The organism is Terrimonas ferruginea DSM 30193 (assembly GCF_000425585.1).
Classification (GTDB): Bacteria; Bacteroidota; Bacteroidia; order Chitinophagales; family Chitinophagaceae; genus Terrimonas; species Terrimonas ferruginea.
On the sequence record NZ_AUDS01000009.1, the window covers coordinates 258393 to 359537 of the forward strand.

Annotated in this window: 86 protein-coding genes and 1 tRNA gene (1 of these 87 cut by a window edge); 46 read left to right on the plus strand and 41 right to left on the minus strand. The window is 48.0% G+C overall.

Translation table 11 applies throughout. The features are described from left to right. Positions 1-1590: the 3' portion of a SusC/RagA family TonB-linked outer membrane protein gene (locus H608_RS0102605; protein ID WP_155990020.1), read on the plus strand. It extends 1479 nt beyond the left edge of the window; 1590 of the gene's 3069 nt are visible here — the last part of the coding sequence; the start codon falls outside the window, past its left edge; it ends in the stop codon at positions 1588-1590. Positions 1591-1605: 15 nt separating this feature from the next. After that, positions 1606-3078: a RagB/SusD family nutrient uptake outer membrane protein gene (locus tag H608_RS0102610; RefSeq protein ID WP_028786309.1), complete on the plus strand. Its 1473-nt coding sequence runs from the start codon at positions 1606-1608 to the stop codon at positions 3076-3078. A gap of 78 nt (positions 3079-3156) precedes the next feature. Here H608_RS0102610 and H608_RS0102615 read toward each other — a convergent pair whose 3' ends face one another. Together H608_RS0102615 and H608_RS23345 are read right to left on the minus strand one after the other, a co-directional pair. Continuing rightward, positions 3157-3879, minus strand: coding sequence for a LytR/AlgR family response regulator transcription factor (locus tag H608_RS0102615; protein ID WP_028786310.1), 723 nt, complete (start codon positions 3877-3879; stop codon positions 3157-3159). Further along, positions 3866-4930 carry a sensor histidine kinase gene (locus H608_RS23345; protein ID WP_051267955.1) on the minus strand — a complete coding sequence of 355 codons (1065 nt, stop codon included), beginning with the start codon at positions 4928-4930 and terminating at the stop codon, positions 3866-3868. Before H608_RS23345 ends, H608_RS0102615 begins: the two co-directional genes overlap by 14 nt. A 208-nt stretch (positions 4931-5138) precedes the next feature. Between H608_RS23345 and H608_RS0102625 the strand changes: the two genes are divergently transcribed. Further along, positions 5139-5540 carry a DoxX family protein gene (locus H608_RS0102625; RefSeq protein WP_051267957.1) on the plus strand — a complete coding sequence of 134 codons (402 nt, stop codon included), beginning with the start codon at positions 5139-5141 and terminating at the stop codon, positions 5538-5540. 148 nt (positions 5541-5688) lie between these two features. On the opposite strand, the gene H608_RS0102630 is transcribed toward H608_RS0102625, so the two are convergent. Further along, positions 5689-6141 (minus strand): hypothetical protein, encoded by a 453-nt coding sequence (locus H608_RS0102630; protein WP_155990021.1) that lies wholly within the window; start codon positions 6139-6141, stop codon positions 5689-5691. Between the two features lie 371 nt (positions 6142-6512). On the opposite strand from H608_RS0102630, the gene H608_RS0102635 reads away from it, so the two are divergent. From H608_RS0102635 to H608_RS0102655, 5 genes are all read left to right on the plus strand, one after another. Next, positions 6513-9209 (plus strand): Ig-like domain-containing protein, encoded by a 2697-nt coding sequence (locus H608_RS0102635; protein WP_028786313.1) that lies wholly within the window; start codon positions 6513-6515, stop codon positions 9207-9209. Positions 9210-9826: 617 nt separating this feature from the next. Further along, a complete protein-coding gene (locus H608_RS0102640; protein WP_028786314.1) occupies positions 9827-10342 on the plus strand; it encodes a hypothetical protein in 516 nt (171 codons plus the stop codon). A 1-nt stretch (position 10343) separates the two neighbouring features. Further along, entirely contained in the window at positions 10344-10550 is a 207-nt protein-coding gene (locus H608_RS0102645; protein WP_028786315.1) for a helix-turn-helix domain-containing protein, read from the plus strand. A 75-nt stretch (positions 10551-10625) separates the two neighbouring features. Next, positions 10626-11492: an ABC transporter ATP-binding protein gene (locus H608_RS0102650; RefSeq protein WP_028786316.1), complete on the plus strand. Its 867-nt coding sequence runs from the start codon at positions 10626-10628 to the stop codon at positions 11490-11492. Between the two features lie 9 nt (positions 11493-11501). After that, positions 11502-14642 carry a M1 family aminopeptidase gene (locus tag H608_RS0102655; protein ID WP_028786317.1) on the plus strand — a complete coding sequence of 1047 codons (3141 nt, stop codon included), beginning with the start codon at positions 11502-11504 and terminating at the stop codon, positions 14640-14642. 103 nt (positions 14643-14745) lie between these two features. Here H608_RS0102655 and H608_RS0102660 read toward each other — a convergent pair whose 3' ends face one another. From H608_RS0102660 to H608_RS0102710, 10 genes are all read right to left on the minus strand, one after another. Next, entirely contained in the window at positions 14746-16086 is a 1341-nt protein-coding gene (locus H608_RS0102660) for a hypothetical protein (RefSeq protein ID WP_028786318.1), read from the minus strand. A gap of 80 nt (positions 16087-16166) precedes the next feature. Beyond that, positions 16167-16589, minus strand: a complete 423-nt coding sequence (locus H608_RS0102665) for a hypothetical protein (RefSeq protein ID WP_028786319.1) — start codon at positions 16587-16589, stop codon at positions 16167-16169. Positions 16590-16786: 197 nt separating this feature from the next. Then, positions 16787-17761 (minus strand): carboxypeptidase-like regulatory domain-containing protein, encoded by a 975-nt coding sequence (locus tag H608_RS0102670; protein ID WP_028786320.1) that lies wholly within the window; start codon positions 17759-17761, stop codon positions 16787-16789. Between the two features lie 44 nt (positions 17762-17805). Beyond that, positions 17806-18405, minus strand: coding sequence for a YceI family protein (locus H608_RS21005; protein ID WP_051267959.1), 600 nt, complete (start codon positions 18403-18405; stop codon positions 17806-17808). A gap of 207 nt (positions 18406-18612) precedes the next feature. Continuing rightward, entirely contained in the window at positions 18613-19365 is a 753-nt protein-coding gene (locus tag H608_RS0102680; RefSeq protein WP_028786321.1) for a LytR/AlgR family response regulator transcription factor, read from the minus strand. A gap of 6 nt (positions 19366-19371) precedes the next feature. Then, positions 19372-20427, minus strand: coding sequence for a sensor histidine kinase (locus tag H608_RS0102685; RefSeq protein ID WP_051267961.1), 1056 nt, complete (start codon positions 20425-20427; stop codon positions 19372-19374). Positions 20428-20590: 163 nt separating this feature from the next. Further along, positions 20591-21379: a hypothetical protein gene (locus tag H608_RS0102690; protein ID WP_028786323.1), complete on the minus strand. Its 789-nt coding sequence runs from the start codon at positions 21377-21379 to the stop codon at positions 20591-20593. A gap of 234 nt (positions 21380-21613) precedes the next feature. Beyond that, a complete protein-coding gene (locus tag H608_RS0102700; RefSeq protein WP_028786324.1) occupies positions 21614-22063 on the minus strand; it encodes an SRPBCC family protein in 450 nt (149 codons plus the stop codon). Between the two features lie 196 nt (positions 22064-22259). Then, a complete protein-coding gene (locus H608_RS23350) occupies positions 22260-22997 on the minus strand; it encodes a GLPGLI family protein (protein ID WP_051267963.1) in 738 nt (245 codons plus the stop codon). Between the two features lie 22 nt (positions 22998-23019). Beyond that, entirely contained in the window at positions 23020-25788 is a 2769-nt protein-coding gene (locus H608_RS0102710; RefSeq protein ID WP_028786325.1) for a TonB-dependent receptor, read from the minus strand. A gap of 257 nt (positions 25789-26045) precedes the next feature. Between H608_RS0102710 and glgB the strand changes: the two genes are divergently transcribed. Together glgB and H608_RS0102720 are read left to right on the plus strand one after the other, a co-directional pair. Next, positions 26046-27989 carry a 1,4-alpha-glucan branching protein GlgB gene (gene glgB / locus H608_RS0102715; RefSeq protein WP_038006842.1) on the plus strand — a complete coding sequence of 648 codons (1944 nt, stop codon included), beginning with the start codon at positions 26046-26048 and terminating at the stop codon, positions 27987-27989. Between the two features lie 116 nt (positions 27990-28105). Beyond that, the gene (locus H608_RS0102720; protein ID WP_081658773.1) at positions 28106-29155 is read left to right on the plus strand and encodes a tetratricopeptide repeat protein; all 1050 of its coding nucleotides are present in this window, start codon (positions 28106-28108) and stop codon (positions 29153-29155) included. Positions 29156-29237: 82 nt separating this feature from the next. Here the strand turns inward: H608_RS0102720 and H608_RS0102725 are convergent, their stop codons facing one another. Beyond that, positions 29238-31139 (minus strand): arginine--tRNA ligase, encoded by a 1902-nt coding sequence (locus H608_RS0102725; protein WP_028786328.1) that lies wholly within the window; start codon positions 31137-31139, stop codon positions 29238-29240. 298 nt (positions 31140-31437) lie between these two features. Between H608_RS0102725 and H608_RS0102730 the strand changes: the two genes are divergently transcribed. Continuing rightward, complete coding sequence (locus tag H608_RS0102730; RefSeq protein WP_028786329.1) at positions 31438-32274, plus strand: VOC family protein; 837 nt, start codon at positions 31438-31440, stop codon at positions 32272-32274. Between the two features lie 114 nt (positions 32275-32388). Here the strand turns inward: H608_RS0102730 and H608_RS0102735 are convergent, their stop codons facing one another. Beyond that, complete coding sequence (locus tag H608_RS0102735) at positions 32389-33207, minus strand: sensor histidine kinase (RefSeq protein ID WP_162142834.1); 819 nt, start codon at positions 33205-33207, stop codon at positions 32389-32391. A 247-nt stretch (positions 33208-33454) separates the two neighbouring features. Here H608_RS0102735 and H608_RS0102740 point away from each other — a divergent pair, with 247 nt between their 5' ends. The 4 genes from H608_RS0102740 to H608_RS0102755 all read left to right on the plus strand — a co-directional run bounded on the left by H608_RS0102740 (position 33455) and on the right by H608_RS0102755 (position 36757). Then, complete coding sequence (locus H608_RS0102740; protein WP_028786331.1) at positions 33455-34075, plus strand: hypothetical protein; 621 nt, start codon at positions 33455-33457, stop codon at positions 34073-34075. A 227-nt stretch (positions 34076-34302) separates the two neighbouring features. Continuing rightward, complete coding sequence (locus H608_RS0102745; protein ID WP_028786332.1) at positions 34303-35397, plus strand: LptF/LptG family permease; 1095 nt, start codon at positions 34303-34305, stop codon at positions 35395-35397. Between the two features lie 37 nt (positions 35398-35434). After that, the gene (gene pdeM, locus H608_RS21015; RefSeq protein ID WP_051267965.1) at positions 35435-36136 is read left to right on the plus strand and encodes a ligase-associated DNA damage response endonuclease PdeM; all 702 of its coding nucleotides are present in this window, start codon (positions 35435-35437) and stop codon (positions 36134-36136) included. 105 nt (positions 36137-36241) lie between these two features. Then, a complete protein-coding gene (locus H608_RS0102755) occupies positions 36242-36757 on the plus strand; it encodes a GtrA family protein (protein ID WP_028786333.1) in 516 nt (171 codons plus the stop codon). 19 nt (positions 36758-36776) lie between these two features. Here H608_RS0102755 and H608_RS0102760 read toward each other — a convergent pair whose 3' ends face one another. Then, positions 36777-38234, minus strand: coding sequence for a DUF4403 family protein (locus H608_RS0102760; RefSeq protein ID WP_245565709.1), 1458 nt, complete (start codon positions 38232-38234; stop codon positions 36777-36779). A gap of 56 nt (positions 38235-38290) precedes the next feature. Beyond that, positions 38291-38929 (minus strand): YdeI/OmpD-associated family protein, encoded by a 639-nt coding sequence (locus H608_RS0102765; RefSeq protein ID WP_028786335.1) that lies wholly within the window; start codon positions 38927-38929, stop codon positions 38291-38293. Positions 38930-39166: 237 nt separating this feature from the next. On the opposite strand from H608_RS0102765, the gene dnaK reads away from it, so the two are divergent. The 3 genes from dnaK (at position 39167) to H608_RS0102785 (ending at position 42124) form a co-directional block, all read left to right on the plus strand. Then, complete coding sequence (gene dnaK / locus H608_RS0102775) at positions 39167-41071, plus strand: molecular chaperone DnaK (protein ID WP_028786337.1); 1905 nt, start codon at positions 39167-39169, stop codon at positions 41069-41071. Between the two features lie 98 nt (positions 41072-41169). Then, on the plus strand, positions 41170-41604 hold the full coding sequence (locus H608_RS0102780; RefSeq protein WP_028786338.1) for a nuclear transport factor 2 family protein: 435 nt from the start codon (positions 41170-41172) through the stop codon (positions 41602-41604). A 1-nt stretch (position 41605) separates the two neighbouring features. Then, a complete protein-coding gene (locus H608_RS0102785; protein WP_028786339.1) occupies positions 41606-42124 on the plus strand; it encodes a DinB family protein in 519 nt (172 codons plus the stop codon). Positions 42125-42184: 60 nt separating this feature from the next. Here the strand turns inward: H608_RS0102785 and H608_RS24550 are convergent, their stop codons facing one another. Beyond that, a complete protein-coding gene (locus tag H608_RS24550; RefSeq protein ID WP_169395507.1) occupies positions 42185-42340 on the minus strand; it encodes a hypothetical protein in 156 nt (51 codons plus the stop codon). Positions 42341-42554: 214 nt separating this feature from the next. On the opposite strand from H608_RS24550, the gene H608_RS0102795 reads away from it, so the two are divergent. The 6 genes from H608_RS0102795 (at position 42555) to H608_RS0102820 (ending at position 51678) form a co-directional block, all read left to right on the plus strand. Next, positions 42555-45248, plus strand: a complete 2694-nt coding sequence (locus H608_RS0102795; protein WP_028786340.1) for a 4-alpha-glucanotransferase — start codon at positions 42555-42557, stop codon at positions 45246-45248. Positions 45249-45311: 63 nt separating this feature from the next. After that, positions 45312-46349 carry a dipeptide epimerase gene (locus tag H608_RS0102800; protein ID WP_028786341.1) on the plus strand — a complete coding sequence of 346 codons (1038 nt, stop codon included), beginning with the start codon at positions 45312-45314 and terminating at the stop codon, positions 46347-46349. Positions 46350-46457: 108 nt separating this feature from the next. Continuing rightward, entirely contained in the window at positions 46458-47312 is an 855-nt protein-coding gene (porG, locus tag H608_RS21020; RefSeq protein ID WP_051267967.1) for a type IX secretion system protein PorG, read from the plus strand. 418 nt (positions 47313-47730) lie between these two features. Further along, positions 47731-49656, plus strand: coding sequence for a menaquinone biosynthesis decarboxylase (locus tag H608_RS0102810; RefSeq protein WP_028786342.1), 1926 nt, complete (start codon positions 47731-47733; stop codon positions 49654-49656). A 9-nt stretch (positions 49657-49665) separates the two neighbouring features. Continuing rightward, a complete protein-coding gene (locus H608_RS0102815; RefSeq protein ID WP_028786343.1) occupies positions 49666-50712 on the plus strand; it encodes an ATP-grasp domain-containing protein in 1047 nt (348 codons plus the stop codon). Positions 50713-50757: 45 nt separating this feature from the next. Then, complete coding sequence (locus H608_RS0102820; protein WP_028786344.1) at positions 50758-51678, plus strand: TraB/GumN family protein; 921 nt, start codon at positions 50758-50760, stop codon at positions 51676-51678. A 170-nt stretch (positions 51679-51848) separates the two neighbouring features. Here the strand turns inward: H608_RS0102820 and H608_RS0102825 are convergent, their stop codons facing one another. Further along, positions 51849-52265, minus strand: coding sequence for a nucleoside-diphosphate kinase (locus tag H608_RS0102825; protein ID WP_028786345.1), 417 nt, complete (start codon positions 52263-52265; stop codon positions 51849-51851). 133 nt (positions 52266-52398) lie between these two features. On the opposite strand from H608_RS0102825, the gene H608_RS0102830 reads away from it, so the two are divergent. Both H608_RS0102830 and H608_RS21025 read left to right on the plus strand, forming a co-directional pair. Beyond that, positions 52399-53409 (plus strand): DHH family phosphoesterase, encoded by a 1011-nt coding sequence (locus tag H608_RS0102830; protein WP_028786346.1) that lies wholly within the window; start codon positions 52399-52401, stop codon positions 53407-53409. 21 nt (positions 53410-53430) lie between these two features. Next, positions 53431-54435, plus strand: coding sequence for an FKBP-type peptidyl-prolyl cis-trans isomerase (locus H608_RS21025; protein WP_038006942.1), 1005 nt, complete (start codon positions 53431-53433; stop codon positions 54433-54435). A 315-nt stretch (positions 54436-54750) separates the two neighbouring features. Here the strand turns inward: H608_RS21025 and folP are convergent, their stop codons facing one another. Continuing rightward, positions 54751-55581: a dihydropteroate synthase gene (gene folP, locus H608_RS0102845; protein WP_028786347.1), complete on the minus strand. Its 831-nt coding sequence runs from the start codon at positions 55579-55581 to the stop codon at positions 54751-54753. 96 nt (positions 55582-55677) lie between these two features. On the opposite strand from folP, the gene H608_RS0102850 reads away from it, so the two are divergent. From H608_RS0102850 to H608_RS0102865, 4 genes are read left to right on the plus strand one after another with little or no spacing between them, the layout of a single operon-like run. Beyond that, positions 55678-56217, plus strand: coding sequence for a DUF1599 domain-containing protein (locus H608_RS0102850; protein ID WP_028786348.1), 540 nt, complete (start codon positions 55678-55680; stop codon positions 56215-56217). A 26-nt stretch (positions 56218-56243) separates the two neighbouring features. Next, positions 56244-57365, plus strand: coding sequence for a BT_3928 family protein (locus H608_RS21030; protein ID WP_038006846.1), 1122 nt, complete (start codon positions 56244-56246; stop codon positions 57363-57365). Between the two features lie 26 nt (positions 57366-57391). Further along, positions 57392-58438, plus strand: coding sequence for an ABC transporter permease (locus H608_RS0102860; RefSeq protein WP_028786349.1), 1047 nt, complete (start codon positions 57392-57394; stop codon positions 58436-58438). A gap of 9 nt (positions 58439-58447) precedes the next feature. Continuing rightward, positions 58448-60859, plus strand: a complete 2412-nt coding sequence (locus H608_RS0102865) for a hypothetical protein (RefSeq protein WP_155990023.1) — start codon at positions 58448-58450, stop codon at positions 60857-60859. A gap of 4 nt (positions 60860-60863) precedes the next feature. Here H608_RS0102865 and H608_RS0102870 read toward each other — a convergent pair whose 3' ends face one another. Further along, positions 60864-61145, minus strand: coding sequence for a DciA family protein (locus H608_RS0102870; protein ID WP_028786351.1), 282 nt, complete (start codon positions 61143-61145; stop codon positions 60864-60866). Positions 61146-61258: 113 nt separating this feature from the next. Here H608_RS0102870 and H608_RS0102875 point away from each other — a divergent pair, with 113 nt between their 5' ends. Next, positions 61259-61948, plus strand: a complete 690-nt coding sequence (locus H608_RS0102875) for a cell division ATP-binding protein FtsE (protein WP_028786352.1) — start codon at positions 61259-61261, stop codon at positions 61946-61948. On the opposite strand, the gene H608_RS0102880 is transcribed toward H608_RS0102875, so the two are convergent. From H608_RS0102880 to H608_RS0102905, 6 genes are all read right to left on the minus strand, one after another. Continuing rightward, positions 61929-63059, minus strand: coding sequence for a glycosyltransferase (locus H608_RS0102880; protein WP_028786353.1), 1131 nt, complete (start codon positions 63057-63059; stop codon positions 61929-61931). The two genes, H608_RS0102875 and H608_RS0102880, sit on opposite strands and share 20 nt — an antisense overlap. 5 nt (positions 63060-63064) lie before the next feature. Continuing rightward, positions 63065-64153, minus strand: coding sequence for a glycosyltransferase (locus H608_RS0102885; protein ID WP_245565710.1), 1089 nt, complete (start codon positions 64151-64153; stop codon positions 63065-63067). A 13-nt stretch (positions 64154-64166) separates the two neighbouring features. Then, a complete protein-coding gene (locus tag H608_RS0102890) occupies positions 64167-65177 on the minus strand; it encodes a Gfo/Idh/MocA family protein (RefSeq protein ID WP_028786355.1) in 1011 nt (336 codons plus the stop codon). 241 nt (positions 65178-65418) lie between these two features. After that, the gene (locus tag H608_RS0102895) at positions 65419-68094 is read right to left on the minus strand and encodes a TonB-dependent receptor (protein ID WP_028786356.1); all 2676 of its coding nucleotides are present in this window, start codon (positions 68092-68094) and stop codon (positions 65419-65421) included. Between the two features lie 136 nt (positions 68095-68230). Beyond that, positions 68231-68806, minus strand: a complete 576-nt coding sequence (locus H608_RS23985) for a hypothetical protein (protein WP_028786357.1) — start codon at positions 68804-68806, stop codon at positions 68231-68233. A gap of 57 nt (positions 68807-68863) precedes the next feature. After that, positions 68864-68937: transfer RNA gene (locus H608_RS0102905), tRNA-His, on the minus strand. Positions 68938-69130: 193 nt separating this feature from the next. Here H608_RS0102905 and H608_RS0102910 point away from each other — a divergent pair. After that, positions 69131-71287, plus strand: coding sequence for a carboxy terminal-processing peptidase (locus tag H608_RS0102910; RefSeq protein WP_028786358.1), 2157 nt, complete (start codon positions 69131-69133; stop codon positions 71285-71287). Positions 71288-71521: 234 nt separating this feature from the next. Here H608_RS0102910 and H608_RS0102915 read toward each other — a convergent pair whose 3' ends face one another. The 11 genes from H608_RS0102915 to panC all read right to left on the minus strand — a co-directional run bounded on the left by H608_RS0102915 (position 71522) and on the right by panC (position 84398). Then, on the minus strand, positions 71522-72031 hold the full coding sequence (locus H608_RS0102915; protein ID WP_028786359.1) for a DinB family protein: 510 nt from the start codon (positions 72029-72031) through the stop codon (positions 71522-71524). A 190-nt stretch (positions 72032-72221) separates the two neighbouring features. Further along, complete coding sequence (locus H608_RS24600; RefSeq protein ID WP_051267969.1) at positions 72222-72668, minus strand: hypothetical protein; 447 nt, start codon at positions 72666-72668, stop codon at positions 72222-72224. A gap of 111 nt (positions 72669-72779) precedes the next feature. Beyond that, positions 72780-74453: a S8 family peptidase gene (locus tag H608_RS0102925; protein WP_028786360.1), complete on the minus strand. Its 1674-nt coding sequence runs from the start codon at positions 74451-74453 to the stop codon at positions 72780-72782. 135 nt (positions 74454-74588) lie between these two features. Next, positions 74589-76091 (minus strand): OmpA family protein, encoded by a 1503-nt coding sequence (locus H608_RS23360; RefSeq protein WP_051267972.1) that lies wholly within the window; start codon positions 76089-76091, stop codon positions 74589-74591. 130 nt (positions 76092-76221) lie between these two features. Next, entirely contained in the window at positions 76222-77745 is a 1524-nt protein-coding gene (gene amaB, locus H608_RS0102935; protein ID WP_028786361.1) for an L-piperidine-6-carboxylate dehydrogenase, read from the minus strand. 34 nt (positions 77746-77779) lie between these two features. Continuing rightward, the gene (panB, locus tag H608_RS0102940) at positions 77780-78592 is read right to left on the minus strand and encodes a 3-methyl-2-oxobutanoate hydroxymethyltransferase (RefSeq protein ID WP_028786362.1); all 813 of its coding nucleotides are present in this window, start codon (positions 78590-78592) and stop codon (positions 77780-77782) included. A 56-nt stretch (positions 78593-78648) separates the two neighbouring features. Then, positions 78649-79539 carry a Ppx/GppA phosphatase family protein gene (locus tag H608_RS0102945; protein WP_028786363.1) on the minus strand — a complete coding sequence of 297 codons (891 nt, stop codon included), beginning with the start codon at positions 79537-79539 and terminating at the stop codon, positions 78649-78651. Then, complete coding sequence (ppk1, locus tag H608_RS0102950; RefSeq protein WP_028786364.1) at positions 79520-81604, minus strand: polyphosphate kinase 1; 2085 nt, start codon at positions 81602-81604, stop codon at positions 79520-79522. Before ppk1 ends, H608_RS0102945 begins: the two co-directional genes overlap by 20 nt. Before the next feature lie 238 nt (positions 81605-81842). Then, positions 81843-82850 (minus strand): lysylphosphatidylglycerol synthase transmembrane domain-containing protein, encoded by a 1008-nt coding sequence (locus H608_RS23365; RefSeq protein WP_051267974.1) that lies wholly within the window; start codon positions 82848-82850, stop codon positions 81843-81845. A gap of 188 nt (positions 82851-83038) precedes the next feature. Next, positions 83039-83383, minus strand: a complete 345-nt coding sequence (gene panD, locus H608_RS0102960; RefSeq protein WP_028786365.1) for an aspartate 1-decarboxylase — start codon at positions 83381-83383, stop codon at positions 83039-83041. 163 nt (positions 83384-83546) lie between these two features. Further along, on the minus strand, positions 83547-84398 hold the full coding sequence (panC, locus tag H608_RS0102965) for a pantoate--beta-alanine ligase (RefSeq protein WP_028786366.1): 852 nt from the start codon (positions 84396-84398) through the stop codon (positions 83547-83549). 103 nt (positions 84399-84501) lie between these two features. Between panC and H608_RS0102970 the strand changes: the two genes are divergently transcribed. The 7 genes from H608_RS0102970 (at position 84502) to H608_RS0103000 (ending at position 91752) form a co-directional block, all read left to right on the plus strand. Continuing rightward, positions 84502-85314, plus strand: a complete 813-nt coding sequence (locus H608_RS0102970) for a glycogen/starch synthase (protein WP_028786367.1) — start codon at positions 84502-84504, stop codon at positions 85312-85314. 53 nt (positions 85315-85367) lie between these two features. After that, positions 85368-86849 carry a DUF4270 family protein gene (locus tag H608_RS0102975; protein ID WP_028786368.1) on the plus strand — a complete coding sequence of 494 codons (1482 nt, stop codon included), beginning with the start codon at positions 85368-85370 and terminating at the stop codon, positions 86847-86849. 92 nt (positions 86850-86941) lie between these two features. Continuing rightward, positions 86942-88195 carry a methionine adenosyltransferase gene (gene metK, locus H608_RS0102980; protein ID WP_028786369.1) on the plus strand — a complete coding sequence of 418 codons (1254 nt, stop codon included), beginning with the start codon at positions 86942-86944 and terminating at the stop codon, positions 88193-88195. Between the two features lie 233 nt (positions 88196-88428). Next, complete coding sequence (locus H608_RS0102985) at positions 88429-88974, plus strand: NUDIX domain-containing protein (RefSeq protein WP_028786370.1); 546 nt, start codon at positions 88429-88431, stop codon at positions 88972-88974. Continuing rightward, the gene (gene rlmB, locus H608_RS0102990) at positions 88971-89747 is read left to right on the plus strand and encodes a 23S rRNA (guanosine(2251)-2'-O)-methyltransferase RlmB (protein ID WP_028786371.1); all 777 of its coding nucleotides are present in this window, start codon (positions 88971-88973) and stop codon (positions 89745-89747) included. The genes H608_RS0102985 and rlmB overlap by 4 nt, the downstream gene beginning before the upstream one ends. Positions 89748-89853: 106 nt before the next feature. After that, positions 89854-90720: a hydroxymethylglutaryl-CoA lyase gene (locus tag H608_RS0102995; RefSeq protein ID WP_028786372.1), complete on the plus strand. Its 867-nt coding sequence runs from the start codon at positions 89854-89856 to the stop codon at positions 90718-90720. Between the two features lie 18 nt (positions 90721-90738). Beyond that, a complete protein-coding gene (locus tag H608_RS0103000; protein ID WP_028786373.1) occupies positions 90739-91752 on the plus strand; it encodes a GSCFA domain-containing protein in 1014 nt (337 codons plus the stop codon). Here H608_RS0103000 and H608_RS0103005 read toward each other — a convergent pair. Next, positions 91722-92750 (minus strand): aldose epimerase family protein, encoded by a 1029-nt coding sequence (locus tag H608_RS0103005; RefSeq protein ID WP_028786374.1) that lies wholly within the window; start codon positions 92748-92750, stop codon positions 91722-91724. The two genes, H608_RS0103000 and H608_RS0103005, sit on opposite strands and share 31 nt — an antisense overlap. A gap of 22 nt (positions 92751-92772) precedes the next feature. Between H608_RS0103005 and H608_RS0103010 the strand changes: the two genes are divergently transcribed. Continuing rightward, positions 92773-93927 carry a galactokinase gene (locus tag H608_RS0103010; RefSeq protein WP_028786375.1) on the plus strand — a complete coding sequence of 385 codons (1155 nt, stop codon included), beginning with the start codon at positions 92773-92775 and terminating at the stop codon, positions 93925-93927. A 95-nt stretch (positions 93928-94022) separates the two neighbouring features. Here the strand turns inward: H608_RS0103010 and H608_RS0103015 are convergent, their stop codons facing one another. Then, complete coding sequence (locus tag H608_RS0103015) at positions 94023-94631, minus strand: MiaE family protein (protein WP_028786376.1); 609 nt, start codon at positions 94629-94631, stop codon at positions 94023-94025. Positions 94632-94770: 139 nt separating this feature from the next. On the opposite strand from H608_RS0103015, the gene rpsO reads away from it, so the two are divergent. From rpsO to H608_RS21050, 6 genes are all read left to right on the plus strand, one after another. After that, complete coding sequence (rpsO, locus tag H608_RS0103020; RefSeq protein ID WP_028786377.1) at positions 94771-95040, plus strand: 30S ribosomal protein S15; 270 nt, start codon at positions 94771-94773, stop codon at positions 95038-95040. Between the two features lie 187 nt (positions 95041-95227). Continuing rightward, positions 95228-97426 carry a polyribonucleotide nucleotidyltransferase gene (gene pnp, locus H608_RS0103025; protein WP_028786378.1) on the plus strand — a complete coding sequence of 733 codons (2199 nt, stop codon included), beginning with the start codon at positions 95228-95230 and terminating at the stop codon, positions 97424-97426. Positions 97427-97634: 208 nt separating this feature from the next. After that, a complete protein-coding gene (prmA, locus tag H608_RS0103030; protein WP_028786379.1) occupies positions 97635-98453 on the plus strand; it encodes a 50S ribosomal protein L11 methyltransferase in 819 nt (272 codons plus the stop codon). Between the two features lie 77 nt (positions 98454-98530). Further along, positions 98531-99187: a glycerol-3-phosphate 1-O-acyltransferase PlsY gene (gene plsY, locus H608_RS0103035; RefSeq protein ID WP_028786380.1), complete on the plus strand. Its 657-nt coding sequence runs from the start codon at positions 98531-98533 to the stop codon at positions 99185-99187. A gap of 80 nt (positions 99188-99267) precedes the next feature. Beyond that, on the plus strand, positions 99268-100077 hold the full coding sequence (locus tag H608_RS0103040; protein ID WP_028786381.1) for a M48 family metallopeptidase: 810 nt from the start codon (positions 99268-99270) through the stop codon (positions 100075-100077). Positions 100078-100242: 165 nt separating this feature from the next. Further along, the gene (locus H608_RS21050) at positions 100243-100704 is read left to right on the plus strand and encodes a hypothetical protein (RefSeq protein ID WP_155990024.1); all 462 of its coding nucleotides are present in this window, start codon (positions 100243-100245) and stop codon (positions 100702-100704) included. Positions 100705-100905: 201 nt separating this feature from the next. On the opposite strand, the gene H608_RS24605 is transcribed toward H608_RS21050, so the two are convergent. Next, a partial coding sequence (locus H608_RS24605; protein WP_028786382.1) for a hypothetical protein occupies positions 100906-101145 on the minus strand: 240 nt, incomplete at its 5' end.

Sequence of the window (101145 nt, forward strand, 5' to 3'; positions counted from 1 at the left end):
ACGGTGAACAACAGAACCTATGTATGGAGCTGGACCAACACACTTAACTACATAGCGAAATTTGGTGATCACGACATCAATGTGCTGGCGGGTAGTGAATACACGCGCAGAAGAGGTTATGGCGCTTATGCCTTCGGTACTACCATCTTCGACTCTTTGTTCCGCCAGATCGATGCAGCCAACTTTGCTTCTGTAGGCGCACAGAATTATAACACTGTTAATAACGGACTTGCTTCTTACTTCGGTGGTATCAACTACTCTTTCAAAAGAAAATACATTGCTACCATTAACGTGAGGGGTGATGCTTATTCAGGGTTCGGCCGCGACAACCGCTGGGGTTATTTCCCTTCTGCCGCCCTCGCATGGCGTATATCACAGGAAGGATTTATGCAATCAGTATCGGCTATCTCCGATATGAAGCTGCGGGCAAGTTATGGCCTCACGGGTAATTCCAATATCGGCGATTTCCCTTCGCTGGCAACTTTTGCTCCTACGCAATACGCAGATATTCCCTCACTGAATCTCAGCAACCCCGGTAACAGTTCTCTTCGCTGGGAAAAAACCGGTCAGTTCGATATCGGTATCGATATGACGGTGGGAAAAAATATCCAGATCGTGCTGGATTATTACAATAAAAAATCAAAAGACCTGATCCTTGCCAACCCTGTACTGGCTACTTTAGGTTTTCCCGGCAACTCGATCATCGAGAACGTGGGACAACTCAGCAACAGCGGTTTTGAAATCGGTATTAACATGCCGGTGATCAGCAAAAAAGATTTCAACTGGGATATCAACTTCAACGGAGCATGGAACCGCTCGAAAGTGATTTCTACCAACAGCAATAACGGCGACATCTTCGGTGGCAACAGCATCGTACGTCCTGGTTATAACATGAGTGCGTTCTTCCTGATCCGTTGGGCCGGGGTAAATCCTTCCAATGGTTTGCCGATGTTCTACGACAAAGACGGCGTGCGCAAACAATACGATCATCTTCAACCTGCGGCCAGCCGCTGGACCAAAGTGGATGATGGTTCCGTTACGACTGCCATCACAGCAGCAGATCGCGTGGTGCACAACGACAAAACACCTTATCCCAAATTCCTGGGAGGTCTTACACAGAACCTGCGCTACAAACAATTCGATCTGTCGATCGACCTGCAGTATTCATTGGGCGCTTACCTGTACAACAACACTTTGCAGAACCTGATGGTCACCACCACTTCGCGCAACAAGAGTGACGAACTCCTCAATGAGTGGAGCAAGCCCGGTGATCAGACCGATGTACCACGTCTGGTATGGGGTGACAACCAGTGGTGGCAAACATCAACCCGCTGGTTGGAGAAGGCTGACTTTGTACGCATCCGTAATCTCCAGTTGGGGTACAGTCTGCCGGCGCACTTGTTATCTAAAATTTCGATCAGCAGATTACGCATATATGTGCAGGCGCAAAACCTGTACACCTTCACGGGTTATAAAGGCATGGACCCTGAAGCAAATGCAAACGGAAACGTGAATATCGGACTTGGCATCGATTCGTTCCGTCCTTATCTGCCGCGCACAATTACGGCAGGTGTTAACGTAGGCTTTTAATGTAAAAAACAAAGTATGAAAAAAATATTCTATAGTCTGGCAGTATTGGTTGTATTGACCGGAACAGCCTGCCAGAAAAAAGTAACAGATGATGTAGTTCCGAATGACCGGCTGTCTAATGATCTCGCATTTTCTTCCGCTCAAAAAATAGAGAATGCGGTGTTAGGTGCTTACAACGCCTTGCAAAACGCCGGTTTTTTATCAGGCCGTGCATTGTTATACGTCGATCTGCAGGGTGAAGATGTTTTCGATAAAGGTGTGTTCTTCGGTGACGCGGCACGTTTCAATATGTTGTCCAACAACGGCATTCCTGCTGCGGTATGGACGGCAGGCTACGATGCTATCGTCACTTCCAACAGGGTGGCGGAAGGAATTGCAGCCAATGCTTCCCTGCTGACCACACAAAAAGCGACCGAACTGACCGCGGAATGCCGGTTCGTTCGCGCGGTGAGTAATTTTTACCTGGTGAACTTTTTTGCGCAGCCTTATGTGTTTACGGCAGATGCTTCGCATAAGGGAATTCCTATTATTACTAAAAGTTTTTCCAGCAGCAGCCCCGAAGCCAACCAGCCGCGTTCGACAGTGAAGCAGGTGTATGACCTGATCATTTCCGATCTTACACAGGCCATACGCGACCTCCCGCAGGCCTATGCCAGCACGTATGCGACCAAGACACGTGCCACACGCGCCGCGGCTGCATCTTTGCTTGCGCGTGTTCATTTGTACAGAGCAGATTACACCGGTGCGCGTGATGCAGCCAAACGCGTAATTGACGGCGAATTTGGTACCTACGCACTTCGCCCTGCGCCAAACGGTGCTTTCGGGCCGGGTAACTATCAGACCACTGAAACGGTCTGGAGTATTCCCAACAACGTAAACGACAACCCGAATACCAATGCGGCGCTTCCTCAGCACTACGCGGGCAATGGCCGCGCGGACCTCGCGGTGTCAAGATCGTTTACCAATGCAGCAACCAACACCTATTTCGCAGCAGACGACCGCCGCCGCACGCAGATGCTTGCCGCCGGACCTGCGCCTAATACGGCTTTCACTTTTACTACCAAATATCCTGATGTGGCTACCCGTGCAGACTGGGCGCCCGTGATCCGCTATGCTGAAGTACTGCTGACCTATGCAGAAGCTGCGGCGCAGGCGGCCACTGTAGTAGATGCAGATGCGGTCACCAAACTGAATCTTGTAAGAGACAGGGCACGTGTAAGTGCGCCTGCCTATACAGTGGCCACATTTCCCACAAAAGCAGCGCTGGTAGCCGCGATCCTTGGTGAGCGGCGTATCGAGCTGGCCTTTGAAGGCCACCGCCTGTGGGACATCATGCGCGTGAAAGGAACCGTGCAAAACAAATATGATAACGACGGAGTATCGCTGTTACCTGCGCAGGCTTTCGGTGCCAACAAAAGCATCTGGCCGATTCCGCAGGCAGAAGTGGACAAGAGCGGAGGAGTGCTGGAGCAAAATCCGGGTTATTAATGAAGTAGCGTTTTCTCATGAACGATACCGTGCTCAAGCGGTTTGGATCGGCCGGTATTTCCATACCGGCCTTCCTGTTTATCTTACCTGCTGATCCAGGACAGATAAAACGAGCTCTTTGTAACTTCTGCCAATAGGAATGGTTTGTCCGCTTATCTCCACTTCCGATGCGCTGAATGCGTTGATCTTTTCGCGCGCGACAATGAAGGAGCGGTGAATGCGCAGGAAAAAACGTTTATCCAGTTGTTGTTCGATTTCGGTAAGCTGAAACTTGGTAAGGAAAGAACGGTCGGCGGTAACGATGTTGATGTACTCTTTTTTGCTTTCGATATAAAGAATATCATCGAAGAAAACTTTGATACGTTTCTTGTTTACATTGATAAGCAGGTGCGCTCTTTCGGGTGACAAAGATTGTTTTTGCAAAATCGCCAGCGGATCACTTTGTGCGCGTTCCTTTACTTTGTTGACGGCCGTGAGGAAACGGCTGAAGCTGATTGGTTTCAGCAGGTAATCCACTACATTCAGTTCGTATCCGTCGATCGCATATTCCCTGTAGGCGGTAGTGATGATAACTTTCGGAGGTGATTTAATGGTGCGCAGAAAATCAAGCCCGCGCAAACGCGGCAGATGGATGTCGAGAAACAGCAGGTCGATATTATACGTTTGTAATTTTTCCAGAGCAAATAAAGCATCATTGCAAAGGCAGTTGAGTTCGAGGAAGGGAATCTGACTGATATAGTCCTGTAAAATTTCTGCGGCAAGAGGTTCATCCTCTACGATCATGCAGCTAATTTTTTCCATAAGTGTCCAGTTTTAAGTAAAGATTGACGGAGTAGATATTATTGGTTTGGCTTACTTCGAGGCGATGATTGGAGTAGAGTAATTCGAGTTGCCGGCGGATATTGGGAAGACCGATGCTGGCATCGCTGCCCGGCCGGTCGGAGGGTTCGAAAGAGTTTTCAATTACAAAAGAAAAATCCTCGTCCTCCTGTTGCACGCGGATACGGATAAAAGAATCGAAACGTGTTTCGCTTGCTCCGTGTTTAAAAGCGTTTTCCACCAAAGGCAGCAGCAGCAGCGAACCGATCATTTTATCGGGATCCCTGATCGACTCTTCAAAAGAAATTTTCAGGCGGTCGCTGTACCTTATTTTTTCAAGCGCCATATAATCCTGCAAAAAACTCATTTCGTACCGGATGCTAACGCGATCGTTCTTGGACTCGTACAACATGAAATGAAGGAGCTCTGATAACTTCATCACTGCGCCCGGCGCGAGGTCTGATTTTTTACGCGTAAGCGCGTAAATATTGTTCAACGTATTAAAAAGGAAATGCGGGTGAAGCTGGTGCCGCAGGTAGCGCAACTCGGTGCTTAGTTTTTCCCTGATCAGGTTTTTTTCCCGCTCTCTTGCTGCTATCTGCAGGCGCAGCGATTTGATCGATAGGGCCACGCCGGAAGCGAAGCCCATGAAAATAATACCGCGGAAGATCTGCGATGTATCGAAAAGGTGGTTTTTTTCTGCCAGGAGTTTATCATAAGCCACATGACCCAGCAGGTAATGGACGATGACCCTGACGGCCAGCACGGCGGCAATAAAAACCACCGCCACATAAAGGATATTCAGCACCTGGTTGTCTTTCCGGCTCATGAGCCTGGGCAAACCCACATACATCATGAAATAGGAAAAAAGGATCTCCGGTGTAGAGCTTCCGAGCGGTATAAGGGCAACATTTCTCCAGATCCAGCTCTTCGGCATATCGGGAAGGGATGCTGTTACCCAGATATATTCGATGAGAATACAAAAGAAAAGGTAACCCAGCCAGAAGCCGATATGCAGCAGTACGCGGTTCATATGTTTAAAAATCGGATAAAAACCAGCGTCAGACAAAAAAGAACACCAACGGCCGGGAAGTGTCAATGAAATACACTTAAAAGCATATCATAGGCATTTAAAAAATGCTTAAAGGTGCCTGGCAAAAGACGAATAACGTTTAATAAACGACAGACCGATAACACAGGGTCGATCCCGATGCTTAGTTTAGCCGCGTTAAAAACTACTTATGAGATTTCTGCAGCATTTTCCTTTTATCAGCGGCCGCATGGCAATGACCCTCTTGCGCATAGGAGTGGCGCTGGTATTCTTTCTTCATGCTTTGTTTCGCATCATCAATGGCACGATCCCGCAGTTTGGCGGCTTCATGGAAGCTAAAGGCATACCGTTGGGCGTTACCATTGTCTGGCTGATCACGCTTTTTGAGTTTGTCGGCAGTGTAGCGTTGGCCATTGGAAGGGGAGTGCGTGTATGGGCCGCCGGCTTTATGATCATTTTATTGACAGGTATCGTGCTGATCCATTGGGAGCTGGGCTGGTTTGTGGGCGAACATGGTACGGGAGGGTGTGAGTACAGCGTAGTGCTGATTTTGGCGTTGCTGCTGCTGGCGGCGGATGATCGTGAATCGTGAATGGTCAATGGTGAATAAGCAGTATTTACTTACAACTTATTACTTAAAACTTATTACTTAAAACTTACTACTTATAACTGCTGTTAACTTACAAAAAAAGCCAGGCAGGATCATCCCGCCCGGCCAGGGGAAACAAAACCAGCCTTTATTAATTGCTACCGCCGGAGCCTTGCGAATTGGGCGTAAAAAGCGGCGCTGCAATCGAGAATATGATGAGTAATGCGGAAGCAATCTGGCTATAATAAATATCAATGCCGGCCGTACCGAAAATACCCGATGCACCGGTGATAGAATAGGCCCAGATGATAAAAGAAATAAACGACAATATCATTTGCTGCCAGATCGCGTCGCCGGGCTTTTTCATCAGCCAGAAGTATACAGGTGTGCCGAGCGCAAAAAGAATGAAGGTTCCCCAAAGCCAGTTGTTAAGCATATCGGCGGGCAACGAAGCCAGCAGACTGTTCACCGCTACATATCCACCAACTATTTCAGTGGGAATGTATTTGATTACCTGCTCAAGATAAGTTTGTTGCTCCCGGGGCTGATCAGCTGTTTTGAAAAGCTGGTTGGCCGGTTGTTTAACGCGAACTAAACGTCCCATGGTTGTTAGTTTGGTGGATGAAGGTTTTAATGGTTTTGAGGCACTGTCAAACCTAAAGCAGCCCGGCTGTCGCGTCAAGCGTTTTTTCCCCGTTTTCAAACCTGTTATTTCACGGGCATTCGGTTTTTGAAAATACTGCGTCGTATTTTTTCTATCGATATTCATGACAATTGTCAAGTCTACCGGCCTTGTCATCTGCATAATAATTTTCGTGCAAAAAAAAATCAGCGTATTTTTTCCACTGAACCCGTGCTAAATACGTGTAGTTGCGTCGCTTAAGTATATTAATAGTTACTACTGTCTTTTTTCGAAATTTTTCTATTGTGCTTGTATTGAGATACGCATAATTTCGCGCAAAATCGACAGTATCAATGAAAAACCTTCTGACGCTCGCCGTCAGCCTGCTTTGCAGCCTGGCCGCCATTTCCCAACCGACTGTTAGTAGTTTTACACCTGTGTCCGGTGCTGCAGGTATGACAATTACGATTGATGGTACCGGATTTTCTACTGCCAGCAATGTTTCGATAGGTAGTGTCAATGTTCCTTTTACGATCGTTTCAGATACACGGATCACCGTGGTATTACCCGTTGTCGCATCGGGCCCGGTACGTGTAACCAATCCCTCCGGGAACGGTTCTCTCGCAGGATTCATTTACGTGCCCACTTCCGGCATCATCACCGATTTCAACGGTTTCTGGAGAACAACGGCCGCTGCTCCCACCGGCGTTAATCCCGATAACAGCCACAACCTGCTTGCATTTACACACAACGGCGTTACCTATTCTACCGGTGTGAACAATGCAACCCTCACCAACAATAATGTCACGTTCACCTCCGCCGTTTTCAAGGCACTCCCGGTGGCTTCTATTGCAGGAACAAACAGCGGCTCCGGATCGATATTTATTGCACTGGCTTCGAAAGTAGACGGATCGGCTACCACAGCTTATGTGCCTGGTGCTTCTTCTTACAACATCAAGAAAGCATTGGTGGATGGTGTCAACGGTCTCGACCTGGGTACCGGCGTTACCAATCTGCCTTCTTCTGCGGTCATGACTTTTCAGATTTTTAATATCGATGGCGCGAGAGCTACCGATGCAGAACCCGATATTATTCTTACGCAAATAGCCTCACCGGCTTCTTCCAATGACGTATTTACGTTTCTCGATGCGTCGGGCAATACCGTTGGTACGTCTTTTACACAGGACATGACTTATTTGCCCCGCCTCGGTACGTATACGCTTGACCTTTTCAATATGCCCACCGGTGTATCTTATAATACTGCCTATGCATACAGTGTGGCGAACAACGGCACCAACACCACCCGTGATATCCGCATCGTATCGCTGAACCTTTCCGATTTTGGTATCAATGCTTCCAATGCATCACAAGTGCGTGCATTGCGCATTACACCGAGTGGCAACAGCGATTATGCTTTTATCGGATACAATGCGGCTGCTATCAACCTTCCCCCGAACGTTACTACCAGCAGTGAAACCTCTGTCAGCAACATTTGCCCCGGCGGCACCGCCAGCCTGGAAGTAATCGGCACACCCGCAGGTGGCGGTACGTTGAGTTATACATGGGAAGAATCGGTAAACAATGGTGCTTCATGGACAACCGTAACCAATGGTGGTAATTACAGTGGCGCTACTACTTCTCGTTTGCGTGTAACTGCTGCTGTTGCCGGCAGACGTTATCGTGCTGTGATTGCCGAAACAGGCAATGGCAACAATAGCCGCAGCGGAGAATTTATCATCACCAATGCGGCAGGTACAAACCCCAGTGCAGTGACTATTTCCGGTGGCACCACCACTTGTTCAAATGCTTCCGTTATCCTCAACTCAAACGTAACGGGTGGCACCAATCTTAATTATCAATGGCAGAGCAACGCTTCGGGTTCTTATACAGACATCCCCGGGGCAAATGGTGTTGCATATATTCCGCCAACTAATCAAACAGGTGCTGTTGGCTATCGCCTGGTTGTATCTAATGGCTCGGGATGTACCGGTGTTACTTCGGGTGCAACAACCGTTACAGTCAATGGTATTTCTTCCACTACGCCGGCAACCCGCTGCCAGGCCGGTGCGTTGACTTTGCAAGCCACCGCAAGCAGCGGCAACGTATCCTGGTATACAGCCGAAACTGGTGGCACCGCTGTTTTTACGGGCAACAACTATAATATCGCCAGCGTAAGTGCCACCACTACTTATTACGCAGAAGCTGCCGGTTGCGCGTTACGTGTTCCCGTCGTGGCCACTGTACATCCCGCCAGTGCGGTAGGTATGATCAACCGTACCACAGGATCCGATCCTACCACAGCGGTGCTCACGATCAGCAGCCAGACCGGTGAAGTGGTGAAATGGCAGTCTTCAACAGACAATTTTATTTCCGTTATTAATGATATTGCCAACACCAGTTCTCAGTTGATCGTAAGCAAACTCGGACCCACGCAGCAATACCGCGCAGTAGTACAAAGCGGAACCTGCGCCGCTGTTACTTCCTCTCAATTCGCTGTATTGCCCGTACGTGCGGGAAGTATAGAACTGACAGACCTGGGCGGAAATGTGCTGGTGCAATGGGAAACCTATGACCAGACCGGCGCTACGGTCTATGAAGTAGAACGCTCAACTGACGGACGTGCATTTGTAAAAGCCGGGGTAGTGGCGCCGCATGCAAGTGTGCATTACGACTGGCTGGACACAGATCCTGGCACCGGCACAGTATACTATCGTATCCGTGAAGTACGATTGAACGGTTCATCCAATTACAGCGACATCGCATCGATACGTCTCGGTAATCCGAAAGCAGGCATACAGGTATTTCCCAATCCGCTGAGCAGTGGCAATCTGAGGGTACGTTTTTCGCAGATGAATGCGGGTGTGTATGAACTGCGGTTATACAACACTACCGGACAGGTAGTATACAATGGAAAACTCAATCATAGCGGAGGTTCCGCTACGCAACCGGTGAGTGTACCAGGCCAATTGGCCGCGGGCATATATACATTGGTAGTAACAGACGCTGCCGGTACCCGAACGAATATGCCGCTGTTGGTCAGGTATAACTAACAAACTTCCTTTCAGGTATAATAACACACAAGCCGGCAAAAATGCCGGCTTGTTGCTGTCATGCACCCGCTGTCAAGGCGCAATGTTGCCTATATAATTACCAACCATCGTTGCCCCTGATGAGGGCGTTCGTTTTATCGTCCTAAATATAGAATAGGATGCCGGCCTGAAAACAACCTGTCGACAGAGAGCGGATTACAACGGACGGACGGCGGATAGCTAAGGTTAAAGGTTTAGAGTTAAAGTTTAAGGCATAGTAGTAGGTTGGTAAGTGCATAGTGCAATAAGTCTTTTCGCCGTTGTTGGCGTCCTCACATAACTGTCCGGAAGATTTTAAAACCTGTCAATCCTAGATCACGCCACCGTTGGCCTCCAGACCAACGGAGCTGCTCATCCTTGAGTTATGTACGAAGTTGACCTGACCTATCAAAGCCACCTGACGCTTGCTTGTTGGTCGGGAGACCAACAAGGGCGCTAACTTATACCTCACGCCGCCATTACAACACCAGTTGAGGCGCTGAACGCAGATAAAGCGGATTTGAGAATATTTTTTAATTAATTATTGTAAAACAATAATTAATTTCTAGCTTTGAATAATAATCGTAAAATCAAAAGCAATGGGGTATACAAAAATCGTTTCCCGGATTTTATATGTAGCGGCTATGGCGGCATCGCTTTGCTATTTATTCACCGTGTTGTACTCTGTTATCTGCCTGCTTACAGGTTGGAGCACGCAGCAGCATGGCAATGGCCTGTACCTGCACATCCTCGTGCCCTTTACACAACAACCGCTTCTTGTAGTCGACAACAACATGCCGTATATTATCTTCTCTTTCCTGTTACCCCTTACGTTGTATGGTTTATTTTTCTGGTTGTCGGCCAACGTCTTCCGGATTTTTTTTCAACAAAAATTATTTACTCAGCCTCATTTCAGGCATCTCGTGGTTTTTTGTTTAACCAATCTTATTGTGCCGTTGATTGCGGTTTTTACCGCCCGCATGTTTGTAAACGTGGAAAATGAGATGTGGATGCTGGTAGCCGTACATTTCGTACTGGGATTGTTTGCCTATTTCCTTGCAGGCATTTTCCGGCAGGGATTGGAATTACAAAACGAAAAGGATTTATTTATCTGACATGCCCATCATTGTAAACATAGATGTAATGCTGGCCAGGCGCAAGATGCAAAGCAAGGAGTTGGCGGAAAGACTGGGTATTACACCCGCCAATCTTTCTATACTTAAGACGGGTAAAGCAAAGGGCGTACGCTTCGATACACTGGAGGCCATTTGTAAAATATTGGACTGTCAGCCCGGCGATATCCTCGAATACCAGCCTGATTAATTACTGATTAACACATCGGTTAAAAAAAAGCGGCGGCAACGTCGCAGGGAATCTTATTGCCTAAACTTTTCATATATGAATAAACTTTTGATCGACAAGATTTCTTTGAGTTACCGCAAAGAAGTCAAAGTGCTCGACAACATTTCACTGGAAATATCCAACGGTATGTTCGGATTGCTTGGGCCCAACGGCGCGGGAAAATCATCGCTTATGCGCACTATTGTGGGCTTGCAAAAGCCCGACGAAGGCCGCATTCTTTTCAATGAGCAGGATGTGGTAGCGAGGCCCGGCGTCTTGCATAAACAACTGGGTTTTCTGCCGCAGGATTTTGGTGTGTACCCAAAAGTGTCTGCTTACAATTTACTCGATCACCTGGCAGTATTGAAAGGAGTGGGACCGGCTGCAGTCAGAAAGAAACAGATTCTGTCATTGCTGGAAAAAGTGAATCTTGCTGCTTTCCGTCATAAAGAAGTGCATACGTTTTCCGGGGGCATGCGTCAACGTTTCGGTGTTGCGCAGGCTTTGCTCGGTAATCCGCAACTCATCATTGCCGATGAACCAACTGCGGGCCTCGATCCGGAAGAGCGTAACCGGTTCAATCTTTTACTCAGTGAGATCAGCGAGAACATCGTGGTCCTTCTGTCTACTCACCTGGTGGAAGATGTGCGAAATCTTTGTTCGCAAATGGCCATTATCCGCAATGGCCGGGTGCAGGCATTGGGACGGCCATCAGAAATGCTGGCTCTTTTGAAAGGGAAAATATGGACCAGGGCCATCGATACTACAGCGCTGCCGGCTTATCAATCTTCTCACCAGGTCATCAGCCAGCAACTCATCGAAAAATCTTTACACATAACCGTGTATGCAGAAGATATGCCCGAAGGATTTTCTCCGGCTGAACCCGTACTCGAACATGTTTACTTCCATTCGCTGTCGCTTTAAAATTTTTTTATGAAAGCAATTCTTTTGTTTGATCTCCGGCAGTTTGCGCGACAGTTGCCCGGTTATGTTATACTGCTTTTGCTGCTGTGCATGGGGATCTTCACCGGTAATAAATTCAATATGTCTGCCGGTGAAGGAGTGGAGCTGAACTCGCCTTATACCATCGGGTTCATGCTGGGACTACTAAGCCTGACGGTGATCTTCATCGCTACTTTCTTCGCTATACGGATGCTGTTTTCCGAATGGGACAATCGTGTTAACCTGCTCATTTTTACCACGCCGGTACGTAAACGATCTTTTGCTACCGGTCGCTTTCTTTCTTTGTGGTTACTGACCTTGTCAGGGTTTCTGTTTATGATAACCGGTTTTGTAATCGGTCAGCAAATGCGGGATACCGGTACGGCTTTTCATTTCCTGCATTACGCTTATCCCTGGTTGTTTTTTGGTGTGATCAACAGCCTGCTGGTATGCAGTGTACTTTATTTTGCGGGATGGGCCACACAGAATAAAATGCTGGTGGCCGTGATGGGTTTGCTGCTGTATGTGTTGTATATGGTGATCCTGCTTTTTTCCAATTCACCGTTTATGGCACAAAGCGCGCCGCAGTCGGTAGAAGCGCAACAGGTGTCGGCTGTCATCGATCCGTTTGGCGTTTCAGCCTATTTCCTGGAAACGCGCAACTTCAGCGTACAGCAACGAAACACACTGATGGTGCCGCTGTCAGGCTATTGGTTACTGAACAGAATGATTGCGGTACTTCTTTCTTTATTGTTCGTGTGGCTGGGCGCTCGCTCATTTTCCATTCATAAAAAAATAAAAAAAACGCGGGAACCAAAGGCGCTTGCTAAATCGGAAACAGCATCAGCTTATTTTCCTGTTGTTGTCAATACAGGAAAAGCCAGGTGGCTGAAAAGTCTCCGGTCATACGTGGGATTAGACCTGAAAATAACACTGCGGAGTATATCATTTGTGTTGTCGGCGATTGTGCTGTTGTTTTTATGTGGAATGGAAATGTATGCCGACATCGAAAAAGGGATCCGCCTGCCCGGAAAATACGCGGATTCGGGATTGATGGCTACCTCCATTTCTGAGAATTTCTATCTGCCGGCAGTACTGCTCGTGGTTTATTTTGTGTATGACCTTTATTGGAAAAGTTACACGTCACGGTTTCAGATGCTGGAGCGGACGAGTGTGCTGTCCTCCGCAAAATACTTCGGGCATTGGATCAGTGTGAGCGCATTAGTCAGTATCTATACCGTGTTGCTGCTTTTGCTGGGGTTATTGTTTCAATTTGTCTACGCTTATCCGCGGATTGATTGGGCTGCATACGCAGGATTACTGGTCTTCAACACGCTTCCGCTGATGCTGCTGACAGGTTTTCTGGTGTGGATCAACAGCCTGTTTACAAAACCTTTTATCGGTTTGGGGGTAACGCTTATACTGGCCTTTTTGCTGGCCGGCCCTTTTTCCGCTAAGCTATTATCTTATCCGTTGCTGCGGTTCTTTTCAGGATTCAAGGGCACTTACAGCGACTTCTGTGGTTACGGTGCTTATCTGCGGCCTTTTGTCCAGCGGTGGTTAGCGGGCGCTGCATTAACCGGCTTGCTCTGGATACTGACCTTTGCGATCCGTCGCCGGCGCATTTCGTTAGCGGGTATGGCAATGACTGTTGTTTGTATTGTGATGGCGGTATTTTCCGGTATGCAATTTATGACCGGATATGTTCCGCGTTCATCAGCAAAGCAGCAGGACAGCAATGCGGCTTACGAACAGCATTACCGTCATTACCAGCGAATGCCGCAACCTGCCGTTACCGATGTGGTTACGAAGATCGATCTCTATCCATCGCAACAAGCTTATACTGTTGATGGATATTATGTTTTGCGCAATCTGACGTCCGACACGATCACGAAGGTGCTGATCAACTTTACGGAGGGATTTGTCATTCAGCAGGCGATACTGGATGGTCAATCGATTGATACAACGGTAAAAGAAATCACGCTTGGGCACCCGATGCAACCGGGTGATTCGTTGCAAATGAGTTTTGCTTTTTCGTATAAATGGCATGCGGTCAATGGGCATCAATCATTTAATGCCATAGTGGAAAATGGTTCATTTATGCGCATCAGCCGGTATTATCCTGCCATCGGTTATCAGCAGGAGCGGGAGATCAGTGAAGAGCGGATAAGACGTGGCTATGGTTTGGGAGCCGCTACAGCTTTGAAGACACCGGAAGATCCGCGTGATAACAACTGGGATTTTGTTCAGTTGAAAATGACCGTGTCGACGGAAAAAGGACAAACGCCACTGGGGACTGGTGATCTGGTAAAACAATGGGATGAGGGCAGCAGAACCTATGCGGAGTTTTCTCCGGCACAACCGGTGCCGTTCCGGTTTGCGGTAGCTTCGGCTGCTTATACGCAACGGAAGACTAATTATAAAGGAACAGAAATAATGGTATTGTACCATCCTTTGCACGAGGAAAATGTAGATCACCTGGTCGACAACATCAAACAGACAATGGATTATTGCGAAGCGAATTTCGGACCTTATCCGTTCCGCTCGATACGGTTTGCAGAAGTGTCATCTTTTACCCGTGGCTTTGCCGCCACGGCTTATCCCGGTATAATATTCATGACGGAGAATATGGTGTTTCATGCAGACCTCGGAATTAACCGTGAGCAGGATGTGATCAATGAACTGGCCGGTCATGAGTTATCGCATTTGTGGTGGGGTAACAGCCAGCTTAGCGGGGATGAAAGGCAAGGGTCGGTGATGCTGACGGAAACACTGGCCATGTATACCGAGATGATGTTGTATCGCAGGATGTATGGCGAAAAACGAATGCGTGAGCGGTTGGCAGTTCATCAGCAGTTATATGATGAACAAAAAGGTTTTTCGGCAGAAGAACCACTGTATAAGGTAACGGGCAACAATACGCATATAGCATATTCCAAGGGTGCAATAGTGATGGTAAGGATAGCAGAGATGATCGGTGAAGAAAAGGTGAACCTTGCATTGCGGAATTTATTGGCGAAGCATCGTTATCCGTTGCAGCGGCCGGTTTCCACCGATCTGATTGATGAGTTGCTGGCAGTGAGTAGGGAGGAACATCATGCGGAGATCAGGAAGCTGATGATGGAGAGATAGTGGTGAATGGTGAACGACTAAGCCATGGTTCGTGTATACACGAACCATGGCTGTTTGTGTTTCGGTAAGCTTGGGGGGAGTGCTTAAAATTAATTGAGGATCTTCACAGCTTCACCAGTGAATAAACCGTACCGGTATTATCCGTCATGATCAATATGCGTCCGCCTTTTACTGCTTCAAAATAACAATCGAATTTCTCCGTTTGCCCCTGGAAGCGATTGGTTAGTTGCATGTTCCAGTTGTTGACGGTGAATTTCCCTTTGTATACCTGGCGGGAGAATTTTTGATTGCCTACAACGCCCGATGCGCCGGCCTGGTCGCTTTGGTAGCTGCCATTACCCATAAAGATGAATTCATGTGAGATTGATGTAGCCGTCGCCCCCGCGAAGCCACCGCTGTTCACATAATAATAGGTAAGCGACGCATAATCGCTGGCGTTCCATTTACCCGCCAGGTCGCCAGCCGCTACCGCGAATTTATTGCGGTATTGCATGCTGGCAGGTTTATCCCAGCCGAATTCATCGTTGTGGTAGGCTCCGAATTCCTGTTCGTAAGCTGCTTTTCCGTTGGTGATAAATTCAAGATACCGTCCATTTCCATTGGAGTAATGCTTCTTGAATAACACCACGTGTACTTGCTTGCCGGTAGCTTTTTCAGTGGCATCTGCTTCGCAAAACGCAATGGATTCAAAACTTTGTATGGGTTTTATTTCCATGTTCCGGATATTGGAGTAACGGGGAGCCACCAGAATATTCCACGCGTTGATGAGGCCGTCTCTCAGCACTGAATGATAAGCGTCTGCATTTTTGTTAGGATAGTGTACCAGTACTTTCAGGTTGCTTTTGACTACTTCCGCCCAGCTTTCGCGTGCATAAGTGATCCATTGATCGTTCCAATTCGTACTCAGAAATTTGAAATTGCCCGTCGTAACCGCTGGAGTAGTATTAATTGAAGCGTCAGGTTGTTTTAGCGTAATACTATTGTCGAAAGCCTCGATGGTTTTCAGGTATTGACTGACATTGTTTGTTTTTACGACAAAACTCATACAGGTGTTATAACCACTGGCTACTTTCAATACAACAGTCATATCTGTTCCGTTAAAGATCGCTTTACCGCCGGCCGAAAGAAAGCTCCAGCCCCGGCTTTGTGTGGGAATTTCTTTTTGCGGACCAGCGGTTACCTGGTATTCTTTGGCGATCAGCAGTTCCCACTCGCTGTTGAAGTCAGCATCCACGGTTCCGGTACTCGTCGTGCTTTTGTATACGCCGATCATGCACCAGCTCTGCGTTTTATTATCTATATGTGAATAATAGATGTTATTGCCAGCGATTTGTTTTTTCCATGATTTCGGAGGGATAAAGGATGCAATGTCATAGTCTTCTTGCTGAGCCGTGCCCTGTAAGGTGCAGGAGCAGAGAAAAGTCAATGCCAGGAGCGCTTTCATTTTTTATTTTAAAACTACTGGTCGCTGCCGGCATGACGCTCCCCTGAAAGGGGGAATTTGGTATTGTTTACTTCAACGCCTTATAGTCCTCCGTTGGTTTTTTTATCTCCGAAAATATACTGATAGATGTAATCGTAATTGTAACGGCTGACAAAGCTGTCCATCAGGTGGATGAATCCGCCGTATTTCAGGTCAATAGGTACATCGATGCTGAAGACAATCCATTGCGGCCCGGAAGTGTTGCAGGCTTCTTTTACTCCTTTCTTTAAGCGCATCAGTGGATAACAAACGGAGGTGTAACCATTTTTTTCCTGTGTCTGACTGGTCTTCAGCCAGTCGGAGACTTTACTTCTTTCATCGATGTTGTACAAATCCACTATGCTGAGTTGCGTGTTATAACTGAGGTATACGTATTCATTGTATTTATCCTTCATCTGCTCTTTCAGGATTGCCAGTCCTTTTTTCGCCCGTTCTACTTCAGTGTCCCGCGCGGATTTTGCCATAACCGGGAATCGCTTCTCTGGTAATTTTTTAGTGAAATGGTTTAGTCAGCCTCCGTCAAAATTGGGATGAAACAATCACCGAGAAATAGTCCGAAACCGTGATGTAAGCCGGATGGATAAAATCATGTTTTCAGGGGATAGGGCCAAAACAAAAAGCCTGCGTATAACGCAGGCCTGACAAAACAAATACACCAACACTAAAGTCTTAAGCCGATCTCCAAAGCATCCCAGTTGCTTTTGAAAGAGGGAACCATCACAGGGGTGTACTGGTAATTCGGTGTGAATGTCACAATACCGGTGCCGGGTGTATTGACAGACTTGATACCAAGGTTTTCATATACGTTGGCCACGGTGCCGGTGGCGCGCATTTTTAACGGACGGCCGTCACTCATTTTTGCATTAATGGTATACTTACCGATCGGAATATTATGGATCGCAAAATTGGCATAGTCGCCGATCTGCCTGGTAACCTTGAATGATCTTGTTTCGCCATACATACCGGTGCCAATGGGAATCAGTTCTATCTCAATTACGCCATTGTAAGGCAGATAACCTTCATAGTTTTCGCCGGCATAGTTGATGTTGAAATTGAAAGACAAAGCGCCGCCGAAGTAATTGCTCTCATTATTTGGCTGCTGGCCCAACTCATCAGGATTACCCAGACCGTAGGAAAGCAGGGCAAAGTTTTTCACTACTCCTTGTCCGGAAGGAAAAGAACTGGTGCCGCCAACAGGATACAAAGCAAACACGGCGGGTGTTTCATTATAGTTGAGTGTAACTGCCGTACCGAAGAAATAGGCAGCGCCGGCAGGAATCGTAAATTCATAATATCCATTATCGTCGGTCAGCGCGCTTCCGCTGGAGTAAAAACCGCCGGTCATCGATGATGATACACCTATGTGTGCACCTTTTATCGGTCTGCCGGTTAAGTCGGCCACATAACCACGCGCCACTCCGGCTTTCACCGGCAGCGAAGGGTAATTCGGCATTTCAGGAATGGCATTACCCATCACATTGGCATAATACTGCGTACCTGAAATATTGAAGCGTGCTTCGCCGTCAATCACGGGCAAATCGGGCTGATCTCCCCAGGAGCCGTTGCCGGAATTGGAGTTTTTGGAACAACCTGTTATGGCCATAAAAGGAACCAGCAGGAGATAGAGAAATTTCATTTTAATGCTTGTTTAATGATTGTATAATAAATGGTGGCTGGTTATCAGTTTGTCCGGATGAAGAACAGTTTGAGGCTAATATCGATATCCGGAAGGATATACATGTTTTGTTCCGGATCATTGAAGCTCTTCATGCCCCATTTCAGGCGATCCAGTTTAAAGGTGCTCTGCGCCGATATTTCATCTGTTCCCATTTCTATCACGGCGGGAAGCTGCATGCTGATCGTTTTTCCAATCAATGTAAAGTCGCCGGTGATCGTAGCGGAGGAAGAAGCATTGTCCTGCATATCTACTTTGGTGATGTGAAATTTAGCCTCAGGGAAAACAGCGATATTGAAGAAGTCGGCACTCTTTAAGTGGTTTAACAATTGCATCCGCGGACCATCTTCTTTGAGATCGGAATTGCTGATGCTGCTGATGGGAATCGTAAAATCGCCGCCGGCTATTTTACCGGTCGCGTCCGTTTGCAGTGTGCCGGATACTTTAAATCCGCCCGTGTGAGCGTGAGTGGGAGCGCTTCCTTTCCACTCAATGGAAGAGCGTTTTTCATCCACCTTGAATGTGGCTGACGGAGTGGCTTTCTTTTGTGCGCAGGATGCCAGTACAGCTATCGCGATAAGTGCGCAGGAAATCTGGTACTTCATTTTTAGTTTGTTTGACCGGCATAGCAATGCCTGCTGCACTTTACGGCAGACGTTTGGAACGCCGGTAAATTGTTAGCTGATAAGTTCAGTAGTTGAATTACGCTGCAAGATTGGCGCTATTTGCGTAGTTGTACAAATAGGATCGATGAATGCGGACTTTGGTCGTTGTAAACCGTTTGGCGTTGCTGAATGCGATACAGAATTGCCTTAATCTATAAACACCGGTGCACTTTGATTGCCGGGATTGAATTTGTCGAGACAGATCTGTTTATAATTTCTTCCGATCGGGATTTTGGTATTGTTCACCATCAGGTAATTGGGATTATATCCTGTTACCTTGTTGAGCGGAACGATAAAGGAACGATGCACGCGGAGAAAAGCCTGGATGGGCAGCAGGTTTTCCATGGCACTGATCTTTTGCTTGGTCATGTAGGTTTGCGTCGGCGTGAAGATTTTAATGTAGTCTTTGTCACTTTCAATCCAGCAAATTTCTTCTGTGTCCAATTTTATCAACTGGCGGTCGATACGCACATAAAGGTAGAAGGGCTGAGCCGTTGCGGTTGTTGCAGGTGAGGTGACAGGCTGCGTGATCGACTGCAGTTTATGGAGGTTCATTACTTTGTCGACTGCACGTAAGAAACGATCAAAGGAGATAGGTTTCAGCAGGTAGTCTACTGCATTCAGCTCAAATCCTTCGACTGCATGTTCCTGGTGGGCCGTGGTAAAAATAACGAGCGGCGGATTTTGCAGGCTTCTTACCAATTCAGTACCTGATAACCCGGGCATATTGATGTCGAGGAATATGAGGTCGGTTTCATTTTTACGCAACTCCTGGAAGGCTGTTACCGCATTGGCATACGTGCCTTGCAATTGAATCTCCGGTATCTGCGCCGCATATTTCTTTATCACCTCAATGGCATGCGGCTCATCATCTATTATCAGTGTTCTGAGTGATGTCATAAACGGTCAATTGGTCAGGTCAATATTGAGTACGGTGATGAAACAATCTTCTTCATCAAAAAAATCCAGCGAATACCTGCCCGGATACAACAGTTGCAATCGCTTTCGCACATTTTCAATACCTATTTTTCCAGCGGTACTGTTAGCGGTGTCAGTTGTTTCGGGTTTGCTGTTGCTGATATTCAAAGTAAGATGATTGCCTTGTATACGCAACTGAATATTGATCCAGGGCGTATCGATGGTCCCGGCTGTTCCATGTTTGAAGGCATTTTCGACCAGGGGCAGCATCAGCAGGGGCGCTATCTGCAGGGTTTGTGTATTATCTGCGATAAACAGATTGAGCTCAAGTCTTTCTTCATACCGGATCTTCTCCAGTTTGATATAGTCCTGCAATATTTCGATGTCTCTTTTCAGGGAAACCTGTTGCGCTGTACACTCGTACAATGAGTACCGGAGAATATTGGAAATACCCAGCACGACCTCCGGTGTTTTTTCCGATTTTTCCAAAGAAAGTGAATAGATATTGTTCAGGGAATTAAACAGGAAATGCGGGTGTAGTTGCGCCTTCAGCGAACTCAGTTCTGCCTGCAATGCGGATTGTTTTCTTTCATGAGAAAGGGTAAACAGGCGCAGGGTAATACCGATCCATACAACGGCATTGCTTCGCTCGATGGCGGTAACGAAGAGGATGGGATCGGACAATTGCGCTTCCGCGCTTCGCTGACGGCTGGCCCAGGTAAAGTTGGCGTTGCGTGCCTTGTAAAACCGGTAGATATAGGGATCTGTGATGAAAATTTCAACAACACGGTAAAGCAATGCGATGAAAAGCATGATGGCCAGTGCCACCAGGAAGGCTTTCAGGTATTGTCCTTTTATGTAGAAATGCCGCACAACGATATAATCTACCAGGTAAAAATAAAGCAGGTGCACCGGCAAAAGCATAAGGATAACCTTTACGCCCAGCTCGAAATTTTCGTAAGCCGTTCCGTAGATATAGGTCAGGAGCACAAATGCCGCCAGCCAGAAGTAAAGATGTTTTAATACCGGGTATCTGCTGATCACGTCAGTTTTTTTTACCGGCTCAAAATTAGCTGCTAATCGCAGAAAGTGGAAGCGAACGTAGACGAACGGGATATTTTGTCGACATACGGACCGGGTAAACAAAAAGGCAGGAATAAATCCTGCCTTGTCTACCATCAAACCTGCTATTCCTGTTCGTAGAGCCTTATTGAATATCTTTCAAGGTGGTAGATGAGTTGGTCAGGGAAACGACTTCTCTTACTTCACCCGTTGGTAAGGGCACCATTGTAACCAGCCGGGCTGAAGACTGCTGCTTCACAATGCCGATACCATGGGCTACCCATACGTCGATCTGCTCTTCACCGTTGCCTACCAGGGTTCCATATCTTGTTGTGCTCGTTATTTCATTGTAGTAAGCGTAGCTGAATTTGTTGCAAACAAAACTGCCTGCGGGCACCTGGATCGTTTCTACCACGGAAGTGCCTGATTCCAGCATAATGTTCTGCACCATAGAACATTGATCACCATTGCTGATGTAATCAATGCGCTGGCCTTGTTGCAGCGGGCCGTCCAGTGATAACACACTTCCGTTTTTGATCACATTTTCCATCGTCATGTAAGCGGGAAAACCGAACAGTTCTGCTTTGGTAACGGTAGTATTGGGCATGTTGTTGAGTAATGTAATCACATAATTCCAGGCTTCGGGAACTTTGATCTCATTGTAGGTTTTTCCATTGAGGGTAAAAATCTTGTTGTCGAGCGGCATGGTAGTACCAGAACTTTCGATCTCGGAATGGAGGTTATAAACTTTGATGCCGGAAGAGTCTTTTTGACCGGAGATCCATTGGGTAGCGGTGCCCGTGCTGCCATCGGTCTGAATATCGTAGACGAATTTTTTATTCTGGGCAGGAATAAACGTTTTCGAAACATCCGGGCCGTCTTTCTTTTCCGAACTCTTTGTGCAGCTTACCATTAAAGCGGCTGCTAACAGCATGCCTGACACTTTTGTTGTGCAGGAGAATAAATTACTTGTGCGCATATATCAAAAAATGAATGAAGCGCGAAAATATTCTACCCGGACTGCCGGTTCAAAACAAAGCGATGGGTGTCAAATTTTGTAGCCGGACAACCGGAAGTGTCGACGAAAGAGCAAAGCTCTCCTGGAAGAAGAGCTTTGCCGGAAGAGGATATGTCGCATGACGCACCTGATCAAATTTTCAAATGAATATCAGGCATCAGGTATTTCGGGCTCTACGAGTTTTGCCAGTTTTTCCAGTGACTCCTGCCAGCCGAGATAGCACATGTCTGCAGGGATCATAGCGGGAATGTTTTCCTGTTTTATTTTGATCTCTGTTCCCGCAACACTTTTCTTTAACCAAACCGAAGTGGTCATTTCTCCGGGCAGGGCAGGGTCGTCGAACTTATCGGTGTATTGCAGGAATTCATTGGCCTGGAATTCGATATAAGTGCCGCCGAAAGAATGGCCATTGCCGGTAGTGAAGTTGTGGAAAGACATTTTGAACGTACCGCCTTTTTTCGCCTCCATTTGCTGTACGGTACAAAGGAAGCCGTAGGGTGGAAGCCAGGAAGCGATGGCAACAGGATCGGTAAAGGCGCGGAATACTTTTTCCGGCGAAGTCTTGAGCACTCTGTGCAGGGAAACTGTGTTGTCTGACATAAAATGTGTTTTTGTTTACACAAAGATGGTCAGACGTTTTGATCCGGAAGATGGCCGCTCACGACATTCTAAGGGGCCGGATGCGGCGTGAATGGTCAATCGTCAATCGTCAATCGTGAATAGTGAATGGTGAATAGTGAATAGGCAGCATTGACTTACTACTTAATACTTACTACTTAATACTTATAACTTAAACTCAAATCAGCCAGGCCAGCATCATCTTTTTACCATATTGATCCCAGTCTTTCAACGCTTTTTCCAAAGCCGTCATCATGCCGGTGCGATCTACCTTTTTCCCTTTGGTAGCCGGTATCACCACCTTCATGCCTGCCTCATTGAGCAATTGCACGCGCGTGGCAAACCAGGTCGTATGCAGGCGGGGAATGCCCATGCCCAATATCATTCCGGGTAAACCGGTTATGCCTTCGGGGCCACCGCTCACCGGAATTTCTTCTGCATAAAAAGCAAATACGGCGATTGTATCATAAAGAATACCTACTGCTTTGCGGCACTCGAAACCCGCAATCGTACGTGTATCGGGCGTGATCTTCCATTTGATCTTGAGCAGGCTGTCCTCCACGAGATAAGTTTGTTCGTAGATCGGTTTTTGTGCAGTGGTGGTACCGGTGGTATAGTTGTTATATACCACGTTGTTGTCGGCAAACGGCTCAAACCATTTACCACGCGCCACCACGGCGGCCTTGGTTTGTTTGTACAGGGAATGACTGGCATCTCCCGTAAAATTGAAATAGGAAAATACTTCCTGTGGACGATTGTCTTTCGAGCGTTCAAACCATTCGGGTTGAATTTCTTTGAGCAACGGCCATACCGCTACCCGTTTTTCAAATTCAACACTTACCTGGTTGAGGAAGGTGGTTTGTGCGCTTGCAGAAAACGCAACCAATATCAATGCTATTGAGAATATCTTTTTCATACTAATGTCTTTTTTAGCGGTATTATTTGCCCGGCATTTTGTTGAAAGTCCAGCTTGCCTGTACCAGGAAGTAACGTCCCAGCAGATCATAGCGTTGCTCACTGAAGAAGTTGCTGTTAATCGTACGCTGGAACCCGATGTTCTGATTCAGGATGTCATGCGCAATAAAGGAGAGCTTCAACGTTTTTTCTTTAAAGAAACGACGGCTTAGTTCTGCATTCCACACGATCTGCCTGTTGCTGGCAAAACGGTTGGTGCTTTGGCGGATATTAGCTTCCACTTCTGTAGACAGTTCGAATTTTGCCGGCAGCATTACCCATCCTTCAACGTCGCCGCTGTATACCCAATAGTTATTATTGACATCCGGGCTCAGCGATGATTTGGAGATACTTCTTTCCACTTTGGGATACATGGCAAAGTTGTATTTCTGATCCAGGCTGTAACGCAGACCGTAACGCAGCGAGAAGGTATAGTATGTGTTCTCGTTACGGGCATTGTTCAGGAAGTTGGCTGTACGTCCGCCACTGGCATTCGGCGATATTTCATGGATCAGTTTTTTGTCACCGCCACCGCTGTTCCAGTCTCCATACAGGTACCAGTTATAGTTGCCGTTTACGTTCACGGGCATATAAGTGGTTTTGCCGGTTTCCAGGTCTACCACGCTGGTTGTACTTACTGTATTGCGAAGAAAATTGATGCCGACGCCCACCCAGGTATATTGCTGGGTCAGTACTTTATAGTTGTTATAGTTCAGGTTGAGGTTGTGATTGAACGCCACTTTCAGATCGGGGTTGCCCACATATATCCGCAGGGGATCGTCGTTGTTGCGCAGCGGTTGCAATTGATTCAGGGTCGGCTGCACCGTGTTGCCTTTATAACTGAGCGAAATGCCTTCCTGTTGCTTGAGCTGATAACGGAATTGCGCCTGCGGCGTGAAACCGGTGAAGTTATAGGTTGTACGCGTGGCAATATCCAGGTTATCGAGGCGCAGGCGGATGGCGGACAAACCGGAACCGAAAGCCATACGCAGTTTTTTACCGGTGTAACGGGCAAACAATGTTCCGGCGTTGCTGGTGGCGTCCAGGTCGGCGTTGTTGCTGAAGGTCGGATTGAGGTCTGTATATTTTCCGTCCACATCTTTATCGAAACTGTTGCGATGCGAGGATGATTTACTTTGGTTAAAACTATATTCCGCAATCAGGTTCCACAGCTCGGTCAGCGGTTCGTTATAGGTGAACTTCACGCCATAGTTGGTGGCGTTACCATTATTACGTTTTTGCTGATCGATCACTTCCAGTGAATCCAATACATTCGGCGGACCGTTTCTCCTTACAAAACGTGACACGGATTGCAGCAGCGCCGTTTGCTGGTCGTCGATCAGCGTAAGACGTGCGGTAGTTACTAGTTGGCGGTTCTTTTTCTTAAAGAGTTGCTTATAAGTAAGTACGTTGTCGAGCTGGCGCTTTTCCGTATGTTGTTCGTTGTTTCTGTTATTGGTGTTGAGCGTGTCGAGGTTGTCGTTCAATGCCTCACTATAGGTATTTCCGTAGTTGTCGTTTTTCTTAAAACTGCCGGCAATAACATATTTGATACTGGCCAGTGAATCGATCTTCCATTCGTATTTTCCATTCAAGGAATGTTGCTGGGCCAGTCCCTCTGTACGCGCTACCGAATTGTTATAGTTGCTGATATCACCGATAGTGGTCTGCGATACGGTGCGGGTGGTATTGTTTGTACCCAAACGGTTATAGAGGTAGGAGAAATTCAATTTGTGCTTGTCTTCTCTCCATTTGTTTCCATACAAACCGCCGGCAGTATAGGAATTGGGCAAACCGCGGAGACTCCAGTTGCTGAATTCATCGGTAGAACCGAAGCTGTAATAATAACCGCTGATTTCATCATATTCGTAGTCGTTCTCGATACCGAGTTTGTTACGGTCTTCCCAGCCTAAGGCACCGGTGTTTATCTGGCTTTTGGTGCCGTAAACAGAGAACTTCTGGTTGCCCGTAAAACGGTTGTACATTACTTTACCATTTACCAATTTATCAAAGTCGGTGCTTCCTTCCACACGTCCGAAATAACCTTTTTTCGCACTTTCCTTTAATTTGATATTGATGGTTTTTGACCCTTCACCTGTGGCGCCGATGCTTTTCAACTGATCCTGGTCGCTTTTGCTTTCGAATACCTGTACCTTATCTACGGCTTTGGCACCTATATTTTGTGTGGCAATGGTGGGATCATCCCCGAAAAACTCTTCACCATCTACCAATACTTTGTCTACTTTTTTACCTTGTGCGGTGATTTCGCCTTTGCTGTTGACCTGCAGGCCTGGTAACACTTTGAGTAATTCTTCCACGGTGGCACCTGGTCTTACGCGGAAACTATCTGCCGTAAATTCGGTGGTGTCGCCTTTTATTTTCATCGCGCTGCCGCTGCGGATCACGATTTCCTGAAGCAACTGACTGCGAAGGGTAAAGGCTACATTGCCCAGATCGAGGCTTTGGCCGGATGAAAGCGAGATCTTATCTGTCCAGTCAACAAATTTTGGGTAAGTAATTTGTACTACATAGTCGCCCGGCGCGATACTGTCGAGACGAAACTGACCCTGCGCGTTGGAGCGCGTAAACGTAACGAGCACGGAATCCTGCGCACGCAACAAAACAACAGAGGCCTGGTGAAGGACTTTATTGTCGGCAGTGTCACGAACGGTGCCGTTGATGGATCCGGTGGATTGACTGAATACGGGAAAGGCAAAAAAAAGCAGGCACGAAGCCAGGAGGAGTCGTCTCATGAACAAATAGCTGGTGATGGTGCAAAATATGGTTTGGTTCCGTTCTAAGCCGGGCGTTTTATATAAGCGCCGTAAAAATGATGATTTCCGGTTGAAGAACCACGAAGGCCTTCTTATTTCGCTGTTAATGTTTTAATAAAAAGGGTGAGATGCAGCGGTTAGCAGAATCCACAAGGTGGCGGATTAAATTTTTTTAATAACGCGGGTAGTACGTGAAAATTGCGCGAACTTACCGTTGTTTCAAAAACTATAACATAATGAGCGATCGCTACGAAGATTTGCATTTTATCGATACCACAAAAAATGTCTGGAACTATTCGTTGCTGACAGCAGAAGACATTGCAAATTTTCAGGCAGGCACACACTACCGGCTTTATCAAAAATTTGGCTCGCGTTCCTGCCAGGTAAATGGAACCTGGGGCGTTTATTTTTGTGTGTGGGCGCCGAACGCAACTGAAGTATCCGTTACCGGCAATTTCAATAACTGGGAAAAGCGATCGCATCTTTTAACCGCACGCTGGGATAAAAGCGGCGTGTGGGAAGGATTCATCCCGGCACTTGGGTTGGGCGAGATCTATAAATATTACATTATCGGATTTGAAGGGCGCGCAACAGAAAAAACAGATCCCTTTGCCAATTATTGCGAAGTACGCCCATTGACTGCTTCCATCACCTGGGACATGTATTACGATTGGAAAGATGCGGCGTGGATGAAGCAACGCAAAAAACGCAACGCACTCGATGCGCCGTGGAGTGTGTATGAGGTGCATCTCGCCAGTTGGCAAAGACCCGATGCATTTGATGAAGAATCATATAATACCTATGACCAGATCCGCGAACGCCTGGTTCCGTATGTGAAGGAAATGGGATTTACCCATGTCGAATTCATGCCGGTGATGGAACATCCCTTCGACGGAAGCTGGGGCTATCAATGCACCGGTTATTTCGCCGCTACCTCAAGATTCGGCGATCCGCAGGGACTGATGCGGTTGATCGATGCATTTCATGCTGAAAATATCGGTGTCATTCTCGATTGGGTGCCTTCGCATTTTCCCTATGATTCACACGGGCTCTTCATGTTCGACGGCACACATACCTATGAGTATGCGGACATGCGCAAAGGTTTTCATCCTGATTGGAACAGTTATATTTTTAATTATAAACGTGGCGAGGTAAAATCCTTTCTCATCAGCAGTGCACGTTTCTGGTTCGACTATTTTCATATCGATGGTATTCGTGTGGATGCGGTGAGCTCGATACTCAAACTTGATTACTCGAGAGAAGAAGGAGAGTGGGAGCCGAATGAATTTGGTGGAAACGGAAATATCGAAGCCATTGCCTTCATCCGCGATCTCAATGAAACGATCTATCGCGATTTTCCGGATGTGCAGACTATAGCGGAAGAATCCACCGACTGGCCGGGCGTGTCGCGGCATACCTGGCACGGAGGCCTGGGATTCGGGATGAAATGGATGATGGGCTGGATGCACGATACACTCGATTACTTTGCACTCGACCCCATCGAACGGCGCAATCATCAGCATAAGTTTTCATTCAGCATGATGTATTATTATGATGAAAATTTCATGCTGCCGCTGAGTCACGATGAAGTAGTACATGGCAAGAGTCCGATGTTGTATAAAATGCCGGGTGATGAATGGCAGAAATTCGCCACGCTGCGCCTGATGTACACGTATATGTGGATGCACCCCGGCGCCAAGCTGCTTTTCATGGGCAATGAAATAGGACAAACCACCGAATGGAATTATAAGTCGGAACTCAATTGGGGGCTGCTGCAATACCCGTTGCACAAAGGCGTGCAAACCTGTATAGCCGACCTGAACAGTCTTTTGACGACCGAACCCGCTTTATACGAATACCAGTTCAGGGAAGAAGGGTTCGCCTGGTGCGACCTCAACCATGCGGAAGAATCGGTCATCAGTTTTATCAGAAAAGGAAAAGACCCCAAAGACGACCTGCTCATCGTCCTCAATATGACACCGGTGGTGCGCAACGACTGGGCCATTGAGGTAAGTGAAAAGCCTTATTCTGCGGAAATATTCAATAGCGATAAGCCGGTTTACGGAGGAACAGGCGATAGCTACAATCCCGATATCCGCACAGAAATCATTGATAAAAAGGCCAAAAAGGTAAGAATATTGGTGAATTTGCCACCGCTGGGTGCCATTGTTCTCAAATAAGCGTAAATTGGAATAGATATTGGTATAAAATTTAACATCAAAAGACTGTTGTGTTTTATATATTAAATCTACCTTTACATGCAGAATCCTATTAAAGACCCAATAATAAATACCCTATGAACCGGATTATTCGTCATACTTTATGTGGCATGTTTCTGTTTGCCGCGGTGGAAGCCGGAGCCTCTCCGGTTAATAACAACGACAGCGTTGATTACTATCTTCAAAAAGGTTTGGTAGAAAAACAAAATGGTCGCCGGCTCGAGTCGTTGAAGCATTTTGAAAAAGCAATCAAGTTCGACAGCAACAGCAAACCTGTGATTACCGAACTTGCTTCTGCTTATTATGATCTTCGCCGTTATCCTCAATCACGCGAATTTTATCTCAAGCTGGTAAATATGGGAGAGACTTCGGCTGAAAACTACCGCCAGGTGGTGCAGTTGTCTTTTAACCTGCGTCAGTTTGACGACGTTATTCTTTATGCAGACAAATGGAAAAAAGTCGATCCTGCTGCACAAACAAGCTTCTATCTCGGTAAAATTCACTACGATCGTGAAAATTATGGTGAGGCGATCCGTATGCTGAACCAGGCTGTGAAAGAAGATCCCACCAACGCGGAAGCACCCTATATGATTGCCCGTAGTTATGCAGACATGATGAACTACAAGCAGTCAATTCCGTTTTTCCAGAAAGCGATCGAGCTTGATCCGAAGAAAAACTATTGGATATATGAAATGGCGCTGGTTTACTACGCCATGAATGACGATAAAAATGCACTCAAGTACATGCTCGAAGCCGGTGAAAAAGGCTACAAGCGTGACAATGATTACCTGGAGAACCTCGGTATCGCTTACCTGAACGTAGGTAAACTCGACGAAGGTGTTGCCATCATGAAAGAAGTGCTGGTAAGACGCCCGACAGACATGAACATCCTCAACATGGTAGCCGAAGCTTACTATTACAAAGGAAAATTTGATAACGCCATTGAATATTGGGACCAGATGCTGGCGGTTGATAAAACCAATGCATCTCCGTTATACATGATTGGTATGGCTTATCAGAAAAAAGGCGAGAAGGAAAAAGGACAACGTCTTTGCGACAAAGCGATTGAAATGGACCCCAGCCTGGCTTCCCTGAAACAGAAAAAACAATTGATGCCCGGACTTTAATAACGTCGCTTCATTCTAACAAAATAGAAAAGCGTCTGCAGGTAACTGTAGACGCTTTTTCATTGCCCGGGTTTTTATAACCTTACATTCGTTCCGGTACGCGGATGCCAAGCAATCCCATGGCGCCGGCTATGGTATGCCCGGTTAGTTCGCTGATACGCAGACGCAATTGTTTTTTTGATTCCGACTCCGCTTTCAATACGCGGTGGTCTGCGATAAAGGAATTATAAGTCTTCGCTACCAGGAATACATAATTCGCGATGAGCGAAGGGCTTTGTTCCTGGCGGGCCTGATCGAGCGTATGACTGTATTGTTCGAGTAATACAATGAGTTCTTTTTCTTTCGGAAGCAATGTTTCCTCCATGCGCGGACCTGCCGCCGGCTCTTCTTTACGCAAAATAGAGCGGATACGCGCGTGCGTATACTGAATGAACGGACCGGTAAAACCGTGGAAGTCGATACTTTCTTCCGGGTTAAAGATCATGCGTTTTTTCGGATCAACACGGAGCAGGAAAAATTTCAAAGCTCCAAGCGCCAGCGTATCATACAATTCATTCAGCTCGCCGGGATTAAAGTCCTGTACTTTTCCTAACTCTTCGGTTTTGGCTTTGGCGACGTTCTTGAGTTCAGCAATGATGTCGTCGGCATCTACCACATTTCCTTCACGTGTTTTCATACGGCCATCGGGAAGTTCCACCATGCCATAGCTCAGGTGCAAAACGCCGTCTGCATAAGGCTTTTCAAGTTTCTGCAGGATCAATTGCAGTACTTTCATGTGATAGATCTGCTCATCCGCGATCACATAAAGACTCTGGTCATAATGAAAGTCTTCATACTTTTTATCGGCGAGTCCAATGTCTTGCGTGATATAAACGGACGTGCCATCTTTACGAAGGACAAGTTTTTCATCGAGGCCGTCGGCTGTCAGGTCGATCCATACGCTGCCGTCGGGTTTGCGGTAGAAAACGCCTTTCTTCAAACCGTCTTCCACAAATTCTTTTCCGAGCAGATAGGTCTCGCTTTCAAAATAATTTTTATCGAAATCGCTGCCGATCACTTTGTAAGTTTCCGCAAAACCTTCGTATACCCAGTTGTTCATTTTGAACCACAGGGCGCGTACTTCGGGGTCGCCATTTTCCCAGTCGATCAGCATTTGCTGCGTGATCTTCATGAAAGGGCTGTGTTTGCGCGCGAGTTCTTTCAGTTGATCGAGTGTTTTGTCGGCTTCTTTTTCTTTTCCTTCTTCGCCTTGCAGTTGGTGATAGATGCCGGTGAGTCTGGCGGCTTCTGCTTTGTCTGCTTCGGCTTCAATGCCGCTGGTGTCGCCGGCTAACAGGGCTTTTAAAAGTTCTGCTGCCTGCGCCTTGATGGTATTCTCCGCTTTTACATAATAGTCGCCTACGAAATGATCGGGTTTGATACCGGTTGATTCCGGTGTGGCGCCGTCACTAAGATATTTCCAGCCTGCCATGGATTTGCAGATATGGATGCCGCGGTCGTTAAGGATAGCGGTTTTAAATACTTCATGGCCGGTCTGCTTCAGGATTTCGGCAACACTCCAGCCAAGGAAATTATTCCGGAGGTGACCAAGGTGAAGCGGCTTGTTGGTATTCGGTGAAGAGTATTCAACTATTACTTTACGGCCATTGGAGGGTTGGTGGCCAGGGTTTTTGTCCTGGTAGCTGGTATCGAGATATCCCAGCCAATAGGCGTCCGCAATCACCAGGTTGAGAAACCCTTTGATCACATTGAAACCCTGAAAAAGTGCAGGGTGGGTGGTAGCCAGGTGCTGACCGATTGCCTGTCCGATCTGTTCAGGAGATTGTCGCAATTGTTTCACGAAAGAAAACAATACCAGGGTATAATCTCCTTCGAATTCGGGTTTAGTGGTATTAATGGTCAGGTCTTTTTCGGCAAAATCCTGTCCGTACACGTCTTTCAGCGCTGCGGTAATAAGGGGTTTGATGGTCGTAGTTACACCCATTCGTTCTGTTTTTTGGTCACAAAGATAGGGTTGAGAAAAATGTAATCCGCCTTTGGCGGAATGTGAAAATGTGCAAATGTGAAAATTAAGACCCGTTTTGGCTTTAAATCAATTGAGTTACAAAGACTGGCTCAACGATTGAATCAGCGTTCTCCCCATTTCCACATTTTCACATTTACACATTTTGCGACGTAGTCGCAAAACACCCTGCAAACAGTCACAAACGCACCCGCCTGTACCGGAAAAGGCGCACTATTTTTGGATGGACAAAGCATCGATCACAACTAAATTGAAAATTATGGCTGCTCCTCTTTATCCCTGTATATGGTTCAATGGTGATGCCGCAATGGCGGTACAGCGCTATGTCTCTGTTTTTCCGGATGCAAAAATCACCACTGAAACGCCGATGGTTACGATGTTCCGCATCGCCAATCAATCGTTCATGACCTTGAACGGTGGCCCGCAGTTCAGTCCCAATCCTTCGATATCGTTCTACGTCACTTTTCCGGATACAGCCGTATTGGAAGAAGTATGGAAACAACTGGCTGCCGATGGCCACGTATTGATGCCGCTGGACAAATACGACTGGAGCCCGCGGTACGGCTGGTTGCAGGATGCCTGGGGTGTTAACTGGCAATTGACCGTTGCCGACGGAAAACAGGGCTACAGCATTACACCCTTATTGATGTTTTGCGGAGAACACCAGAACCAGGCCGGGCAGGCAATCGACTACTATCAACAACTCTTTCCTGCCAGCAGCGTCGATTTTGTGATGAATTATCAGCCTGGTCAATCAAAAATGGGTGAAGGCATCGTGCATGCAATCTTCCATTTGGCCGGCAGTCCTTTCAGAGCCATGGACAGCGCGGTGGAACAGCCGTTTACTTTCAGCGAGGGGCTATCGTTGGTGGTGAATTGCGACACGCAGGAGGAAATCGATCATTATTGGGAACAATTGACGGATGGCGGTCAGGAAAGCCAATGCGGCTGGTGCCGCGATCGCTTCGGCGTATGGTGGCAGGTAGTGCCGTCCGTATTGGGTCAACTGATGACCGATCCGGTACGCGCACCAAGGGTAATGCAGGCACTGCTCAAGATGAAGAAATTTGATATCGGTGTGCTGGAAAGGGCATGATGTATGATCCGGGTATATCTTTTCATGCGCCGGTATTGTCGGCGTGAAAGCTTCGTGCCCGGTTTTGATTTCGGTTGTTAACAACCATGAGGGCATATGAATCCTGGTTAAGTGCTATTCTTCCAACCCGGCGGGCGGAGCGGGGATGGTAAATAATAATTGCGTGCCACTGCCGGGATACGACTCGAGTTGCATCGTTCCGCCTATTAATTTTATCCGTGATTGTAAATTGCGGAGTCCGCTTTTTCCACCTTTCCGGTAAGCTTCGCTGGTGAGATCATTCATCGAAAAACCTTTTCCATCGTCATTGATGCTGATCTCCAGACGGCAGTGCGAATAGCTCAATTGCAGACGTACATTCCGGGCATTGGCATGTTTAAGAATATTGTTAAAGGCTTCCTGTATTAAACGCAATACCACGATTTCCTTTTTGTTATCCAGATGAACAGGTTCTCCCCGGGTGCAAAACTCGATACGACACGCGCCCAGTTGTTCGATCCTTTCTACTTCCGCCTGCAGGGCAGATAAAAAACCACGGCTTTCCAATACATCCGTATTCCAGCTTTTCGCCAGTTGCGATACCTGCCTGCTCACATTATCCAGCGACAATAAAGAGTTGTTCAGTTCTGCCTGATCTCCGGCATTGAGACGGCTTCTGAAGCCATTTAAATGCAATTTCACCAGTGTCAGTGAAAGATTGACGTTATCATGCAGTTCCCTTGCCAGATAAGCGAAGGTTTCCTCCTGTACCGCTAACTGCAGGCGTAACGACTGCTGGTCGTGCAATGAATGAATGGCGGATAACAATTCCGAATGTTTTAATTGCTTTCTTCTGTGCAAAAACAAAAGCACCAAAACAAGCACCAACAGAAAAAGAAGCAGCACAGTTATTATCAGCAAAAACAAACTCATATCTGCATACGTATGCTCCATATAAATAGTATTAATGTGACGCAATACCGGATATGCTGTAAAGCGAAAATAAAAAGAAAAAGAAGGTAAAGCCGTAGAATAAGTATTTAAGTTGTAGAAAACGGTAATAGAAAAAAACGTCTTTTTCAGGAGGTTTTTCCCTTGCTTTTGCCCCATCGCCGTAGTTAGTTTTGCTCAACACCACTCGTGTCACGGGAAAGCCGAAAACCGGTCATCTAACAGAGTAGGCACAAAAAATATGTTTATTATGAAAGGCTTTATTGCGTTCGTCCTGACGGCTTTGTTATCTATCACATTACCTGTTCATGCGCAGGACGCAAAAGAAAAACCCTTCTCGTTTACCGTCGCCGGAATAACCATCACCGGCACTTATTCGGAAGGTGCTCTTTACAAAACATCCAAAGGCGGGGTCAATATTCTTTGGGGACTTGTCAGTTGGGGCAGCAGCGAAACAACCGAATGCCGGTCGGGAAATGGTATCTGCCGTATTGAAACAATTGTCAACCTTTCCGGACCCGGCGTAAAAACCTCGCAAAAAGGAGAGACCTGTTTCGAAGAAATTAAAACCTGGGTATCCGATCAGTTTCCGATCGTTATTTCTGTAGACAAAGACCAGCGGATACATTTTAGTCTGGATGTAGATCAGCTTCCGCTTTCGTCCAAAATGCGTTACGAATCGGATGTCTATCACCAGGATACACCTATACTGCTCGGGCCGGAACTGACACGCTATCTCGGCTTATACGACGGCCCGGAAGAAATGGGTTACCTGGTCCCGGCGGGAGACTACCTGCTTCAAAAAGATGGCAGAATACGATCCTGGTCCTGGCAAATTCCCGCCGTTCCTGACCAAAATGAATATGACTGACAACACCCGTATCAGTCTGAGGTGACGGACAAGTTATTTTAAGTTCTTTGACATAACACCAGCTGGCTGAAATGTCTGAAAGCGAAGGCCTGAGGTTGCCGAACCTGATCAAAGCCCTTTCTCCCCGGGGAAAGTCCGGATCAGCAGCCTCTGCCGACGCTTTAGGAGTATCACAACACATTTTCGCCTACTTTTGAGCCCGGAAAAGTAAAAAGACGCCGACGGGCATGAAAAAAATCGACTGGTACATATTACGAAAGCTGCTGACTGCCTTCTTTTTCTGTATGCTGCTATTTACCGTGGTAGCAGTAGCTGTTGACAGCAGTGAAAAAACAGACGATTTTGTAAAAACTGGTCTCAGTACCTGGGATATCATAAAAAAGTATTACCTCGGTTTTGTTCCCTGGATCTGGGGTTTACTGTTCCCGCTCTTCGTTTTTATCGCAGTAATATTTATCACCAGTAAAATGGCCGGTAAGTCGGAAGTAATTGCGATTCTTGCGAGCGGCACCAGTTACAACCGCTTCCTGCGCCCTTATATCGTAGGGGGAATTTTTCTGGCAAGCATCCTTTGGGTAGGAAGCCGCTACCTGATCCCGAAGGCTAATTCCATCCGCGGAGAATTTCAGACCGAATACATCGATAAAAACGACCGGAGCAAAAAGAACCAGGAGGTTTGCCCTGATTGCTACTTTTTACGCATCGACAGCAACACTTACGTGGGTATTAAAGATTATGATGCAACCACCCATACTGCCAACCGTTTTTTTCTGGACCGGACAAAAAATAACCAGGTCGTCTATAACCTACGCGCTTACAGTTTGAAATGGGATACCGCTTCAAAAAAATGGACGGCCATTACGGTAACGGAACGCAGAGTCGACAGCATCGGAGAACGCATCACCCAGTATCCGGAACTCATCGTCAACCTGCAGATCAAACCTGAGGAACTGATCAAGGACGAATACCTGAAGGAAAAACTGACGACGCCGGAACTGACGAAATTCATCGCCCGGCAGGAACTACGTGCGAATGAGGGGTTGAGCGCACTGAAAGTTGAACGGTACAGACGCAGTGCCACCGCTTTTTCTGTTGTGCTGCTGACCTTGATCGGTGCTGTTATTGCCAGCCGTAAAACGCGTGGAGGAAGCGGCATGCACCTCGCCTTGGGGATTATCATCGCTGCACTTTTCATTGTGTCGGACCGGTTCTCAACAGTATTTGCAACGAAGGGCAGTTTCCCGCCTTTGCTGGCCGCCTGGGTACCCAATATCGCTTTCGCTACCGTTGCTTATTGGCTCTACCGCAAAGCGCCAAAATAATGCTGGCAAGGCTCGTCAATTTTATTACTTTGCAAACATGCAAGGCTTGTTGTCTCATATTATTCATGATCAGCATTTGATACTTACTGCTGAACGCAGCATTTTTTGGGAAGCCGAAAAAACGCTGATCGTGGCAGATCTTCATCTCGGTAAAACCGGGCATTTCAGGAAAGCAGGTATTGGCATCCCGCAGGGCGTTTATAAACACGACCTGCAGCGTCTCATGCATCAGCTGTATTTTTTCAAAGCTGACAGGCTTGTTATTGTTGGTGATTTCACACACAGTGTTGTAAACAATGAACTGGAATTATTCAGGAAATGGCGACAGGATTTTGCCTTGCTTGACATCCTGCTTGTAAAAGGCAATCATGATATTCTCGCCGATAAATGGTATGAAGAGACGCAAATAACCGTAGAAGCAAAAAGCTGGGAAGCCGGACCTTTTACATTTGTTCATGACCTGAACGATATACCCGAAGATCCATTGCTGCGTAATTCTTTTTATTTATCCGGTCACATGCATCCGGCCGTGCTATTAAGAGGAACGGGTAAACAATCATTGCGATTTCCCTGCTACTTTTTTTCAACTGAATATGGCGTGTTACCGGCGTTCAGTCGCTTCACCGGGTCATTTTTGGTGGAGCCAACCCCGGGCGATCAGGTCTTTGCAATAGTCGATAAAGAAATTATGCTCATCGAAAAGAAAGTCCGCCGTAGCCGCAAAACCACCGAAGACTAATTGCCGGCAACCTCGAAAGCCGTTCTGTTTTTTTTACTTTTTGATTTTGCATTTTTACGTTTTAATTTTGATCTTTTTGCCGGACAGGCTGAGAGCCTTGATTTTATGCGGAGACAACTTCATCATGCCAGGGATTTTATTTTGCCGGTAATAGATTTTTTCTATCCGCCGTTCAGGAAATTTATGAACCTGCAGACATTCCGTTATGCAGCGGCGGGCGGAGGGAATACATTACTCGGGCTTTTGATCTACATGATCGCCTACGAATACGTGATTCCTGAAACCGGTCTTAATTTTGGATTCTACGCTTTTAAAGGACACAGTGCCGCGCTGTTTATTTCTTTTTGTATCACTTTCCCGATCGGCTTTTTCATGTCGAAATATGTCGTATTCAGCGATTCGCTGATGAAAGGTCGCATACAACTCTTTCGTTATTTCATGATCTGCCTGTTTAACCTGGCACTCAACTTTATTCTGCTGAAAATACTGGTGGAGAATTTTCATGTCTACCCCGTATTTGCACAGATGCTGACAACCGTGGTGGTGATTATTTTCAGTTACCTCGCACAACGCCATTTTTCTTTCCGGGCCGCAGCACCTGATAGCGAGATTACCGATTAAGCGCAGTCGTCATTTTATATTACAAGCTGAAATCAATCGATTCCACGCTGACCGCCAGTTCCCCGCGGCAACTTGCTCGTACCACCAGTCTTTTATCCAGCGGATAAACACCAATGAGCCGGATATCCTGCACCGAGCCAGATGTACGGATTCCCTTACGCCATTCCTGGTTAAGTTGGGCATTTACAGAAACTTTGGCGCTGTCAACAAATTGCTTGAGGTCATATTGGGCATACGACTCAATCGTATGCGTGATCTTGCGATTGAACAACCAGTCTGCCGTTTTTAGCAATGCATCTTTTGAACGGATGTCGAACTCTATGTCTTTAATTGCCAGGTGTTGTTTTTCGGCATCGTAATGTGGTTTGCCGGTCAGGTACATCACGCCCTGATCTGTTCCTTCAAAATTCACTTCAATGACCAATCGCTCATTGTTGGCGCCAAGCAGCCGGCATTTTTTAAATATAAATTTCTTATTGACCGGCCCTTTTTTAAAATCGAATGATTGACCCACAATCTGGCTATTCAGGATATTACTCAGCGAATCATAATCCAACTGACCATCGATGAATAAATTAAAACCCCGGTTGCCTGAAAACTGACTCAGATTAGGCACCCATGAACTTTGCTCCTCCGGTTTATCCAGCCTCAGTACCGGACGCGCGGAAAGACCAAGATTGATGTGAAGCGAATCATTACGGATAAACAGGCTGTTGATGCGCACACGACGGGGATTTACCTGCAACCAGCCCTTGTCATAAAGGTTATAAGTCTTGTTAAGCAGATCCCATACTTGTTGAAACTGCGGCTTCAGATCTACTATCCCATAGTTTTTTTCTATTTCGGTTTTCGACGCATCGAGTTCTGCTTTCAATCCACCCAATACCTGCGTAGTAATGTCCTGGCCCCAGAAACAGACTTCGCATTTATCGAGCGCTTTGGGTTCATTTCTTTTTACCTGCAGTTTTACTTTATAGTCAGGCGAGATAGAGAAATTATTGGTGAATGAAACGGTTACCCTGCGCTCCGGTTCATCGAACCCGCAACGACAGGCAGGTGTCCAGGGCGAAAGCGCCGTACCGCTTACACATACGCGTGTCGAACCTATTATGCGATAGTAGCCGGTAAAATTCAAGGTCATTGTTGTACCCGTTCCGCTCATTTGAAAGGGACTTCTGCGGAAACTGTATTTGTAACGCGTATCACAACCGGGCTGTACCCAGTCGTTCGGATAATTAGGCGAAGTGAAGACCTGGTCCACATTTTTTTCTGCCAACGCGTAGATAGGTTTCAGGTTTACCTGTATGGGAATATCAATTTCTGAGTCGGGTAATGAATCGAGTTTAAATGCACTGGCCGCAAGTTGCGGTTTCGCTGGGTTGATTTTTTTTGAACAGGAGCTGAGCCACAAAGTAGCTGACGCAATAAAAAGCAGGAGATAGGTTTTCATCTGATGATAAACCTGTGTTACAGGCATTGTTTTAATGCCTCCAAAATAACTCAAAGAATCCAAAAAGAAAGTGAAGAAATCGTTCAGGATTGCTGCTTCAGTTTTTCGATAAATTGTTCGAGCCTGCGTGCAATCGTTTCTTCCCTTTTTGCGCTCATGATCCATTCAACATATTCACGTTTGTGCGTAAAGGCCATTTTTTCAAATACAGCCGCTTGTTTCGGGTGTTTCTTCAATACGGCTGACATGGACGGCGGTAGTGTTACTGTACGATTAACGCGGTCGATCCAGGGCAACTCTTCGCATTGGGGTTTGGTGGTGACCGGTTTACGGCCTGCTTCCACACGACGAAGGCCGGCACCCGACCATGTTTCATTCAGCGATATCAGGTTATTCCATTGCAATTCCGGCATATGTTCATCCAGGATATCCCAGCCCTTGTCGCGTGTCAGGTCAGTTTGAACACCTGAGTTGCCTTTCGGATAATAAAACCACACAAGATCGCCGGGACGCAAATATTTCTGGATTTTTGGCCATACCTGCGACAACTGAAGACGGTTTTTCACGAAACAATGCCATTGTTCGGCTGCACCGCGCGTAACTTCGGTAACGGCTTCGGGAAGTGGCCCAAGCAACATCATAAAATCATCCGGAGCATTGATCAGCCGGAGACGTTGTCCGGCACGGATACGCAGTTTTTGGGCTAAAGTCTGGGCAGGCATGGATCAGGTGTTAATTGAAAAAGCAGAAATACCGTCGGTGGAAGATAGCGCTTTACTGCAGGTTTTTCAGGCTCATCCTCACAAGATTGCGCCGTTTGCACCCGACCGGATTAACCGTCAGGGGATATCTTTCTTAATATACCTGACATTTTTGCATGTTTGTCTGTCACGGCATAAAGATTGAAGATTGCTATATGCCTGCTCAAAAGGGGAGGCAAAAAGGAGAAATATTTTAATATGGGAAAAATTATTGGAATAGACTTAGGTACCACCAATAGCTGCGTAGCAGTTATGGAAGGCAATGAGCCGGTGGTAATTGCCAACGACGAGGGACGCCGTACGACCCCGTCAGTTGTGGCTTTCCTGAAAAACGGAGAGCGTAAAGTAGGTGATCCGGCCAAACGTCAGGCCATTACCAACCCCCAGAATACCATTACTTCCGTAAAACGGTTCATGGGTCGCGGCTTTAACGAAGTAACTGAAGAAATCAGTCACTGGAGTTATAAAGTTGCGCAAGGTGACAATAATACCGTACGGATTGACATAGATGGCAGACTCTACACGCCGCAGGAAATTTCGGCGATGGTGCTGCAAAAAATGAAAAAAACAGCCGAGGACTACCTCGGGCAGGAGGTAACAGAAGCGGTGATCACCGTGCCTGCTTACTTTAACGACGCTCAGCGTCAGGCGACGAAAGAAGCCGGTGAAATTGCCGGTCTTACCGTACGCCGTATAGTAAACGAGCCTACCGCAGCAGCCCTGGCTTATGGCCTGGACAAAGGCAAACACGATCAGAAAATCGCTGTATTTGACCTTGGTGGTGGTACGTTCGATATCTCCGTACTCGAACTGGGTGACGGTGTATTTGAAGTAAAATCTACCAATGGTGATACACACCTCGGTGGTGACGACTTCGACAAAGTGATCATGGATTGGCTCGCCGACGAATTCAAAAGCGACGAAGCAATCGATCTGCGTAAAGACCCGATGGCCCTGCAACGCCTGAAAGAAGCATCCGAAAAAGCAAAAGTTGAACTGTCTTCTTCTACAGAAACAGAAATCAACCTGCCTTATATCACTGCTGTGGACGGCGTGCCTAAACACCTGGTGAAAAAACTGACACGTGCCAAATTTGAACAACTGGCAGATGACCTGTTTGCCCGTTGCCTGAAGCCTTGCGAGGCTGCGCTGAAGGATGCCGGCATGTCCGTATCAGAAATCAACGAAGTAATCCTGGTGGGTGGTTCTACACGTATCCCCAAAGTACAGGAGATCGTAGAGAAGTTTTTCGGTAAAAAACCAAACCGTGGCGTAAACCCCGATGAAGTGGTAGCCGTAGGTGCCGCCATCCAGGGTGCCGTTCTTACCGGTGAGGTAAAAGACGTATTGCTGCTCGACGTTACACCTTTGTCTCTTGGTATTGAAACCATGGGAGGTGTAATGACCAAACTGATCGACGCCAATACGACGATCCCTACCAAAAAATCTGAGGTGTTCTCTACCGCCAGCGATAACCAGCCCGGCGTACAGATCCATGTGCTGCAAGGCGAACGCACCATGTCCAAAGACAATAAGAGCCTCGGTATTTTCAACCTTGACGGTATTCCTCCGGCTCCGCGTGGTGTTCCCCAGATCGAAGTAACCTTCGACATCGATGCCAACGGTATCCTTCACGTTACTGCTAAAGACAAAGGCACCGGCAAAGAACAGAAAATTCATATTGAAGCCGGTTCGGGCCTGAGCAAAGACGAAGTGGAAAGAATGAAGGCCGAAGCTCGTGCCAACGAAGCCACCGATAAAGCTGAACGCGAAAAGATCGACAAACTCAACGCAGCCGACAGTCTCGTATTCCAGACAGAAAAACAACTGAAGGAATATGGCGACAAGATTCCGGCTGATAAGAAGACGACCATCGAAACGGCTGTTGAGAAATTGAAGCAGGCTCACAAAGCACAGGATGTTGCCGGTATCGATACCGCGATGACCGAGCTGAATGCTGCCTGGACAGCCGCCAGCGAAGATATTTACAAATCCGGAGCGGAAGGACAGCCCGGTGCTGAACAACAACAACCCGGCGCTGAAAGCGCAGCACAGGATAACGGCGATAACGTTACCGATGTGCCCTACGAAGAGGTGAAGTAAAAAATCTTCAGAATAAACTATAAGAGGACGCTGTTAGCGTCCTCTTTTTTGTGCCGTCCGCATCCGAAAAGTTATCTTTAGGAAAATCAGGATCAATAATGATAAAGCATTCCATACTGATCTTATTATTTTCGGCCGGAAGCAGGCTGTTTGCCCAGACCAGCAATGACAGCAGTTATCTGCTGCAACTTAATCAGCAGATCGACCAATATGTGGTGGAACGGAACGTAGCGGCACTCGACTCTCTTTATGCGCCGGATTTTGTGTTCAGCCACGGCAGCGGAAGAATTGAAGGCAAGGCAGGTTGGATGGAGACCGTAGGCCGCGCCGACTATCCGTTGCGTCAACATGACTCGGTAAGGGTGGAGTTGCATGGCAACCTGGCATTGCTGCGCGGTAAAATGAATATCGAAAAGAAGGGCAAAGAAAAAACGGATAAGTATTTCCTGCGTTATATCCGTCTTTATGCCCGGCGTGATCACCACTGGCAACTGGTTTCTCATCAGACATTCTACGAACAACATTTGAATTAATATGGCTCAACCTGAATATTGGCTCAGAGGTCCTGTGGCGGGTATTCCCGCTTTGCTTCAGCCCGCAGCACATGCGTTGCTACAGGCGCGTGATGAAGTGGCGGCTGCTATGGAAAATTTCCGGGACGAATGGCTCTGGATCCGGCCCGCTGCAAATGCATCAGTCGCTTTTCATCTGCAACATCTGGCCGGTGTGCTCGACCGACTGTATACCTATGCATCGGCGCAAACTTTAAACGAAGAGCAGTTAGAATACCTGCGCGCCGAGGGCAGGGAAGAAGCAGGAGTAACGGTAGAGGAATTAGTATCGCACTTCAACCTCCAGGTAGAAAAGTCACTGGCTTATCTCGCAGGTGTGGATGAACAAACACTAACGGACATTCGCGGTGTGGGGCGTCAGCAGGTTCCGTCGACGGTGATCGGGCTGCTGTTTCATGCGGCGGAACATACTACCCGGCATACCGGACAACTGCTGGTCACGGCCTCCGTGGTACGACATGAATATGGAGACAGTCTTTAAATAAAAAAGCCATCCCGGTGAAACACCCGGATGGCTCTATAATAGAAAAAGGAAGAATGATTACATGATGTCCATGGCCTTAACAAACGATGTGGTCTGGAACGGCAGGATCAGCGTCAGCCACTCCCAGTGAGCATAAATCGCAAACAACAGGGCTGCCGTTGATGCAAAGAAAATTAACCAGTACAGTCCTTTGTATTTTTTCGTCTGTTCCATGCTTATTTGTTTTCGCAAAAATAAGCCCTGCGGTTAAAAAAGCAAAGAAAAATAGCAGAAGAAGCAAAATGCCGCCCGCTTAACCTGGCAGCGGGTGCTGCGATTCCGCTTATCTTTGCCTCACTTCAAAAAAGGCAGTGCAGTAAATTTTATTTACATTCGCATAAATGTGTCTTTTTCACACAATAATCTTTTAATAGCATCAACGATTGCGATGAAGCTTCAGTTTTATATACGGTTCCGCACAGAATTTGGAGAAAGCCTTTGGCTTGGGGGTAATCACCCGTCACTTGGATCGGATCAGCCGGAGAAGGCGGTTGCCATGGAATATCTCAACGAGGAATGCTGGAAGGCGGAGATCACCATCGATCGCAAAGACCTCAAAACCGCCCTGCAGTATAAATATTATTTCCAGAATAAGGATGGCGCACGCGTGGCAGAATGGGGCAATGACCGTGTACTCGATGCTCCTTCCAAAGATATTCGCGAAGTAATCCTGACCGATACCTGGAACCATGCCGGCGAGTTTGAGAACGCTTTTTATACCACTCCTTTCAAGGAAGTATTATTGCCGCAGCACAAAAGAACCAGCCGTTCCCGCAAGAAAAACAGCTTCACCCATCTCTTCAAGATAAAAGCACCCTTGCTGGGCAAACACGAAGCCGTTTGTATTTGTGGTGGCGCAGATGATTTGGGACACTGGAATACCGAAAACCCGGTATTGCTGACGGCAGAGGGAGATTGGTGGACGATTGGGGTTGACCTTTCCAACGCAGCCTTCCCGCTCGTTTATAAGTATGGCGTTTATGATACGCACGAAAAAACATTTGTCCGTTATGAAGACGGTGATAACCGCATGTTGCCTTTCGCTGCGCCGGAAGCAACACAAACGATCATTCATGATGGCTTTATTGCTTTACCCAATAATACCTGGAAAGGCGCCGGCGTTGCGATCCCCGTATTCAGTCTCCGCAGCAAGCACAGCTTTGGTGTAGGTGAATTTTCCGATATTAAATTGCTTGTGGACTGGGCAAGAAAAACAGGGCTCCGGCTTATTCAGTTGCTGCCGGTCAATGATACGGTGGCTACGCACACCTGGGTTGATTCATATCCATATGCAGCTATTTCCGCTTTTGCGCTGCATCCTTTGTACATAAACCTGTCAAAGGTTGCCGGGAAAAAATATGCCGCACAGGTAACGGCATTGCGCAAAAAACAAAAACAACTCAACGATCTTCCGGAAGTGGACTATGAAGAAGTGATGCGTTTCAAAATGGCAATGCTCAAAGAATTGTACCTGGAGATGGGCAAGGAGTGCCTCGAGTCGGAAGAGTATAAAGTTTTCCTCGAACGCAATCGTCACTGGCTGTTGCCTTATGCCGCTTTTTGTTATTACCGCGACAAATACGATACCTCACGTTTCGAATCCTGGAAAACAAACAGCGTGTTTAATCGCCAGGAAATTGAAAAATTCATGACTTCACGCGCTGCCGCAGCACGCGAAGCTGGGTTGTATTGCTTTATACAATATCATCTTCACCTGCAACTCAAAGAAGCGGCAGATTATGCGCATCGCCATGGTGTGGTGCTCAAAGGTGATATTCCTATTGGTATTTACCGCTATGGCAGCGATGCCTGGGTAGCACCCGAACTGTACAACATGGACCAGCAGGCAGGCGCGCCACCCGATGATTTTACCGTAGTGGGCCAGAACTGGGGGTTCCCGACCTACAACTGGAAAAAGATGCAGGAAGACGGTTTTGATTGGTGGAAGAAACGATTCGAACAAATGAGCGAGTACTTCGATACGTTCCGTATCGATCACATCCTCGGATTCTTCCGTATCTGGAGTATTCCTGCACATGCCGTGCAGGGAATTCTCGGACATTTCGTTCCCTGCATTCCCGTTCATTATACCGAATTTGGCGAGAACGGCATCTGGTTTGAAAAAGAACGTTTCTGCCGCCCTTTTATAAATGACACGGTGCTGCATGAAATATTCGGCGACGACGCCGATACGGTGCGCCAGCACTACCTGACGCCAAACACACATGGCGGTTATGATCTGTTACCTGCATTTGATACGCAGAAAAAAGTGGAAGCACATTTCACCGCCATTGCTTCCCCGGAACAGGAAAAGATCAAATTCGGTTTATACGAACTTGTGGCCAACGTGATTCTGTTTGAAGAAGAAGGCAGCAATGGCCTGTCTTATCATTTCCGCATTTCAATGGAATCGACCTGGTCTTACCGCTTCCTGATACCACATGTGCAGCAGAAACTCCGCGAACTGTACATCAATTATTTCTATCACCGGCAGGATGATTTCTGGAAAAAGGAAGCGATGCAAAAACTTCCTTACCTCAAGGCTGCGACAAACATGCTGATCTGCGGCGAAGATTTGGGAATGGTGCCGCACAGCGTACCGGAAGTGATGCAGGAACTGGGTATCCTCAGTCTCGAGATCCAGCGCATGCCGAAAGATCCGTCGAAGCCGTTCTTCATTCCCTCCGAAGCGCCTTATTTATCTGTCATCACGCCTTCCACACACGATATGAGTACTGTGCGTGCCTGGTGGGAGGAAAATCGTGAACGTACACAGAACTTCTATAACCACGTGCTGGGCCAATGGGGTGATGCGCCTTTTTATTGCGAAGCATGGGTGAACCGTGCCATCGTGCTGCAACATCTTTATTCACCAGCCATGTGGAGTATTTTCCAGTTACAGGATCTTCTCGGAATGAGCGATACACTGCGCCGCGAAAACCCGCAGGAAGAACGGATCAACAATCCGGCCGTACCGCAACATTACTGGAGATACAGAATGCATATAAAACTGGAAGACCTGCTGAACGAAGATGCTTTCAATGAAGAATTGAAAGAATACGTGAAAAACAGCGGACGTTAAACGTGGAAAAACCAAGGTGTGTTGATTGCATTTGCCTAATTTCACGGCACAATTTACGCACGCATGAAACTCCATTATAATTCGTTCGATCTTCGTTTTCATCATCCTTTTACCATTTCAAAAGGAACCAAAACGCATCAGCCCATGCTGATCGTTGCGTTGGAACATCTGGGCATCACCGGCTATGGTGAAGCGCCCGCTATTACCTACTATGATATCACGGTAGATAAGATGATCGCCGATATACAGGCAAAGAAAATGTTTATCGAAAAGTTTGCCTTCACCGAACCTTCCCGTTACTGGCATTATCTCCATCATCTGCTGCCGCAAAATCCTTTCCTCGTGTGTGCACTCGATATTGCCGCATGGGATATGTATGGAAAATTCAAAAACAGCCGCCTGGATGAACTGTTCAAAGCAGAGTTGGCTCCTTTGGATAAGCCGTTACCGCTCTGCGATTTTACCATTGGTATCGACTCTGTAGAAAAGATGGTTGCCAAGATGCAGGAGAAACCCTGGCCGATCTATAAAGTGAAAGTAGGCACAGCCGATGATATCGCAATCGTAAAAGCATTGCGTGAGAAAACGGATGCCGTTATCCGTGTAGATGCCAATGCCGGATGGGATCTGGAAACAGCACTCAAACTGATGCCGCAACTCAGCGAACTGGGTGTCGAGTTCGTTGAACAACCATTGGCTAAGGACAACTGGGAGGGCATGAAAGTACTTTACAGGGAATCTTCATTGCCGCTGTATGCAGACGAATCATGTGTGTTCGAATCAGACGTTGCACGTTGTAAAGATCATTTTCACGGGATCAATATCAAACTGACCAAATGCAGCGGCCTTACGCCTGCACTCCGCATGATCCGCCAGGCGAGAGAACTGGAGCTGTCAGTTATGGTAGGCAGTATGAACGAATCCACCGTCGGTTCGGCAGCCATCGCACATTTGCTTCCTTATATCGATCATGTAGATATGGATGGCCCCCTGTTGCAGGACGAAGACGTGGCCACCGGTCTGGTGTATGACCAGGGCGTGGTCACTTATGGCCAGGGCCCCGGCCTTGGGATCAACTATACCGGTCTCTACGAACGATAGTCCGGTCTCTTCCGCTCCCGGAATCGCATATACGGCCCACTGCGGGGGAAAACCGCAATGCCCTTCATCCCGGCCTTAAATTTGCTGTTTGCGTAATCAAACTTAGTTATGCGTAAATCCGGTTTCCTGGTGTTCGGGCTTCTTTTGCTTGGACATTTTGCTGACGCCCAGCGTTTTCACCTGGGATTATTTGGTGGAGCAGCGGCCTACAACGGCGATCTGACGGAGAAGATTTTTCCCCGGAAAACAACCAACGGCGCTGTCGGGCTTACCGGCAACTACGAATTGACCGATAAACTGATGCTCAGAGCAGGGTTTACCTACGCAGTAGTCGGCGGTGCGGATCGCTTCAGTTCCAAACCCGACCTCGTTGCCCGTAACCTGTCTTTTGAAACGTCCCTGGCTGAATTCAGCCTTGTTGGAGAGTATTATCTCTTCAATCTGAACGAAAACCGTTTTTCGCCTTATGTGTTTGCGGGGCTTGGCGTTTTTCGTTTCAATCCTTACGCTTATACAACCTCCGGGGAAAAAGTATACCTCAAACCGCTCAGCACGGAAGGACAGGGCCTTGAAGGCTATCCCGACAGAAAACCGTACAGTCTTACCCAACTCAATATACCGTTCGGTGGTGGCGTTAAATATGCCATTACAGAGAATCTTCGTGTGGGGCTGGAACTGAACATGCGCAAGCTGTTCACCGATTATCTCGATGACGTGAGCAAGAATTACATTGACGCCACCGACCTGCTGACAGCTCGCGGCCAACTGGCCGTGGATATGTCGTACCGCGGCGATGAACTGCCCGGCGGCAACCCTGATTATCCCGCCAAAGACCTTCAGCGCGGAAGCCCCAAAAGCAATGACTGGTATTATACGATGGGCCTGCACCTGACTTATCGTTTTGGTAACGGAGGTGGCGGTGGCCGCAGAAGCCGTTATGGCTGTCCGACTGTACCGCTTTGAGAAGGTTTAAAGCGTAAGGTGTAAGGTTTAACAGCCTTAAGTAGTCCTTTGCTTGAAATTGACGCTGGTTGGTGAACGACACCACAACTGTTCGGGACGTTTATGCCCAGGAGCTTCTTTTCATTTTTAAACGTAAAGGCGGCGTGAGGTATAAGCTAGCGCCCTTGTTGGTCTCCCGACCAAGAAGGCGTCGGGAGACCAACAAGGGCGTGATGTCGGATTGACAGGGTTTAACATCTCGCTGGTTCCTGTCGACACCTCACGATTGACGAGTGCTCTTGGTTAGGCCGATACTTCGGCCTCAAGGGAAATATCGGGAACTCTCAGGTTGCCTCAACCCGCATTCCCCGCAATTCTCAAAATTATCAAATCCCGAAGCCTCGGGATCAAATTATCTCCACGTACCTTTGCGTCTATTATGGCATACAAAGATCAGCAGGCTTTTATCGACGCACTTGAACAGGCAGGAGAATTGATACGCATCAAAACTTATGTTGATCCGAAGCTCGAGATCGCAGAAATAACCGATCGCGTGAGCAAGGAACCAGGTGGAGGAAAAGCACTGTTATTCGAAAATACCGGCTACGATTTTCCCGTGCTGATGAACGCATACGGCAGCGACAAACGGATGTGCATGGCACTTGGTGTCAATCATCTTGATGACGTAGCCGCTGATATTGAAGGACTTTTCAAATTACTGGCTTCTCCCAAGGAAAGTATTCTTGATAAACTGAGACTGCTTCCCAAACTCGGGCAATTTGCCTCCTGGATGCCCAAAGTAATAAAAGGCAGAGGCGCCTGCCAGGAAGTAGTAATGGAGCAACCCGATATCACCAAACTTCCGGTGATCACCTGCTGGCCCAAAGACGGCGGCCCGTTTGTTACGCTGCCCGTGATCCATACCCGCGATCCGCTGACCAAAACGCGCAACGTAGGTATGTACCGGATGCAGGTGTTTGGCCCGACGCTTACCGGTATGCACTGGCATAAGCACAAGGTGTCGGCACGCCATTTCGCCGAATACAAAAAACTCAACAAACGCATGCCTGTAGCTGTGGCATTGGGCGGAGACCCTGCTTATGCTTATTCCGCTACTGCACCGTTGCCCGACAACGTTGATGAATACATGCTCGCCGGTTTTCTCCGTAAAAAGAAAGTAGAACTGGTAAAATGTATCAGTCAGCCCGATATCGAAGTGCCTGCCGATGCCGACTTCGTGATTGAAGGATACGTTGATCCCAATGATGAACTCATCTGGGAAGGACCTTTTGGCGACCATACCGGTTATTATTCACTGCCTGACTGGTATCCTCGTTTTCACATCACCGCCATTACACATAAAAAAAATCCGGTGTATCCTGCTACCATCGTTGGCATTCCTCCACAGGAAGATGCCTGGCTGGGTAAGGCTACAGAGCGCATTTTCCTGGCACCGATAAAAATGACGATGATTCCCGAGATCACAGACATGGATATGCCGGTTGAAGGTGTCTTCCATAACCTCGTGATCGCGCAGATTCAGAAAGATTATGCAGGGCAGGGACAGAAAGTGATGAATGCCATGTGGGGCGCCGGACAGATGATGTTCAATAAAATATTGGTGATCGCCGACAAGGGCGTTTCCATTACCAATTATGGCGAACTCGCACGGTATGTATTCCGCAACCTCGATCCATCCATGGATGTTTATTTTTCACAAGGTCCGATGGATGTACTCGACCATAGCTGCAGCAAACTGGGCTTCGGCGGTAAAATGTGCATCGATGGCACAAAGAAAACAACCGAAGAAATCAACGATCATGTTGCACCATCGCCGGATAAAATAACCATAGACGGAGCGCAATGGCTCGAAACGTTTAAGGAAATAAAATCGGTCAATACTTCACTGCTGGCACAGGATATTCCCTGCCTGATTGTAGGGATAAAAAAAGAACGCCGCGGGCATGTGCGCGAACTGCATGCCCAACTTGCCGGTCTTCCTGAAACGGAAGGGGTGAAGATGATTCTCTATGTAGAACATACCGTCAATGCAAATGATCTCGCTACTTCACTGTGGAGATTTTGCAATAACCTCGATCCCCGGCGTGATAGCGTGGTGCACGAACGTCCATCAACCCGCGTGCCGGGGAAAACCGTGGCCTGTATGGGATTGGACGGCACGTTGAAAACAAAAGAACTCGACGATTTCCAGCGCGACTGGCCCAATATCATCGTAGCAGATGAAGCAACGATTAAAGCGGTTGATGCGAAGTGGGATCAGTTGAATATCGGGCCATTCATTGCTTCGCCATCACTGAAATACAAAGATCAGCAGTATGGTCTCGAAGCAGTGGCCAATGCTTAATCAGCTTATATGACGGATCAATCCGCAACGATCAATATTCTCATGACGGGTGGCGGCGCTCCCGGTGCCGCCGGTATTTTGCATTGCCTGAAACAATGCCCCGCATTCAGGATATGGACAGCAGATGCATCGCCTGATGCCGTATCGCGGCATTTGCACGACCGGTTCGAATTGATTCCCGTAGCAGCGGATACGGATTATATCCCGCAAATGCTTTCGCTTTGCCACGCCAGAAATATCCAGGTAGTCATGCCGCTCGTAACACGGGAGCTGATGACGCTCGCTGGTTTTGCCGATCTCTTCAAAATGCATGGAACAGAAATATTGGTATCGCCGGTAAACTCGTTGGAACTGGCCAATGATAAAGGAAATTTATACCGCGCTTTACAAATGCACGGATTGCCCGTGCCAGCCTTCCGCATCGTGCATACCATAGAAGAGTTTGATAATGCCGTTAACGAATTGGGTTATCCCGCGCGTCCGGTTTGCTTTAAACCATGCCAGGGAAATGGCAGCCGTGGTTTTCGCGTACTCGATGCATCGCTCGACGAGGCCGACTGGTTGTTCCATCAAAAACCTTCAGGCATTCACATCACTTTGTCCGAAGCGCAACGCCTGCTGCAATTAAAACCGTTTCCACCACTACTGGTGGCCGAGTTTCTTCCGGGCGAAGAATATTCAGTGGATTGCCTCGCGAACCACGGCGAAACCGTTATTGCCATACCTCGTTTGCGCAGCAAAATGATCAACGGCATCAGTGTCAGTGGCACGTTTATGCAGGACGAAGAAATAATCAACTATTGCACCGCCATTATCCGGATGCTTGGGCTGCATGGCAATATTGGCATACAGGTAAGGCGTTCGGTCAACGGGCAGCCTTTGTTACTGGAAGTGAATCCCCGTGTACAGGGAACGATTGTTGCGGCATTGGGTGCGGGCGTAAACCTGCCGGTACTGGCAGTAAAGCAGGCACTGGGTTGGCCTGTCGCGACGGATGAGCTAAAAGTGAAATGGGGAACACATTTCATGCGTTACTGGCAGGAAGTGTTTTATTAACAACCCATCCTTTATTTTTTAAGTAAATTGTTATCCTAAATAATCATGATGAGAAAATTAAGCGCCAGCTTCCTGTTGAGTTTTGCCACCTTATTGGGCTGTGCACAACCCGATATCAAGAAAGCTGATTCTGACAATACCCTGCTCTGGCGTATCAGCGGTAAGGATCTGAAACAGCCATCTTACATCTTCGGCACTATTCACCTGTTGTGCAAAGACGATGCGGGCATCAGCGGTAATATGGAAAAACTGATCGGTCGCGTAGATGAGGTTTATTTTGAAGTGGACCTCGACAATATGCTCGAAATGATGCAGTCCATGAAGCAGATGAAGATGAAAGGCGATACTACGTTAAAAGATCTGTTGAGTGAAGCCGACTACCTGATAGTAAAAGAATACTTCGATAAAAAAGGAGGGATGCTTCCGTTCTCCATGCTGGAAGGGTATAAGCCGATGCTGGCGGCTTCCGTGATCAGCGAATCATCCCTGCCCTGCGGCAAAACGGCAATGATGGAACAGATTCTCATGGAAAAAGCCAAGGGAAAGAAAAAAACGATCCAGGGACTGGAATCGATGTCTTATCAGTTAAGCATTCTCGACCAGATTCCTTATAAACAACAGGCCGAACAACTGGTGGCCTATATCAAAAAAGTAGAAGCCGGAGACGGAGATAACAAGGAACTAGACGAACTGATGTCGGCCTACCGCGAGCAGGATTTGAAAAAACTTGAACAGTTGATGTTGAAATCGGAAGTGGGGCTTACCGAGTTCACTGAAATATTGTTATTCAAACGCAACCGCAACTGGGTGGAAAAACTGAAAACGTTGCTGCCCGGTAAAACATTACTGATAGCCGTAGGTGCGGGCCACCTGCCTGGAGCCGAAGGAGTGATCAACCTGCTTCGTAAAGCCGGCTATACCGTAGAGCCGCTGGACAATACTGTGGTGGCCGGAACGACGATTTGAGGAAATGTGGAAATGTGCCCGCCTGGCGGGAGGTGTAAAATAGTGAATAGTGAATAGTCAATAGTGAATAGTCAATAGTGAATAGTGAATGGCTGGTTTACTTAATACTTATAACTTAAAACTAAAAAAGCGCCTTTAGAGGCGCTTTTACTATCATAAGAAATGAGATCTTAGAACTGCTCCAGACCGCTGAAGAAGAAGTCGCCTTCGATCTTCGCGTTCTCGTCGCTGTCGCTTCCGTGAACGGCATTCTCACCAAGAGAAGTTGCATACAATTTGCGGATCGTGCCTTCGGCCGCCTGCGCAGGATTGGTAGCACCGATCAGCTCGCGGAAACCGGCAACTGCATTGTCTTTTTCCAGGATTGCTGCGTAAATCGGACCGCTGCTCATGAACTCTACCAACTCTCCGTAGAAAGGACGCTCTTTGTGAACGGCGTAGAACTCACCTGCTTTTTCAGCAGACAGTTTGGTCAGTTTCAACGCTACAATGCGGAAACCTTCTTTGATAAAGCGATCGATAATTGCGCCGCTATGCCCGTTTTTTACGGCGTCGGGCTTGATCATGGTAAATGTGCGGTTGCTCATTTTTTGTTTGTTTTTGGGCCGCAAAGGTAGGATAAGTTTACCGTACACGTCCAGCCCGCCACCGATTATTTTCCCGGCACCGCACGAGGCCCCGTACGCAATGGCCCAAACACCTTATCTTCGCAACCGTTTTATGAAGCCTGTTTCAGAAATATATGGCCAACTGGCCGGCCCCGCCCGCAAAGTAGTGATTACGATGCACCAGAAACCTGACGCCGATGCCATGGGCTCGTCGCTGGGACTGGCTAATTTCCTCATTCAGTTCGGACACCAGGTGACCGTCATTTCGCCCACCAATTGGGCGCGCTGGCTCAATTGGATGCCCGGCTGCGATGCTGTGCTCAACTACGAAGCGGAAAAAGAAAAGGCTTCGGCCGCACTCGATGAAGCAGAATGGCTGTTCTGCCTCGATTTCAACATTTTCTACCGCACCAAAACCATGGCCGATCACCTCAAAGCCATGAACTGCGTAAAGGTGCTCATCGATCACCACCAGGAGCCCGACGCCCCGTCATTCGATTACGGTGTCAGCGACACGCGCAAGAGCTCTACCTGCGAAATGGTGTTCGACCTGATCACGGCTTCAGGCCATGGCGACAAGATCACCCTGCAGGTGGCCGAATGCCTCTATGCCGGCGTGGTGACGGATACCGGTTCCTTCCGCTTCGCTTCTGTTACTGAAGGCGTTCACAGAATGGTGGCCGATCTTAAAGCCAAAGGCCTTGATCACGCCACGGTGCACGACAACCTGTTCAATAATTTCCTGGAAAACCGCCTGCGCTTTATCGGTCATGTACTGCTGCACCGCATGGAGATTTTCTACGAATTCAATACGGCACTCATCGCTATTACCAAAGCAGACCTCCTGCGTTACCAGGTAAAAACAGGCGATACGGACGGGCTCGTTAATTTTCCGCAATCCATCCAGGGTATTAAACTCGTGGCGCTGGTGATCGATCGCGATGAGGAACGCAAATGGAGTTTCCGCAGCAAAGGCGACTTTGATTGCAACACATTCGCCCGTAAATATTTCAATGGCGGTGGGCATTACAATGCTGCCGGCGGACACTCCAAAGAGTCACTGAATGATACGGTTGGCCGCTTCAAAGAAGTAATGAGAGAGAACTACGATCTTTTGCAATAAATCAATTCTAAAAAAACAAATATGAAACGCTTAAAGGGTTTATCCTTTGTGCTCGCTGCAGCGGTTTTATTCGCTGCCTGTAATTCGGTCAGCTATAAAAAGACCAAGAGCGGTCTGCTCTACAAAATTTTCCCGTCTTCCGGTAAAGATTCAACGATCCGTTCCGGTAACGTGGTAAAATTTAATGTGCTCACCAAATACAATGATTCGGTGATGTACAACAGCATTGGTAAAATGCCCGGTTTCATTAAATATGCCGAAGATCCTGTCAACAACGAATACAGCATCGCCGAGATCATGCCGCTGCTGAAAAAAGGCGACAGTGCAGTGGTGGTACAATTGATCGATACCCTGATGAAGAAAGGGCTCAGCGAGCAGCTTCCTGCTACGGCTAAAAAAGGTGACCGCATCACGGTGGCTATCCGCATCACGGAAGTGTATACCGACGACAGCCTTGCCCGTAAGGATTATGATGCTGAAATGGCAAAAGATGCTCCCCGCCAGCAGGAAGAGCGCCGCAAGATGATGGAGAAAGCACAGAAAGAACAAGCGGAAGCACAAAAGAAAGCGGACGAAGAACGTCTGAAAGAACTCGCTGAAATCGAAAAGTCAGGTGAAAAAGCACGCCAGATCAAAGAAGTGCAGGACTACATCGCACGCAAAGGCGCAAAAGCTATTCAAACACCCAAAGGAACTTTCGTAACGATCACCAATCCCGGCACAGGCGAACAGATTGCAGACGGAAAAGTAGTGGAGATCAAATACGAAGGACGTACTTTATCGACCGACAGCGTTTTTCAGGCCAGCCAGTTTGCCATGCAGGTAGGTTCACAAGGCGCCATCGCCGGTATGGATGACGGTATCCGTTTATTCAAACAAGGCGGTAAAGGCACTATTTATATTCCCGGTTACCTGGCGTATGGAAAAAATCCTCCTCCGGGTTCTCCGTTCAAGCCCTGGGATGCGCTGATCTTCGATATCGAAGTGATCACCGTAAGAGCCGGCGATACACCTCCTCAGCAATAATTATCCACGGCTGTGAACAAATTGTTTTGGACGAAATCGATCTGACAAAACAAGAAAACCACATCTTTGTAACCGTCCCGATATACTGGGACGGTTTTTTATTTTCCTACCCTGCGAATTGAATTGGCCCCGTTTTTAGTCCAACATCCAATTTACCCTTGCGAAGACTAACCGCCACCTTATCACCACCAAAAACACCACAAAATCCTGTAGCTAACGAATGCTCCATTTCTATTGAAAAACCACGCCTGTTAAGGCAAGTCTGATTACAAAGTCTTATTGACTGCGAAGGGGCAATGTAAGTTGCCCCTTTTTTTATGCGTGGTTGTATCGTTCGAGCAACAGCACGCATTCCCGCGCTTCTTTTACATCATGTACACGAAGAACAGCGGCGCCTTTTTGTAAAGCAATTGTGTTGAGGACAGTTGTGCCATTCACGGCTTCTTCCGCGGTTATGCCAAGCGTTTTGTAAATGGTTGATTTGCGTGAAAGTCCCGCCAGTAAAGGCATCCCCATAGATGCAAAGACTTCCAGCTTGCGCAGCAGCTGAAAATTATGATCGATCGTTTTGCCAAAGCCAAAGCCCGGATCGATTAAGATATCATGCACGCCTGCTTCGCGCAACTCCACAATTTTCTGCGCCAGAAAATCAAACACCTCGGTCACCACATTGCCGTATTGCGGTGCCTGCTGCATGTCGCCCGGCGTTCCCTGCATGTGCATTAACACATAAGGCACCTGCAATTCCGCGACGGTTTTAATCAATGCTTCATCCATTGAACCCGCGCTGATATCATTCACGATTGAAGCACCTGCTTCCACTGCACGCCGCGCTACCAGCGCGTGAAAGGTATCGATGGAAATAACAATCTCCGGAAACCGTCTGCTGATCGCTTCGATCGATGGCAACACGCGGGAAAGTTCTTCCTCCGCGCCAAGCCAGCGGCTTCCCGGGCGCGTGCTTTGCCCACCGATGTCGAGTATCGCGGCGCCGGACTTTATCATTTGCTCCGCTGTCCGCAATACTTCATCCGTTTCCGCGTGCCGGCTTCCCTGATAAAACGAATCCGGCGTGGTATTGATGATGCCCATGATCAGCGGCCTGTCAAATGCCAGTAATCTTCCTTTGCAGTTGAGGGTAAACATCGGGATTTGTTTGTTATTTTTGAACGAAGATAACTTTTCGGGAATTGCGGACCTCCGTTTCTCCCACATCATCGCCCGAAGGGCTTTTTAACGAACATGACAATCACGAATCAGCAATACGAAGCGGTCGTTCACGAATGCAGGGATCTGTTTCTGAAGAAAAACAAAGACTACGGCACGGCCTGGCGGGTGCTCCGTACCATCTCCATCGTTGACCAGATCTATATCAAAGCGCAGCGCATCCGCACCTTGCAGGAAAAAACAGAACAACGCATCGGCGATGATATACCCGGCGAATTCCGCGGCATCATCAATTATGCAGTGATCGGGCTTATCCAATTGCAACTGACAGACAACGATCCCGAAGACCTCGATGCGGACACGGTTGCTGCGCTCTATGAACAAAAGGTAGCAGACACGCAACAACTGATGAACGACAAAAATCATGACTATGGTGAAGCCTGGCGACAGATGAGCCAGGAAAGTTTTGTAGACCTGATATTGATGAAACTGCATCGTATGCGACAGATATTGTCCAACAAAGGCCAGACACTGGTCAGTGAAGGACTGGATGCCAATTACCAGGATATTCTCAACTACGCGGTGTTTGCCCTGATCCTGCAGGGAGAGAACTAAAGACCGGCCGCATAAAAACTTCGATGATGAAATTGACGACGAATCTTGTAAGGATCATTGTAGGGGTGCTGTTTATTTTCTCCGGATTGGTAAAAGCCAACGACCCGCTGGGGCTGAGCTATAAGATGCAGGAGTTTTTCGAAGTATGGGGCGTGTCAAGGCTGGATCCCACCACATTAGCTTCCTCCGTGATCATGAACGCATTCGAAATCATCGCGGGTTTTGCACTGCTGCTTGGCTGGCGTATCCGCCTGTTTAGCTGGCTGCTGCTTGCATTGATTATTTTCTTTACTTTCCTCACCGGTTATACTTTTATTACGGGCAAACCTACCAATTGCGGCTGCTTCGGGGATTGTCTTCCTATCAGTTCCCGCACCTCTTTCCTGAAAGATGTGGCCTTAACCGTGCTGATCGCATTTATCTGCTGGCAGCGTAAATACATCCAGCCTTTGTTTGCCGCCAAACTCAACAACATCCTGATGGTGCTGGTGATCATCTTCAGTTTCGGTTTCCAATGGTATACTTTGCGCTACCTGCCGGTGGTGGATTGTCTTCCTTATAAAAAAGGCAACAACATCACCGATCTGCGCAAAGTACCGGCCAACGCGATACCTGACAGCTCTGTTATTCTTTTTGTTTATAAAAAAGGAAACGAAGAAGTGCGTTTTACCGCCGAAAACTTCCCGGCCGATTTCAGTGATTCACTATATACTTATGTAGATCGCGAAGACAAACTGATCCGTGCGGGCGTCAACAATCACCCGCCGATCAAGGATTTTGTGCTCAATACGGCAACAGGCGCAGACACAACAGAAGCCATCCTCGCCGAACCACGCGTGGTATTGCTGTTTGTGCAGACCGCCAAAGACGCCGCTTCCGGCTGGCAGAAAAAATTTGAACCTGTTTACAAAGCGGCTGTGCAATCCAATGTACCCGTGCATCTGGTAACAGGAACAAGAGCGGATCTGGAAAGAGCCATTCAGGGAACACCGTTGCAAGGCGCCAGTGTATTGACCTGTGACAACACCGCCATACGCACCGCTGCCCGGACCAATCCCTGCCTGTATGTGGTGGAAAAAGGAACGATCCTCGGAAAATGGGCTGCTCCTAATATGAGCTCGGCCATTCCGTTACTGGAAAAGAAATAAGCTGTTCATTTTAAAAACTGCATTGCTTGGCACGTTACATTCTCCGCAAATTCTTGTACAGCCTGCTCGTTCTGGCAGGCGTGGTATCGCTGGTTTTTTTCCTGTTCCAGGGATTCGGCGATCCCTCCAGGCTGGTGATGGGGCAAAGCGGCGATGCCGCCACCCAGGCCAGCATTCGCAAAGAACTGTATCTCGATCAGCCGCGCTGGAAACAATTTCTTTACTACGTCAATGACGTATCACCCGTCGCTATTCATTCAACAGAAGAAATCAACAGAAAAAAACTCAAAGGTTTTTTTATTGGTGGCGAAACCAAACTCGCTTTCAAAGTGCCTTATCTGCGCACATCCTATCAAAGCAAGCGTGATGTATGGAGTATTCTCATGCAGGCTTTACCCGGTACTTTATTACTGGCCGTAGCGGCCATGTTCATCGCCGTGCTGATCGGCATTCCTTTAGGCGTATTGGCCGCAGTCCGGCAGAATACCTGGTGGGATACTACTGCCATTTTCTCCAGCATCATAGGCATCTCGGCGCCCTCATTTTTCATGGGCATTATCATCGCGTATATTTTCGGATTTGTACTCAGCGACTGGACAGGGTTACATATATCCGGCAACTGGTTTTATATCGATAATGACGGACATAAAAGGCTGAGTTTGCAAAACCTGATACTGCCCGCTATTACTTTAGGTATTCGCCCGCTGGCGATCATCACACAGTTGACCCGAAGTGCCATGCTGGATGTACTCGATCAGGACTATATCCGTACGGCTTATGCAAAAGGTCTGGGGAAAAAAATCGTTATCTGGAAACATGCATTGCGCAATGCGCTCAATCCGGTGATCACAGCCGTAACGGGTTGGTTCGCCGAATTGCTGGCAGGCGCATTTTTTGTGGAATATATTTTTGGCTGGCAAGGTATTGGTAAAGTAACGGTGGATGCGCTGGAAAAACTGGATTATCCCGTAGTAATGGGATCAGTGCTGGTGTCTGCCGCTTTTTTTACGCTGATAAATATCCTGGCCGATATTCTGTACGGTGTGGTTGATCCGCGTGTAAGAGTACGATAAATGCAAGTAATGAACAGGGCAATACAATGTTTCTTCTTCCTCATAGCTTTTTATAGCAGTAACAGACTACATGCGCAGGACACCGTGCTGCCTGCGGCTGTGGATGCTTATGTAGAAAAAAGCGCAGCCCTCTTTCACAATACGCAGATCTATCTGCACACCGACAAAACACAGTATGTTTCCAACGAAAACATCTGGTTTTCGGCTTACCTGCTTCAAACACCTTTTTCGCTCAACGATTATACGACATTGTATGTTTTTCTGTCTCACCGGCAATCGAAGAAAGTGGTGTTGTCGTCACAGTTCGTGATGAGCCAGGGAATGGGGGCAGGGTATCTTTTTATTCCCGATACATTGGAGACCGGCGATTACCAGTTGGTGGCTTATACCAATATGATTACTCAGGAGCAACATCCGGTTGTATTTCGTCAGTTGATACAGTTGCGCAGCAGAAAAACGAGTGCTCACTCGCTTTCATTTGAAAAGGCTGTTGCATGGCCGGCATCAGGCGACAGCTGCCGCCTGATGTTGCGCGTAACGAATGAGCATAACTATTATGCCAAAGGCGCCACTGCCCGTTATACCATTCTTGCAGATGAAAAACCCATTGTCAATGGTTCGGTCCTCATCAACTCTTTCGGCGAATTGCCCATCGCTTTTATGCCTGTGGCCGGCGCCACCCGTTATGAAGTGGAAACTACCATTCAAAAGGATACGCTTGTTTCTTTCAACCGTCAACCCATCAACTGGATGCAGCCGCCTGTAAGGATTCGCTGGTACGCAGAAGGAGGCAACCTGTTGAATGAACAACCTGCCAGGCTGTTGTTCGAAGCCCGCGGAATCGACGGCCGCCCCGTTGCTATTGATGCAACCCTGTTGGCAGACGGACAACCGGCCGGTAAACTCAAAACCGGTACTGATGGTATAGGTGAACTGCGTTTCACACCATTGTCGGGGAGAGAGTATACCGTTTCTGCTGCAGGAAGCCGACCGCTTTTGGCAGATGTTTTTCCGGTGGTGGAGAAAAACGGCTATTCCCTCCAGGTACAGGAAGGGGTGATCAAAGACACTATTCAACTGCGTATTGCCAGCACGGCAGATGCAAAGGTGAAGGTGCTGCTGCACAATTACCGTGATATAGAAGGGTACTGGTCATTGACAGTAACGAATAAAACACTGACGGTAAAAATTCCGCAGAAGGAAATGCCGAAGGGACTTTATACCTTAACGATGTTTGATGCCCAGGACCGGCCGGTGGCGGAACGTACGATATTCGTTGGCTATTATCAGCAACCGCAACTCTCCGTGGTTACGGATTCCAATGCTTATCATCATCGCTCGAAGGTGAAGGTGAAAATCAATGTCAAGAATCCGGATGGCAAACCACAACAAACCTTGTTTTCCGCGGCCACCGTACAGCTCAGACGCGTTCAGCCGGCTTACTTCCAGGATATCGTTCCTTTTAATTATTTCCAGGGTTATATCAATGCCGGCATCATTTCTACCCGGCTTCCGGCCGAGTTAGGGGATGCTGCCACACTTGAGAAATTTTTACTCACGCGTTGCTGGACGCGCTATAATTTACCGGAACCAGCTATGGCTTTACGGAATATGGCGCAGGGAAAACAACTCGGTCTTTCCGGCGTTGTGGAACCGCTTGTTAAAAGAGCGACGTTGCCGGTAGAACTTTCAGTGATCACCGACAACGGATTGTTTTTTGTGAGCACAGATGATAAAGGAAAATTTGTGGTGCCGGATGAGATGACCATTCTGGAACCCGACCGCAGGATGGGACTGGTGGTCAACGGCAAGCGGAATGAAGAATACAAAATCATCCTGCATCACGAGGTGGATTCGCTCGATAAGAATGCAGCACGATTACCTTACACAACGCCCTTTATTCCCGGCGCAGGAGCGATAGATCCGGGCCCCGAACCATTGGGACAAGGCAAAACACTGACAAATGTGATTGTGAAAAGCAGACCGGATATCGGCGTATACCATGGCAAAGACGGCTGTAATGATTACGTGTGCATGTACAACGTGCTCAATTGTACCAATCACCCCTATGGAGGTTCGGTACCGGTGAATGGCGGCTCTTATTACCTCAATAACGGCTCAAGCGTTACTTATGTATGCAAAAGTGCAAAGCAGGAAAATCAGTTTCTGCTCAAGATCGCAGGCCGTTATTATTCCAAACTTTTTTACGTGGCGGATTACGCACAGTTCAGTCCACCCGAGCCGGAAGTATTGAGCACCATTTATTGGTCCCCGCAATTGATCACAAATGAAAAGGGTGAGGCTGAGCTTAGTTTCTATACAAATGACCTGCCCGGTTCATTTACGGTAATAATAGAAGGGGTGAGTCCTGCCGGAGTGGTGAGTGGAAAAGCGGTGTTCAATGTTGGTAAGGAAAAATAAAGGATCATTGGATGATCACTTCGGTGACCATTTTCCGTCCCATCACTTCATTTACACGGCGGATGATATTTTCCCGCTGATAAAGTAATTCCTGCTTGAGCGGCGCCACAGAGGTGGTAATGATGAGTTTTCCTCCGAATAACTGCAATTTCTCTGTATACCGGGCGACGGTTTTTCCCATGATTTCCTCCCATACGTCGTGTATCTGCATAGCCTGGATATCACCCTTGAGGGGGCTTTTATTCAGGAACAGTTGCATGGCGTCGCCGATAGAGAATTCACCCATGGATAAAAATTGTTTTACAAAAGTACGAAATCGGCCCGGGAGGCCCGAGACAGATATTTAGGTTTTTTGAAGCGAAAGAATGCGTTATTTTGCAACTATATAATAATCACCGTATGGCCGACGCTATCATTGATCTGCAGCACGTAAATATTTATCAGGGCGACAATCTGATCTTACAGGACGTTAATCTCCGCGTAAATGCGGGAGAATTCGTTTATCTCGTAGGTAAAACAGGTTCGGGTAAGTCGAGTTTGCTCAAAACCCTGTACGGTGAACTGCTGCTGAAGGAAGGCGAAGGTACGGTGGCCGGATTTTCGCTCCGCCAGCTCGATTGGAAAAAAGTTCCTTTTCTGCGCCGTAAAATGGGCGTGGTGTTCCAGGATTTCCAATTGCTCACAGACCGGAATGTAAACGATAACCTGAAGTTTGTGCTTCGCGCCACCGGCTGGACCGACGATAAACTGATGGATGAAAAAATTGCCGACGTACTGGATAAGGTCGGACTGAAGGCCAAAGGTTTCAAAATGCCTTTTGAACTCAGCGGCGGTGAGCAACAGCGTATCGATATCGCACGTGCATTGCTCAATTCACCCAAACTCATTCTCGCAGACGAACCGACAGGTAACCTCGATCCGGAAACCTCCGACGAGATCATGAACCTGTTGTTCCATATCTCACGCGATTTCAATACGGCCGTAGTAATGGCAACGCATGACTATATTGTTGTGCAGAAATTTCCGGCACGCATGATCCGCACCGAACGTGGCCGCGTGATAGACAATGCTACCATAGCCATTGAATAAGCGATTGGGCATTCTGATCGTTGTCGTAGGTATGGGCAAGCAACGATTTGCGCAAACGGATTTCTTCCTCTGAAAAAGGCTGGTGATAGAGCTGTGCAATGATGGCGGCAAAGGCATTGGCATTGGAGCCGATATGACAAGCCGGTTCGAGCCCCGTTCCTTCCACCATCGGTGCATTCACCACGCAATGGCGTCCCTGGAACAATGCATGCAATAATTTGAGACGGATACCTGTAATGTTTTTATTGAAACTGGGAAGCACATGAATATGGGCCTTCCTGACCAGGTCATTCATTTCCGTTTCCGTCGGATTGGAAACAAGACAGGTATGCTGACAGAGATGCGCAGCTTTTTGTAAACGTTTCGAAGGTTTTTTGCCGGCAATGACCAGCGGTACACGGATCTTGGTAAACACACGGCACAACAACCACAAGGCGGCCTCCTCATTTTCCGGAACGGAAAGATTGCCGTGGTAAAGGCAAAGATTACCAATTCCTTCTTCACCGGTTACTTCCTGCCAGCTTGGAAATGCGGGAATAAACCGCACATTCGGCAAGTCATATTTTTGCTGAAGAATAGCTTTGTCCGACTCCGTGATGCAGGCATAAAGTGCCTCATGCGGCAAGCCCTTTGAATATTTTTTCAGCAAATGACTTTCATGGCTGAAATACATTTTCTTCAACGGGTTGAAAGACGAACGCGCGAGTTCCTTGTAATAAAGACTTTCTTCATTATGTACCCGCACGACCACTTTTCGCACCGACAGGTCCAGGAACGGGAGAATGCCGGTGCAATGAATGCCTTCTATTAAAATCGGATGCTGATCCTGTTGAAGATTGTCGATCAGTTTATCGTTGACACGCGAACCGACAATAAAGGGTTGTGAAAAAGAGAAACCTTCTTTCAAAGACTTGCGGTCGTACACACTGATGGATTCGCAGAATTGGTTCAGCTCATTCGGGGTGCCGCGGTCATTGTAGCAGAAATAATGCAGATGAATACCGATTCCCTGTTTATGAAAGGCTTTGATCCGGTTGAACATATCAATCGCCCCGCCATAATCGGCAGGAAACGGCACGTCCAGGCACACAATATGTAGGTAACGTTTCAACGTGGTCAACTCAATGTTTCGTAAAAGGTTAGCAATTTTTTCGACTCCTGTTCCCAGTTTAACACTTCTCTGGCTTTCAGGCAGTTGTCTTTCAGCTTAGTATATAAAACAACGTCTTCCTGTAAATTGTTCAGGGCGGCCGCAATCGTATCTGTTTTCAGGTCGGTAATCAGCACCGCTATTTCATATTCATCATTGATGCGGCGGTATTCGGGAAAATCCATTGTCACCTGCGGCAAACCCGCCTGGATGTAGTCAAAAAATTTATTGGGAAGTGCGTAATACTGATTCAGGCCCTCGTTTTCGGCAATACCGATGCCGATTGTTGCCTGCCGGGTGATTTCCCATAGTTGATCGGGCGGCAACATGCCGAGCAAGGTTACTTTTTCTTCCACACCATGCTCTGTGACCAGTTTTTTTAGCTGCGGCATAAAATTACCATCACCACAAACCACCAGGGGCAGGCGAATATGTTTCAACGCCGGGATCAGGTACTCAAATCCGCGGGCTTCATTGACGGCACCGGAATAAAGCAGGAAAGGCGAGGAGGGAAGTTGTGTAGCAGCTAATATACGTTTCACCGGCACATTTCTTATTACATCATATTGCACGCCGTATCGGCGCTGAAATTCTTCGGCAATACTTTGACATACCGTATAACCATTTTTGAATTGCGATACTGCCCAGCGTTCAATCTTCGTCCACATTTTATGAACGCGGGGTCGTGTTACCACTTCCTTCAACTCCGTAAACAATTCATGTGCATCATATACGCGTCGAGCGCGTTTTATTTTCGATATCAGCAAACAGGGAACGATGGTATCGAGGTCGATGGCGCAGATGATATGCATGCGCCGGAACAGTAAAAAGAAGAAGAGACGAAGATTGTATTCTGCGTAAAACGCTTTGCCGCGCTTAAAAAAGCAGGGCAGTCTTTTCTGGGCGAATGACCGTTCTTTTAAAGGAAGTGATGTGGGCAAGTTGCGGCCCACCAGCGTTACCTCGTACCCATGCGATGCAAGCGCCGAACAGATGCGGTGCATGCGCTGGTCAAAGCTGAGGTCATTCGTAACGGTGAAATAGATTTTTTTCAACGTAAAATGGTGGTCAACGTAAAGAAAGGGATTTATATATTGTCTCGATGGCACTGACGGTACGTATACCATCTTTTGCATTGGCAAATGGATGTTCTCCGTCGGCAAGCGCTTTTACCAGGTTGAGATAAACATGATCATGATTGCTCATCGAACCCTGGTAAGCGCCGTAATCATTCGGGCCGCCGCTTTCAGCAATATCAAGTGATCCTTGTTCCAATAGCTGATATTCCACGCGATTCATGTATTCGCCTCCGATGCGCACGCTGCCTTTTGTGCCCAATAGACTCAGCGATACTTCCATGTTTTTGCGAAAGCTGTTCACCGACCAGGTGATGCCGCCCCATACACCTTTGGAAAGTTGTACGGCGGCAATGCCTTCGTCTTCAAATTCTATTTCTTCCTGGTGACAGTGGTTGCGGCGGTATCCGCTTGCAGCGGTAAGTTCATCGTCGGTGAGCCAGAGCAGGGCGTCGATATAGTGACTGAATTGTGTAAACAAAGTGCCCCCGTCCATATCGAGCCGGCCTTTCCAACTGTTGGCATAATAAGCGGCGGGGCGGTTCCAAAGGCAGGTAAGCTGAAAACTCAGCAGTTCGCCCAGGGAACCGTTGCGGATCAGTTCTTTTAAGGCGGCCAGTGCGGGATTGTACCTCGTCGATTTTACAACAAATAATTTCCTGCCGGCCGCGATCGCCGTTTTTTCCATTTGCAGGGCGTCGGCAGTGGAAATGCTCAGCGGCTTTTCGCAAAGCACATGACATCCGGCCTCCAGTGCAGCAATGGTGTGTGTACTGTGCAATCCATTAGGGGAACAGACCGCGATGACATCGCAGAGTCCGGCCTGCAGCATTTCATCTACAGAAAAAAAAGCCTGCGCATTATAGGGTTGCGCGAGTGCCTGCGCACGCTCCGGAATAATATCACATACGGCCGTCAACCGTCCGTGAAGGACAGCCTGCGCGGCATGCCGGGGAGCGATCTTGCCACAGCCGATTATTCCAAAGCGAAGCGGTTGCTGCATAAAGGGGGCAAAGATAAGCAATAGTGAACCGTCAATCGTCATCCCGAAGCCTCGGGAGTGAATCGGCAATAAAATAATCCCCTGCGCGGCAGGGGATTATTTTCAATAAGGCAATAAGTCAATGGGTGAATGGGGCGTCGGTTCTACAACAACCATGGTTCGTGTATACACGAACCATGACTTAGACAACACTTGTTACTTAAAACTTATAACCTTAGCCCGAAGTGTCGGGCCTTATGCCTTACTGGGCTCCCTGCATGCTGTTTTGCATATTTTCCTGGTCGCCGCGTGTATTCTTTCTTTTGAACAGCGACATATCGAATTTGCCAAAACGATAAGAGAAGTTCAGGCGGAAGAATTGCTGATCACGAACACGCACTACATGCTGGTCGAAACTTTCAGACATCGTATAGATATCACTCACCCGCGTGCGGAAGATATCCGATGCACTCAGCGTGAGCGAGGCCACTTTGTTCTTCATGAATTCATATTTCAACGCAGCATCCACACCATAAGTGGGTTTGGAATATCCCTGTGCGTTGCCGCTGGATACCTGGCCGAATCCGCCCATACGACCGCCGCCACCACTGCTGGATGAACCACCGGGCGCCAATACGGTACGTGATGTGTAATCACCCGTCAACTGCATGCTGAAATTATAAGGCAGCTTGAAACTGTTATTGATTTTGGCGAACCAACTGTAGATCTGTCCCGCCGTAGCGATCGTTTCATCATCGATGTTGATCTTCGACGTATACACATTCAGGTTGGTGGTAAGATCCCACCATTTGGTGATTTTGTTTTTTACAATGAATTCAAGACCACCGACAAAACTTGAATTGGCATTGATATAAGTATTCACAAATACCAGCGAATCAGTGATCGGATTTTTCTCGCGTGATTGATAACGCGTAATCAGGTCTGTCGTGCGTTTGTAATAAGCAGAGATCAGCAAACTGGTATTCTTCGGTAATGTTTTTGAATACGAAAGTTCGAATGAATTGGTGAATTCAGGACGCAGATTCGGATTACCTCTGTTCAGGTTGAGTGAGTCCGAGTAATCGGTAAACGGAAACAACTGGAAGAAGTTAGGCCGGTTGATCCGGCGGCTGTAGTTCAGTTGCAGGTCAGTTGTGTTGTTCAGTTTCTGCGAAAGGAATACACTGGGGAACAGGCTCACCGGATAGCTGATGCTATAGGTGCTGGACGTGTCTTTGAAGGCACTGCCATCGCGCACACTGGTGTGTACGGTGCCGCTGTAATCGGAGCTTTCCAGGCGCAGGCCAAGCTGGTAACCAAAACGTTCACCCATTTTTCCACTATAGGTACCATAACCTGCATACACCCGGTCGGTGTAGGAATAATTGGAAGAAAGGGGAGGGAGTACGGTTACGGAACCATCCGGATTGATCACGCCGATATCGTTACGGCTGTTCACATCGCGTTGAGACATCCGGGCACCGAGTTCCATTTTGCTGTTAGCGGTCAGCGGATTGGTGTAATCCGTCTGTATGGTAAACTGTCCGTTTGTGCCTTTACCTGTTTGCAACTGCCGATACAATCCTGTCTTAGGACCACCGGCGACTGCATAGATATCATTGTTGAGAATGTTCTCGTTGTTGTTGCGGCTCTTGTTTACGTTAACGTCGGCGGTAAGCTGATGTCCGCTCTTTGGAAAATTGTGCAGGTAGCTCAATGCACCGCCTAAGTTGCGGAAGTTGCCTTCGCTGTTGGACAAACGTTTTGTATAAGCCGATGAAATGCCTGACGGGAAAGAGGAGTCGACAAAAATATCGCTGTTCACATTTGTTTTGAACTGACCGCGCACGGCTGTACCGGATATGGTAAACGTGTTGCGGTTATCGAGGAAATAATCCATGCCTACTCTTCCGAAAGCAAAGAATCCGCGGTTGATGTTGCGGTCGTGCTGGCGGAGAATGAGTGTGGTGTCGGCGCTCAGGTAGGTAGAACGGTCGGTGGTACCATCGGAGATCGATTTACGCTGACCGAAGTTGGCATTGGCAAATACGTTCACTTTGCCCTGGCGCACATTGATATCGCCACCGGCATTCACACGTCCGCGCATGTCTACACCGGCACGTACGTTGCCGTTGTAACCAACGCGGCGGGCTTTTTTCAGAACGATATTCAGGATACCAGCCGTGCCGCCTGATGCGTCGAATTTGGCGGAAGGGTTGGTGATCACTTCCACGCTTTGTATCTGATCGGCAGGAATCTGCTCTAATGTCAATGTGGTAGGACGCCCGTCGACAAAGATCTGCGGGCTGGCATTACGCAGCAATACGTTTCCATCGATGTCTACATTGAGCGACGGTACATTTTTAAGAATGTCTGTTGCTGTTCCGCCAGCAGCGCTCAGGTCTTTTTCCACGTTGTAAATCTTACGGTCAATGCCGAGTTGAACGAGTGGTTTGGAGCCGGTAACGGTTACGTTGTTGAGCAGTTGCTCGTCTATTTTCAGTTTGATATTACCGAGGTCTTTATCGAGCTGGCTGAACAATGAGCTCACATCCTGGTTGTTGGCGCGCATGCGTTGCATGGCGGCCATGTCAACGAGACCGACGGTTTGTTCTGAAGTTTTGAAACCAATGGCTGAGATGGTGAGTTTGTATCTTCCCATCGCAGGAATACCTTCGATGCGGAAGTCGCCGTTTGACTGCGTGAGCATACCGCCTACGATTACTTCGCTGCGGGTTTTGGTAACGGAATCGAATTTTTGCTGAAGCAGTTGTACGGAAGCCGCGTCGATGGGTTTACCGGTGATCGAGTCGACGATTTTACCGTAGAAAGACCCCGTTGGCATCTGACCGCCGCCGGGACGGCCGCCACCAGGACCCTGTGCCATAACGGCTGCTGCAAGTGTAAGAGCAATAAAGGTTAACAGAAGTTGTTTCATGTATCAATTGTTGTGGATATATACTGGTTAAAATCCGGCTATTAGACGCGCAAAGACACCGGAACCTGCTGCGGCCTGGCCGACAATCGACCAACAGGCCAAATGAAAGGATGAGTGGACAAAAAAACGGATGAAATCAGGACGCGGCTGAACCCAATAGCCAGAAAAGCAACACATTGATCAAACCGATTGCCAGGCCGCCGATCAGGCCTGCCATGCGGATACGCGCTGCCGGTTGGGCAAATGCTTTCGTGATATTGGCTTTTAATTCGGCCGCGGGCTGATCGGTAAGTCCTTTGGTCACAAGCGACTGCACATTAAAGCGTTCTTTCAGGTTGCCGGCCAGTTGCCCCATAATGGTAGGAAAAAGCTGGCGCAGCTGCGTGATAAAAACTTCTTTGAGTTTGTCGGTGGTCTTGTTGCCAATAAACATACTGATCATCGGCATCTCTTCTTTGAGTTTGACGTTGAGGAACTCATCGATATGCTGTTCGATAACGGGCATGGCGTTATCGAGCAGGGAAGGATCCGCCAACTTCTCTTCAAGGTTGAGGCTGCCTTCCAGGCGCTGCGCAGCAAACTGACCGGCCTTATCGGCCAGCGACACACGGTTGGCAACGAGCTGACGAACCAGCATGGTAAGTCCCCACTGGCAGAACAGCCATCCGAGAAAAGCCGACACGAGGGGAACCAGCAGAAATAAATAAGTCATGGATATATATTTCAACAAAAACCCCGAATACTTTGCAATATCCGGGGTTTTGATCGGGGTGGCTAACCGGGTTCGAACCGGCGACCCTCAGAACCACAATCTGATGCTCTAACCAACTGAGCTATAGCCACCATCTTTTCAGGCTGCAAAAATAGAAAAAAAACTAAACCAAAATAAAATCCATTAAAAAATAGTTGGTTAGACCGTATAACCCACGTTAAAACCTTTTGGCAAAAACCCTTGTTAAAAGGTTGGGAAAACACGAAATCCATCGTTTTTGTGTTATTTTTGGTAATGCGATCTGCAGTAAAATATTTGACGAATATGAAGAGACTACCCTTTGTGCTGTTGTTAATTGTGGCCGGTTTTTTTGTCGCTTTCCGTACCATTGGCGCAGGCACCTCCGACCCTCCCACCAAGTATGAAGAAATCCTGCGAATGGTGGGAGAAATGCTTACACAAGCTCATTTCAGTCCCCAGGACATCGATGATAAGTTTTCGGAAAAGGTTTTTGATAAATACATCAGCGGCCTCGATCCGGAAAAAACCTTTTTCCTGCAAAGTGATGTAGATGCACTGCGCGCGAAATATGGCAAAAGCATCGACGAAGAAATCAAAGGCGGCAAAGTGGAATTTTTCCTGGAAGCCGGAAAAGTATTCCGTACACGCATGGAAGAAGCCAATAAAATGGCAACCTCCCTGCTCGCACAACCCTTTCACTACAATGTAGATGAAGAAGTGCAGATGGACCCTGCTAAGATTGGGTATACAAAAACAGAAGCCGAACGCCAGGAACGCTGGCGCAAGAAAATAAAGTTCATGTCGCTTGAACGTTATGTAGACCTGCTCGATGCCCGCGAGAAAAACAAAGGCACCGAAGGGTTTACCGTAAAGAACGACACGGAACTGGAAAAAGAAGCGCGTGAGAAAACCAAAAAGGTCACCGATCGCGTATTCGAACGTTATCGTTTCAAATTCAGTGATGATGATATGTTCAGCATTTTCGTCAATGCAATTACTACCATCATGGACCCGCATACGGAATTTTTCCCTCCGGTAGATAAGCGTTATTTCGATGAAGAAATGAGCGGTACATTCTACGGTATCGGCGCTTCCCTGCAATATGATGAAGGAACGATCAAGATCACCAGCGTGGTAACAGGAAGCCCTGCCTTCAAATCCGGCGAAATCCAAGTGGGTGATGTCATCATGAAAGTGGCGCAAGGCAAAACTGCCGAGCCCGTTGAACTGATCGGGTACCTGGTAACGGACGCCGTAAAACTGATCAGAGGCAAGGAAGGATCAGAAGTAACGCTGACACTGAAACGCAAAGACGGAACGATCAAAGTAGTAACGCTGAAACGCGAGAAGATCGAAAATGACCTCGATACCTACGCGCGCAGTGCGGTGGTCAAAGAAGGCAATTCGAAGATCGGTTATATTTATCTGCCCGAATTCTATGCACACTTCGACGATCCCAATGGACGCCGCAGCTACATCGACGTGGCACGTGAAGTGCAAAAGCTGAAAGATGAAAAAGTCGACGGTATCGTGATCGACCTGCGCAACAACGGCGGCGGATCACTGTATGATGTAGTGCAAATGGCCGGGCTCTTTATCGACGAAGGACCGATCGTGCAGGTAAAAGACAAAGACAACAAGCCGAGTGTACTGAAAGATAAAGACAAGAGCGTCCTCTATTCTGGCCCGCTGGCAGTAATGGTCAATGAATTCAGTGCTTCGGCCTCTGAAATATTTGCCGCAGCGATCCAGGACTATGGACGCGGTGTGATCATCGGCAGTACGTCTACCTATGGAAAAGGTACGGTGCAGCGCAACATCGGTATCGATAAAAATGGTTTCTCTTTCTCCAACTCCGAACTCGGAAGTGTGAAACTGACCTTGCAGAAATTCTACCGTATCAATGGCGGCTCTACACAATTGCGTGGGGTGAGTTCTGACATTGTTCTTCCTGATCAGTACGAGTACCTGAAAGTGCGCGAGAAAGATGATGAAAATGCATTGCCCTGGGACGAAATATCGAAGTCTCCTTACACAGGATGGAACGGCGGATATGATCTGAAAACAATCCAGCAACTGAGCGCACAACGTTTGCAGCGCGACAGCACGTTCCGCATGATCCAGCGCAATACACAATGGTTGTCGAAGGAAAATGACAAAACATATTCGCTGCAACTGGACAAATACCGCAAAGAGCAGAAAGCGATTCGTGAAACGGTATCGCAAACAGAAAAGCTGATGAAGCTGAAGCAGGAGATTGCGGTAGATCCGTTGACCGGAGAAGCTGATAAATGGGCGGCTGACAAGAACAAACAAGACCGTTTCAATCAGTGGCTGAAAAACCTGCGTCAGGATATATATCTTGATCAGGCGGTAAAAGTGGTGAATGATGTGATCAACCAGCAAAACCTGGCTCGTGGCAATAAACCTGTGGAAGAACAGCCGAAGAAGGCGTTTTGAGTTGTAAGTCTTAAGTAATAAGTTATAAGTTAGCGCGGAGTTCAGGCTCCGCGCTTTTTTATGAAAGTTCGTTCCAACGTCATGATTCGTGTAGACGTGATGCACGATGTTTATTCGGGCTGGACATGAAGACCTGGATCAGGCTGGCAGCCTACTGCCCATGGTTCGTGTATACACGAACCATGGGTGTTTATCGGGGAAGGTATGAAGTCGCTATTTAGTAACCTTATTGTGTCATCCGAAATACCTCTCTTTAAACACATCCAGGTGATGCGCCGCATGCCCGGCAGTAATAAAACCAAATGCCAACGCACTGCAGGATTGCTCACTTGCAATACCCACACGCTGAAGCTGCTCATCGGTAAGTCCCGCAAAGAACAACTCCGTGCTACGTCTTAACAACCTGAATTCTTCCAGCAAACTTTCCCAGGAGATATGTGCCGCATCGGCATTGTCGGCAAATGCATTTTCATCAAAGCCGGGCAGGGGAGTCTGGTCTGCTCGTGAGAAACGCAAGGCCCGGTATACAAATACACGCTCCGCATCCATCAGATGTTGCACCACCTGCTTTACCGTCCATGTTCCCGGCGCATAGCTATAGGTTGTTTTTTCCTGCGGAATGGCTTCCAGGCAGGCAAACAACTCCTTTGAATTTTCATTCAGCGCCGCGAACAGGTTCTGCTGCTTTATTTTATTGATATAGCCATGATAGAAGACGGGGACTGTTGCGAGATCAGGAAGCATAAGCAATCAAAATTCAAAAGTGTTACCCTGAGTTTATCGAAGGGTCAAAAGTCAAAAGATGTCAGTTGTCAATGGTGAATAGTAAATAAGAAAAAGAACCCAGGATTTCACGCAAAGCTACATAAGGAGCAAAGGCGCAAAGATTATCACCTATTACTTAATACTTATTACTTAAAACGTCTGTTCTCCCTCACTTCAAAGGCGCACCCACAGCCAGGTCACAACGATGGCCAGGCTGACCATGCTCCGGATTGGTACCCGGCGCTGCGGCAGTTGGTGTGGCAGGGATAGTGATCGGCGTGGCTGAACTTGTCGGCTGAATGACAGGAGCCGGTTGATTCGGTACAGGAACAGGAGAGGCTGCTCCCGGTGCACTCGTAAGTGGTGCGCCCACAGCCAGATCGCAACGATGACCCGGTTGCCCGTGCTCAGGGTTCAGCGTTACTCCTGCGGGTTGAGGAACAGGTGCCGTGATAGTCTGATCAGGAGGTAAAGGTGTTTGCGGCGCAGCAGCAGCCGGCATTTTAAGACTGGTGTCCTGCTCGGGATATTTTTTACCCGAGCCCGATTGACAGCCGGTCAACACAATACCAGACAACGTGATCGCAAATACGGGGAGGATATATTTCTTCATCATGCGGGTTTGATTAACGAACCTAAAACAGCCGGTTCATTGTTTTGTTCGGTGTAAGATAATAAAAACCCCCGCACTTTGGCGGGGGCTACGTATTTTACCGAAACTAAACGGTTATGCTTTTTTCTTAGGCTTCACCGTTGTTTTGGGAGTTACGGTCTTGGGACGTTCACCTTTCAACGTAGAGGCCAGTTTAATGGCTTCATAAGCGTTGATAATACCACCGCTGCGGCTCAGTGTACCGAAATCCGCTTCTTCATGGGTACCCGGATCATACGCCTTCTGGCCAGGTTTGGTGGATGATTTCTCAATCACATATTTCACCTGCTCAGCGCTGAGATTAGGATAATATTCCAAGATGAAAGCAGCCAGACCAGCAACCACAGGAGACGCCATGCTCGTTCCCTGCAGGTTCTGATAGGTATTACCACCGGGAACGGTAGAATAGATCTTCACGCCGGGCGCAAATACATCCACTTCATTTTTACCATAGTTGGAAAAACTCGCCGTAAGACCTCCGTCTTTGATATCGGCAAAAGGAGCGCTGGCACCTACAGTGATCCAGTTGGCTGCACGTTTGCCGTTCTCGAATACAGGTGTAGGGAAATTCCAGGACGTGTCCAGGTTCTGAGCACTGTTACCTGCAGCGTGTACGAGTAATACACCTTTGCTGGCAGCATACTGAACAGCTTCGTCTACCCATTTTTTCTCGGGAGAGAATCCTTTACCAAAACTCATGTTGATCACTTTGGCTCCATTGTCGACTGCATAACGGATAGCCAGTGCAATGTCTTTATCATGCTCGTCACCATCAGGTACGGCACGTACTGTCATGATGCGAACGTTATCAGCCACACCGTCCATGCCCAGTCCGTTGCCGCGGGCAGCACCGATGATACCGGATACGTGTGTACCATGCAGCGCAGCACTGTTGCTCACCATTACGTTGTTATTGCCATAGAAACGATCGTTGAAGTCATTGTAGTTGTCTTTAACGATATCGTTACGGAATGCTTTTGGTGCTATATCAGCCGCATCGATCTTGGCCACTTCACCTTCGAGTTCGTCAAGCAACATTTTGTTGGAGATTTCATCGGTATCGTTGGCTTTGCAGATCGCAACGAAACGGTCGCGGAAGGCAGCAGCTTGTTTGTTGGTAGTCGTGTAAGTGCTGAGATCTTTACAGGTGTATTCTTCTTTTTTCAATTCTGCACGAACGATAGAGTCGGCAGCTTTGAATTCATTCACCGTTCTGCGGATCATCATCACCATGGTGGGATCTTCCACATTGCTGGCTACATCACCTTTGGCCTTGGCCCACATGGCATATTCTTTCGCTTCCTCTCCTTTGAAGGAGGAAGGATCTTTGCCTTCGAATTTTGCTTTGTATTTGTGGTAAACGCGGGCAGCTTCATAAGAATCTTTTTCTACGTTCTGTCCATCACGGCCGCCGATAAAGTTCCAGCCGTAAACGTCGTCTACATAGCCGTTCTTGTCGTCGTCAATACCGTTACCGGGGATTTCTTTCGGATTTTTCCACAGCACGGGCTTGAGGTCTTCGTGCAGCGTATCGACACCGGAATCAATTACCGCTACGATAACCGCGTTGCTTTTCAGTTTTTTTGCTTTAACGAATTCATAGGCTTTTTCCAGGCTGATACCATAGTAGCCGCTGTCTTTTGCGTCCAGCAGGTGCCAGCCTTTCGGAACCTCCTTCTGTGCATACGACGATAAGCCGATCAATCCGCACAGGGCAAACAGGGAGAGGTGTTTTGTTAACTGATTCATTTGCTATTTTTTATACTACAAATTTGGGAAAGACGTAAAAATAATGCATACCATTCATACATTTTCACATTATATGCAAAACCCCGGCAGGGCTACTGCAGGGGTTTTGGTTAGCTATGTGACGGTTATGTATGTCTATTGGTTGCTCACCACCATTTCCACCCGGCGGTTCTGCGCTTTCTCTGCAGCCGTTTTGCCTTCGTTTAAGGGTTGATCCGGACCATAACCGGTGGCACTCAGCCGTTCCGCTTCTATGCCTTTGGAGATCAGGTAGTTTTTCACCGCATCGGCGCGCTGCTGCGACAGGCGGAGGTTGAGTTCGCGGCTGCCATCTGAACTGGTATGCCCGCCGATGGCCAGTTTCAATTCAGGCTGCTGGCGCAGGATATCGGCCACGCCGTCCAGCACTTTTTTCGATGCAGGCGTCAGCACGGCCTTGTTCACCGCAAACTGCACCTTACCGGCAGCATAGTTGATTTTTTCCACTACTTCTTTCTTCACTTCCTCAGGACAACCATTATTGGCGCGCGTGCCCGCTTTTGTGGGACATTTATCTTCTTCATCATTGATGCCGTCACCATCGGTATCCGGCACAGGACAACCATCATAACGCGCTACACCGGCCTGCTGCGGACATTTGTCCGCCTTGTCCGGAACGCCGTCGCCGTCGCTGTCGGCAGGAGGACATCCTTTGTCTTCCGGCAGTCCGGGCTGATCAGGACATGCATCATCTTTGTCTGCAATACCATCTTTGTCGCGATCGGGCCACGGACAACCCTGGTTTTCTACGGGACCCGCTTCAGCCGGACAACGATCCGAAGGGTCGGCAACGCCGTCGCCATCCGCATCGGGACAACCGTTCAATGCGGCCGGGCCGGGCAGCGTAGGACATTTATCGTCTTTGTCAGGAATGCCATCCTTATCCTGGTCGCGAGGGGCAGGCTCCGGTTGTTTACCGAGGAAAATGCCCAGCGTTGCACCGATAGTACGATGGCGGAACTGGCTGGCTGTATAATCAACAGGTTTGTAAAAATTGCCTAGTCCCTGTGCATAATGAGCGGTGAGGAATACGCGGCCAAATTCAAAACCGGCCGTTCCATTTACACCGTAGTCATATATTTTGTAATCACCGGGTTCTTTGCCTACGCCGGGATCGTTGTCTTCTTCCAGCGTGTACTGACCATCTTTGGAAAATGTTTCCGTTTTATGTTTGGCGCTGTAGAAAAAAGAGAGGTAAGGACCTGCTCCGATCACAAATTTTGTGGTACGCCCGATGGGAATTTTATAAACAAGGTTGAGCGGAATATCGATGTAGTTCACAAACTGGCGTGAACTTACGCTTAATGTCTGTGATACGGTAGTATCGAACACCTGCGCGTATTTGCGGCCTTTGTTGCTCAGGAAAACAGCGGGTTGGAAATAGAAACGCGAAGTGCCAAGCGGCATGTCTGCAATAAAACCAATGCGCAGGCCTGTGCGTCCCTTATAGTTGCCTTTGATCGATTCCCAGTCGGGGAGATCATTTTTTTCCTGGACAGTAGCCTGGTGTCCGCCGATAAGCAGGCCGATGCGCGACTGAGCCGACGTTGTAAGGAAAGTGGTTAAGCTGAAGGAGAGAAGTAGCAGGATCCTTTTCATTGGATAAGCAGTTGGGTTCAGGATATTGTTGTACCGCAAAAATAAGTTATAAGTATTAAGTAATAAGTTTTAGGTCATAAATCACCGTAAATACTTATAACCTAAAACTTACTACTTATAACTTAATACTTTACAGATCGAACTTAATCCCTTGTGCCAGTGGCAACTGGGTACTGTAATTGATCGTATTGGTCTGGCGGCGCATATATACTTTCCAGGCATCGCTACCGCTTTCGCGGCCACCGCCGGTTTCTTTTTCACCACCAAAGGCACCACCGATCTCCGCACCGGAGGTTCCGATATTGACATTGGCAATACCGCAATCACTTCCCTGTTGCGACAGGAACAGTTCCGCTTCACGGAGGTTCAGGGTCATGATCGCAGAAGACAGTCCTTGCGGAACGCCATTCTGAATGGCCACGGCTTCTTCGATCGTTTTATATTTGAGCAGGTACAGTATTGGTGCAAATGTTTCGTGTTGCACGATCTTGTAGGCCGGTTGTGCTTCGGCGATACAAGGCTTCACATAACAACCGCTTTCATAGCCGGCTCCTTCAAGTACGCCACCTTCTACCACAAATTTTCCGCCTTCGGATTTACATTGTTCAATGGCATCGAGGTAAGCTCTCACGGCGTCTTTATCGATCAGCGGCCCCACATGATTTTTCTGATCCAGCGGATCGCCGATGGATAATTGACTATATGCCTTGGTCAGTTTCGCTTTTACATCTTCGTAAATATCTTCATGAATGATCAGGCGGCGGGTGGTGGTACAACGTTGACCGGCTGTACCTACTGCACCAAACAAAGCACCAAGGATGGCGATATCCAGATCCGCATCTTTGGAAATGATGATGGCATTGTTTCCTCCCAACTCGAGCAACGCACGGCCGAGACGCGCACCAACGGTAGCGCCGACTGCTTTGCCCATACGTGTGGAACCGGTGGCAGATACCAGCGGAATACGTCCGTCCTGGCTCATCCATTCGCCGCTTTCACGGCCACCGATCAGCAGACCGCTTACGCCTTCAGGTACATTGTTGCGTTCAAACACTTCGGCAACGATGTGCTGGCAGGCTACTGCGCAAAGAGGTGTTTTTTCCGATGGTTTCCAGATGCACACATCACCGCAAACCCAGCCCAGCATCGAGTTCCAGCTCCATACGGCTACAGGGAAATTGAAGGCGGAAATTATCCCCACGATACCCAGCGGGTGATATTGCTCGTACATGCGGTGTGCAGGGCGTTCGCTGTGCATGGTCAAACCATGCAACTGACGTGAAAGGCCAACAGCAAAATCGCAGATGTCGATCATTTCCTGTACCTCACCGTATCCTTCCTGCAGGCTTTTTCCCATTTCATACGAAACGAGTTTGCCCAATGGTGTTTTGTATTTGCGCAGCGCTTCACCGATCTGGCGCACGATCTCGCCACGCTTGGGAGCAGGCCAGGTGCGCCATTCAAGAAAGGCCGATTGCGCTTTGGTCACTAATGTTTCGTACGAAGCACGGTCGGCAGCAATTACCGATGCAATTTTCTTTCCGTCTACGGGAGAAAATGATTCGATTACGTCACCACCTGCATCCAGCCAGGCAGTGCCGGTGCTTACACCTTTATTGACATCAGTAATGTTCAGTTCCTTTAAAAAATCCATATGGTCTCAAATTTTGAAATGCAAAGGTAGACAATCAGTATTGTTCCTGATCATTGGGGAAGTCCCCGGATTTTACATCGGTGATATATTGTTGAATAGCACCGTTTATCTGTTCGGCCAGGTTGAGGTACTGACGCAAAAAGCGGGGTTTGAATTCGGTGTTGATGCCCAGCATATCATGCATCACCAATACCTGTCCGTCGCAATGACGGCCGCCGCCAATGCCGATTGTGGGAATGTGCAGGCTCTCGCTTACTTCTTTGGCCAGCGCAGCCGGAATTTTTTCCAATACGATGGCATAAGCACCGGCTTCCTGCAGCATCAGGGCATCGCGTTTAAGCTTTTCCGCCTCGGTGTTTTCGGTGGCACGTACCACATAGGTACCAAATTTATTGATCGACTGCGGCGTGAGCCCGAGATGTCCCATCACGGGAATACCGGCGCTTACGATTTTGCGAACGGATTCAATGATCTCTTCGCCGCCTTCCAGTTTTACTGTGTTGGCACCGCTTTCTTTCATGATGCGAACGGCCGATGCCAGCGCGATCTCTGAATTGGATTGATAATAACCAAAGGGAATATCGACGACGATGAGTGAACGCTCGCGTGCGCGTACCACACTCTGCGCATGATAGATCATCTGATCAAGAGTAATGGGAAGGGTAGTGGTGTGGCCGGCCATCACATTACTGGCGCTGTCGCCAACCAGGATGATATCGATACCGGCGTCATCGAACAACCGGGCAAAGGAATAATCGTAGGCAGTGATCATGGCGATCTTATCGCCCGCTGCTTTCATTTTCTGCAGTGTATTGGTCGTTACTTTTTTGGCTTCTTTGGGGGACATGGCATCAGTTTAGTCGGTAAAAGTACGTGTTTGCAGCAGAATACCTTGATTTGCGATCAGACGCTTTTACCGGAAACTTCGTCGTAAAGACTACGGATCAGGCCGTCGGCAAGACCGATTTTAGGCACTACAATTTCTTCCGCATCGGCCCAGCGCATCACATTGATGTAAATGAGCAGGGCGGGCACGATCACGTCTGCACGGTCTTCACGCAGTTTATACAACATCATGCGTTGCTGCAGCGTAAGGGTGCTGAATTCTTTATAGTAGTCGCGTAGCATGCCAAGCGTGAGCGGCTTGCCTTCCTTGCGTTTGGAAAGAGAAAAGATTTTGTTGATGTTACCACCGGAGCCGATGGCGGTGATATGATGGAGGCCGCGGGTGCTTTTTTTGATAAAATCTTTCATCGCGTCCCAGGTGTTCTCCGTCACCTGGTCTTTCAACAAACGGATGGTGCCGATGTTAAACGATTCTTTGGCCATCATCCGTCCGTCGCTGAAGAACGTGAGTTCGGTGCTGCCGCCGCCCACGTCGATATATAAATAGGATTCGTCGCTGGCAAGATGTTCGGCGAAATGGTTCTCATTGATCAGTGAGGCTTCCTGCTGACCGGAGATGATCTCGATGCTGAGGCCGGTTTCCTCTTCTATCCGTTTAATGATTTCCGGGCCATTCGCTGCATCGCGCATGGCAGAAGTGGCGCAGGCCCGCAGATGGCTCACCTCGTATACTTCCATCAGGTGCTTGTAGGCATAAATGGTTTTAAAGATCCTGTTGATCTTCTGTTCGGAGATCTCGCCTTTTTCAAATACATCGAAGCCCAGTCTTAAGGGCACGCGTATCAGGGCAATTTTAATGAATTCAGGTTCTTTTTGTGCGGACAGGATCACGTCGCTGATCAAAAGCCGGGCGGCGTTACTTCCAATATCAATGGCTGCCAATCTCACGATGATTCGTCGTTTTTTTAATCAGGTAATTATAGATGGCTACCTGTGAGCGGATCTTCCGGCCTGGTGTCTTTACGTAACGGTTATCGTTGGCATTGTTGAGATAACGGGCCTTTACGTTGTCGCTGAGCTGGATATTCAATATATCGATCAGCTCTTTCTTCAATCCTTCTTCCCACACAGGACAGGAGGCTTCGATCCGGTGATCCAGGTTGCGCAGCATCCAATCGGCCGAAGATAGGTAAACTTTTTCTTTGCCTTTATTGTGAAATACCCACACGCGTGCGTGCTCGAGGTATTCGTCTACAATACTGATGGATACCACCGGCTTTTTAAATTTTTTGTCTTCCGGCAAAAGGCAGCAGATACCACGGATGATCAGTTTCACTTCTACACCGGCACGCGCCGCATCGTACAGTTTGCTGATCATTTTTTCATCCGACAACGAATTCATTTTTGCAATGATCGAGGCCGGTTTTTTTCGCCTGGCCTGGTGAATTTCTTCCTGGATCAATCGTTCCAGTTCCTGCCTTACATAGTGCGGACTCGGAATAACGGTCTTGCATTCCTTGAGCAGCCCCACACCGAGTTTTGGCTGTTCGAGATACTGGAATATTTTGTTTACATCGACCATTATTTGTGCATTAGCTGTCAGCAGGCAATGGTCGGCATACACTTTTGAGGTCTTTTCGTTGAGATTGCCGGTGCTGATAAACCCGTAATGACGCAATTTACCTTTGTGTTTTTTGGTAATCACACACAGTTTCGAGTGCACTTTCATTTTAGGGATGCCGACCAATACTTTGGCACCTTCTTCTTCGAGCCGTTCTTTCCATTCCAGGTTAGCTTCTTCATCAAAACGCGCGCGCAGTTCCAGCATTACCACTATCTCTTTGCCGTTGCGCACGGCGTTCAGCAGGGCGTTGATGATCTTGGAGTGTGATGCCAGGCGATAACAGGTGATCTTGATCGACACCACTTCGGGATCGAATGCCGCCTCGCGGATCAGGTCGATCACCGGAGTGAAGGAATGATAGGGGAAATGCAACAGTATATCCCTTTGCATCACCGTGTCGGCGATCCTGTTCTGGGTGAGCAGCGGATGATCGAAGGGCTTTTTGCGTTTACGTGCGCCGGTGAACACATCCGGAAAGTCCATGAAGTGACGGAAGTTGTGAACACGACCACCCGGAATAATATTTTCTTTCTTACTGAGATTGAGACGACGGATCAGGTATTTCAATAATCCGGCATCCATTTCCTTATCATAAACAAGGCGCACGGGTTTGCCGCGCCGGCGGTTCTTGATGCCTTTTTCCAGTTTTTGAATGATGTTGGTGGAAATGTCGTTGTCGATATCCATTTCCGCGTCACGGGTCATTTTAAAAATGTAGGATTCATACTGGTCGTATCCGAAGAAATGGAAAATGTCCGGCAGGTTGAAACGTATCGCATCTTCCAGCAGCATAAGTTCGTGCTGGCCGGGCTTTGTGGGCAGGATGATAAAACGTCCGAGTACGCGGCTGGGAATTTCCACCAGCGCGTATTTGCGTTGCGAGGGATCGGTGCTGCGGCTCATCACCACGGCAAGGTAAATGGATTTGTCGCGCAGGTTGGGAACGCCCCGGGTATTTTCGATCATCAGCGGGATCAGGTTAGGGCTGATCTCTTCGTCATAATAATCGCGGATAAATTCCTGTTGTTCGCTTGTCAGTTCTTTTTCGGAACGGAGAAATATTTTACGCCGGTTGAGTTCGACCTGGATGCCGGCCCAGATGCGGTTGAATTCTTCCTGTTGTTCGAGTACGATCTGCTGGATTTGTTTCAGGATCCGCTGTGGATTTACTTCGAGATGCATGTGCGCTTTGCTTTCCACCTGCGTCATGCGTTTGAGGGTGGCCACTCTCACCCGGAAAAATTCGTCGAGGTTATTGGAGAAAATTCCTAAAAAACGAATCCGCTCGGGAAGCGGAACGGTTTTGTCTGCAGCCTCCTGCAATACTCTTGCGTTGAAAGAAAGCCAACTGATATCTCTTGCTATCGTTTTTCGTTTGTGGTGCGTCATGGGCAAATTTTATCCGCTACAAGGCTGACAGTTAGCCCCGTATAACATAAAGTTACAGAACGATGACGTGAACCTGTGTTAAGTTTTTGATACGCCGGGAGGAGTGGCAATCAGTCAATAAGTGAATAAACGAATGAGTAACAACCGCAGGCCGTGAATAAAGCTGTTAACACTTCGCCGGATGTTTCGGGCAAGTTCCGTGCGGCGCTTAATCCTACTTACGCGCGCACCTTCAGCCTTATGCCTTACGTTTGTTGTACCAGGGAAGAATAAGAAAACTGATCAATCCACCCACCAGGATCACCAGCGTTTGGGCGATCCACAACAACCAGCCGAAGGCCGCGGCGATGCTTTGCTGCAGGCCGTACATCTCCATTGTTTTTTCAATGATAAACGCATAGGCACCGATGCCGCCGGGCGTGACGATCATGCCGATGCTGCCGGCAGACAATACAGTCAACGCTTCAGGGAAACCGTAATGCTGTGTCGCTTCCAATGCCAGGAAACCGATGTAACCGCTGGTGAGATACAAAGCCCAGATGCAAAGTGTGAGCAGCAGAAATTGTCCGCGTTTCTTAAGATGACGGATGGTGGTGAGGCCTTCCCAGATGCGCATGCCGATATTGCGGAACAAGCGGAGAAGATCACCGAAATTCTTTTTCTTAATGATCATCCAGGCGATGATGGCTATGATGATCAGGCCACCCAACACCGGTAGGATGAATTGACCCCAACCGCCGGATTGCTCTGTTGAGGCTCCTTCTTTAGACACAAACACGGTGTCGCTCAAGCGGGCATATAGTCCTGGTTGGGTAATGATGGTAAGTCCGAATACGATCAGCAGGCACATGGCATCTATCAAACGTTCGAGAACGATGGTGCCCACCAGTTTATCTGCGGGAACTTTCTCATAGCGGGCGAGGAGGGTACATTTCAGTACTTCGCCGAGTCGCGGGACGGCCATATTGGCCAGGTAACCGATAAGTACGGCGAGAAAAGTATTGGTCTTATCTGTTTTATAACCGAGTGGTTCGATGAGCAAACGCCAGCGCAGTGCGCGGATATAATGGCTCAGGAGCAGCATACCGAATACCGGTATGGCGAGGTAGAAGCGTGCATGCCGCAGTGCATCCTTTATTTCCTGCCATTTTTGTGCATCGATATTCCGGACAGACAACCATACCAGGAATACTCCCAGTCCCAGGAAGAGGCAGTACTGCAATATGGTTGAAAGGCGCTTGGGCAAGTGGGGAAGTTGTAAGTGTTAAATAGTAAGTTTTAAGCGGTCGCGAAGTTTCGGGCGAAGTGTAAACAGCCTTTGCTCTTTATCTATCGTCAATTCACTATTCACACACTTCCTGCTACCCGGAAAACAGGTTTGTGAAAACACGACCAAGGCGGGGCCATTCACGATTGACGATTCACGACTAATCCTTACAACCGGTTTCCTTCTTTGGGAAAACAGATCCACGGTTTGAACTCTTTGGCCTTTTCAAAGTCCATGGCAGCATAAGAAATGATTACTACCACGTCGCCCACCATACCGCGGCGGGCGGCCGGACCATTCAGACAAATAATACCGGAACCGCGTTTTCCTTTAATAATATATGTTTCGATGCGTTCGCCGTTGTTGACATTCACCACCTGTACTTTTTCGTTTTCGATCATGTTCGCGGCTTCGAGCAGATCTTCGTCGATCGTAATGCTGCCGACATAATTCAGGTTCGCCTCCGTAATAACGGCCCGGTGAATCTTGGATTTCAGTACTTCAATTTGCATAATGGGTGCAAAGGTAGAGAGAAACTGCGAGTTTGCTTCGGGTTAAACCGAAGCAAACAATGTGAAAATTTGTAAATGAGTGAGTTCAACACGCAAGTGCAGTGTTTATTAAAAACTCCATTTTCACACCCCGAGACTTCGGGCCGAAGTCTCGGGCACATTTTCACATTATCATATTATCGATCAGCCTCACCTCGCCGAGAAACGCGGCGGCCAGCGCCACCAGCGGGCGTTTGCCATCCCATTCGCCCACAGGTTGCAACGTGCGGGCGTCGGCAATTTCGATGTAATCGGGGCGGAAACCCTGCGCTTCCAGGTTGCTGGCGGCTTTTTGTTTCAGGGAAATGAGATCGCCGCGATGAAGTTGTTCACGGATGGCTTTTAGCTCCCGGTAGATGGCGGTTGCCTGATGGCGCTCCTCCGGAGAAAGCCGGAGGTTACGGCTGCTCATGGCGAGGCCGTCGGACTCGCGTTGTGTAGGGCAGATGTGTAAGCTGATGTGCCCGTTCATGCCGGTCAGTTCCAGCAGCCGGTCGATCACCATGCATTGCTGGTAGTCTTTCTGGCCCATATATAAGTTGTCGGGCTCTGCCATTTTCAATAAGCGGTGAACCACCATGCATACACCCTGAAAGTGGCCTGGCCGGTAAGCGCCGTCGAGCACGGTTTCCAGGAATCCCAGTTCGTAATGAGGGGCGGAGGGAGGCAGGCCTTCGGGATACATTTCTTCCACGGAAGGGAGAAACAAAGCTGTGCAGCCGGCTTTTTCCAGTAAATCGATGTCCCTATCCAATGTATTGGGATACTTGGCATAATCTGCCGGATCGTTGAATTGGGTAGGATTGACAAAAATACTGACCAGGGTAAGCGCGTTGCCGGCGGAAGCGGCTTTCAGCAGGGATAGATGTCCGTCGTGCAATGCGCCCATCGTAGGCACAAAGCCCGTTTGCAGCCCTTTCTCAGCAGCGTCCCGGCGCCATGTCCGGAGTTCGCCGGCTGTCTTAAAAATGATCATAAGGCTGTAAAAATAACCCGGTTTTCAGTTCAGTCGCGGGTTTTCACGATAAAATAGTAACTTTGCCAACCTTTTTGACAAAGATTCATCTAAACGGGAAAGCATGTCTGCAAAGAAAAGAATATTATTTATTGCCAACGAAATGTCGCCCTACCTGGAGTTGACGGAGTTCTCTGAAATCGTCAACAAGCTAGCGATCAAGGCGAATGACAGTGGCTACGAGGTGCGCTGCATCATGCCCCGGTTCGGCACGATCAATGAAAGACGCCATCGTCTTCATGAAGTTGTCCGTCTCTCCGGTATTAATGTATCCATCGATAACGATGATATGCCGCTTCAGATCAAGGTGGCTTCTCTTCCAAGCGCGCGTTTACAGGTTTATTTCCTTGAAAACGAGGAGCTTTTTAAACGCAAATTCGTTTTTCATGACGAAGAGGAAAAATGGTTCGACGACAATGATCTGCGTACCGTCTTCTTCTGCAAAGGCGCACTCGAAACCGTGAAAAAATTCGGATGGCCTCCGGATATCATCCATTGCAGCGGCTGGATGACAGGATTGATCCCCGCTTATCTCAAGACCATTTATAAGAAAGAACCGGTATTTGCGCACAGCAAGATCGTGTTCACCGTGGGCCAGAATACCTTTAAGGAATCCCTGGGTGCCGACTTCATCAAAAAAGCACTGATCCATCCGAGCCTGAAAGAAAAAGACCTCGAACCTTTCAAAGAAGGAACAAATACGGCTCTTTTCCGCGGCGGTGCCACTTATGCCGACGCCATCACCTTTGGAGCGGAAAATGTAGACAAGAAACTGATAACCGAATTCTCCAAAGTAAGAGGCAAGAAAACCCTGCCTTTCAACGAAGAATCCGATTTAACAGAGTATTTACAACTCTATGGCGAACTTGCGGGATAAGTTTATCTAACACCAAAACAAGGCAGATAACCCTAATCATCAATTTAACTTTTGTGAATAAACGATACCTTATTCCAACACTGCTGTTTTTATGTGCTGGTTCTATCCTGTGGCTGTCTTCCTGTAAAAAGATCAATGAAGCCACGGAACTGGGAGATGATCTGATTCCACCGGTGGATAATATCACTACATTCGATACCACCCTGGCCATCCAGGCTTTCAATAACATTTTCGATCTTACAAACGATTCTACAAGATCTACCGCCGCCGACGAGCAATATGTTGGCCTGATTACCAATGATCCGCTTTTCGGCAGAACAGACGCCAAGTTGTTTTTTCAACTGAAGCCACCGTTCTACCGTTACGCATTTAATCAGACAGAACCCGACAGCCTGTTGCTGGACTCCGTGGTACTGGTGTTACATCCTACAAATGTATATGGCGATACGACCGTTTCACAGACATTCAATGTATACGAGATCGATCAGTCGAGCGTATTCAAATCCGACTCTGCTTACCTGATCCGCAAACCCAACCAGTTTGCGTACAACAACCTGCTGGGTACACGCACTTTCTTCCCCAGAGGGTTTCAGGACACCGTTCGGGCATTCCGGGATACCACACCTTATCAGGTGCGGATCCGTTTGAATGATGCATTTGGTCAGCGCCTGTTGAATTACGACTCTGTGGGTGTTAACGGAGCGTACAATTCTGATACAGCTTTCCAGAAGAAATTGAAAGGATTTGCTGTTGAATCGACCAACGGTAATGCCGTGGTGGGTATCAACCTGACAGGTGCCAATACCAAGCTTGCGGTTTATTATAAATGGAAACGCCCGCAGCATACGGCGTTCGATACGGCCACTGTTGCCTACTTCAATTTTACCAGCGTATACGGAGCAGGTCAGGCCAATATCGTTACACGTGATTACTCCGGTACAAGCTGGGCCTCCGCCGCTAACGATGAGGTGGAAGATAACCAGATCTTTATCCAGAACACACCCGGCACATTTGCCAAGATCAAAATCCCCGGCCTGATCGGCCTCAACAACCGTGTGATCCATCGTGCAGAACTGATTATGGAGCAGGTATATAACGGCCCGACCGATTCCCTGTTCTATGTGCCCGGATCCTTGTTCGTGGATGCCTATGATCCGTCTATCTCCAAATACCGGACAGTGCCGTACGACCTGCTGATGACCTCGACAGGTGGAGCGAATTACAGTTCATTCGGAAGTTACCCGACCGTGGCTAAAGATGCCAATGGCAATACCATCCGCCGCTGGCGCTTCAACCTGACTCGCTACGTACAGCACGTGGTCAATGGTAAGCTGCCGATTTATGACCTGAGACTTTCGTCACCCAGCTATGTGATAGAAACCTATGGTATACCTGGCCTGGTCACCGATGGAACGATCGCCATTCAACCGCTCACGCCGGTGTCCGTTACAAGGGGCAGGGTGCGGCTACAGGGTGGCCAGCCGCTCAATAACCCGCAGCGGATGAGGCTCCGGATCGTATACTCCAAAATTTAAGGCGGCTAAATAAAACGAATTGAATCGGGTGTTATCTTTGCACCCGATTTATTTTATAGACTATCCCATTACAAACAAACTAAAGTTTTCTTATGCCTTACCTCTTTACTTCAGAAAGCGTATCTGAAGGACATCCGGATAAAGTGGCTGATCAGATTTCTGACGCGCTTATTGATAACTTCCTCGCATTTGACGCGCAATCAAAAGTTGCCTGTGAAACGCTGGTAACGACCGGTCAGGTTGTATTGGCAGGAGAAGTGAAATCAAAAGCTTATCTCGACGTACAGGAGATCGCCCGTGGTGTAATCCGTAAGATCGGTTATACCAAGAGTGAATACATGTTTGAAGCACATTCTTGCGGTGTGCTATCAGCCATTCATGAGCAGTCTGCCGACATCAACCAGGGTGTTGAGCGTAAGAAAAAAGAAGACCAGGGCGCCGGTGACCAGGGAATGATGTTCGGTTATGCTACCAACGAAACCGAAGATTACATGCCGCTGGCACTCGACCTCGCACACAAACTGCTGATCGAACTGGCAGCCCTGCGTCGCGAGAACAAAGCGATCAAATACCTGCGCCCCGACGCCAAGAGCCAGGTAACCCTCGAGTACGACGACAACAACAAACCCGTACGCATCGACGCGATCGTTATCTCTACCCAGCACGACGATTTCGATACCGAAACCAAAATGCTGGCGAAGATCAAAGACGACATGATCCGCATCCTGATCCCCCGCGTAAAGAGCAAGTATAAAAAATACGCCAAGCTGTTCAACGACGGCATCAAATACCACATCAACCCAACCGGCAAATTCGTGATCGGTGGCCCGCACGGCGATACAGGTCTGACCGGCCGTAAAATCATCGTGGATACCTACGGTGGCAAAGGTGCACACGGCGGTGGCGCATTCAGTGGTAAAGATCCTTCCAAAGTTGACCGCAGTGCCGCCTATGCCACACGCCACATTGCCAAGAACCTCGTAGCTGCCGGTGTAGCTGACGAAGTACTGGTACAGGTGTCTTATGCAATCGGCGTAGCACAACCTACCAGCATCAACGTTAATACTTACGGTACTGCCAAAGTCGAGCTCACCGACGGTCAGATCGGCAAGATGGTAGAAAGCATCTTCGACATGCGCCCTTACTTCATCGAACAGCGCCTGAAATTGCGCAACCCGATCTACAGCGAAACTGCTGCATACGGGCACATGGGCCGCAAGTCTGAAGTAGTGGAAAAAACCTTCACTTCTCCCGACGGAAAAGTGGTGAAGAAAAAAGTAGAACTCTTCACCTGGGAAAAACTCGATTATGTTTCCAAAGTGAAAAAAGCTTTTGGACTGAAATAAACAAAAACCCGCCTTCAGGCGGGTTTTTTAATGTAAAAGTTACAAGTCAAAACAGCCGCCCGGTACTTCGGGAATAAGTTTTAAGTTATAAGTAATAAGTGAAGAGCAACTCAGGTTCCTGAAGCCAGCTTCATCTCACGCAAAGAGGGGTGAGAAGCAAAGACTACTTCCAACTTATTACTTATAACTTAGTACTTAAAACTTATTACTTACTACTTTTGTAAAAAACAGCAGTGGCCGAGACCCGCAATCCCTGGACAATACTTTCTGAAAAAGACCGATACGAAAATCCCTGGATAAAGGTGACCGAATACGACGTGCTCAACCCATCCGGAGGAAAAGGTATTTATGGGAAAGTCCATTTCAAAAATCTGGCGATTGCCGTGCTGCCGCTGGACGATGACATGCATACTTACCTCGTAGGGCAGTACCGTTTCACCATCGATCAATATACCTGGGAACTACCCGAAGGCGGATGCCCGGAAGGTACTTCGCCACTGGAGTCCGCAAAACGTGAACTCCTGGAAGAAACAGGTCTTCAGGCCAGCGACTGGCAGGAGATCATGCAAATGCATTTGTCTAATTCCGTAACCGACGAATGGGCACATGTATTCCTGGCCCGCGGGCTTCAGCAAGGGCTTGCACAACCCGAAGAAACAGAACAACTGCGCGTGCGCAGATTACCTTTTGATGAAGTGTACCGCATGGTGCAGAACAGTGAAATCACCGATTCGCTGACCATTGCTGCGGTACTCAAAGTAAAATTGATGTTTACATGAAAAATTTCCGTTCTCCCCAACGCCCTAAGAAAAACACCATGATCATCGGTCAGCAGGCCGTTATCGAGGCCCTGAAAGAAGGGCGGGCGCTGGATCGTATTTATATTGATACAAGAGTGCAGGGCGCTGCCGGCGCCGCTATTCGCCAGCATGCCTCTCATGCAGGTGTGCCTGTCAATACCGTCCCTGAAGCCAAACTGAATACCTTCAATGCCGGCCCCCATGATGGTTGTATTGCCATCATCGCCCGCGTACAATACCAGGATCTTCAATCCGTGATTTCTTTTGCCGTGGAAAAAGGCGAAACGCCTTTGTTCCTGATCCTCGACGGTATTACCGATATCCGCAACATCGGCGGCATCGCGCGTACCGCTTATTGCTGTGGTGTACATGCCCTGATCATTCCCGATAAAGGAGTAGGAGCCTTGAATGAAGAAGCACTGCTCACCTCTGCCGGGGCATTGGAACAAATTGCCGTATGCCGTGTTAATAGTCTGGTGAAAGCCGTAGACGACCTGCGCATGAACGGCATTAAAGTATTTGCCAGTGAAATGAAAGCGTCCGTAATAGCGGCGAATGCACCACTCAACGAACCCTGCGCTATCGTATTAGGCAGCGAAGACAAAGGCATTCATCCAACCTTGTTAAAAGTGTGCGACGAACAAATCCGCATTCCGATGGCTACCGATTTTGAAAGCCTCAATGTTTCCGTTGCTACCGGCATGCTGCTCTACGAAGCCGGCCGCCAGCGCGGATGGGCGGTTGAGGGATAATTAAAAATGTGTAAATGTGCCCTTCCTGCCGGAATGGGCCATGTGAAAATGAGTTTCGTAAATCATTTACACATTTGCACATCTTCACATTTACACATTTTTGGCTATGAGTACTAACACAAATCGAATAAACCTCGTAGAATGTCCGCGGGACGCAATGCAGGGCTGGAAAAAAAATATTCCAACCGCCGATAAGATCACGTACCTCAATGCATTGCTGCAAGTAGGGTTTGATACGCTCGACTTCGGCAGTTTTGTTTCACCGAAAGCTATTCCGCAAATGGCCGACACCGCGGAAGTAGTGAAAGCACTCGACCTGTCCGGCACCTCCACGCAATTGCTGGCCATCGTAGCCAATTACCGCGGAGCCGAGGACGCCTCCGTTTATGATCAGATCAATTACCTCGGTTTTCCTTTCTCCGTCTCCGAAACTTTTCAGCGACGCAATACCAACAGCTCTATCCAGGAGTCACTGGGAAGGGTAGAAGAGATCCAGAATCTCTGCATAAAGACCGGCAAGACACTAGTTGTTTACCTGTCCATGGGATTTGGCAACCCCTACGGAGATCCCTGGAATGAGGAGGTCGTTTTCGACTGGGCACACAAACTCACTGCCATGGATATCCGTATTCTCTCGCTGGCGGATACGGTGGGGCTGGCCACACCTGAACAGGTGAGCCGCATTACCGGTTATCTCACGGAGGCTTTGCCTGAAACCGAAATCGGTGTGCACCTGCATTCACGCCCCGATAACTGGCGCGTAAAATTGGAAGCTGCTTTCGAAAGCGGCGCTCAACGTTTCGACGGCGCGCTTAAAGGAATTGGCGGTTGCCCGATGGCAGATGATGAACTCGTAGGCAACATGAATACAGAATGGATGATCCGTTTTTTCAAGGAAAAAAACGGACTGTCCTTAAACGAAGAAGCGCTGGCGGAAAGCCTGCGTCTCGCGGATAAAATTTTTCTTTCCTGAACGCTCAATATCGTGCACATGAACCTGATGGTGGACATTGCCCTCAAGAAATTACCGCAACCGATCCAATACGGCGATGGTATCATGCTGGTAGGTTCCTGCTTTACCGAACATATCGGTAATGCACTGGCCGAACTGAAATTTCCCGTGTTGCAGAATCCGCACGGTATCCTGTTCGACCCGGCGAGTGTGGGCAACAGCCTGCTGGCTTATATCGACAATAGAAAATATACGCGCGAGGAGCTGTTTCAGTTGCACGAAGTATGGCATAGCTGGGGACATCATTCGCGTTTTTCCTCAATGGATCCGGAGGACGCGCTGGCTAAAATCAACCAGGCATGTGAAGCCGGACACCATTTTTTAAAAAAAGCAAAATGGCTGATCCTGACATTAGGTTCTTCCTTTTCCTATCATCTTACCGATGAGGCTGATAACGCCGCCTTGAAAACAGGAGACGGGGTAGCCAACTGTCATCGTGCACCAGCACAATGGTTTCACAAACACCTGATGGAAATTGAAGAAACCGTAACGATGCTTGATACTTGTTATCATCGTCTCCGGCAATTCAATCCCGGTCTGCAGATTTTGTTTACGATAAGTCCCGTCCGCCATCTGCGGGATGGTGTGGTCGAGAATAACCGAAGTAAGGCGCGTCTCCTGGAAGCTGTTCATCATCTCGTTAATAAATTCAACGGACTGCATTATTTTCCTGCATACGAACTGGTGATCGACGTATTGCGCGACTATCGTTTCTATGATATCGATCTGGCTCATCCGAATTACCTGGCCACCGAATTTGTATTGGAAAAATTTACCGAAAGCTGTATTGCATCAGAAGCGCGCGAACTGATGCAGGAATTGAAAAAGATCGGTATTGCCAAACGGCATCGCCCGATGCAGCCCGCTACGAAGGCGCATAAAGAATTCTTGGTAAAACATATAGAGAAAGTCTCCCAACTACAGGCACAATACCCGTTCCTCGATCTCAGCGAGGAATTGAATTATTTTACTGCTTCCGTTGAAACACGGTAGGTTGTTTGTTGTTCGTAGGTGTCTCCCGGTCGCAGAATGGTATCAGGGAAAGAAGGATTGTTGATGGCATTCGGATGTACCTGCGCTTCAAAACAATAACCCGAGAACGCACCGAACTTTCCATTTAACAAAGGAATATAACGGCCCGTATAAAAATGAACAACCGGCGCAGTGGTAAATACTTCGAGTTTCAAACCGGTATTTATTGAAAAAGCTGAAGCAGCGGGGCCGCCGGACCGGTTGATAACAAAACTCTGATCATAACCTTTCACCGGATCTGCATCCTGACCGATCGGTTTGGGAATGCGGAAATCAAATGCTGCGGCTACCGGAATTAATTCTCCCGTAGCAACAAACGATTCATTTTGCGCCAGCCAATGATCGGCATTGATCTGCACAAGCTGCCCATTGATGCCTTTTGACAAAGGATCGAGATCAAAATAATCGTGGTGTGTGAGATTGACAGCGGTCGGCTGGTCGGTAGTGGCGCGGAATGTATAAATGAGTTCGTTTTCGTTGGTGAGATTGATCTGCAATTCCGTGTTGAGCTCTCCGGGAAAACCTTCTTCGCCGTCAATACTTTTGTACTTGAGAATGAGTTGCGCATTTGCCGCATCGTACGATTTTACCTGCCATATTTTTTTATCAAATCCCTCATGGCCACCGTGCAGATGATGGGGTGGTTGATTGCAGGTAACTTCGCAGGATTGTCCATCGATCATAAACTTTCCGTTGGCAATGCGGTTGGCATAACGTCCGATGGCCGCGCCGAAATAAGGATAAGCAGCGAGATAGTCCGGTGAAAGATAGTCGGCCACTTTATCAAAGCCCAGTACGATATTAACCGGACCTTTTGTCGAAGGCACAATGAATGCAGTGGTGATGGCGCCGAGATTTGTAACACGAACTTCCGTTCCCTGTTTATTGATCAGGTGGAATAAATAAATATCTTCACCACCCGGATGAGTAAACTGGTAAATGCCACTGGTTTGAATCATTCTTCAAAATACGTGAATCCAAATGACAAAAGAAGTCCTGGCCGGGAAATTCCGTGAGCATTACAACAAAGAAGCCGATCATTTTTTCTTCTGCCCCGGGCGGGTAAACCTGATTGGTGAACACATCGATTACAATGGCGGAATGGTGATGCCTTTCGCTATTTCCCTTGGTTCTTATGCAGCCGTTTCGTTCAATGAAGACAAGACGTTCCGGTTCAGGAGTATTGACTTTACCGAAAAAGCCGATATACCACTTGCCGCGTCCTATACCAAAACAGGACCGGAGTGGTACAACTATCCGCTTGGAGTGATCCATGAATTTTTGAAAGCCGGTCATTCGTTGAAAGGAATGGATCTGTTGTTTGCGGGTGATCTGCCCGTTGGTACCGGGCTTTCATCTTCCGCATCGATTGAAGTACTGACCGGTTACCTGATTGCGATGCTGCATAACATCGATATTAGCAAAAGATCCATCGCGCTGTTATCAAAGCGTGTGGAAAATGAGTTTATTGGCCTGAGCAGTGGTATCATGGATCAATACGCTGTGGCATTGGGTAAAAAAAATCAGGCCTTGCTGCTCGACTGCGACACGGTGACGCATGAGTACATGCCTTTTGAAACGGGTGAATACAAGCTGGTGATCATTAACAGCCGCAAACAGCGTCAATTGGCGGAATCAAAATACAATGAGCGCTTTGGTGAATGCCGGGAAGCACTGGCGCAATTGCAGACAACCCTGTCCATCACACATCTCTGTGAGGTGAAGCCGGAGGTGTTTAAACAACATGAACACCTGATCACGGATCCGGTTGTCCGTCGCCGCACATGGCACGTGGTGACGGAAAATGATCGCGTGTACCAGGCATGTGCGGCGTTGAAAGCCGGCGATATAGACCGGCTGGGTACCTTGTTATATGCTTCGCATGATTCGCTGCGCGATGATTACCAGGTATCCGGTAAGGAACTCGATACCATTGTTGAATACTGTCGCCGGCAGGAAGACTGTGTGGGGGCACGCATGACAGGCGCCGGCTTCGGCGGATGTGCCATTGCGTTGGTAAAAGAGCGGGCTATCCCCGAATTTTCCCGGCAGTTGATCGCTTATTATGATGCCCGCATCGGTTATCCGCCTGAAGTGATTGTGTCGGAAATCGGGGAGGGGGTAAAACAAATGTGAAAATGTGCCCCGCCTGCGGCGGGGGCCGTGTGTAAATGGTTGTTGCATTTACACATTTCGCCGTGGGCGGACACATTTACACATTTTCACATTCATCAGTGTATTCTATCCCCCCGTACCTCCAGCCCCCTCATCACTTCGGCTTCGTAGGCCAGCCATTCAGCCCAGCGTTTTCTGACGATATCTTTGTCGATGTAGGTTTCGGCGAGTTCGATGAAAAGGGTGTAATGTCCCGCTTCGCTTTCCATGAAGCGGCGGTAGAACTGGCGGAGATAAGGGTCATCAAGCCCTTCGCTTAAACGTTTAAAACGTTCGCAACTGCGGGCTTCGATGAGGGCCATACTCAACATTTGATCGAGGAAACGTGTTTCCCAGTCACCGCCTTTCTGCTGAAACTCGAATAGTTTATTGACATAAAGATCTTTGCGCTGTTTGCCGAGTTGCAGGTTGCGTTTATGGAGTTCGGCCAGCACGAGCCGGAAGTGTCCCCATTCCTCGGTCACAATCGGCGCCAGCTCCCTGACCAGTTTTTCCATCTGGCTGTAGCGCTGGATAAAAGTGATGCAGGTGGTAGCAGCCTTCTGCTCGCAATAAGCATGGTCTGTAAGTATCTCTTCCAGAGAGAGTTCGGCCAGGTTTACCCAGCGGGGATCGGTGGGAAGTTTCAGGCCGAGAATGTTGCGGGCGTCGGGGGATAACTCCATGAGGCAAAAATAGCGCGGACTGCCAAACCTAAGGCCAGCAACAGGTGAAAATCTTTTGTGTTTCGCAATAGTTGTCTTACCTTTGCCGCCACAAATTATATAGGATTAAAATCGGATGACAAATCCAAAAAAGTAAAAGATGCCTTTAACAAAAGAAAAAACAGCTGCAATTTTTGCCGAATTCGGTGGCAATGCGACTAATACAGGTTCCATCGAAGGACAGATTGCCCAGCTGACAGAGCGTATCAGCCAGATCAGCCAACACCTTCAACAGAACAAAAAAGACTTCTCTACCCACCGTGGTCTGATGCAATTGGTAGGTAAGCGTAAGCGTTTACTGAACTACCTGCAGAAGCATAACCTTACAGGTTATCGCCAGCTGATTGAGAAACTTGGATTGAGAAAGTAAGACAACCCTTCCGGAGAACGGAGTGGGAACGTCTTTTATTCTGAGGTTTCAATTCTCGAATCCTGCATATAATTGATATTCCCAACTTCCTTTTGGATGTTGGGAATAACTGTTTTTAGGATCGTTGTTTCTCCGCCGGATCTTCTTGCCGTTTCTGATCCCATTCTTCATTTACAATTGCATTTGTATGTTAAAACAACCCATTCGCAAAACATTTGATATAGGTGGTGGGCGCGAGGTTACGATCGAAACAGGTCGTCTTGCGCGCCAGGCTGATGGCGCGGTTACCGTTTCAAGCGGCAACTGTGTGATCCTCGCTACCGTTGTGGCCAATAAAGAGCCCAAAGAAGGACAGAGCTTTTTCCCGCTGACCGTTGATTACCAGGAGAAGTTTGCTGCGGCAGGCCGTATTCCCGGTTCTTTCTTCAAGCGTGAAGCCCGCCTGAATGACTACGAAATCCTGACTAGCCGCCTGATCGACCGCGCGCTGCGCCCTTTGTTCCCGGAAGATTATCTTTGTGAGGTTCAGGTACTTGTATCACTTATTTCAAGTGATCCTGAAGTTATGCCGGACGCTATGGCATGCCTTGCTGCTTCTGCAGCCCTCGCTGTTTCCGATATTCCCATCAAGGAAATCATCTCCGAAGTACGCATCGGTCGTATCAATGGAGAGTTCATCGTTAACCCTACCCGCAGTCAGCTCGAAGAGTCCGATCTCGAATTTATTATCGCGGCTACCGAGAAAAACCTGATGATGGTGGAAGGTGAAGCGCAGGAGTGCAGCGAAGCTGACCTCGTACGTTCACTGGAGATTGCCCACGAAGCGATCCGCATCCAGATCAAAGCGCAGGAAGAACTGCGTCAGCTCGCCGGTGTGACCACCAAGCGTGATTATACCAAACCCGCAACCGATCCTGCACTGGAAGAGAAAGTGAAGGCTTTCGCCAGCCAGAAAGTATATGAAGTAGCCAAAGCCGCACTGCCCAAACATGAACGCAGTGACCGTTTCGCGGCCATCAAGGAAGAACTGATCACTTACCTGAAGTCTGAACTGGCCGAGGGTGAGGAACTGCCCGACCTGACCAAGAAGCTGGCTTCCACCTACTACGCAGATCTTCAGTACTACGTGGTGCGTGATATGATCCTGAACGAGAAAATCCGCCTCGACGGACGTGCACTCGACCAGGTTCGTCCGCTCGATATGGAAACGGACGTGCTGCCTTCTCCACATGGTTCAGCTCTTTTCACAAGAGGTGAAACACAATCACTTACAACGGTTACTTTAGGTACTGCTTTAGATGATTTGCTGGTGGAAAGTGCTGCTCATTCCTACGATTCCAAATTTTACCTGCACTATAACTTCCCGCCGTTTTCTACCGGTGAAGTGAAAATGATGCGTGGTCAAAGCCGCCGCGAAGTAGGCCATGGCAACCTGGCTATGCGTTCGCTGAGACAAATGATGCCAAATGGAGACTTCGCTTACACTGTTCGTGTAGTGAGCGATATCCTGGAATCAAACGGTTCATCTTCCATGGCTACCGTATGTGCCGGTTCACTGGCGCTGATGGATGCGGGTGTGGGTATTCCCAAACACGTATCTGGTGTAGCAATGGGACTGATCACCAAAGACGACAAATTCGCCGTATTGACGGATATCCTGGGCGACGAAGACCACCTGGGTGATATGGACTTTAAAGTAACCGGTACCCGCGATGGTATCTGCGGTGTGCAGATGGACATCAAGGTGGATGGTTTGCCGATGGCAGTAATGCAGCAGGCATTGGATCAGGCCCGTCGTGGCCGCCTCCATATCCTGGATGCCATGTATGAGTGTATTCCTGCTTCCCGTGAAGAGGTGAAACCACACGCACCGCGTATGGTTAAACTGATCATCGATCGCGAGTTCATTGGTGCAGTGATCGGACCAGGTGGTAAAGTGATCCAGGAAATGCAGCGTGAAACCGGTACGACTATCAATATCGAAGAAGTAAACAACCAGGGCGAAGTAAGCATTTTCGGCGTAGCCAAAGAAGGGGTGGAGAGAGCGCAAGCCTGGATCAAAGGCATCACTGCCGTTCCGGTAGTAGGTGATGTTTACGATTCTGTTGTTAAATCTGTCGTTCCTTTCGGTGCATTCGTTGAGTTCCTGCCCGGCAAACAAGGCCTGGTACACATCAGCGAAATCAGTTGGAAACGTTTGGAGACACTTGAGGGCATCGTAAGAGAAGGGGATACTTTTAAAGTAAAACTGATCGGCACAGATCCCAAGTCAGGCAAATTCAAACTGTCGCGCAAGGCGCTGATTCCAAAACCTGAGAACGCCGGTGGTTCAAGAGAACCCCGCGAACCCAGAGAACAAAGAGAGCAAAATCCGCAAGGAGAATAAAATAAAAACAAACCCGGACATGCTCCGGGTTTGTTTTTGAATTCAAAAGAAGGCAAGGTAAACAGCCGTAATAAGTATCAAGTATTAAGTAATAAGTATTAAGTGTAGGTGAATGCCGTATTCACTCATTCACTTATTCACTGATTGACCCATTTACTCCCGAGACTTCGGGATGACGATTCACCATTCACCATTCACGATTCACCCAATGACCGCATACCGCGAACTCCACTATACCAACATTGCGCGCGAACAACGCGAGATACTCATGGCCCTGCTCAATGAATTCGGACCCGAAGGCTTTGAAGAGGGGGATGACGAACTGAAAGTTTTTTTCACCAATGAGCAATACGACGAAGCTTCGCTCGCCGGGATTCATTCCTCGCTGCGGGTGACACCTGTAGTCACTGAAATTGCGCCGGTAAACTGGAATCAGTCGTGGGAATCGAACTTCGCACCGGTGGTGGTCGATGATTTTGTGGCGGTACGTGCCGGCTTTCATGAACCCATCAGCAAGGTAGAACACGAGATCGTCATCACACCCAAGATGAGTTTTGGTACCGGCCATCATGCCACTACCTATATGATGCTTCAACAAATGCGTGAGATCGATTTCAAGGATCGCTCCGTATTTGATTTTGGAACGGGCACCGGTGTACTGGCCATTCTTGCACATCGCCTGGGTGCGGATACAATAAGGGCGATCGACAATGATACCTGGAGTATCGACAATACGCGCGAAAACATGGAAGCGAATGATGCGACAAGTATTATTCTGGAGCGTGCCGACGATGCAGGTGCCGGTTTTCAGTATGATATTATTCTTGCCAATATCAACCGGAATGTGCTGCTCGACAACATGCACCGGCTTTCAGCGCAATTGAATCCTGGCGGCACCCTGCTGTTAAGCGGCCTGCTGGAGGAAGACGAAACCGTGATCACTGAAAGCGCTGCCCGGAATGGACTGCGCGCCCCGCAACGCTTTCAGCGCGGAAACTGGATATGTATCAGGTTTTCAGCCGCTTAAAAAAGCGCGTATTAAATTATTGTTACCGGCAACCGGTTTTTTCGTAAATTTGCTGTTCATCCCTAACCGATTTTTCTATGAATGAACTATTGATCATAGTTCTTGCATATCTGATTGGCAGCATTCCTACTTCTGTGTGGGTGAGTCGTTATTTTTTCAATATTGACATACGTGAATATGGCAGCGGCAACGCTGGTGCCACCAACACTTACCGTGTACTTGGCCCTAAATGGGGTACGGTGGTAATGATCGTGGATATGTTGAAAGGTATCGTTGCGGTGAAGCTTGCTTTTTTGCTTGGCGATTATGGCAGCCAGGAGCGATTGACCAACATTCAAATGGGATTGGGACTCGCCGCGGTAATCGGGCATATCTTCCCCATATGGGCGGATTTCAGAGGAGGAAAAGGCGTGGCTACTTTATTCGGGCTGGTGGTTGGCATTTCTCCCTGGACAGCACTGGGTTGTTCCGGTGTATTCCTCGCGGTACTTTACCTTACCCGTTTTGTATCACTTAGTTCCATGCTGGCCAGTGTGGCTTTTCCCGTATTCATCCTGGTGATCTTCAACGTTGATAATCCTGTATATCGTGTATTTGCCATTGCAGTAGCACTGATGGTAATCCTCACCCATCAGAAAAACATCGGACGTTTGTTGAAAGGTGCTGAAAGCAAAGTGCCTATTTTCAAATACCGCGACCGGCGCCGCCAACGCAGACGTAACTCGTCCCGTTAATACAATCATCCCCTCAAACCCGCTTACCTTTGTTTGGTATAGTGATTGTTTAAGTTAACTGAACACCTAAAATACCCAACATGACCCGAATCTTTCTTGCTCTGACGGCAGTCGCCTGCTTGTCTGCCGGATGCTCAAACAATTCTGTTACCGGTCGTAGTCAACTTACGCTGTTGCCTGAATCGGAGCTGCAGTCGATGGCTGTAAGCGAGTATCAGACTTTCCTTTCCTCTAACAAAGTAATCAGTCCTTCCACCAGCAAGGATGCTGAGATGGTAACCCGCGTGGGCCAGCGCATCACGGCTGCTGTACAACAATATTATGCGCAAAAAGGCATTTCCTCCCAGCTCGATGGCTACAAGTGGGAATACAAACTGGTAGACAGCAAAGAAGTGAATGCCTGGTGCATGCCCGGCGGCAAAATCGTCGTTTATACAGGTTTGTTACCTATTACACAGAACGAAGCGGCACTGGCCGCGGTAATGGGACATGAAGTGTCTCACGCTATTTTCCAGCATGGCAATGAACGGATGAGCCAGGGCATGGTGCAGCAGGGGCTTGGTTCCGCGCTCAGTGTGGCATTGTCGAGCAAACCAGCAGCAACGCAGAATCTTTTCATGACAGCATACGGTGTAGGATCGAATGTACTCGGTACATTACCGTTTTCCCGCAAACATGAACTGGAGGCCGACCGGTATGGTTTGATCTGGACAGCCATGGCCGGATATAACCCGCAAGAGGCAATTAACCTGTGGAAGCGTATGGAAACGGCTTCAAACGGACAAAAACCACCGGAATTTTTGAGCACGCATCCGAGCGAGGGCAGACGGATAAGTGAATTAGAAAAACATATGCAAGAGGCACTTACATATTATAAGCCTGTTAAATAAGTATACATCTCTCATAGGGAAATCCCGTCCAAACGCAAGCTGGACGGGATTTTTCTTGCATTATAGGCCCAACCTAGCTGCATTTTCGTTAACTTTGCATTCCCTGCAATGAGAACACTGGTAATAGCCAAGATTACCAGAAACCCTTAAAAAATCGCTTCAAAGATGTCACAAACAGTTTTTGAAAAGTTACAATTGGCAGACGAGAAAAATCTTCTGATCCAGGGTTTGCCTTCTTCTATTGAAAAGCAGTTTAGCAAATTGTCTTTTGCCAAAAACATGACACCTCTCCTGAAAAACAGGAAAATCGATTTCGCTTTGATCTTTGCAGTTAACGAGAATCAGTTGAATGGCATTCTGAAAGATGTGATGCCTTCCCTGAAAGGTGAGTCGAAGTTTTGGGTTGCTTATCCAAAATCGACTTCCAAGATCGTAACTGACCTTAACCGTGAGTGTAGCTGGAACAGGCTCACCTGCGAAGGGTACGAGAGCATCGAGCGTATCGAATTGGATCATGTATGGAGTGCACTGCGTTTTGTAAGAGGAGAGTGCGATCCGCGTTCTGCCGGCGATGCAGTAACCGCACGTAAGCGGACAGCCGCTGTAGCTGCGGCAATGGCTGAATAAGCTGAACACACACTACGCAACAACAGTATTTAACACCGAATGCCCCGTTTAAGACGGGGCATTCTGGTTGTATTGAGTGAGCAGTGAATAAGTCAATTTTGAAAGGGCTCCCCCTTCTTCCCTCGTTCGTGTCCTCACCATAGCCGTCAACTTAAGGGAAAGACAAAACCCTGCGGTTATCCGCAGGGACAATTTTTTTCCTCATATCTTTGGTTTTTGTTTTTGAAGCCATCGGCATTGGTCGTTACCTGTGTGCTGATGGCTTTGTTTTTTGTAGTACTGCAAAGATAAAGTGTTCCGGGTTTGGGTATCGGGTATTTGTAATAGTTGTTGCAAAGACACGGTGTGGGTCTTGGTTTCTTTGTCGCCGTATAGCACCACCAGTTTGGTGGTTTCTATCAGCCAGCTTTTGAGCCGTTGCCGGCTGCGGCCGATCACCTG

Coding starts and splice junctions, on each gene's coding strand:
- H608_RS0102875 (WP_028786352.1), top strand. CDS start 61,259: ATGGCCGACGCTATCATTGATCTGCAGCACGTAAATATTTATCAGGGC.
- H608_RS0102625 (WP_051267957.1), top strand. CDS start 5,139: ATGAGATTTCTGCAGCATTTTCCTTTTATCAGCGGCCGCATGGCAATG.
- pnp (WP_028786378.1), top strand. CDS start 95,228: ATGTTAAAACAACCCATTCGCAAAACATTTGATATAGGTGGTGGGCGC.
- H608_RS24550 (WP_169395507.1), bottom strand. CDS start 42,340: ATGGAACAGACGAAAAAATACAAAGGACTGTACTGGTTAATTTTCTTT.
- H608_RS0102755 (WP_028786333.1), top strand. CDS start 36,242: ATGCGGAGACAACTTCATCATGCCAGGGATTTTATTTTGCCGGTAATA.
- H608_RS0102830 (WP_028786346.1), top strand. CDS start 52,399: ATGAAGCCTGTTTCAGAAATATATGGCCAACTGGCCGGCCCCGCCCGC.
- H608_RS0102735 (WP_162142834.1), bottom strand. CDS start 33,207: ATGGAGCATACGTATGCAGATATGAGTTTGTTTTTGCTGATAATAACT.
- ppk1 (WP_028786364.1), bottom strand. CDS start 81,604: ATGACGCACCACAAACGAAAAACGATAGCAAGAGATATCAGTTGGCTT.
- H608_RS0103005 (WP_028786374.1), bottom strand. CDS start 92,750: ATGATTCAAACCAGTGGCATTTACCAGTTTACTCATCCGGGTGGTGAA.
- H608_RS0102690 (WP_028786323.1), bottom strand. CDS start 21,379: ATGCTGTTAGCAGCCGCTTTAATGGTAAGCTGCACAAAGAGTTCGGAA.
- amaB (WP_028786361.1), bottom strand. CDS start 77,745: ATGGATTTTTTAAAGGAACTGAACATTACTGATGTCAATAAAGGTGTA.
- dnaK (WP_028786337.1), top strand. CDS start 39,167: ATGGGAAAAATTATTGGAATAGACTTAGGTACCACCAATAGCTGCGTA.
- H608_RS0102870 (WP_028786351.1), bottom strand. CDS start 61,145: ATGGGTGAATTCTCTATCGGCGACGCCATGCAACTGTTCCTGAATAAA.
- H608_RS0102915 (WP_028786359.1), bottom strand. CDS start 72,031: ATGCTTCCTGATCTCGCAACAGTCCCCGTCTTCTATCATGGCTATATC.
- H608_RS0102850 (WP_028786348.1), top strand. CDS start 55,678: ATGACAATCACGAATCAGCAATACGAAGCGGTCGTTCACGAATGCAGG.
- H608_RS0102655 (WP_028786317.1), top strand. CDS start 11,502: ATGAAAGCAATTCTTTTGTTTGATCTCCGGCAGTTTGCGCGACAGTTG.
- H608_RS0102785 (WP_028786339.1), top strand. CDS start 41,606: ATGGCTCAACCTGAATATTGGCTCAGAGGTCCTGTGGCGGGTATTCCC.
- H608_RS0102810 (WP_028786342.1), top strand. CDS start 47,731: ATGGCATACAAAGATCAGCAGGCTTTTATCGACGCACTTGAACAGGCA.
- H608_RS0102610 (WP_028786309.1), top strand. CDS start 1,606: ATGAAAAAAATATTCTATAGTCTGGCAGTATTGGTTGTATTGACCGGA.
- H608_RS0102800 (WP_028786341.1), top strand. CDS start 45,312: ATGAAACTCCATTATAATTCGTTCGATCTTCGTTTTCATCATCCTTTT.
- H608_RS0102795 (WP_028786340.1), top strand. CDS start 42,555: ATGAAGCTTCAGTTTTATATACGGTTCCGCACAGAATTTGGAGAAAGC.
- H608_RS0102615 (WP_028786310.1), bottom strand. CDS start 3,879: ATGGAAAAAATTAGCTGCATGATCGTAGAGGATGAACCTCTTGCCGCA.
- H608_RS23345 (WP_051267955.1), bottom strand. CDS start 4,930: ATGAACCGCGTACTGCTGCATATCGGCTTCTGGCTGGGTTACCTTTTC.
- H608_RS0102730 (WP_028786329.1), top strand. CDS start 31,438: ATGGCTGCTCCTCTTTATCCCTGTATATGGTTCAATGGTGATGCCGCA.
- metK (WP_028786369.1), top strand. CDS start 86,942: ATGCCTTACCTCTTTACTTCAGAAAGCGTATCTGAAGGACATCCGGAT.
- prmA (WP_028786379.1), top strand. CDS start 97,635: ATGACCGCATACCGCGAACTCCACTATACCAACATTGCGCGCGAACAA.
- H608_RS21005 (WP_051267959.1), bottom strand. CDS start 18,405: ATGAAGTACCAGATTTCCTGCGCACTTATCGCGATAGCTGTACTGGCA.
- H608_RS21030 (WP_038006846.1), top strand. CDS start 56,244: ATGAAATTGACGACGAATCTTGTAAGGATCATTGTAGGGGTGCTGTTT.
- H608_RS0102765 (WP_028786335.1), bottom strand. CDS start 38,929: ATGCCTGCCCAGACTTTAGCCCAAAAACTGCGTATCCGTGCCGGACAA.
- H608_RS0103015 (WP_028786376.1), bottom strand. CDS start 94,631: ATGGAGTTATCCCCCGACGCCCGCAACATTCTCGGCCTGAAACTTCCC.
- panD (WP_028786365.1), bottom strand. CDS start 83,383: ATGCAAATTGAAGTACTGAAATCCAAGATTCACCGGGCCGTTATTACG.
- H608_RS0102670 (WP_028786320.1), bottom strand. CDS start 17,761: ATGAAATTTCTCTATCTCCTGCTGGTTCCTTTTATGGCCATAACAGGT.
- H608_RS0102680 (WP_028786321.1), bottom strand. CDS start 19,365: ATGACATCACTCAGAACACTGATAATAGATGATGAGCCGCATGCCATT.
- glgB (WP_038006842.1), top strand. CDS start 26,046: ATGAGCGATCGCTACGAAGATTTGCATTTTATCGATACCACAAAAAAT.
- plsY (WP_028786380.1), top strand. CDS start 98,531: ATGAATGAACTATTGATCATAGTTCTTGCATATCTGATTGGCAGCATT.
- rpsO (WP_028786377.1), top strand. CDS start 94,771: ATGCCTTTAACAAAAGAAAAAACAGCTGCAATTTTTGCCGAATTCGGT.
- H608_RS23350 (WP_051267963.1), bottom strand. CDS start 22,997: ATGAAAAAGATATTCTCAATAGCATTGATATTGGTTGCGTTTTCTGCA.
- folP (WP_028786347.1), bottom strand. CDS start 55,581: ATGTTTACCCTCAACTGCAAAGGAAGATTACTGGCATTTGACAGGCCG.
- H608_RS0102970 (WP_028786367.1), top strand. CDS start 84,502: ATGTCTGCAAAGAAAAGAATATTATTTATTGCCAACGAAATGTCGCCC.
- H608_RS0103000 (WP_028786373.1), top strand. CDS start 90,739: ATGAACCTGATGGTGGACATTGCCCTCAAGAAATTACCGCAACCGATC.
- H608_RS24600 (WP_051267969.1), bottom strand. CDS start 72,668: ATGATGAAGAAATATATCCTCCCCGTATTTGCGATCACGTTGTCTGGT.
- H608_RS0102995 (WP_028786372.1), top strand. CDS start 89,854: ATGAGTACTAACACAAATCGAATAAACCTCGTAGAATGTCCGCGGGAC.
- H608_RS0102780 (WP_028786338.1), top strand. CDS start 41,170: ATGATAAAGCATTCCATACTGATCTTATTATTTTCGGCCGGAAGCAGG.
- H608_RS0102630 (WP_155990021.1), bottom strand. CDS start 6,141: ATGGGACGTTTAGTTCGCGTTAAACAACCGGCCAACCAGCTTTTCAAA.
- H608_RS0102745 (WP_028786332.1), top strand. CDS start 34,303: ATGAAAAAAATCGACTGGTACATATTACGAAAGCTGCTGACTGCCTTC.
- H608_RS0102740 (WP_028786331.1), top strand. CDS start 33,455: ATGAAAGGCTTTATTGCGTTCGTCCTGACGGCTTTGTTATCTATCACA.
- panB (WP_028786362.1), bottom strand. CDS start 78,592: ATGTCCCCCAAAGAAGCCAAAAAAGTAACGACCAATACACTGCAGAAA.
- H608_RS0102635 (WP_028786313.1), top strand. CDS start 6,513: ATGAAAAACCTTCTGACGCTCGCCGTCAGCCTGCTTTGCAGCCTGGCC.
- H608_RS0103040 (WP_028786381.1), top strand. CDS start 99,268: ATGACCCGAATCTTTCTTGCTCTGACGGCAGTCGCCTGCTTGTCTGCC.
- H608_RS0102890 (WP_028786355.1), bottom strand. CDS start 65,177: ATGCAGCAACCGCTTCGCTTTGGAATAATCGGCTGTGGCAAGATCGCT.
- H608_RS0102925 (WP_028786360.1), bottom strand. CDS start 74,453: ATGAATCAGTTAACAAAACACCTCTCCCTGTTTGCCCTGTGCGGATTG.
- H608_RS0102895 (WP_028786356.1), bottom strand. CDS start 68,094: ATGAAACAACTTCTGTTAACCTTTATTGCTCTTACACTTGCAGCAGCC.
- H608_RS0103010 (WP_028786375.1), top strand. CDS start 92,773: ATGACAAAAGAAGTCCTGGCCGGGAAATTCCGTGAGCATTACAACAAA.
- pdeM (WP_051267965.1), top strand. CDS start 35,435: ATGCAAGGCTTGTTGTCTCATATTATTCATGATCAGCATTTGATACTT.
- H608_RS0102760 (WP_245565709.1), bottom strand. CDS start 38,234: ATGCCTGTAACACAGGTTTATCATCAGATGAAAACCTATCTCCTGCTT.
- H608_RS23985 (WP_028786357.1), bottom strand. CDS start 68,806: ATGACTTATTTATTTCTGCTGGTTCCCCTCGTGTCGGCTTTTCTCGGA.
- H608_RS0102710 (WP_028786325.1), bottom strand. CDS start 25,788: ATGAGACGACTCCTCCTGGCTTCGTGCCTGCTTTTTTTTGCCTTTCCC.
- H608_RS0102865 (WP_155990023.1), top strand. CDS start 58,448: ATGAACAGGGCAATACAATGTTTCTTCTTCCTCATAGCTTTTTATAGC.
- H608_RS21025 (WP_038006942.1), top strand. CDS start 53,431: ATGAAACGCTTAAAGGGTTTATCCTTTGTGCTCGCTGCAGCGGTTTTA.
- H608_RS0102725 (WP_028786328.1), bottom strand. CDS start 31,139: ATGGGTGTAACTACGACCATCAAACCCCTTATTACCGCAGCGCTGAAA.
- H608_RS0102910 (WP_028786358.1), top strand. CDS start 69,131: ATGAAGAGACTACCCTTTGTGCTGTTGTTAATTGTGGCCGGTTTTTTT.
- rlmB (WP_028786371.1), top strand. CDS start 88,971: ATGAAAAATTTCCGTTCTCCCCAACGCCCTAAGAAAAACACCATGATC.
- H608_RS0102820 (WP_028786344.1), top strand. CDS start 50,758: ATGATGAGAAAATTAAGCGCCAGCTTCCTGTTGAGTTTTGCCACCTTA.
- H608_RS21050 (WP_155990024.1), top strand. CDS start 100,243: ATGTCACAAACAGTTTTTGAAAAGTTACAATTGGCAGACGAGAAAAAT.
- H608_RS0102650 (WP_028786316.1), top strand. CDS start 10,626: ATGAATAAACTTTTGATCGACAAGATTTCTTTGAGTTACCGCAAAGAA.
- H608_RS0102640 (WP_028786314.1), top strand. CDS start 9,827: ATGGGGTATACAAAAATCGTTTCCCGGATTTTATATGTAGCGGCTATG.
- panC (WP_028786366.1), bottom strand. CDS start 84,398: ATGATCATTTTTAAGACAGCCGGCGAACTCCGGACATGGCGCCGGGAC.
- porG (WP_051267967.1), top strand. CDS start 46,458: ATGCGTAAATCCGGTTTCCTGGTGTTCGGGCTTCTTTTGCTTGGACAT.
- H608_RS0102825 (WP_028786345.1), bottom strand. CDS start 52,265: ATGAGCAACCGCACATTTACCATGATCAAGCCCGACGCCGTAAAAAAC.
- H608_RS0102645 (WP_028786315.1), top strand. CDS start 10,344: ATGCCCATCATTGTAAACATAGATGTAATGCTGGCCAGGCGCAAGATG.
- H608_RS0102665 (WP_028786319.1), bottom strand. CDS start 16,589: ATGGCAAAATCCGCGCGGGACACTGAAGTAGAACGGGCGAAAAAAGGA.
- H608_RS0102720 (WP_081658773.1), top strand. CDS start 28,106: ATGAACCGGATTATTCGTCATACTTTATGTGGCATGTTTCTGTTTGCC.
- H608_RS0102700 (WP_028786324.1), bottom strand. CDS start 22,063: ATGTCAGACAACACAGTTTCCCTGCACAGAGTGCTCAAGACTTCGCCG.
- H608_RS0102815 (WP_028786343.1), top strand. CDS start 49,666: ATGACGGATCAATCCGCAACGATCAATATTCTCATGACGGGTGGCGGC.
- H608_RS23360 (WP_051267972.1), bottom strand. CDS start 76,091: ATGAAAAGGATCCTGCTACTTCTCTCCTTCAGCTTAACCACTTTCCTT.
- H608_RS0102660 (WP_028786318.1), bottom strand. CDS start 16,086: ATGAAAGCGCTCCTGGCATTGACTTTTCTCTGCTCCTGCACCTTACAG.